Source organism: Croceicoccus marinus (assembly GCF_001661675.2).
Lineage (GTDB): Bacteria > Pseudomonadota > Alphaproteobacteria > Sphingomonadales > Sphingomonadaceae > Croceicoccus > Croceicoccus marinus.
On record NZ_CP019602.1, the window covers coordinates 2061663 to 2174106 of the forward strand.

The window sequence follows — 112444 nt, forward strand, 5'->3', positions numbered from 1 at the left end:
AACCGATGTGATTTCATAGCCTTGTGATGCGGCGCGTGAGGAGCTGGATCGATGCGATGAACAGCCACGCGGTTGCCGAGGCGATGGTCTGCTCGAAGTCCTTTGCGAGACGCCGGTTTCGGTTGAGCCATGCCAAAGTGCGCTCGACAGCCCAGCGGCGTGGGAGAACCACAAAGCCCTTTGCTTTGTCGGACCGTTTGACGATTTCGATGGTCCACTTACCAACCCTGCGCAACGCCTGACGGAGCTTGTCGCCAGCATATCCGCCATCGGCGAAGACATGCCGTAGCCACGGGAAGCGATGGATGATTTCGGCGAGCACCAGCGGTGCGCCATCACGATCCTGGATGTCGGCGGTGTGGATTACCGCATGAACGAGATTTCCATCGGTGTCGGTGAGGATGTGGCGCTTGCGTCCCTTGATCTTCTTGCCTGCGTCATAGCCCCGTGGGCCGCCACTTTCCGTGGTTTTGACGCTCTGGCTGTCGATCACTCCGGCGCTTGGCGACGCCTCGCGGCCTACAGCTTCGCGCCCGATCAGCAACAGGACATGATTGAGCGACAGCCACAGCCTGTTATCACGCCACAGGTAGAACCAGCGCCGCACCGTCGAGACTGGCGGAAAGCAGGGCGGTAGCATCCGCCATGGCAGTCCGCCCCGCAGCAGATACAGGATCGCTTCGACAATCCGCCGCAGCGGCCACTTGCGAGGGCGGCCAACATGAGAAGGTGGCGGGAAGAACGGCTCCAGCACCGCCCATTCGGCATCGGTCAAATCACTTGGCAATGCCAGTTCCGCGCGGGCATACAGTGCGCGAGTGGTGTCGGTCCACATCGTTGATTTCCTTTGGTTCGTTGCAAAACCGCTGAATCAACGACTTGGGTAAGCGTCAAGCTAACCAGCTGATACCACTCAACTTAATTTCGGATCAGGCTCTAACATTCGTCAGGATCACAATCATCTAATGGGTGGGGAGCGCTTTCCTTAGTTGCCAACTTCTTCGCCCTCTTAGCCCTTCGTCGAGCGAGGATCGCGGCCGTAGGTGTTTCTCTCACGTATTTGACCATTTTCTTTGGTCAAATAGGCTTCACCACCTGACGCCCTTGCTCTCGATTTGGCTTCCGACCAAGCATCCGCTTGCGTCCGGTGCACCGACGTCGCGCGTTCATTGCCTGCGCCCTTCACCTGCCAACCATTGGGATGTTTTGTGGCCCAATAATCATCTGCCATTTCGCATACTCCTCCGTTGTTAACTCAACCCTCACTCCGCCGCTTCAGAATCCCCGAACAGCCCCGGACCGTCGCTCTCGACCGCGTCGTTGGCGCTGGTGCCGGCGCTGGCCTTGCGGCGGTTGTCGAAATTGGCCCAGACGGTGTTCCAGTCGCCCTTGGTCGCGCCCTTCGAATATTCGGTCGCGCGGGTCTCGAAGAAATTGGCGTGCTCGACGCCGTTCAGCAGCGGGGAGAGCCACGGCAGCGGGTGCTCTTCCTGCATGTAGATCGCGGGCAGGCCAAGCTGGCCCAGGCGCCAGTCCGCGATGTAGCGGATGTATTTCTTGATCTCCTTGGCGCTCATCCCCGGGACCGGACCCTGTTCGAACGCCAGGTCGATGAAGGCGTCTTCCAGCCGCACCGTCTTTTGACAGGTGTCGATGATGTCTTCCTTCACCGACTTGGTCAGGCAGCCGCGCTCGGCGCAGAAGGCGTGGAACAGGCGCATGATGCCTTCGCAGTGCAGCGTCTCGTCACGCACCGACCAGGCGACGATCTGGCCCATGCCCTTCATCTTGTTGAAGCGCGGGAAGTTCATCAGCATCGCGAAGCTGCCGAACAGCTGCAGCCCTTCGGTAAAGCCGCCGAACATCGCCAGCGTGCGGGCGATATCCTCGTCCGTGTCGACGCCGAACTGCTGCAGATAGTCGTGCTTGTCCTTCATCTCGGCATATTCGAGGAACATGCCATATTCGCTTTCGGGCATGCCGATGGTGTCGAGCAGGTGCGAATAGGCCGCGATATGCACCGTCTCCATGTTGGAGAAAGCGGTGAGCATCATCTTGACCTCGGTCGGCTTGAAGACGCGGCCGTATTTCTCGTGATAGCAGTCCTGCACCTCGACGTCCGCCTGGGTGAAGAAGCGGAATATCTGCGTCAGCAGGTTGCGTTCGTGGTCGGACAGCTTCTGCGCCCAGTCGCGGCAATCCTCGCCCAGCGGCACTTCCTCGGGCAGCCAGTGCAGCTGCTGCTGGCGTTTCCAGAAGTCGTAGGCCCACGGATATTCGAACGGCTTGTAGGTCTTGCGGGCTTCGAGCAGCGACATGGTCAGCGTGTTCCTTATCGAATCGGCCAGTTGGCGGGAGAGGGGCGCAAACGGGCGGCAAACGCCGCAACATGTGCCCATCCCCCTGAACGAACCACAATATCTAGCATCAAATCGCGATGCGTGCGCCCCGTCGGCGCGGGGAAAAAACGCTTATCCCCAATTCAGCGGCGACCCCGGGCGCGGCCCGGCGCGGGATAACGCACGACGCCGCAGCAGCCGCGAGAGGCGGCATGGGCGCGGCGATAATGCGGCGGGCCGGCAACAATCGAACCTGCGACGAACCGTTGATCGCGCGGGGTCAGCGCCCTGTCGCATAACAGGCTGAATATGGCGGAAATCGGGCGGATTTCAAGGAACGGGCGGGGGGCATGGCTCGTTCTAGTTGCAGGCCGCCCGATGTGCATCCCCTTCGTGTCGGGCGGCTCCCAGAGCGGGTCTTCGATGGTCCGCCAGGAAGGTCGCAAAGGGGTCAAGGAGAGGAACGACGATGGGCCAGCACAAGGTCCACTGCGAACGCGGGAAGAGGGCCAGCGGAAATGCACAAATGGCCATGCCCGCGAAGGCACAGGATGGCGCGAAGCCACAATATGGGAAGACGGCTGCCGGGACTGCGCCGGCCGAAACGGCGAAAAGCTGGTTCGGCGGCAATTACCTCGGCGCGGCGCCTCCGGCCAGCGCGCGCCCGGAACTGAGCCGCGGCGGTTGGGGCACCAAGAGCCGCGAGGACGAGATCACGCTCTGCCGGCTTAAGATCTAGGCGATCTTCCCGCGCGACAGGCGCAGCGAAATTCGGCCCGGACGTTCGGTCCGCCGAGGTCGATCAAAGACAGGACCGAGATCATGTAGATAGTGCATGGCCCTTCTGGCGGTTCGGGGCCATGACCTTCCCCTCCCCCACCATAGCGTGCGGGGAGGGGTTTTCTTTTGCGGCCGCGGGAAAGGGCGCGCGATCTGCGAAGCGTGGCTGACGGGCGGCGAGCCGAGGAACGGAATCGCCCCCTCATCCGTTCTATATATGAACACGTAATCAAGGGGTTAGGACCTGGTCCTCACGATCCCGGAAAGGAAATTCATGTTTGAGAAGCTACGCATCAAGGAGCACATGGAAGTCGCTAATTCGGCCGGACAGCATGTCGGCACGGTGGACGAGGTCGAGAATGACCGCATCAAGCTGACGAAGTCCGATGCCAGCGACAACATGCACCATTTCATCGCGGTCGACGACGTCGACAAGATCGATGACAACCGTATCTATCTGAAGGACACCGCGCGGATTCCCACCGGCGTATGATCGGATAGACAGCTAGAACCGCCTAGCGACCCCGGCGCCCGCATGGGCTGCCGGGGTCGTTGCGTTTGCGGCTGTTGCGTCGGCCCGGATCAGGGCTTCTGCAGCATCTTCTCGGCGCTGACCTTCACGAAGTCGGCGATCTGGCCGCGCATCATCTTCAGGAAGACCGGCACGCTGACCTCGGCATCGAGGCGGTCATCCTCGATCCGGATGGCGACGGGGATGCGCTGCCCCATGGCGTTGATTTCCAGCTGCAGCATATCGTCGGACACGAAGTTCGACGTGAGCGAGCCGCCGCCGGGGATGTGCTGTTCCAGCTTGGGCAGCCCGGCTTCCAGTTGGCGCTTCGCCTCGGCGCGGCCGAGGTCGTGGGGGACGGTGATTTCCATTGTCTTATCCTTGATTGCTGCGCGAATTGCTGCGCGGCGCGCGGGCCGCCAGCAGCAGGGTCGATGTGGCACTGGCGTAAAGGCGGTCGCCGGCGTCCAGGATCTCGGCCCTGGTATGGGCGACGCGGCGGCCCATGCTGACCACCGTGCCGACGGCGCGTACCTCGCCCACGCTCTCGTCGAGCGGGGCGTGGTACGAGATCTTGAGTTCCAGCGTCACGCAATCCGACAAGTCGCGCGTCGCGGATTTCGCCGCCAGCCCGCAGGCCGAATCGAGCATGGTGGCCGCGAAGCCGCCATGCGCGATGCCGAGCGGATTGTAGACCCGCCGCGAAGGCTTGGCAGTGAACACCACGCGCCCCTCCTCCGCTTCGGTCAGGTCGATGCCCATCAGGTCCATCATCGGGGGCCTGATCCCCCGCTCGATCATCAGCCTGATCTCGTCGAGACCGGTTGTCGGCTGCACCGGCGCCTCAGAACTCATCTTCGGTGAACGCCATCATGGATTTCTTGCCCGAACGGATCGCCAGGAAACTGGCGGTCGCCTGCGGCAAGATGCGTTCGAAGAAGAAGGTCGCGGTCTTGATCTTGGTCTCGTAGAACGCCTTGTCTCCTTCTTCACCATTTGCGCTGCCGAAGAAGATCTGCAGCCCCGCGATCTTGGTCGCCTTGGCAAAGCAGTAACCCATCGCCACCAGGCCCAGCAGCCGCAGATAGTCGGTTGCCGCCGCGCCCGCTTCCTCGGGATCGGCCATGCCCTTTTGCGCGATGGTCGCGGTAGACAATTGCAGCGCGCCGAACGCCTTTTCCAGCGCCTCGATCATCGGCTGCATCGGGCCTTCGCCCTTCGATTCCTCGATGAAGTTCGACACGGGGTGGAAGAAGCTGCGCAAATTGCGCCCGAAATTCGCGCCCATCTTGCGGCCGACCAGGTCCAGCGCCTGGATGCCGTTGGTGCCTTCGTAGATCTGGCAGATGCGCGCGTCGCGGACATATTGCTCCACGCCGCTTTCGCGGATGTAGCCGTGGCCGCCATAGACCTGCACCGCCAGATTGGCGCTCTCGGTCGCGAGATCGGTGAACAAAGCCTTCACCACCGGCGTCATCAGCGCGGTGAATTCCTCGGCGCGCTGGCGCACTTCGGGATCGGGCGAATGCTTCTGCGCGTCCAATGCGCGCGACACCCATGCGGAAAGCGCACGGCAACCCTCGTTATAGGCGCGCATCGTCAGCAGCATGCGGCGCACGTCGGGGTGCACGATGATCGGATCCGCCGCCTGTTCGGGATATTTCGCCCCCGACAAAGCGCGGCCCTGCACGCGGTCCTTGGCGTACCACACGGCGGATTGATACGCCGCCTCGCCCACGCCCAGCCCTTGGATGCCCACCGACACGCGTTCGGTGTTCATCATGGTGAACATCGCGGCCATGCCCTTGTTGGGTTCGCCCACCAGCCAGCCGGTCGATTCGTCGAAACTCATCTGGCAGGTGGCCGAGCCCTTGAGGCCCATCTTGTGCTCGATCGCGGTGCAGGTCACGCCGTTCGCGGGACCGACCGAGAAGTCGTCCTTGGGCATATATTTCGGCACCAGGAACAGGCTGATCCCCTTCACCCCCTCGGGCGCATCGGGAAGCCGCGCCAGCACGAGGTGGACGATGTTCTCGGCCAGGTCATGGTCGCCCGCCGAGATGAAGATCTTGTTGCCGGTGACCTTGAAGCTTCCGTCGTCCCGCGGCTCCGCCTTGGTGCGCAGCATGCCGAGGTCGGTGCCGCAATGCGGTTCTGTCAGGCACATGGTGCCCGACCATTCGCCGCTGATCATCTTGGGCAGCCATTTCGCCTTCAGCTCGTCGCTGCCGTGGCCCTTGATCGCGGTGGTGCCGCCGTGGGTCAGGCCGGGATAGAGGCTGAACGACAGGTTCGCCGAACAGATCATTTCCTCGACCAGCTTGTTCAGCGCCTCGGGCAGGCCCTGCCCGCCATATTCGGGATCGCTGGCCAGCGCCGCCCAGCCCGCGGCGGTGAACTGGTCGTAGGCGTCCTTGAAGCCCTTGGGCGTGCGGACCACGCCATTCTCATGGGTGCAGCCCTCCTCGTCGCCCGAGCGGTTGAGGGGGAGCAGGATGTCGCGGCAGAACCTGGCCGCTTCCTCCAGCACGGCGTCGGTGAGGTCGGTGTCGAACTCCTCCATGCCGGGCAGGTCGCCAAAGCCGTCGTCGTTGTGAAGCTCGTTCAATACGAAGCGCATGTCGCGCAGCGGAGCGTTATAGACTTGCATTGCGTGGGTTCCTTCAGTTCCGCAGCGGCTTGCCGGTTTCGAGCATGGACTCGACCCGGGCCTGCGTGCGGGGATCGCGCACCAGTTTCATGAAATGCTCGCGCTCAAGCGCCAGCATGTCGGCTTCGGTCACGGTGTCGATAAGGTCGGCATCGCCGCCGGTCAGCACCTCTGCCAGCGCGTCCGCCACCACCGCGTCATACGGGGTCGCCATGCCGCGCTTGCGGAAGCCGTCGACCGCCAGCATAAGCGCCGCCTTGCCGCCCGCGCCGGGCAGCTTGAATTCCGGCGCTTCGGGCGGGGTGTAGCCTTCGACCAACGACAGCGCCTTTGCCTTGGCATCGGCCAGCAGGCGGTCGCGGTTCATGGTGACGCCATCGCTTTCGCGCAGGAAGCCGTAGCCCTTGGCCTCCGCCGCCGATTTCGCGACCGTGGCGGTCGAGACGATCTCGAACACCTTGGTCACGGGCGGCATCGGGCCTTTGGGCTGCCCTGGCATGGTGCGCCACCGGTCCAGCATCTCGCCGCAGCCGCCCCAGCCGGGGACGAGGCCGACACCGCATTCGACAAGGCCGATATAGCTTTCGGCATGGGCCTGCACCGCATCGGAATGGAGCAGGATCTCGCACCCCCCGCCCAGCGCAAGGCCCGCGGGCGCGCTGACGACCGGGAACGGCGCGTATTTCAGAGCCTTGTAGGCATCCTGCCCGCCCGCGATCAGCTTCTCGATCTCGCTCCACGCCGCGATATTCACCGCGAACATGGCAAGGCCCAGATTGGCACCGGCGGAGAAATTACTGCCCTCGTTATAGACGACCAGCGCCTTGAACTTCTCGGCCACCAGCGGAACCGCCTTGCCAATCAGCTTCATGACCTCGCCGTCGAGTGCGTTCATCTTGGCGGTGAATTCCAGCACGGCGACCCCGTCGCCCGCGTCCCACAGCGCGGCGGAGGCGTTTTTAAGCAGCGCCCCGGTCTTGCGCTTGATGTCCTCCAGCAGCAGCACGCCTTCGGGGCGCCCGACATCGTGGTATTCGCCGTCGAGGCCGAGATATTGCCGCTGGCCGTCCTGCACGCGGTAGAACGGGCGCTCGCCCGCGGTCCTCAGGATCGCGGGAACCTCGCGGCCTTCCTTTTCGAGCCGCTCGGCCAGCCTGCCGGGGCCGAGGCGGTCGATCAGCTCGAACGGGCCATATTTCCAGTTGTAGCCCAGCTTCATCGCGTCATCGATGGCGGTGATGTCGTCGGCGGCCTCGCCCACCAGCGAGGCGGAATAGGCCAGCACCTTGCCCAGGATCTCCCACGCATAGGGACCGGTCTTGCCCGGCGCATTGGTCAGCGCGTGCAGATCGCCCTCGGCGCGCGGGGGCAGGCGCTGGGGCTTCACCGGATCGCGATATTCGCCGGTTTCGAAGTCCAGCGCGCGCTTGGTGCGGGTCTTCTTGTCGAAGCTGTAGAATCCCGAACCCGCCTTGCGGCCGGTGCGCCCTTCAGCGATCATGCGCTCGATCAGCGGCTGGTCGCGCACGGTGTCGAAATAGGGGTCGCCCTTGGGCAGATTGGCGGTGAGGCTGGCCGTCAGCAGCGGCATCAGGTCGATGCCGACAAGGTCGATCAGGCCGAAGATGCCGGTCTTGGGAACGCCCATCGGCTTGCCGCCGATCTGGTCGGCTTCCTCGATCGTCAGGCCCTGATCCATCGCCGCATTGACCGCGACCGCCAGCCAGTATGTGCCGATGCGATTGGCGATGAAGCCGGGCGTGTCCCTGGTCGGCACCACGCGCTTGCCCAGCTTGCGGTCGACGAAATCGACGACCCCGTCCGCCACGGCGGCATCGGTGTGCGGCCCGCGCACGATCTCGATCAGCCGCATGTAGCGCGGCGGATTGAAGAAATGGGTGATGAGGAAGCTGCTGCGAAATTCCTCGCCGCGCCCGTCGACCAGCTTTTCCAGCGGAATGGTCGAGGTGTTGGACGAGACAGCCGCACCGGGCTTCTTCAGCTTTTCCAGCCTGGCATAGAGGTTCTGCTTGATGTCCAGCCGCTCGACGATGGCCTCGACGATCCAGTCGCATTCGGCGACGCGGTCCAGATGATCCTCGATATTGCCAGTTTCGACCAGCCTGGCCGCAGCCTTGGACATGAAGGGGGCGGGATCGGTCCCCAGCATCTTGGCAACCGCGCCCTTGGCCACGGCATCCCTGTCGTCACCATCCTTGGGCACGATGTCGAGCAGCAGCACCGGAACGCCCGCATTGGCGACCTGCGCCGCGATCCCTGCGCCCATGGTGCCCGCGCCGATGACGCAGACTTTTTCGATAGTGCTAGCTGACATCACACTGCCTCCAGCACGGTGGCGATGCCCTGCCCGCCGCCGATGCACTGGGTGGCGAGCGCATATTTGCCGCCGTCGCGCTTCAGCAGCGCCGCCGCCTTGCCGACGATGCGCGCGCCGGTCGCGCCCAGCGGGTGGCCGATGGCGATCGCGCCGCCGTCGGGGTTCACCTTGCTCTCGTCCAGGCCAAGGTCGCGGATCACCGCCAGAGACTGGCTGGCGAAGGCTTCGTTGAGTTCGATCACGTCGAGCTGGTCGGCGCTGATGCCCGCGCGTTCCAGCGCCTTGCGGCTCGATTCGATGGGGCCGAGGCCCATGGTCTCGGGGTTGCAGCCCGAGATCGCGACCGACTTGCTGCGCGCAAGGATCGGCAGGCCGTGCTCCTTCGCATAGTCCTCGCTGGTGACCAGCACCGCGCTGGCGCCATCGGTCAGCGGCGAGGACGTGCCCGCCGTGACGGTGCCGTTCTGGTCGAACGCAGGCTTCAGCCCGCCCAGCGCCTCGGCAGTGGTGCCGGGGCGCGGGGTGCCGTCGGTGTCGACGGTGCCGTTCCTGGTGGCGATCGGCACGATCTCGTCGGTGAAATGGCCCGCCTTTATCGCGGCTTCGGCCTTGGCCTGGCTGCGCGCGGCGAACTGGTCCTGCTCCTCGCGGCTCAACCCATAGTTCTGCGCCACGTTCTCGGCGGTCTCGCCCATCGACATGTAGGCGGCGCTCTTCCTGGCAAGCTCGGGATTGGGCATCGGGTTGAAGCCGGTCATCGGCACGCGGCTCATCGATTCGATGCCCGCGCAGATGAACGCCTCGCCCGCGCCGATGGCGATCTGGCCCGCGGCGATGTGGATCGCGCTCATCGAGGAACCGCAGAACCGGTTCACCGTCATCCCCCCGACCGAGATCGGCAGGTCCGCCAGCAGCACGACGAGGCGCGCGATATTGAAGCCCTGCTCGCCCTCGGGAAAGGCGCAGCCCATCACGATATCCTCGATGTCCTGAGCGTTCACGCCGGTCTTTTCGACCAGTCCGCGAATGGTCTGGGCGGCCAGATCGTCGGGCCGCACGCGGGCGAGCGCGCCCTTGCCGGCAAGGTGGAAGGGGGACCGGGCATAGCCCGCGATGACGACATTACGCATGGATCGAAACCTCTCCGGATGTTTCGTGACTCGGCTGATGAGTCGGGAGTTACCTTAAGGTGGCTTGATTTACCTATACGTCAAGTAGCCAATTGCAATCACCAATTGCAATCAGGGGCAACGCCGCGCCATATCGGGATTGGGGCAGCGGATGGTCGCATAAGTGACTGTCATGACGCTTTGACGCCTTGACTTACCTATACGTCACCTAGATGTATGTCGATGAAGCCGATTCGCCCCGCACCATGTCCTGCCGGGCGGTCAGGCCCTGATGCGACGCCGGACCCGATACCGGCGCGCAAGTGGAGAGAAACTGCATGTCCATGATACTCGCCCTGCTGGCAGCAGGGACCGCCGCAGCCGCCGCATCCAGTCCGGGCCCGTCCGACGTCGTCGGCCGCTGGAAGACCGAAAGCCGCGGCGGCATCGTCGAGATTACCGAATGCGGCCAGTCGATCTGCGGCCGGCTGGTCTCGTCCGAAGGGCTGAAGGCCAATCCCGCGCTGAAGGATGCCAACAACAAGGACGAGAGCCTGCGCAGCCGCCCGCTGAAGAACATGCTGATGCTCAAGGGCTTTACCCGCAAGAAGGACGAATGGTCCGGCGGCTCGATCTATAATGCCGAGGACGGCGGCACCTACAAGGCCACCATCACCATGCAGGATCCCAACCGGCTGAAGCTGAAGGGCTGCATCGTCTGGCCGCTGTGCAAGACCCAGACCTGGACCCGCATCCGCTGATCCGCGTTCGAACAGGCGGCGGCCCTTCCCCGATGCGCCCCGCCACCGCAAAGAATTCATTCCAGGAGTATCCCCCAGTGCAAAAGCGCCTGAAACATTTGATTGCCGCCTCGACCGTTCTGGGCGGGCTTGCCGTGCCGCAGATCGCCAGCGCCGGCGGTTTCTATCTGCAGGAACAGTCGGTCCGCGGCGCGGGACGCGCGTTCTCGGGCGAAGTGGCCGATACCGGCGCGGCGTCGCTGTGGTGGAACCCGGCGGCCATCGGCGGCATCGACCAGATCGAGGGGCACTTCGCGCTCAGCGTCATCCTTCCCAGCGCGGATATCGAGAACGACAACACGCTGATCGTGCGCCCGCAGCAGGGCCCCGCCCCCGTCGGCGGCGACCAGCTGTCGAAGGACCCGATCGAGACCGGCATTCTGCCCGCGGGCGCCATCGCGGTGCCGCTGGGCGAGAGGCTGTCGGTCGGCCTCGCGGTCTCCTCGCCCTACAGCTTCACCACCGATTACGACGAGACGAGCTGGGTGCGCTATACCGCGCTGAAGAGCGAGCTGCGCACCTATGACATCCAGCCCTCGGTCGCCTACATGGTCACCCCCGAACTCAGCGTCGGCGCGGCGCTGAACATCGAATATTCCGATGCCACGCTGACCAATGCGCTGCCCAACCTGTCGGCGCAGCTGCCCGACGGAGAGCAGGCGCTGGAAGGCGACGGCTGGGACCTTGGCTGGTCGGCGGGCGTGCAATATCGCACCGGCCCGCTGACGCTGGGCGCGTCCTACAAGTCGAGCGTGAAGCACAACCTCGACGGCGAGCTGACGCAGTCGGGCCTGCTTGGCCCGCTGGCCGGACAGAACCGCGTGGTCGAGACCGGCGCGACCTTCCGCACCCCGTGGCACGCGATGATCGGCGCGCGCTATGCGATGACGCCGCAGTTGACGCTGAACACGCAGGTCAACCGCATCGGCTGGGGCGAATTCGACGCGATCCGCCTGGGAGATCCGATCAATTCCGCGATCCGCGAAAACTATCGCAACACCTGGAGCTATGCGGCCGGCATCGATTACGCCGTGTCGCCGCAGTGGACCGTGCGCGGCGGCATCCAGTACGACGAGACCCCGACGCAAAACGGCGACCGCGATGCGCGCGTGCCCGACGGCGACCGCTGGAACTTCGCGCTGGGCACCAGCTATGACGTCAGCCCCGGCTTCACGGTCGATGCGGCGTTCAACTATCTGGCCATCGAAACCGCCAGCATCGACCGCACGACGGCCGCCTATGCCGGATCGCCGGTGCAGACGCCGATACTGGTGGACGGCACCGCGCGCGACGCCAATGCGCTGATCTTCTCGGTGGGCGGCCGTATCGCGTTCTGATCGACGGAAGGGGAATGGAAATGGCGGCAGCGGCTGACATGAAGACGACGGGCGCGGATCAGGCGGCTTCCGGGGACGATGCGGTCCACGGCGGCCGGCTGGTCACCGACCTGCTCGACCGCACGGTGGAGCGCTATCCCGAACGGACGGCGATCGACTTCATGGGCCGCTGCTGGACTTATGGCGAGATCGGCGACCTGGTCGGCCGCGCCGCCCGGGGCCTGCAGGACGCGGGTCTGAAGCCGGGCGACCGGTTCGGGCTGTGCCTGCCGAATTGCCCTTATTTCGTGGTGCTGTATTTCGCGGCGCTGCGCGCGGGTGCGATCGTCGTCAATTTCAACCCGCTCTATACCGAGAGCGAGCTGACCCACCAGATCGAGGATTCGGGCACGCGCTTCATCGCCGTCCCCGACCTTGCCATGATCCACGACAAGGTGGAGAACGTGGCGAAGCGCGCCGGCATCGACCGCATCGTGCTGTGCCCGATGAGCGCGATGCTGCCCTGGCTGCAGGGTGTCGGCTTCAACCTGTTCAAGCGCAAGGACCACGCCAGGATCCGCGACGAGAAGCTGCACCTGCGGCTGGACGCGCTGCTGGCCAGTGACGCCCCGCCGCACCCGGTCGCGGTAAAGCCCGACGACGTGGCGGTGCTGCAATATACCGGCGGCACCACCGGCGTGCCCAAGGGCGCGATGCTGACCCACGGCAATCTGACCGCGAACAGCGGCCAGATGGTCGAGCATGTCCACGCCGCCTGGCCCGACCAGGGGCGCGGCGATGCGCCGCAGGAACGCACGCTTGGCGTGCTGCCGATGTTCCATGTCTTCGCGCTGACCACCGTGCTCAACTATTCGGTCGAGACCGGGACCGAGATGGTGCTGCTGCCCCGGTTCGAGATGGACCAGGTGCTGGGCACCATCCGCCGCAAGCCGCCCACCCAGTTCTTCGGGGTGCCGACCATCTATGTCGCGATGAACGCGCTTGAGGAAAGCCGCATCCCCGATCTGAGCCAGGTCAGATGCTGCATCTCGGGCGGAGCGCCGCTGCCGCTGGAAGTGCGCGAGGCGTTCGAGAAGCGCACCGGCGCGCGCGTGGTCGAGGGTTACGGCCTGTCGGAAACCGCGCCGATCATCACCTGCAACCCGCTGCAGGGCCTGATCAAGCCGAACAGCTGCGGTCCCGCCTTTCCCGGCACCATTATCGAGATCCGCGACCCGGAAAACCCCGAAAAGCTGATGCCGCAGGGCGAGCGCGGCGAGATCTGCGCGCGCGGGCCGCAGGTGATGAAGGGCTATTGGAACCGCCCCGACGCGACCGAGGAAGTGTTCACCGACGGCGCGCTGCGCACCGGCGACATCGGCTATGTGGACGAGGACGGCTATGTCTTCATCGTCGACCGCATCAAGGACGTGATCTTCTGCGGCGGCTATAACGTCTATCCCCGCGTGATCGAGGATGCCGCCTATCACCACCCCGCCATCCTGGAAGCGGTCGCCATCGGCATTCCCGACGATTATCGCGGCCAGTCGCCCAAGCTGTTCGTCGCGCTGCGCGAGGGCGAGAGCCTGGGCGAGGACGAGCTGCGCGCCTTCCTGGCCGAGCGGCTGAGCAAGATCGAACTGCCGCGCGAGTTCGAGTTCCGCAAGGAGCTGCCCAAGACCATGATCGGCAAGCTGTCCAAGAAGGAGCTGGTCGAGGAAGAGCGGAAAAAGCTCGCCTGATGGGCAGCCTGCTGGCAGTCTGCGCCGGTTTGGGCCAAACGCCGTGACGGGATCGCGCGGCGAACAGCAGGGGGCTGGGGGGAAGATGAACTTGCAGGATCTGCGGGCCGATATCGCATCGCCCGGATCGACCGATACGCAGGCCGGCACGGATGCGGCGGGCGACAACGCCCTGCTGGGCATTCAGGATGTCGCGCGTAAGCTGGGCGTGACGCTGCGGGCCTTGCGCTTCTATGAAAAGGAAGGGCTGATCAAGCCCGAGCGCGTGGGCACCACTCGCGTCTATACCAGGCGCGAGATCGCGGGGAATGTCCCGCTTTCTGTTGAAACTCGCCTGAGCGGCGGTGCTTTCTGCGAGGTTATGCGGCGTTCTTGACTTGGTCAATCTGGTCCTTTTGGCGGTGGTCGATAAGGGCCTGCTTGAGAATTGGCAGCTGCTTGTATGCCTTGAGACGCCGGAAACCCTTCTTGGCTTCGAACATGCCCGCGGCTGTCCAGCGCAAGGCCATCCTGGCATCCCGCCAGCGTTTCACGTTCCGGCAGACCTGTCGGATGACGCTGTTCATGGACTCGATGATATTGGTGCTGGCCAGTGAACGCCTGAGTTCAAGCGGCAGCCCCAGCCTGACCACGGTGAGGATTTCGTCGAGCCCCTCCAGGATCGAGCGCGAGACATCGGGGGCCTCCTGTTCGAAGCGCCGTGCGAGATTGCGGATCAGGCGTTCGGCCTTTTCAGCATCGTCCATCTCCCAGGCCTGCTTCAAGGCGCGGCGTACAGCGGCATGATGCTTGGGCGCAAGGCGGTCGGTGATGTTGCGCGCCTTGTGGACCTGACAGCGCTGGATGGGAATGTCCGCCCCGAAGGTCCGACGCAACGCCTTGCTCAGCGCCTTGGCCCCGTCCACGATGAACAGGTAGCAGCCCTCGGGGTTCACTCCACGCTCGATCAGATTATCGAGCAGGGCTTGCACCGTTGCTGCGTTCTCTGTCGCCCCCTCGACGACACCCAGAGGGTGCTTTTGCCCGGAAGCCTCAATCCCGACAGCGCCGATCATCAGCAGATGATCGTCCAGATGCAGCCCGTCGATCTGGATGGCGACCAGATCCAGCTCCGACAGATCGGAGGCCATCCATTCATCGAGCTTGGCCTGTGTCAGCGCCTTGAACCGCCGGGAGACCGCAGAACTGGATAGGCCGCTGCCCGCGTCCGCAGGTACACCGGCCTCGGGCAGCCGAACGGCACGGCCGAATTTGCGCGTGGCCATGTTCATCACCATCAGGTTCATGGCCCATTGGTCGAGATACCCACCCGCAGCGATCTCCTCCCAACTCGGCAGCGCCATTTCCTTGCCCGTCGCCTTGCTGCGAACGCGCGGGCGATCGACCTCGATCTTGCCGCCATGAAAGCCCACTTGGGATTTCGTGCGACCCCAACGGTAGCCGGGCTTACCAGGGCAATGTTCATAGCGATCCCCCGCCAACCGGGCCACGTCTTCGTTCATCATCTGCGTCAGGCTTTCGATGCCCGCCATCAGGCAGAACTGCTCGAAACTCTTCGTCAGCGCGCCATAGGCGTCCTCGACAAGCGAAGACCCGACAGGCGCGGTGGCCAGGGCACTGGCAGATGTGGTAGTCGTCTTCATGGTGTTGCTTCCTTTCTTGGTTTGATCACCCCGAGCCTACGGCTCAGGGGAAGCAACGCCACCCTCTTTCAAAGTTTCAACACTCGCCGGGACATCCCCAGATCGCGCGCATGCAGCTGATCCTGCGCGGCAAGCGGCTGGGCTTTTCCATCCGCGAGATCGCCGAATTCCTCGACCTCTACGACGCCGATCCCGAGCACAAGGAACAGATGCAGCGGCTGATCGACAAGGTGCGCGAACGCCTGTCCGAGCTGGAGGAGCAGCGCGTCGCGCTCGAGCTGACGATCGAGGAGCTGACCACCATCGAGCAGGAAGCCAGCGCCCGGCTGAAGCGCTAGGCGCTGGCGAGGCCGCGCCCGAACCCGCCGTCCTTAACCCGCCGCCCTTGACCCGCCGACCGGACTCCGCCGCCGCGCAGGCTCGTCCCGTCCCCCATGCCCCTTGTGATGCGCCGCGCGCACGCCTATCGCAGCGCACGGCGGCGGATGAGGGGGACATCGACTGCTTGACGAGATGATCGAGGGTCCATGTCTTCGCGCGATGTTACGCCTTTCCGGCGCCCCTGGTACAAGCGCCTGATCGACAGGTTCGGCCCGCGCGGGCTGAGCATCGCGCTCGCCATCGCGCTGGAAGTGCTGCTGATCCTGATGCTGCTGACGCTGGGCGGTTCGATCGTCGGCACCCCCGAGCCGGACGAGAACCTGACCAGCATCGAACTGACCGCCACGCCCCCGCCCAGCGAACCCGCGCCCGAACCGGAGCCCGAGCCCGAGCCGGAACCGCCCGCGGCGGAGACCCCGCCCGAACCCGAAACGCCGCCCGAAACCCCGCCGGAACCCGAACCCGCGCCCGAGATACCCGAACCGCCGCGGCCCGAACCCGTGCTGCCGCCGCCGGTGGTGAAGACGCCCAATCCCGTGCCGCGGCCCACGGCGCCGCCCGCCGCGCCCGCGCCGCCCGCCCCGCCGCGCCCGGCACCGCTCGCCCCCTCGCAAGAGGTGTATGGCCCGGTTGTGGCCCCGCGTGCGCCCGCCGTTCCCGACAGCCAGCGCGTCGGCACCGCCCCCAATGGCGAGCCGCTCTATGCCGCGCAATGGCACCGCCGCCCGCGCGACGGCGAGCTGGAGGGCTATCTGTCGACCGCCGACGGGCCGGGATGGGGCATGATCGCCTGCAAGACCGCGCCCGACTACCGCGTCGAGGACTGCGTCGCGGTGGACGAATGGCCGCGCGGTTCGAACATCAATCGCGCGCTGCTGGCCGCCGCATGGCAGTTCCAGGTGCGCCCGCCCCGGCTGGGGGGCAAATATCTGATCGGCGGATGGGTGCGGATCCGCATCGACCTCAACATCGGGCAGCGCTCGTTCTGATCCCGTATCGGCCGATCAGAAATACGGATCGCCGCCCTGGTCCATCCGCACCGAGGTATAGGGCACCTGGAAATAGTCGAGCGCCGACCACCCCGCCCTGGCCACCCCGGACCGCGACCCGCCGAACAGCAGTTCCCCGACATTCAGGCCGACGCCCACGAAGACATGCCGCTTCGGCTCGATCCCCGCTGCGCGGTCCTCCGGCTCGAAATCATCCGCACCATAGCCCAGCTGCAGGTCGAGGAAGCGCAGCGGCGTGTCGCGCAATTCCTCGAATCCGGCGCCTTTCAGCGAGAACATGAAGCGCTGCTGCTCGAACCGGCGGGGGCCGCTATAGGTCCAGAAATCCTCGTTCGGCACGATCTCGATCTTGAAGGCGACTTTTTCCTTCACGCCCGGCACCGTGTTGCGCAGCACCGAAAAGCCCGCGCCCAGCCCGTTCATCACGATGTCGTTCCACGACCAGCCGCTGTCCGGCTCGATCGCGTCGGAAAGCTCGTTATAGGCGACGAAACCGAAGGCCAGCGCCCCTGCGGTCAACGCGTCGCCTTCGGACGCATTGGCATTGCGGTGCAGGCGGTTGTGCAGGATTTCGGCGGCGAGATAGGTGTTCCACGCATGGGCGAACTTGTCGACGCCGACATATTCGGTGTCCTTGCCGAACCAGCCCTCGTCCTTGAACTTGAAGCCGTCGGTTTCGCCAAACAGCTTGGACCCGGCGCGGATGGTGAAATAGCCGAACATCGCCAGCGCCTCGGTCCTGATCGCGCCGACCTGCGATCCGAACGTCGGACGACTCGCATATTCGCGCGGCACGTGATCGGCCCAGCCGGGCGGCACCACGCCCGCGGCATGGCGGACCGGGGCTTCGGGACCAGCAGGTCCGGCGTAGGGCACCGCCGGCTCCACCGGCTGCGGCGCATCGTCCCCGCTGTCCTGCGGGCCGTCCTGCCAGGAATCCCGCATCGCGCGCTGGGCGTCGCCGCGCTCCGCCATGCCCGCAAGATCCCAGTCCTCGGCATCCGAAGCGTCGATCCAGCGCGCGGCGTTCTCCAGGCCGCCGACGAAATCCGCCTCTGCCCCGGATGCGGCAATGGGCGCGGCCGCAAGCCACGCGCCGCAGGCCGCGCCCAGCATCCAGCGCCCCGGGCGGCGCGGCCTTTCGCCCCGGGCCGGGCGCGGATTGGTCGAATCGATCATGACAGTGCGGTTACTTAGTTACAGATCGGTGAATTGCCATCGCCGGGGCGGGAACATCCACCGAAGGGAGGAATTACAGGGATGAACGCATCCCTGCCGCGTTCCGTCCCCCGGAGGTACGAATGATCCCCGACCGCCGCCCCCATCGTCCGATGATCGGGTCGTTCCAGGCCTTGCTGCTGGCATTCCCGGTGGCCCTGTTTCCCGCAGCGCTGGTGACCGACATCACCTATCTCAACACTGCCGAGATCCAGTGGACCAATTTCTCCGCCTGGCTGCTGGCCGCGGGCGAGCTGTTCGCGGGGCTGCTGCTGATCGGCGCGCTGGTGTCGCTGGTGCGCTCGCGCAGCGGACGGGCGACGCTGTATTTCCTGCTGGTGCTGGCGCTGTTCGTCGTCGGGCTGATCAATTCCTTCCACCATAGCGGCGACGGCTGGGCATCGGTGGGCACGTTCGGGCTGATCCTGTCGATCCTGGGTGCGCTGCTGGCGCTCGCTGCCGGGGCGATCGGCTATTCCTCGCTGGGCGCGGCAACCCGCCTGCGCGATGCCGATCTGCACGACCGAACCGACAGGCCCCGCCCCGTGGAGATTGCCCGATGACCATCCGCCCCCGGATGACGTTGCCCGCGGCGGCGCTGGCGCTGTGCCTTGCCGCTTGCGGCGGCAGCGGCCCCGATGTCGACCAGACCGGCCCCGACCCCGTGCTGCCCGCCCAGACCGAGGCGCTGCTGCCCGCGATGAACATCGCGACCCCGGCCCCGTGGAACGGCGCGCTGCCCACGGTGCCCGAAGGGTTCGAGATCACCCCGCTCGCCACCGGGCTGCAGATCCCGCGCCAGATGCTGGTGCTGCCCAATGGCGACATATTGGTGGCAGAGGGCATGGGCGGCCACGCCCCGGCACTGCGGCCCAAGGACCTGATCGCGGGCTATATCAAGGGCAAGGGCAAGTCCGACGCGAAGAGCGGCGACCGCGTGTCGCTCCTGCGCGATGCCGACGGCGACGGCCGGGCCGAGATGGTGAGCGAGTTCATCACCGGCCTCGATGCGCCCTATGGCCTCGCCTATGTGGACGGCGCGGTCTATGTCGCCAACCAGGACAATCTGATGCGCTTTCCCTATACGCCGGGACAGACGCGCATCACCGCTCCGGGCGAGATCGTCACGAAGCTGCCCTCTCGCATCAACCACCACTGGACCAAGGCGATGACCGCCAGTGCCGACGGGTCGCGGCTGTATGTCGGGATCGGGTCCAATTCGAATGTCGGCGAACGCGGCATGGAGGTCGAGGAAGACCGCGCCGTCATCTGGGAGATCGACCCTGCGACCGGCATGCACCGGCAAATGGTGTCGGGCATCCGCAATCCCACCGCGCTGGCGATCAATCCCGCCGACGGTGCCTTGTGGGCCGTGGTGAACGAACGGGACGAGCTGGGCGCGCAGCTGGTGCCGGACTATCTGACCCGCATCCGCGACGGGGCGTTCTATGGCTGGCCCTACAGCTATTGGGGACAGCACGTCGATCCGCGCGTCCGTCCGCAGCGGCCCGAACTGGTGCAGTCCGCGGTGGTGCCCGATTATTCGCTGGGCTCGCACCATGCGCCGCTTGGCCTCGCGTTCATGGACGGCGGCGCCTGGGGCCCGCGCTTTGCAGGCGGCGTGTTCGTGGGCGAACATGGCAGCTGGAACCGGCAGGATCTTGCTGGCTACAAGGTCAGCTGGATCCCATTCGCGGGCATGTCGCCCGGCGGCGATCCGGTCGACCTGGTCACCGGCTTCATCGACGAGGATGGCCATGCGCGCGGCAGGCCCGTGGGCGTGACTTGGGATGCGCAGCGCGGCGCGCTGCTGATCGCGGACGATGTGTCGAACACCGTGTGGCGCGTCACCCGCAGCGGCGGACCCGCGCCCGCGGCACAGACGGCGCGCGCATCCGGCCCGGCATCCGGCCCGCCAGCCGGCCCGGCCTCGACCGGGGGCTGAACCCCCGCGTCTAGCCCCCGGGCCTATTTGCCCGAAGGCTCGGCGTCGCGCTTGTCGGAAAACGGGCATTGCCAGTCGCTGCCGGTCAGCCGCCCCGAATATTGCACCGCCTCGCTGCTCTCGCCGTGGCGGGCGAGCATGGGATTGATCGATCCGGCCAGCTCGCGGTCGCGGTCCAGGATCGTGTCGCGGATCTTCTCATAGCGGCCCTGGCTGCGCAGCTGTTCGAACTGGTCGTGCAGGTTGAATACCAGCACCGGCGTGCGGAACCGCCGCGCCGGGCGGCTGGCGTTGGGATGCAATCCGACCACGAAGAACGCCTCGCCCCCGAACGACAGCGAGAAATGGGGATCCTCGGGATTGGAACTGACCTGCTCGTCATAAGGCTGGTCGAGCCAGGCGTCCTTGTCCGACAGCGACTGGATACGCTCCCACATCGCCTTTTCGAAGCCGACCTCGTCCAGGTCGAGCGGGCCGTCGAAGACAAAGGCGATGGAGCGGAAAAGCGTCGGGTCCTGCTGGTAGTCATACGCCCATTGCAGCAGCTGGCGGTGAATCAGAACGTCGCTCCATCCGCTGGTCAGCGACCAGCAGGGCACGATCTTCATCTGACCCTTGCTCAGCGCGGATTTCGCGCCGACGCAGGGGAATTCCTGGTTGCGAATGAAATTCTCGAACTCTTCCAGCAGCGCCGGGTCGGCACGCGGATCTTTTGTCGCCATGGGTGGGCCCTTGATTGATCTGTCATGGGTGAAAAACCCGGGCGCTCCACTTGTTCCGCAGATAGCGCCACCGTGCAAAGATCAAGTCCATAAATCCAGCGACCGACCATAGCGCAACAGATTGCGAATTGTTGGAACGAGGATTGCCCCGGCGGATTGAACTGTTGCAAAGATTGGAAGCCCGACTATCAATTGATAAGGCAATAGTCCGGCGAAACCGGGACAATCGATATGATGATGGACGGGGTGTGAGCGAGGATTTCCCCAACAGCTGGCGTTTTCTGCTCGGCAGGGCGCGGCACGCTCTGTCGCGCGACGAACAGCGCATCGTCGAGGACATGATCGGCCCGGTCGAGCGCGTGTCCCACGACCGCGTGATCCTGCGCGACGGAGAGCTGGCCGACCGCAGCACCTATCTGATCGAGGGTTTCATGGCCCGCACGATCGAGCGTGACGGCCGGCGCCATATCGTATCGATGCACGTTCCCGGCGATTTCATCGATCTGCACGCCTTCGCGCTCAAGCGGCTGGATCACACCGTGGTGGCGATCGGGCCGGCCAAAGTCGGCTATGTCCCCCACAGGAAGCTTGAGCAGATCGTCGCCGACCATCCGCATCTGGGCCGCATGCTGTGGTTTTCCACCCTGCTCGACGCCGCGATCCACCGCGAATGGATCCTGACGATGGAGCATCTGCCGATCGAGGGGCGGCTCGCCCATCTGATGGCCGAGTTGTGGCACCGGCTGTCGCTGGTCCGCCTGGGGGACGAGGACGGCTTCAACCTGCCGCTGACCCAGGTCGAGATCGCCGACGCCTGCGGCACCACCCCGATCCACCTCAACCGCGTTGTGCGCAGCCTGCGCGAGGCGGGGATCATGGAGCTGTCGCGCGGCCGGGTCACGATCCTCGACCGCCCGCGGCTGGAACAGGCGGGCAAGTTCGACCCCTCGTATCTTTACGGCGAGGGTCATCTGAAACTGCGCGACGAACTGTCCCACTGACGGGTCGCCGACTGTCCGACCCAAGACTGGCGGGCCTGACACTGGCGGGCCGGAGACAAAAAAAGGGCCGGGAGGCGGATGCCCCCCGGCCCTTTCCATTTGCCTTTCCGGATCAGTCCTGCTTGACCGCCGCGCGGTCCCAGAAACGCAGATCCTTGATCGCGTCGACGAAGCCCTTGGCATCGCCCAGTTCGACGAAACCGCCGTCCATCTTCTCGGCCACGCCCGCGCCTTTCAGCAGAGGCATGACTTCGGGCGAAAAACCGATGAACTTGGCATGCGCGAAGGCATCGTTGACGAAATCGATGCTGGGCTTGTCGTCCGCATAGTTCTTGCCCGCGCCTTCACCCATCACGATCGCGACCGCGTCATACAGCACCGACGGACCGCCATCGATCTTCTGCTGCGCGGCCTGCAGCGTGCCATCGGACAGCCTGGCGCCGGTGACATGCGGGGCGACGATCTCGACCATGCCGCCCTCGGCCTTGACGCCTTCCATCAGCGCCTTGACCGTCGCGGCATCCGCGCCCTCTGCGATATAGAGACCCAGCTTGCGGCCCTTGAAGGTCTTGGGGCTGTTGGCCAGGATCGACAGCGGCTTGCTGGGCGGCAGGTCGGTGATCGGCTCGCGAGCGGCGGGCATTTTTTCCGGCATGTCCGGCATGCCCAGACCATCCGCAACCTCTTTCGCCAGATTCTCGTCGATATTGCGCAAATGGCCGACCATGCGCTCGCGGATATGGACATGCTCGACCTTGCTGAGCTCGAAGGTCAGCGCATTGGCCATGTGCCCCCGCTCGATCCTGGTCTGCGAGATATAGAACTGCCGCGCCTGGCTGTAGTGATCGGCAAAGGTCTCGCTGCGCACGCGCATCTTGGGACCCTCGACCGGCGCTTCATAGCTGGTGAAGCCGTTCATCGGGCAGGCGCGCGGGCCGCGGGGTTCGCGATTGTCGTCCATCGGGCCGGACCAGCTGTTCGGCTCGTAATTGGCACGCCCCTTGGGGTTGGTCATCGCCATGTGGCCGTCCTGCTGGAAATGGCGGACGGGGCACTTGGGCGCATTGATCGGGATATGGGTGAAGTTCGGCCCGCCCAGACGCTTCAGCTGCGTATCGAGATACGAGAAATTGCGCCCCTGCAGCAGCGGGTCGTTGCTGAAATCCATGCCCGGAACGATGTTCTGCGTGCAGAAGGCGACCTGCTCGGTCTCGGCGAAGAAATTGTCGACATTGGCGTCCAGCGTCAGCGTGCCGATGATCTGGACCGGAACCTGCTCCTCGGGAATGATCTTGGTCGCGTCGAGCACGTCGAATTCGAAGCTTTCGGCGAAATCCTCGTCGAACACCTGGATGCCCAGGTCCCAGGCCGGGAAGTCGCCCGCCTCAATCGAATCCCACATGTCGCGGCGATGGAAGTCGGGGTCCGCGCCATTGACCTTCACCGCCTCGTTCCAGATCACCGATTGCATGCCCAGATGTGGCTTCCAGTGGAACTTGACGAAATGCGACTGGCCTTCCTTGTTGATCAGGCGGAAAGTGTGGACGCCGAAGCCTTCCATGAAGCGGAAACTGCGCGGGATGGTGCGGTCGGACATGATCCACATCACCATGTGCATCGATTCCGGCGTCAGCGAGATGAAGTCCCAGAAATTGTCATGCGCGGTCTGCGCCTGCGGAAAGCCGCGGTCGGGCGCGGGCTTGGCTGCATGGATCAGGTCGGGGAACTTGATCGCGTCCTGGATGAAGAACACCGGGATGTTGTTGCCGACAAGGTCCCAGTTGCCCTGCTTGGTATAGAACTTGGTCGCGAAACCGCGCACGTCGCGCGCAAGGTCGGGGGAACCCTTGTTGCCCGCCACGGTCGAAAAGCGCGTGAAGGTCGGCGTCTTGACCCCCACCTCGTTGAAGATCGCGGCGTGCGAATATTCGGGGATCGCCTTCTTCAGCTCGAAATGGCCGTGGATGCCATAGCCGCGCGCGTGGACGACGCGTTCGGGGATGCGTTCATGGTCGAAGTGGAAAATCTTCTCGCGCGCGATATGGTCTTCCAGCAGCTGCGGACCGCGCGGCCCGGCGGTCAGCCAGTTCTGGTCGTCCGCGACCGGAGCGCCCTGCGCCGTGGTCATGATGTCGTCGCTGCCCTTCGGCTTCTGATGGTTGGCGCCGCCGTCGTCGAAATCAATGTCATTGGCCATGGGGCAATCTCCTGTGTTGTCTTCGCAATGCGCGGCGGACCGATTCGGTTGCATACCGATCGGTCATTCGGCTGGGGAAAGGGGCGGACTGTCCCGCCCCTTCGGTTCGGCCATCCCGCCTTTGATCGGTCGCGGGGGTGCTACTGGTTCTTCCCGGTCAGATCGGCAGCGTCCCGGTCCTTCTTGGGATATTGCTCGGGATCGACCGAATCCTCCTTGCGCATTTCGTTATAGAGCTTGCTGTTCTGGCGGGGACGGTCGGTCGTGGGAATGTCGGACGGGTCCTTGTCCGGCTTGCCTTCGCTTCGGGGCGGATTGGTCTTGTCGGTCATGGCTTGTCCTTATCTGTCAATGCGATAGTCGATGGGCTTGAAGCTGCCGCCATTGCTGTCATAGGCCGAGCAGGCGGTCAGCCCGATCACCAGGTCGCGGTGCGCCAGCAGGGTGATGTGGTCGCCCGGCCGTCCGGTGGGCGGCAGCACGGATACGCTGCCGTCCGCGGCCACCGGCACGTTCATGAACACGTTGAAGGCGACCGGGATCCGGTCCTCGTCGATGCCCCAGGGGGCCAGCGCCTCGGCCAGATTGCCGAAACAGCCGCGGTGGACCGGCTTGCCGGGATAGAAATGACGAAACGTCGCTTCGCTGCACGGGGTCAGCAGGAAATCGTGGCGACCGACGGTGTCCTCCTCGATCGACAGCAGCACGTTCGACCGGTTCGACCACAGCCGGTTGCCGGTGGTCAGCGCGATCGTCTCCTCATAATCGAAAGTCCGCCCGTTCGAGATCACCTCGCCTACATCGCCACGCACGAAGGCGAGCAGGTCGGCGACCTGCTGTCCCTCGGGATCGATCACCGTCAGCCGCTCGCCCTCGTTCAGTTCGAAGGCCACGCCGCTGCGGGGCGCGATCCTGCTGAGGGTCTGCGTATCGGCGGTCATCCGGATCTCCTTCGCTGAACGGGTTTCCGGTTCAACCGGGGGTCAGCGCGATTGTTCCGCCCTTTCCTCCTCCTTTGCGCCGGCCCGTTCCTTCGCTTCATCCGCCGGAGACGAGGACCAGACGACATCGTCCAGCAGCCCCGCATCGTCGAAGCCCGCATCCTGCCGGGGGATTACGGTCATGGTGCCGTCGTTTTCCAGCACCACCCAGTTCGCCTCTTCCGGGCCGACATAGCCGTTCGCGCGCAGATAGGCGAAGATCTCGTGGCGCGAGATGCGCTCGCGGCGCATGTCCTCTTCCAGCAGGCGGCCCTTGTGGACCAGCAGGCGCGGCTTGGCGCGCACCAGCCGCTCGAACCAGACGCTGCGCGAGGCGAGCCACGCCGTGCTCCATTGCAGCACCCCGATGACGGTGATGGCAAGGATCACGTCGGCCAGGCTGACTTCCTTCAGCAGGATGCCGCTGGCCGCCAGGCTGCCCACGGTGACCGAGATGATCCAGTCGAAATTGCTCATCTGCCCGGTTGCCCGCTTGCCCAGCAGGCGAATCAGCACGATTATGACGACGAACAGGATGGCGGCGGACAGGCCCGATCTGAGTACGTGGCCGGCGGAACTGAAGAAGGTTTCGGTCTGGGCGTTCATGGAGCAAGCACGCGGTTAATCTCCTTGGCGTTACCGAACCTAACGCGGCTGCGGGCAAGTCGATCCGGTTCCGGCCGGGGAAGGAGGCGCAGGGCAGGTGCGCGCCGCAGACCCGCAAATGCTGTTCCACGGCCGGAACGAAAAAGGGGCGACGCCGCTGCCGGCATCGCCCCTTTCATCGCGTCAATCCATTCGGATCGCCCGGTGTCCCCCTATTGGCACGCCTTAGTTAGAATGTGAGGGTGTCTCACTGCGCAATTGCGCACCTGCCAGATGCATTTGTGCAACGTGGTGTTCATTGATTCTTCTCCTGTCATTCGGTCGGTTGGGAGGAGAATGACGTTCATCCTGATTCTAGGACAAGGTCGCCAGTTCTCCAAGGTTAAATCATGGCTTGTCTGTCTCACTCCGCTCTTCGGAATTCGTCGGGAAACGGCAGTGAAGTAGGACGGAAGCGGAGGTAGAGCACGCTTCTTCCGTCCGCATCGGTCGTGATGTCGTCGACGGTCACATCATGGATATCGGCCAGATCGGGTTGATCGAGGACTTCCGCGATGGGCCGGTCCAACGCGTCTCGGCCGATGGCACGAGGCGTCCGGATGGTTTGCGCCCGTCCGTCGTCCTCGAACAGTAACGCTCCATCGCGCGGGCAAGGCAGCCAGTGGCGCAATATATGCACTCTCCGGTCAGTGGCCCTGAGGCCGATCGAACGGACGTTCTTTTCGGAGATCGGGGTCGGATCCTCTTTTCCTTCGTCACCCCACCTCCACCGGACATCGTGGATGAGATCAATTCCCCGTAGGTGGGCGATGCGTCTCGTCAGGCTGTCCACCCGTAGATCACGGGGATCGACATGCTCCCAGTCCTCGATCCTGAGCCCTTCGGCGTCGATGCGCTTGCCGGCTTCGATGGCGCGCTCCATGAGTCTGCCCAGCGCCTCGATGTCCTCGGTCCTGACCGAACCGTCCAGACCGACGAGGACCGTGCAGGAATCGGTGTCCTCAGGCTTGATGGTGATCAGGGTGGGGCGGCTCACCCGCAGGAGCCATCCGTTTTTCGTGTTGGCGTCTACGGTCGCGCGGATGGCCGGTCCGAAGTAGCTGCTCGAACGTCGTTCGGGATCGAAACTGGTCACCGCATCGATGTCGTGACCACCCGCCGCGAGCCCTGCAGTGATCGCGTCCAGGATCATGATCAGTTCGTCGCGCGGGAGGCTGGAGAGCGCGACCCTTATTGTATTCTCACGTGCGCCGTCAGGTGATCCGCTCGTCACCGGCCTGATCCGCGCACCGAATGCGAGATCGAATTCACCCGGCAGGCCGATGGCCAGCTCCTCGCGGGTGGGAATGCGGACGCCTTCAGCGGTCTTGACGAGATACCTGATGCGGGCCGCCAGGACGCTTTGGAATATGCCGGCATGTTCGCGGGCGAGCGCATCGGCGAGGCGTTCCGATGCCAGTTCGCCGAGGTCGAACCGGTCCTCCATGAGGAAAACCGGCCGCCTGTCTTGGCGAGGAGGATCGATCGCATGTGCTTCGAGGATCGCCGTCGCCATTTTTCCGGCTGCCTGCAGGCTGTCGTCGTGGTCGTCATAGCCGGCGGCGGTCGCGGCGATCATCACGGCAGCGACCAGCTCCGGGTCCCCCCCGGTATCGCCGAGTGCGCGCAGCACCTCGTTTCCGTCGTGCAGACGCGATTTCTGCCTCTCCAGCGAGAGGAGGTGGAAGGCGGGAATGGGACGGTCGTAAAGGCTCGATCCGCGATCGATCCACATGTGGCGCAGGCCCGAGACGGTCCGCAGTTCGGACAGATCGTCGCATACGACGTCGACCACGGTCGTCAGCCCTTCTGCGAGGTTGACGCCGTGGCGTTCCATCGCTCCGGTCCATCGCTGCAGCAGCGTGGACCAATGCGGCATTCGCGACCAGACATTGCTCATGATGGCCTCCTTCCTCGAGGTGGACACGTCGAAGGACCGCGGAGGCAAAGCCTCCACGGATAGACGCGATGTGTTTTGATGCGATGGTTCGTTCCGATCCTCGCGGAGAGGATCCGGAGCCGACGTTCAAGCGGGTGCTATGCGATCAGACAACTCGGAGCTGAGACCGCCGTCGACCTCGCCCTTATGGTTAGCGAGGAATGCCTTGTCCCATGGCGACCGCTGCCATCTGGTTGCGGTCCCTTGCCTGACGGGCGGAAATGTCTGTGATCATCCGCTTGAGCTGATTCTCTCGATAGCGCTCGTCCAGCCTCGGATCGCCTTCGAAGGCCCTTATGACACCTAGGGGGTTGTTCTTCATCCGCATATGAAGACGGCGACCCACGATGTCGGTCTGGAGGTATGCGTCGAGGGACTTCAGGACCGACGTGGCAACGCGTGTTCGATTAGGATCCGACCCGTCGCCCAAGGCCTCGGAGATGTATTCACGAAGCACGATTGGTGCGGCATTCAACTGGCGTTTTGCGACATCGTAGTTTCTTCCCAAGGTGATCACATTGGCAGCCCTGCTCTGAAGGCAGTGAAGAGGATGCATGACTGCCAGGGGTATGGCGGTCTCATCGCCTCCGGACCGCATTGGAAAATCCATGATCACCATCTGCTTGAGTAGCTTGTCGGCAGGTGGACCTATGACGTTCGACAGGATGTCGATCTCGAGTTCGTGACCTTCGATGGTTGCATGCACGACTGCTGCATTCGGTGTATGGTCGTTCGCCTTGGGATACTGGACGCGGCCACCGAGTCTTTCGGCGATCTTTGCCGCGACGGTCCCGGTTCCGAAGAAATCGATATCCTTCGAAACGAAGGGAGCATAGTCCGACAGTTCGGGGGCATTCTCGCTGTAGCGCTCGGCCCAGAAATTCAATGCCTGACCTCCGACCAGCAGCGCGCCCTCCACGGGAGCGGTCAGGTCCATGACCTTCTCCACGATCCTCTGTGGAAGGACGCCCGGCATGGCGATCAATCGATCTCATTCCATTGACGAACTTTTGCGCGCCGAGCGATATCACGTGGGATGAACCCGTTGCGCTCCTGAAGCGAAGCGGCGTCGATACGTCCGGCGGCGAGATCGCGTTCATCGAGGTCGCGCGCGGCCTGCTTCGCCTTGGCCCTGTCGGATTGGCTGAAATCCTGATTAGCCATGAGAGAGCCTCCTCTTTTCTGCGTTTTGTTCTTCATTTCGAATATAGGACGACGGACCGGAATCTTCCACATCCGGATCTTCAACTTCACCCAGGCGGTGATGGCGTCAGGTCGTAGGAGTGCCTTTTCCTTCCCTATGTGGATACACCGTTTTCCAACGTCTCATCGTTCAGCAGCGACACCGCTCTTCATATCGGATTCCGATGCGGAGCAGCGGAAGAAGAAGCATGTCGCCTCAGTCCCCGATGCCGCGATCCGGAGGCGGGAATCGACGCGGATCACGGGAAATCTGCCGCGAGGCCCGGTCCGCCATGCCCATGGCTTCGCCGACGGTCGCCTTGGCGATGCGGAACGCATCCGGTAGGATCTTCCGTCCCTTAGCGGTCGGGTTGACGTAGGGGGTCAGATCCGTCCCGCCCTTGGCCTCCAGCACGCGCAGAGATTCCTGGAGTCGCGGCAATGCGTCCGCGGTCTCTTCCGCCATGATCCTGGCCAGGGCGGGTCTTTCCTGAGTGACCGCTGCAAGGTCGTAGACGTCGCGGGGAGTGAACTTGGCCGATCGATATCGGATCTTCTTGATGATCACTTCCTCGGGTGTCTCGAGGGCGATGCGCCGATCCCCGTATCTGGCCCATTCGAATCCTGGTTCGGTCTGCAGGGGTGGGGAGAGGAAGTCGATCTCTCCCTCGTCGAGCTCGAACTTCAGGTAGTGACCCGGCCACTGGAAGCGTTCGGAAATGCCGCGTGAGGCAGGATTGTTGGCGGGCACGAAGTTCCTGAGCGCGGTGCCCGGCACGAAGATGTCGATGTCGTAGGATATGCGATGGGCGATCTGGATGGCGATCGCGGTACCGCCCCCGAGCGTCCAGTCGGGGCTATCCGTTTTCTCCGATTGCGCGCCGAACACGTGATCCAGCGCCGGCAGCGCCTTGTCGAGGAGCTTGCGCCATTCAGAGGCCCTTGCGGTCATCGAGCCACCTCCTCGTCTCGTGTCCGGAAGGGAGGTGCAGCGAAGCGGCATCGGCGAGCTGGTCGTAGCTGATGGCCCCCGATGTCACGAGGTCGGACAGCGTCTCGAGTTCGGCCTCGTTGAGGAATTCCCTGACGCAGACCCTGTCGATGGAGAAAGGCTGGATGTCGAGTAGCGAGCCGAGCAGCTCCTGCTCGCTCACACTGTCGGGAAGGGACACGTTCAGATGACCGATCGCCACGCGCAGGGAACGCCTTGCGCCTGGAAGGGCCAGGGCGGCCTCGAGCCGGTCGTCGGCAATGGTCGCTGCATGCGTCATCTGCTTTTCCCCTTCTCTTCCACCTCATCAGGATAGGCGTTTCCTACCCGTTTTCCATCACCAGCGACATTTCCTGAGCTCCGATCTATTCGGGCGGCTTGCTGAGTTCGATCATTCGCGGCAGCGAATCCTCTCCCATCGCCGAAGCCACCAGTAGGGATAGTGCGTGGATGCGTTCCACAAGGACGGCTTCGGCATTGCGGTGCCGCGCGCGTTCCGCCTTCGCCGCCTCGCGTTCTGCCGCCAATTCGCTCCGTAGGCGTTTCAGCTCTTCGCGCGCGCCGCCGTGCGGAGCCGATGCGCCGAGATTCTGGAAGAGTTCGAGTTCGCGCTTGTAACGATAGAGCGTCGGCCGCGGGACGCCGGTCTCCTCGACCAGGTTGACGACCGTCCAGGAGCCGTCCGTCTGCGTGGTCCCGCGGCAGAAGCGGTCGATTCCGGCCCGGATCGTCCTTTCGGTCGTTTCCGTTCCGCGAAGGTCGCCTCCTCCCGCCAGCACGTCGAGTTCGTGAAGGCGGTCCGCATTGTCCTTTCTGAGTTCCTCGAAGGAGGTCTGGTCAATCTTTTCCATTTCCACCTCCCTGTGCCTTGGCGATCACCCCTTCGTATCTCTCGGCGGCGGTCCGGAGTGACTGTTTCTGCGGTCCGCTCCGGGCGGTTCCGGTTAGTCTTCGGACTTCGTCGAGCAGGCCCTGCCACTTGGGAACGTGGCAGGGCGCTATCACCGAATTGGCGCACTTGTCCGGAGAGCACATGCTTATCGCCGGGGATGCGCCCGGTGAGGACTTTTCCTGCTCGGTCAGGCAGAGCGCGTTGCTCACGTTGAACACGCAGTAGCTCAGGCTGCCAACATGGACCGTCTGGACAAGCTTGCGCACGCTGTTGTCGAGCACCGCTCCTTTCGAGGACGTGTCCACCACGGCCGATGCGAGGCCCACTTCCCGCACGTTCTCCCATTCAGCGAGCACGCGGCTGGCGCCCGGACCGGCCCGCCAACCTGCCCGGGCATCGCTCCTCATCTCCTCGAGGATGTCGATGCCCGCGAGGATGCGCTCGTCTTCGACATCGAGCGCGAAGGTGTCGGAGATGGAGCCGGCGTATCCTTCGAAGACGGCCGTCGAGACATGATGATATTGGAGGCGTCCGGCGATGATGCCGAAAGGCTGCCTCGCGATGAACCTCGCGAGCGTGCGCCTGAACTGACTCGGCTTGATGTGATAATCGGGCGCCTGGTTGACGCTCGGGTCTGTCTGGGCGATCGCGTCCCGCTGCCATCTCGCCCGTTCGTAGAACAGGTTGACCAGGCTACCAATGGAGGTGACGGACAGTGGATAGCCAGTCTTCGACGAACGCTGTAGCTTCCTGTCTCGCGACTTGGGCTTGCGCAAGGCATCCTTGCTCAGCATGAGCAGATCCGACCCGTGCATCGCGCGGTATGGCGCCAGAAGCTTCTGCAGCATCTGCACGGCCTGGGCGACGATATCCGGGACCACCCATTCCACGGGTGGAGGCTTGCCTTCCTTGCCCTTGCCGCGTTTCTTGAGCGGTATGCCGCTTATGCGCCAGCGGTCGCGGAGGCCGGTAGCCCTGTCGACGGGACGGTCGAGGCAGTCGGAATCGAGGTTACTGGCCTCCCCTGGCCTCATTCCGGACAGGTAGAGGATCACGATGAGGCAGGCGGCGACAAGATGGCCGAGTTCCTCGCGATAGAGATGGTGCGCCGCCTTCTTGCGGTCCGGCATCCAGGTGATGCCCGTCTCGGGGCAGGGGCCGGGTTTTGTCTTCCAACCGGGAAAATCGGCCCTGCCATCGTCCCAGAATGCGTGCATCTCTTCCCGCATCGCAAGCACGGTGGGTGCATAGTGCTCGATATAGCGTCGCGCACAGTCGATGAGCGTCGCGATGACCTCGTCCGGAAGGGGTTCGGTGGTGTTCTCCTCGCTGGTCTCGCCGGCACCCAGCATCTTTGCGGTCAGGTTGCCGTCGTAGGGAGAGAATGGCAGTGGGGAACTCAGGCGTTCACGGAAGACGTCGAGCGCCTTTATCGGGAGGAGATAGCTCCAGACCGTCTGCGGGCTGCAGGAAGAACCCGTCCGCACATTCGCGCCGGAGGCATTGACTGCATCTTCCGGGCCATGGTTCTCCAGCCATACGCGATATTCGTGGACGTGCCGCTGGCGGAGGTCCAGAGGACCCGCGACATCGGGGTGCTTGACGTCCAGCCAACGCAAGAACCGCTTCATCCTCAGCTGCTCGCGTGAGGCATGGTAGCTGCCGATCGTCTTCTGGGTCGCCAGCGGCGTGTTCAACCGGTGCCAGCACAGTTCCTTGCAGGTGGCGAGCCAGCCCGGGTGGTTCGCGGCGACGTCGTTCCAGTCGATCCGGCAGATCGATTCGACACGGCCGGAATGGTGATCCGTCTCCGTCAGGTCCCAGACCATCGCGCCGAACCGTCCCTTGAGGTCGGGACGACGCAGGAGGATGGGCGATTCGCCGTGGGGCGACCGCTGGCCGCGCTCATCTTGAGCCCGGATATGGCCGGCATGCGCGTTCATTGCAGCATCTCGGGAGGGAGATGCATGTCCAGCCCCCTGGCGATCGCTTCCGCCTCTGCGACGGTGCGTTGGTCGAACTGGGGGAGGATGGCATGGGTGATCTCACGCCACGCAGCGCCGTACAGGGCCTCCCACTCGGGTGACCCCATCTCGTCGCGGCGCCGCTCGACATGCGCCCGGAAGCCGAGGATCGCGGGCAGGGATCGACGCGTTATCAGAGCGTTAGGACAGACCACGCAGCCGAAGAAGGCCTTTGAGCAGGGCGTTCCCGGCTTGTCGAACGGGGAATTTGTGAAGTCGCGGCAGCTGGCGAGCCACAGGTCCTGCTCGCCGGACAGCGCGGTTGCGATGTCGTTCTCGGCGACTTCGGCCTTTTGTGCGGCTGCCGATACCTGATCCTCGGATGCGTCGTTCGGAAGATCGATGACCCGCCTGGAGAGCGCGTGGTCCCAGGCCTGCGCCTGCGCGTCCAGGACCGCATTCTCGAGAAAGGGTCGGATACGGTCGTTGTCGAGATAGTGCTTGGCGCGCACGTCGGCCGAGTTGTCCGACCTGTCGATTGACAATCGGCCTCCATGCCTGATCGTGCGCTGCGTCCGCCAGGTCGGGCGCAGCCTGTTCCTGACGATCGGCAATCGCCCGCCGTGATCATCTCGCAGGCCGCTCTCGTTGAGATGGTCGCTGAACGCCCTGAAGGCATCGGCGGCGCAGTGGAACGTGAACAGCGGTGTCGCATCGTCGGTTCCGCCATCCTGGTCCTGCCTCTTTCTGGCTCGATCCCGCAGGAGAGCGAGGGCTCCCGCGGCTTCCCGGAACGAGGTCCCATCCGCGATGGCCTCCTCCTCAGTGTCGATGCTGCCGTCGCTCGGGTTGGTGGTCCGGCTCTTGCGAAATCCATTCCCGCCACCGCCGCGTCGCTTGATGTAGCGCACCTTGATGCGCCGCCCATCGGTCCTGAGATTCGCCAGCGTGAGCACGGGAAGGCATTCGGGCTCGATCCCGAGCTTCAGGCCGATGATGACGAAGGCGGCGATCTCCATGGCCGCCCTGTCCCCGGGGTCGCCACTATCGTGAGTTCGGTGCAGTATGGCCGCACAGGCGGAGATGATGCGCTGTGATTCGGCGAGCGAATAGGGTGCGTTGGGCTTCGTATCGTCGATCCGCTCGCCGGGAAGGAAGTCCTCGTCACGCCAACCCGGACCCAATACCGCCGCGTCCTCGAGATACAGCTGTCGCAGGATCCTTAGCGGCGCGGCCTTGTAGGCATAGGCGGTGGTGCCGGTGACTTCTCCCAGCGTCGCACGCAGGTCCATGGCTATGCGGAAGTCCTCGACGATCTGAGGATCGAGGATCGTGTCTTCCTTGCCGGGCTCCTGACCTCGCGCGTCCTTTTCCGTTTCTGCCAGCCAGAGGAAAAAGGGCTTGCTCTGTGTCTGGTAGGCCAAGGCCGTCGATCCGGTGGCGATGGCCTTGCCGGGTCCGGACATCCTGTGGACCGCATCGAGCATGGCCCTCCCGAGGGCGGGACGCAGCGAAGCGAAGTCCCAGTTCAGGGGGTTCTTGCGTTCGAAATGGCGATGCCGCCAATCTTTCGGATTCGACCGAGTGGGGAACTGGAGAACACCTCCACGGTCGAGACTCGGGACTTTCCGCCGCGGCCGCCCGCGCCTCGGCGGGAGATTTTCATCGGACGCGTCGTTCCTGTTCTCAGCGGATGAGGTCAAGATAGTCCTCCTCCGATCCCAAGGTATCCTCGAAGATCCGCAGTGCCTCGTCGATGACGAAATCGTCTGCGCTGAGGATGTCGAGGTAGATGAAGGTCGTTTCGTAGTGCTTGTGTCCCAGGAGACGCTGGAGGGCGCGGAGGGGGTCGCCGAAGATCGTAGCGTAGACGTCACCGCGACCGCCTTCCGTGAGGCGTCTGACATCGTCCTTGATCTTCATGCTGTCGTGATGCCGACGCAGGAGCGCGCAGAGCATGTAGACCGCGAAGGTGTGCCTGAGGGTGTGCGGCGTCACCTTGATACCCGATCGCTCGGATGCGTTCTCGAAGACCTTTTCCCAGCCGCCGATCCCCATGAGGCCGCCGGATTGGTTGATCCAGAGCGGAGTTAAAGACGCTGAAAGCCCCTTGCGTTCGAGCGCCGGCAGTCGCTCGAGTTGCTGATATGCTTGGAGGCGACGGAACGCGTGGATGCCGACGGGGACTTTCCGGGCGCGATAGCCCTTTCCATCGATCGCAGGGACCGGATAGGTGAACGCTCGACCACCGGTGCTTTCGGCGCGAGAGGGAACAGCCGATGCCGGCATCCTGCTGCATTCGTAGAGACGCATGCCGGACGTCAGGATGGTTTCGGCGAAGGCGGCATTGCGCAACGGCGATCTGGTCACCATCAGACCGTCGTCCCGGAAAATACGGAAGCGGTCGAGCGTGATGAACTTGGGCTCTTCGGACGCAGCTGCGGCACCCTTGAAGGACCATTGCAATGCCGGATGTTCGGTCGGGTTGTCAGGGCGCAGACGCAGGAGGACGGCCGCATCGAACATGGTCTTCAGCGCTGCGGCCTCGGAGTTCCAGGAGACGGGGTCGAGTGGTTTCCCTTGAGGCGTCGTGCTCGCCAAGCGGCGAGCCCGGTATTGGGAAAGGTATCCCGGATCGACAGTCGCCAGATCTCCACCATCCTCGGCTAGCGTGGCGATGAACCTGAGGACGTGCTGACCATAGGTCCGCATGGTGGTCCGCCCGGCCACCTGCTCGGTCATCTTGCGTAGGACGCTAGAGGACTGATGATGGATTTGAGGAGGATTGGAATACTGGTCGAGGACGAACGGGACTCGTTCGGTGATCCCGATCCTGGCGTAGAGTGACTTCGCCAACGGGCCCGCCCGCTCGTGCCAGAACCGTTCAAGCTCTTCCGGCATGAAGGTCTCGTCGACCGTTTGGTCGAGAAGATCAGGATTGACGAAAGCCAGACGCAAGACGGTGTGCCCTCATGGGTAACGGGGTTTCCCGATCCATGAGGGCACAACTTCTCACTTTTTCAAGTCATTTATTGACTGCGGTCCCATCCTGTTCCATAGAATGAGACACAGCACAACATTACTATTGACAAGCCAGGCATTCCTCGTAATCGGTCTCGCCCGTGTTCAGCTCGTACTTGGCCGCGTCGATGGTGTTGTCCGCCTCGACACCGCCCGCGAAACCGGCGCGCTGGACCGACTTCGACCGCAGGTAATAGAGCGACTTGATCCCCATCTCCCACGCGCGGAAATGCAGCATCAGAAGGTCCCACTTGTCGACATCGGCCGGGATGAAGAGGTTGAGGCTCTGCGCCTGGTCGATGAAGGGCGTGCGGTCCGCCGCGAATTCGAGCAGCCAGCGCTGGTCGATCTCGAAGCTGGTCTTGAACACTGCCTTTTCTTCCGGCGTCAGGAAGTCGAGATGCTGGACCGACCCGCCGCGTTCCAGGATCGAGTTCCAGACATTGGCCGAATCCTTGGATTTCTCGGCCAGCATCTTCTGCAGATAGGGGTTCTTGACCACGAACGAGCCCGACAGCGTCTTGTGCGTGTAGATATTCGCCGGGATCGGTTCGATGCAGGCGCTGGTGCCGCCGCAGATGATGCTGATCGACGCGGTCGGCGCGATCGCCATCTTGCAGCTGAAGCGCTCCATCGCGCCCATTTCCTCGGCGTCGGGGCACGGTCCGCGCTCCTTGGCCAGCATCATCGACGCCTCGTTCGCCTTGGCGTTGATGTGCTTGAACATCTTGAGGTTCATGGCCTTGGCCATCGCGCTTTCGAAGCCGATGCCCTTGGACTGCAGGAACGAGTGGAAACCCATCACGCCCATGCCGACCGAACGCTCGCGCGCGGCGGCGTACTTGGCGTTCTCCATCTCGTCCGGCGCGCGGTCGATGTAATCCTGCAGCACGTTGTCGAGGAAGCGCAGCACGTCCTCGATGAACAGCTTGTCGCCGTTCCACTCGTCCCAGGTTTCCAGGTTGAGCGAGGACAGGCAGCACACCGCGGTGCGGTCCTTGCCGTGATGGTCCTTGCCGGTGGGCAGGGTGATTTCCGAACACAGGTTCGACGTCGACACCTTCAGCCCCAGGTCGCGGTGATGCTTGGGCATCATGCGGTTCACCGTGTCCGAGAACACGAAATAGGGCTCGCCGGTGCGCAGCCGCACCTCGACCAGCTTCTGGAAAAGGGCGCGTGCGTTGACCGTCGAACGCACCGATCCGTCCTTGGGGCTCTTGAGGTCGAAATCGGCCCCGTCGCGCACCGCTTCCATGAACTCGTCGGTCAGCAGCACACCGTGGTGCAGGTTCAGCGCCTTGCGGTTGAAATCGCCCGTGGTGGTCCGGATCTCGAGGAATTCCTCGATCTCGGGATGGTGCACGTCGATGTAGCAGGCCGCCGAGCCGCGCCGCAGCGAACCCTGCGAGATCGCCAGCGTCAGGCTGTCCATCACCCGCACGAAGGGAATGATCCCGCTGGTCTTGCCGTTGAGGCCGACCGGCTCGCCGATCCCGCGCACATTGCCCCAGTACGTGCCGATGCCGCCCCCGCGCGAGGCGAGCCACACATTCTCGTTCCAGGTCGAGACGATGCCCTCAAGACTGTCGTCGACGCTGTTCAGATAGCACGAGATCGGCAGGCCGCGCCCGGTGCCGCCGTTCGACAGCACGGGGGTGGCGGGCATGAACCACAATTTCGAGATATAGTCGTAGAGCCGCTGCGCATGCTCCTGATCGTCGGCATAGGCATCGGCGACCCGCGCGAACAGGTCCTGATAGGATTCGCCGGGCAGAAGATAGCGGTCCTCCAGCGTGTCCTTGCCGAAATCGGTCAGCTTAGCATCGCGGCTGGCATCGGTAACGATGGCAAAGCGGCGCTCGGCCACGTCCTTCGACGAAAGGGGCTTCCTGGCAGCCGTGTCCGACATGGCTTTCGCCAGCACCTCGCCCGCCTTCTCGAGGGCAGGAGCCGTATCGACGTCACTGCTGCTCTCCGGGCTGCTGCTCACCTGAACATCTCCAGTCGGAACTTCCGCATCATGGCCTGCATCACCGTTTCTGAAATCCATTGTCGCCGCCCCGGTCCTGTCATCATCGCAAATTACAATGGGCGCATCCCGGGCCCGGCATTCGTGCATGACCGGATCATCGAAACAAGCCCCTTCCGGCCGCCCTGCACGCAGGGGAGCGCCGCCGTTCCGTGCCTTTCGCCCGTTTCCGGAAGAAAGCGGCAGCCCCGTACAAAGTCCGGGTACGTGCTGCACAAGGTCTAGCGGTTCGCTTCATCAGCCGACCGCTAGGGATTGTGCCGCAAAGCACTGGTCAGGCAAGCGCTAGTTTTCCACCGAAACCCGCCTTCGCCGCGATGCGCGTCATGCGCCCCTTGCAGGTCCGGCGGTGCAAGGCCCGCGCGGCGGTTTAAAAAACTTTTCCACCGCTTCGTTGCGCCCCCGGGCGCGCCATGGATATGGGGTTCGGGCAGGCAAAATTCCATATCGGACCCGCTCCGCCGGAAAGGTCGGGTGCGCGAATCAGGCGAAAGGCAGACAGACCCATGCTCAACATCATCGGCGCGATCGTAAGCGGGCTTGTCGTGGGGGCGCTGGCGCGCTGGTTCTATCCCGGAGAGGTCGACATCGGCTGGATCGCCACGATCCTGCTGGGCGTGGGCGGCGCGCTGCTGGCGGGTCTGGTGACCAGCCGCGGGCGGCGCGATTTCAGCCGGCCCGGGTGCCTCGCCTCGGTACTGGGCGCGATGGCGCTGATCCTGATCGGGCGGCTGTTCTTCTAGGGCTTTTAGGGCGATACCGCCCCCCGCGCGATCAGTCGAAGGTCAGCAGCCGCTGCCGCGTCTCGCCCTGGCGCACCATGGTGATCTCCACCGCGTCCAGCCGGCCCAGCTCCTCGCCCAGCGCGGCGATGCGCGCGGGGTCCAGCTTGCGCCCGTCCATGTCGAGCAGCACGTCGCCGGCCCTCAGCCTGTGCCCCGCCAGCAGGTCCGTGTCGCTGTCCGCCGTGATCGCATAGCCGGTGTCCGCCACCCCGACGCGAACCGGGCGCAGATCCAGCGCATCGGCAAACTCCAGCCCGCGCGTGGCGGCGGCATAGCCGCTCGCCGCCTCATAGGCCTGCGCCTGCCCCTGCCCCTGCCCCGGCCCCGCCTGCCGGCCGGTGGGCAGGACGACATAGCCGCCCTCGCCCGCCATCTCGTCGCCGCCCCCCAGCAGGGCGTTCAGCGCCGCGATCGCCGCGACCAGCGCCAGGATGGCGACCAGCGCCAGCCCGGCCAGACGCAGGGGGCTTCCCCCCTGCGCCGACCGGGCAAGTGCCGCTGCGGACCGATGCGGGGTCAAAGGTTGCCCTTCGCCCAGGGGCCGCGGATCGCAAAGGTGATGCCCGGCGACTGCACGTTCACGAACAAAGTGTCGCCGGCGGGATCGAAACACGCGCCGCAGAATTCGGAACCGCGATAATCGTCCGCCGGGAACTGGCCGGTGCGGCCCATGCGCGCGATGTCGGCATTCTCGATCACGACATTGCTCTTGGCCAGGATATAGGCGGCGCCTTCGGCATTATAGCCCATCAGCCGCTGGCCCGCGCCATAGGCGTCCTCGACCTCGGCGCCGTCGTCGCAGGTCACGATGCCGCCGCGCGGCGAGATCGTGAGATTGTCGGGATTATTGCCCGCGACCCGTGCAGCCGCCGCATAAAGCAGCGTCATCGTGCCGCGTTCCGGGTTCGAGATGCTGGGCGTATAGACCCACACCGCGCCCAGGCCGCGCCCGTCCGAACCGTTGCTGTCGCGTCCGAAGCTGGTGTCGACCACCGCGATGCTGTCGCCGTGGTGCCAGATGCCCTCGCCCCGGCTCATGGTCAGGCAGCCCTTGCTCAGCGCCTCGGCAAACGGGCCGGAGCCGACATTGCCGACGGGCGCCGCATCGGGTTCGTCCAGGTCGATCCATTCGATGTCGAGCGTCTGGCCGACGTGATCGACCGCATTCGCGCCGCCCAGCGCCAGCAGCTTTGCGCCCGCGACGCCGGAGACCTTGGCCGCCTGCAGCTGGCCGCCCTGCGCCAGCGAGCCATAGCGGCCCGAGGTGTTGACCGGCTTATAGCGATAGAAGCCCGAACGATTGCGCGCATCCTCGGTCTCATAGACATAGCCCGTCGCCGGATCGACCGCGACCGCCTCATGCGCGAAGCGGCCCATGCCGACGATCGGCTCGCCGGTCGTCTCGTTCGGGTTCACCGAACATTCGAACGCATAGCCATGCTTCTTGCCGCCCGCCGAGGTGCCGTCATAGGTCGTCTCCTCGCAGGTGATCCAGCTGCCCCAGGGGGTCACGCCGCCCGCGCAGTTCGTGCTGGTACCGCCCAGCGTCTGGTAATGCTCCACCAGCTTGCCGTTGCGCACGCGCAGCACGTCGCAGCCGCCGCCGACATAGCCGCCCGACTGCCGGTTGCCGTCGTAGATCCCCTTCGCGGGCAGAAGCTCTGCCGTGACGCCGCGCAGTTCGTGGTTGCGGATCAGGAACGCGTCCTGGCCGCCCTTGCCGCCCGCCATCACGACGCCCATGCCGTCATGCACGCCGCGCACGCGGCTGCCGTCGGTCATCAGGTCGCCCTGCCAGCTATAGCTGCGATAGGTGAAGCCGCGCGGCAGTTTCAGCAGTTCGAGGCCGGTTTCCTGGTCCTTTGCCGCAAACAGCGGGCCATAGGGGCTGACCGCCGGTTCCAGCTGGCCCATCGATCCCGCGGCCAGCGCCTGCCGTGTCATCAGCCCGCCCAATACGCCGCCAAGGGCCGTGATGGCTCCCACCTGGGCGCCGCCCCGAAGGATTGCACGCCTGTTCACCACGCCATTCTGCATGTCACTCACTCCATCAATGTAGTCAGGGATTTCCGACTGCGATTCGATGGCCGCGAAGCTAGGCAGCGTCGGTGACACTATCCGGACCGGATGATGATGCTCGCGTGACGCTTGTCGTTAATTTTGTGACAACGGAGCGGGGTGGGGTGGGCGTCGGTTGCGGTCAAGCCGCGGCAAATTCGCGGCTTTGTCGTCGAACTACTCGCGGCGGGCCTTGCGGTCCCTGGGGCCGCTTGCTGACCCAGGGAATCGCGGGCGGCTTACGGAACAAGCACCGTATCCCTCGCCTCGGGCAGCGTCTCGGGGAAGTCCAGCGTGTAGTGCAGGCCCCGGCTCTCGTGCCGCTTCAGCGCGGCGTCGACGATCAGCCCCGCGCACTGGTGCAGGTTGCGCAGCTCGATCAGGTCGGTGGTGACGCGGAAGCTGCCATAGTAATCCTCGATCTCGCGGCCCAGCAGCGCGATGCGGTGCGATGCGCGTTCCAGCCGCTTGGTCGTGCGCACGATGCCGACATAGTTCCACATGAAGCGGCGTATCTCGGTCCAGTTCTGCTTGATGACGACTTCCTCGTCGGCTTCGGACACGCGGCTCTCGTCCCACTCGCGGATCGCGGGCGGGCTGTCGAGGTCGTCCCAGCAGGCCAGTATGTCGCGCGCCGCCGCATCGCCGAACACGAAACATTCCAGCAGCGAATTGGACGCCAGCCGGTTCGCGCCGTGCAGCCCGCTTTCGGTGCATTCGCCCGCCGCCCACAGGCCGGGCAGGTCGGTGCGCGCGTCCAGACCGATCAGCACGCCGCCGCAGGTGTAATGCTGCGCGGGCACGACCGGGATCGGCTGCGTCGTCATGTCGATGCCCAGACCCAGCAGCTTTTCATGGATCGTGGGGAAATGTTCGCGCACGAATTCGGCCGGCATGTGGCTGATGTCGAGATGGACATAGTCGAGGCCGAAGCGCTTTATCTCGCTGTCGATGGCGCGGGCGACGATGTCGCGTGGGGCCAGTTCCATGCGTTCGGGGTCATAGGCTTCCATGAAGCGCTTGCCGCTGCGCGGGTTGATCAGCCGCCCGCCCTCGCCGCGCACCGCCTCGGTGATCAGGAAGTTCTTGACGTCGAGGTTGTAGAGGCAGGTCGGGTGGAACTGCATCATCTCCATGTTCGACACCCGCGCCCCCGCGCGCCAGGCCATCGCGATGCCGTCGCCGGTCGCGCCGCGCGGCGCGGTGCTGAACTGATAGACGCGCCCCGCCCCGCCCGCCGCCATGATCGTGGCGCGCGCCACATGGGTTTCGACCTCGCCCGTGTCCTGGTCCATCGCATAGACGCCCCAGACGCGGCCCGATCCCGAATATTTCTCCTCGTGCCGACCGGTGATCAGGTCGATGCAGGCCCGCCCCGGCAGCAGGGTGATGTTGGGGTTCTCCTCCGCCGCCTTCAGCAGCGCGGCCTGCACCGCCCAGCCGGTCGCGTCGTTCACATGGACGATGCGGCGATGCGAATGGCCGCCCTCGCGCGTCAGGTGTATCTCGCCCTCCTCGCGGTTGAAGGGGACGCCCATCGCGATCAGCCGCTCGATCGATTCGGGCGCGCGTTCGATCACGAATTCCACCGTCTCGCGCCGGTTGAGCCCCGCGCCCGCGATCATCGTGTCGCGGATGTGATCGTCGAACGTGTCGCCCGCGTCCAGCACCGCCGCGATGCCGCCCTGCGCCCAGGCGGTCGATCCCGATTGCAGCGTGCCCTTGGCCAGCACCAGCACCTTCAGCCGTTCGGCCAGCACCAGCGCCGCCGACAATCCCGCCGCCCCCGAACCGATGATGATGACGTCGTGCCGCCCGGGGTCTTTGGCATGTGATCGGGTCTGCTTGGTCGCCATGGCTGCTGGGAAATCCTCGTCGGTCGGGGCGGTCCTGCGTGCCGCCCTTGTGGGCCGCCGCCTTGCCACCGGCGTGCCCCCACAGGCAAGTGTTTCGCAGGCGCGCTGCGGCCCCGCGGCGTCGCCGCAGCGGCGAAAGCCCCCGCTTGCCCTAACCCAAATGATAGACGCTCCGCCGCTGGACTGGCAAAGCACGTGTGCTAATCCCACATGCACCCGGCCGCCCCGCCGCCCTGCGCGGCGGGGTGCCGCCGCCATTTCCCGGCCGGTGCCCCGGCCAACGCCTAAGAGGATGCATCATGACCGACGTCTATCTCGTCTCCGCCGCGCGCACCGCGATCGGCACTTTCGGCGGAGCGCTGAGCAATGAAAAGCCGGGCGAGCTCTGTTCGCAGACCATCAAGGCCGCGCTGGAACGCGCCGGCGTCAGCCCCGAGCTGATCGAGCATACCATCGTCGGTTCGGTCGTGCCGTGCGAACCGCGCGACGCCTATGTCGCGCGCATCGCGGCGGTGGACGCGGGCATCCCGCACGCGGCCCCGGCGCTGACGCTGAACCGCCTGTGCGGATCGGGCATGCAGTCGATCGTGTCGGCGGCGCAGCACATCATGCTGGGCGACCACGATCTGTGCGTCGGCGGCGGCGCCGAGGTGATGAGCCGCGCCCCCTATTTCGTGCCCGGCGCGCGCTTCGGCCTGAAGATGGGCGACGGCAAGCTTGAGGACGGCATGCTGGGCGCGCTGCAGGATCCGTTCCACCGCTATCACATGGGCATCACGGCCGAGAACGTGGCCGAGAAATACGGCATCACCCGCGAACAGCAGGACGCGTTCGCCGCCGAAAGCCAGCGCCGCGCGCTCGCCGCGATCGAAGCCGGCTATTTCAAGGACGAGATCGTGCCGATCGAAGTCATGGTGAAGCGCAAGCCCGTGATGTTCGACACCGACGAGCATCCCAAGGCCGGCACCACCGCCGAAACGCTGGCGGGCCTGCGCCCCGCGTTCAAGAAGGATGGCGGCACGGTCACCGCGGGCAATGCCAGCGGCATCAACGACGGCGCCGCCGCGGTGGTGCTGGCCAGCGAAAAGGCGGTGAAGGAGCATGGGCTCACCCCGCTCGCGCGGCTTGTTTCCTATGGCCATGCGGGCGTCGACCCGGCCTACATGGGCATCGGCCCGGTCCCCGCGACGCAGAACGCGCTCGACAAGGCGGGGCTGACCAAGGACGACCTCGACGTCATCGAATCGAACGAGGCGTTCGCCGCGCAGGCCTGCGCGGTCACCAACCAGCTCGGCTTCGATCCGGCGAAGGTGAACCCCAACGGTTCGGGCATCTCGCTGGGCCACCCGATCGGCGCGACCGGCACGATCCTGGTCACCAAGCTCGCCTATGAAATGAAGCGCACCGGCGCAAAGCGCGGGCTTGCCACCATGTGCATCGGCGGCGGCCAGGGCATCGCGACCATCTGGGAAGCAGTGTGATCCCTTCGCTGTCCTGAAGCCGAAGAAGGGCGGTCCCGCGGGGCCGCCCTTTTTCCTGTTCCAGGATGGCACATTCAGGTCCCCCTCCCAAATCGCCCCCTCCCAAATCGCCCCCTCCCAAATCGCCATTGTCGCGATTGTAACGCAGCGGCAAAATTACGGTCAGCCGATGGGAGGCCGGGCGGGGGAATGCCGGAATTGCTTGCGAAATACGGGCCGCTGCTGCGCCGTAACTGGACGATGCCGACGCGGCGCGACTTCGCGCCGATGGCCGCCGCGCTGGGCTTCAGCGCCGCGATGCTGATCCTGCTGGCCGCCGCCATGGCGATCACCGGGCTTGAGGGGCGCATTTTCACCGGAGAGCCGCAGGACGTGCTGAAGGGCGCGTTCTATGTCGGCGCCTTTTCCAACCTGGGCGGCGTGGTCTGGTTTTCCTGCGCCGCCATCCTCAGCTTCACGCTGGCCTTCCGGCCGCGCCACGGCGCGGTGCTGGGCGCCGCCGCGCTATTGTCATGGGCGATGGGGATCGACGATGTCTTCCTGCTGCACGACCATGTCTATCCGCATCTGATGATACCGCAAAAGCTGGTGATGCTGGGCTATTTCGCGCTGGCCAGCGGCATCCTGCTGACAAGCGTCATCGAACTTCCGCTGCGCACCAGCATCGGCATCGCCGCCACCATCGGGTTCTGGGCCGTGTCGGGCATACTCGACCTGTTCTTCAACCATCTCGACCAGTCGATCGAGGACGGGGCCAAGTTCATCGGCATCGCCATCTGGGCCGCGACCTGGATCGCGCAGGCCCATGACATCCTGCGCGACCGCCCGGCAGCCCCGCCCGCAAGCTGAACCGCCCGAAAGGTCCCGAACAGGCCCCCAGTCCGTCCGCCCCGGTCCGTCCGCCCCAATCCGTCCGCCCCCGCCGCGTCAGGGCGCGTCCTGCGCCTCGCTGGCCGCCACCATCGCGTCCCATGTCGCCCAGTCGATCGCGCGCCCCGGATAGGCGACCTTCGCGAACGGCCATTCCGCGGCCACCCAGCCCCGGACCCAATCATAGAGCCGCGCATCGAAGCCCGCGTCATGCTCGGCCTGGGTCACCCACAGGCGGACCACCGCGTCATAGCCCTCGACCGGGCTGGGCGAGACATAGACGCTGCCCCGCTCGCGGCTGCCATCCTGTGTCAGCACGCCATAGGCAAAGGATTCGCGGCGCTGGAACCGGCCCTGCTCGTTCTCCATGTCGCGCATCGCATCCTCGGCTGTGATGCCTTCGGTCGGCCATCCGGTGCTGCGGCTGAACGTGCGCTGCAGATGCGGGATCGAGGACATGTAGGCGGCATAATCGACATCGACCAGATCGGGGCCCAGCGGCACCAGCCTGAACCCGTCGCCCTCCGCCCGTTCGGGCACCGCGAAATCGGCCGGGACGAATTCGGCCGACCCGTCGGAATCCGCGTTCACCGTCTGCGCCATGGCAGGAGCCGCGCCGCCCGCCGGCAGCGCCAGTGCCATTACCAGTGCCGGCGCGATGCAAGTGATGATGCGTTTCAAGCCCATTCCTCCATTGAATATAGGCGCCGGTCAGTCGGGTATCTCGTAACGGACCGACTGCACGAATTCCGATTTCACCGGCTGCTGGTCCTTGTCCAGCGCCGGATAGAAGCGCGCATTGCTGACCAGAGCGGCACAGCTGCGCTGGTCGAACGCCGCCACGCCGCTCGATTCCATGACTTCGCAGCTCGACACTTCGCCAAACGCGTCGACCGCCAGTCGCGTGGTCAGCCGCCCCTGCAATTGTGCCTGCAGCGCCCCGCTGGGATATTCGGTCACCCATCCCGCCGGTTCGGTCCGCGGCAGCGGCCCGCGCGGATATTGCTTCAGCGCCGCGTCGTCGACCGACGATGCACGCTGCGCGCCCGCGCCCGACAGGCCCTGGCCGCCGGCAAGCAGCACGCCGCCGGTCACGCCGATCAGCGCAAGCGCGATCAGGAACTTTTCCTGCGACCCCATGGCGTCATCATGCCGCCAAATCCGCAAAGCGCAAGCGGCTGCGTATGCGGATGCGGCGCTACAGCAATGCCTCGATCGCGCCGCGAAGGTCCGCGGGCGCGGTGGTGGGGGCGAAGCGGTCCACGACCTGCCCTTCGCGGTCCACCAGGAACTTGGTGAAGTTCCACTTGATCGCCTCGGTCCCGATCACGCCGGGCGCCTGCTGCTTCAGCCAGCGGTACAGCGGCGCGGCATCGTCGCCATTGACGTCGATCTTGGCGAAGATCGGAAAGGTGACGTCATATGTCAGCCGGCAGAAGCTGGCGATTTCCTCGGCGCTGCCCGGTTCCTGTCCGGCGAACTGGTTGCAGGGAAAGCCCAGCACCACCAGCCCGCGGTCCTGCAGATCGCGGTACAGCGCCTCCAGCCCTTCGTATTGCGGGGTCAGCCCGCACTTGCTGGCGGTATTGACGATCAGCAGCACCTTGCCGCGATATTCGGCCAACGGTACCGCACTGCCATCGGGTTTCGCCGCTTCGAAATCATATATGCCGGTCATCTCGCCCTCGCTCTTCGGCGGGAAGCCTGCCGCAGCCGATACGGCGCTGTCCACCGCTTTCGGGAACAATTGGCCCCCGACCCCGCGTTACCACATCATAGTGCCATCCAGCAGGACCACCGCCATGCATGCCCCGAACCCGTCTTCCGCCTCGCCCCGCCCCGCCGGCAGCAGGACCGCGCGGCTGTACCGCATGGTCATGCCGGGTCATCTGTGCCCCTATGGCCTGAAATCCAGGGACCTGCTCAGGCGCAAGGGATACGAGGTCGAGGACCACCACCTCACCACGCGCGAGGAAACCGACGCGTTCAAGGCGAAGCACGACGTGAAGACCACGCCGCAGACCTTCATCGCGGGCGAGAGGATCGGCGGCTATGACGATCTGCGCCGCTTCTTCGGCAAGACCGTGCCGTCGGACAAGGACACCAGCTATACGCCGGTGCTGATGATCTTCGGCATGGGGCTGGCGATGGCCTGCGCGGCGGCGTTGGTCGCCTTCGGCACGATCTTCACGCTGCGCACGATCAGCTGGTTCGTCGCCTTCACCATGTGCCTGCTGGCGCTGCAGAAGCTCAAGGACATCGAAAGCTTCTCCACCATGTTCCTGAACTACGACCTGCTGGCGCGCCGCTATGTCCCCTATGCCAAGTTCTATCCCTGGGCGGAGGGGCTGGCGGGCGTGCTGATGATCGCGGGGGTGGCCATATGGCTGGCGGCCCCGCTGGCGCTGTTCATCGGCACGGTCGGCGCGGTCAGCGTGTTCAAGGCGGTGTATGTCGACAAGCGCGAGCTGAAATGCGCCTGCGTCGGCGGCAATTCCAACGTGCCGCTGGGCTTCGTCTCGCTGACCGAGAACCTGGCGATGATCGCGATGGGCCTGTGGATGGGGGGCCGCGCGCTACTCGGCTAGAAGCGCGCGCGGACCGGGTCGGGCCCCGCGCGCCCCTTCAGCCGACGAAGCTTTCGGCCTTGTCTTCCATCAGCTCATAGGCCTTTTCGTACCACTCGCTGCCAGGATAGTTCTGGCCCAGCACGGCGGCGGACTTCTTCGCTTCCTCGGGCAGGCCGATGGCAAGATAGCTTTCGGTCAGGCGATAGAGCGCCTCGGCCGCGTGGCTGGTGGTCTGGTAATCCTCGGTCACCTCGCGGAACCGCAGCGTCGATGCCAGCCACTTGCCGTTGCTTTGATAGAAGCGGCCGATCGCCATCTCCTTGCCCGCCAGATGATCGTTCACCAGGTCGAGCTTGAGCTGCGCGTCGGCGGCATAGCCGCTGCCCGGATAGCGGCGGATCACCTCGGTCAGCGCCTGCTTGGCCTGCAGCGTGATCGCCTGGTCGCGCTGCACGTCGCTGATCTGCTCGTAATAGGACAGCGCGATCAGATATTGCGCATAGGGCGCGTCCTTGTTGCCGGGATGGATCGACAGGAAACGCTGCGCCGCGCGAATGGCCGAGGTATAGTCGCGCGCCACGTAATAGGAAAACGCGCTCATCAGCTGGGCGCGGCGGGCCCATTCGGAATAGGGGTGCTGGCGCTCGACCTCGTCGAACAGCGCGGCGGCCTGCTGCACCTGCCCGCGGTCCAGGCGGTCCTTTGCCGCGAAATAGAGCGTCTCCACATCGCGCGCGACATAGGCGGTGTCGGGCGCATCGGCCCCGCCGCCGCTGCCGCCGCATGCCGCAAGCACCAGCGCGGGCGCGGCGACGAGCGCGGCGCGCAGCAGGCCAGGCTTGCTGGCGGCGGAACGGGCATGGGGGCGCAGGGGGGGGCGCTGGGGCGCAGCGGCGCGGTCGTGGGCAGTCATGCCGAGGCCTATAACCCCGCCCGCGATGAACGCCAAGTGAAGTTGGCGCGTCCGTCCACCGCATATGGCACCGGCATATGGCACCGGCATGTGGCACCGGCATGTGGCAGCGGGACAGGCCGGCGATCTACGAAGTCGCCCGCCCGCGACGCTTTCGGGCCGCGCGCCGGGTGCCTAAGGGTCAGCGCGCATAACCCGCCCGGTCTATTTGCACTCGCCGCGCCGCGTGCAAAGATAATGCCATGGTCCTGATGAAGAACCTTTTCCCGGCCTCGCTGACAGGATCGCGATCGTCCCAGCAGCCCAAGTTCGAACGCGTGTACGCGATCGGCGACATCCACGGGCGGCTGGACCTGTTCCGCAGGCTGATCGCCGATGTCGCGATCGACAACCGGCTGCGCGACCCCAAGGTCACCGGCATCGTGCTGCTGGGCGATGTCATCGACCGCGGCCCGCAATCGGCCGAACTGCTGCGCGCATGCCGCGAACTGGCGCGCAGCACCGACCGCTTCGTCATGCTAAAGGGCAATCACGAGGCGATGATGGTCACCGCCCTGCGCCGCGACTTCAGCTTCCTGAAGCCGTGGCTGCGCTATGGCGGGCGCGAGACGCTGCACAGTTTCGGCATGACCGATGCCGATATCGACGAGCCCGAGCCCTTCGACATGGCCGCCGACGCCCGCCGCCGCATCGGCGAGGACATGCTGGACTGGGTCGATTCGCTGCCCATATCGCTGCGCGCCATGAACTATTTGTTCGTCCACGCCGGGATCCGCCCCGGCATCCCGCTGAAAGAGCAGGAAGAGGACGACATGCTTTGGATCCGCGACGAGTTCCTCAATTCCACTGGGGACTTCGGCGGCATTATCGTGGTACATGGGCATACCGTGTTCGAAGGCAGGCCGGGCATCACCGATCACCGCATCGGCATCGATACCGGCGCCTATTACACGGGTCAGCTGACCGCCGTGGGGCTGGAAGCGGGCGAAGGGTGGATCTTCTCCACCACCGACCCGTCCCGGTCGCGGGGGCAGGCCGACGATTACGATCCGGTGCGGGAGCTGGCGAAAACCGGCGACTGACCGGGATTTCGCAGCGGTCCGGACCATGCCCCGGCCCGCGGCACAGTTCTTCCCGAGCCCCGGAGGCCCGCGTTGGAAGTGAAACGATGGAGCTAGGCCCCAAGCGGCCGCGCCGTCTGGACGCGTTCCACGACGACGCGCTCGACGACGATCTCGCCTCGATCCTGATGGACCGGGACGGGAAGCAATCGCCCGTGGCCTGGCTGCACGACTGGTGGCGCAAGCCCGAGGTTGAGCGCCTGTGGCAGCCCGCCGAAAACTGGCGGGACGACATCAAGTATTACCTGCTCGCCATCGTGGTGCTGCAGGTCGTGCTGGCCTTGTCGCTGATCCTGCGGGGCAGTACGCTGGCCGAGGATTTCGGCAATCTTGCCAACGTGCTGGGGATCTAGGCCCCGCCCTCCTCGCTGGCCCCGCCCCCACCGCTGGCCGCGCCCTCACCGCTGGGCCCGCCCTCACCGCTAGCCGCGCCCTCACCGCTCGCCCGCGCGATCAGCGTGTCCAGCGCCGCCCGCCCCGCGCGCAGTTCGGGCAGGATCTGGCGCAGTTCATGGGTGGTGACGCGCCGCCCGGCCTCGCTGCTGGCGGCCTGCATCTCCACCACGCCGTGCAGCGCCTCGACGATCGCCAGCGCGGGCGCGCCACTCCCTTCCCCGCCCTGCCCCAGCGGCAGGCAGCGCACCTGCGCCAGCGCCAGCAGCGGATCGATCGCGCCGGGACCGAACGCCTGCTCGATCCGGATCAGGATCGCCGGATCCAGCGAAGTCGCCTCCATCCGCGCATTGCGGATCGTCCCCGCCGAACAGTCCAGCCGCTGCGCCAGCTGCCGGTCCGACAGCCCCTCGCGCCCGCGGATCGCCGCGACGATCCGCGCCACCGCTGCCCGGTAACGCTCGGTCGTGACGGGCTTTTCGTGCCTGGTATTCATCTATAGCCGGGTCCTTCGCGCCTCCAGGCCGCAAATCCGGGCAGCCCCACAAGACAATGATCGTTTTCGCCAGAATTTCCCCAAGACCTTGCCCGCACCCATAGGCTATTTATCGCACCCATGAACTTCAGTCGCCGCAATTTCGTCGCTTCCGCCTCTACGCTGCTCGCCACCTCCGCCACGATGGCGCGGGCGAAATCCGGTGCCGTGGGACCCGGCCCGGCAGGATCCAGCATGGTGTCGAAGCCGGTGGTCCAGCCGCTTGCGCCCGACCTCGTCCGCAGCAGCGGCGTGCGCCCCGACCTGTTCGTATCCGCAATGGATGCGCTCGACCGGCACGGCGCGCGGCTCAAGCGCGACCGCATCGGCATCGTCGATTTCGGCGCCCATTCCTCGCAGCCGCGTTTCCACCTTGTCGACCTGTCCAGCGGGCAGACGCGCTCGCTGCTCGTCTCGCACGGCAGCGGGTCCGACCCGGCCTATAGCGGCTGGCTGGAACGCTTCTCCAACCGCCCCGGCTCCAACGCCACCAGCGAGGGTGCCTATGCGACCGCGCAATACTACACCGGCAAGCACGGACGTTCGCAGCGGCTGGTCGGGCTGGACCCGACCAACGACAATGCGATGGACCGTGCCATCGTGGTCCACAGCGCCTGGTATGCCGAACCCGATATGGTCGAACAGCACGGCAAGCTGGGCCGCAGCCAGGGCTGCTTCGCCTTTCCCTTCGCCGACCTCGACACGGTGTTCGCGCATCTGGGCGAAGGACGGCTGATCTATGCCCGCAAGATGGACGCGGGCGCTGGGGCATCGTTCCTGACCTGATCTTCGGGGTCCTGACCTGATCTTTACGGTCCTGGCCTGATCTTAGCGGCCGTGCCGGGGCCGCGGCAAAGCCGCAGCCCTGGCGCCGAACGGCTCGCTTCGGGCTTCGGCCTGCGCCTTGCGCGCGGGGCGGTCAATTTATTTTCCTACTCTCTCGTTCTCGCCCATCCGGTTGCGCCCTGCTTTACGGAGCGTCCGCGATGACCATCGACAAATCCCGCCCCCCGCTGCCCGCGGTTCGCGGCACCCTGCCCGAATTCACCCCCGTCCCGCGCCATTACAAGCGCCACGACGGCTGGACGCCCGAACGCCAGCGCCGCTTTATCGAGGCGCTGGCCGACAGCGGTAGCGTCAAGCGCGCCGCCCATGCGGTGAACATGACGCCCGAGGGCGCCTATCTGCTGCGCCGCCACAAGCATGGCGAGGAGTTCCGCAAGGCCTGGGAAGCCGCGCTGGCGCTTGGCGTCCAGCGATTGGAGGATGCCGCGATGGAACGCGCGATCCACGGCGTGGAGGTGCCCGTCTATCACTTCGGCCAGATCGTCGGCACGCGGCGCGTCTATAACGACCGGCTGCTGATGTTCCTGCTACGCAACCGCGCGCCCGAACGCTTCGCCGCCGACGGGGCCAAGGCGCTCAGCGCGGTGGACGCCGCGATGCTCGCCCGGCTGAAACGCGAATGGCGCGCCGAATGGGAAGCCGAACAGGCGGAAAAGGACGAACGCCGCGAGGCGGAGCTGATCGACAGCATTAACCGCAAGCTCGACGCTGTGCGCGAGAGGATGACCCATGACGCCAGCGCATTGCCGCAAGCATCGCGCAGCGATCATCCCTGACGGCCCGAACGGGGGCGCGGGGCCGAATGAGGGCGGGAGGCCGAACGGGGGCGGGAGGCCGAACGGGGGCGCGGGGCCGGGGGCGGGCGAACCGCGACAGGCCCTGCGCGCAGGCGGCAAGATCCTGCCGCAGCGCACCGAAATGCGCCGCCCCGCTTCCCGCCCCGCTTCCCGCCCCGTTTCCCGCCCCGTTTCCCGCCACCCGAAGACCACAAGCCGGGATCGCTCCGTATCGGATCAGATTGAACTGCTGCCCGCCGACGAATGTCACTAACTGATCGCGCCTCGCCACCGATCTGGTGACCTGGTGAATTGGGGATCGTGAATTTGGAAACGGAGGGCACCTTGAATAGTCTTGATGATGACCTGGCCTTGGGAGAGGGACAGCAAAATCCTCTCGCAAGACTGGAGCGGATATATCTGGCCGGGCTGCGGATCGCGACACTTGGGATCGCGACCATCCTGCTCGGCTATGCCCTGTGGCTCGGCGTTTCGGGCCTGTGGGGCATTTCGAAGGACGCCGACAGCGTCGAGGTCGCGGAAGTTTCGGTCAGTCCGGATGAAATCGCGGCATTGCCGGTCGAGACTGCGGAGGGGGAGACGGAGCCGGACGCTGCTGCCGACGACCTCGAAGCGGTCCGGCGCTATTACGGCAGCTTCCTCGACAAATATTACGCGCTCTACCAGACGCGGTTCGAACGCTTCAGGCAGGCCGACGACAAGGTGCTGGCCAAGGCCGACTTCGACGACATGTTCGTCCAGACCGACCTGCGGATCGAGCAGATCGATGGCGGAGACCTTTCGCTGGGCACCGATCGCACGCGGCTGGAAGGCCTTTTTGCCGCGATGCAGGCCGCCGCCCAGCTCGAGGTGACGCAGAAGCGGCTTGCGGCATACAAGGCCGCGACGAAGAAGCGGGTCGAGACCGAGGTCACCAAGTACCGTACCGAGCGTTACTGCGACTACTACGGCTATTACATGGACGAATGCATCAGCTATGACACGCGGACCGTCCCCTATACCGCCACCGAGGTGTCGATGGAGCTTCCCGACGGCGTGTTCGGTTACCAGGACCTGTTCGGCACCTATCAGGACAATTACATCCGGACCCTGGTCGAGCGAACCGAACAGGCGGAACAAAAAGCGGGCAACGAACGCAGCGACATACTGATGGACAACGAGGAAGGCTCGCAGGCGCTGGGGCTGGCGATCAAGATCGCCGGCGGCTTCCTGGCCATCATGTTCTTCTTCCTGCTGATCGCGATAGAGCGTCATCAACGGGCTGCCGCCGAACGGCGCGCGTGACGATGCGGGGCGCTGCCGGACCGGCGGCGCCCCTTGTCGCACTGGCGCCCCCTTGTCGAACTGGCGCCCCTTGTCGAACTGCCTTGGCCGGTTGGACTGTCGGCCTTTGACGGCTTGGGGCTTGTTGTGTTTTGAATTGGCCGCGGCAAAGCCGCGGCCATGACGTCGAACGGCTCGCCGCGGGCCTGATGCCCGCGCGGCCGCCGGCCGGAGTTACCGGCTCTCGCTTCCAGCGCTTCGCGCTAGGCGCGGGCCGTCACTCTTCCCCCATCCGCAGCGCGGCGATGAAGGCCTCCTGCGGGATCGACACATTGCCGTATTCCCGCATCCGCGCCTTGCCCTTCTTCTGCTTCTCCAGCAGCTTCTTCTTGCGCGTGATGTCGCCGCCATAGCACTTGGCGGTCACGTCCTTGCGCAGCGCGGCGATCGTCTCGCGGGCGATCACCTTGCCGCCGATCGCCGCCTGGATCGGGATCTTGAACAGATGGCGCGGGATCAGGTCCTTCAGCCGCTCGCACATGCCGCGTCCGCGCGCCTCGGCGACGTTGCGATGGACGATCAGCGACAGCGCATCGACCGGCTCGTTGTTGACGAGGATGTTCATCTTGACGAGATCGCCCTCGCGCAGGCCGATCTGTTCATAGTCGAAGCTGGCATAGCCGCGGCTGATGCTCTTGAGCCGGTCGTAGAAATCGAACACCACCTCGTTGAGCGGCAGTTCATAGGTCACCTGCGCGCGCCCGCCGACATAGGTCAGGTCGCGCTGGACGCCGCGCCGGTCCTGGCACAGTTTCAGGATCGGCCCCAGATATTCGTCGGGCGTGTAGATCACCGCCTTGATCCACGGCTCCTCGATGCTCTCGATCCGGTTGACGTCGGGATAATCCGCCGGATTGTGCAGATAAAGCTCGCGCGCATCATCGGTGCGCGAGGCGGACAGCTGCAACCGGTAAACCACCGACGGCGCCGTGGTGATAAGGTCGAGATCGTATTCGCGGCTCAGCCGTTCCTGAATGATCTCCAGATGCAGCAGGCCCAAGAACCCGCAGCGGAAACCGAAGCCCAGCGCCGCGCTCGATTCCATCTCGAACGAGAAGCTCGCGTCGTTCAGCCGCAGCTTGCCGATGCTTTCGCGCAATTTCTCGAAATCGGCGGCGTCGACGGGGAACAGCCCGCAGAACACCACCGGCTGCACTTCCTTGTACCCGGGCAGCGCCTGCGTCGCGCCGCCCTTCACCGTGGTGATCGTGTCGCCGACCTTGGCCTGCTCGACCTCCTTGATCTGCGCGGTGATGAAGCCGATCTCGCCGGGGCCAAGTTCGGGCAGCTGCTCGATCTTGGGCCGCATGCAGCCGACCCGGTCCACCAGGTGCTGGGTCCCGCCCTGCATGAAGCGGATCTGGTCGCCCTTCTTCATCACGCCGTCCATCACCCGCACCAGGATGACGACGCCCAGGTATGGATCGTACCAGCTATCGACCAGCAGCGCCTGCAGCGGCTTCGCCCGGTCGCCGGTGGGCGCGGGAATGCGCCTGACCACGGCTTCCAGCACTTCCTCGATCCCGATGCCCGACTTGGCGCTGGTCAGCACCGCGTCCTGCGCGTCGATACCGATGATGTCCTCGATCTCGGTCTTGACCTTCTCGGGCTCGGCGGCGGGAAGGTCTATCTTGTTGATGACGGGCACGATTTCATGGTCGTGCTCGATCGACTGATAGACATTGGCCAGCGTCTGCGCTTCCACCCCCTGCGCCGCGTCCACGACCAGCAGCGCGCCTTCGCACGCGGCAAGGCTGCGGCTGACCTCATAGGCAAAGTCGACATGGCCCGGCGTGTCCATCAGGTTCAGCTGATAGGTGATGCCATCCTGCGCGGTATAGTTCAGGCGAACGGTCTGCGCCTTGATGGTGATGCCGCGCTCACGCTCAATGTCCATGTTATCAAGGACTTGCTCGCTCATCTCACGGTCGGTCAGCCCGCCGGTGACCTGGATCAGCCGGTCGGCCAGGGTCGATTTGCCATGGTCGATGTGGGCGATAATGCTGAAATTGCGAATGGTGGAGAGATCGGTGCTCATGCCAGCGCCGTTAGCAGCGCGGCGCCCCCCTGTCAGCAGGGATTGAACGGCCCCGGCGCGCGACCCGCAATAGAGCCGCACCTGATCCAAAGGAGGCTGTCATGCGCCAGCCGCCCATGCTAGCGGACGGCCCATGCAATTCGACTATCGCAATATCAGCGTCGGCGGTCTGACCATGCGCGCCGCTTTGCTGGACAATGGCGGGAAAGGGCCGAAGACGCCGCCCTTGCTGATGCTGAACGGCATCGGCTTCAACGCCGAATTGCTGGAACCGATGGCGCTGGAACTGGCGAGACCCGGCCGTGACGCTCCGGAAGGCCGCGCCGTGGTGATCCCCGACATGCCGGGCTGCGGAGGATCGCCGGACAGCAATTCCCACCTCCTGATGTGCGGATTGTCGACTGCCGTTACCGATCTGATGGAGGCGTTGCATCCCGGCACGCCCTTCGACTGCATCGGCTTTTCCTGGGGCGGCGCACTGGCGCAGCAGATCGCGGTCCAGGCCTCGCGCAAGCTGACGCGGCTGGGTCTGATCTCGACGACTTCGGGCCTGCCCGTGGCGCCTACCAATCCCGAGGTGATCCGCCGCCTGTTCGATCCGGAGGAATATGTCCATCCGCGCCGGCTGGCCGACAATTTCCGCGCGCTGATCGCCGAGGGCGGAGCGGGTGCGGGGCTGATGCGCCGGTTCCGCTCGCCATCGCCGCAGGGGCTCAGCAACCAGCTGCTGGCGCTGACCGGTTGGAGCGTTGCTCCCATGCTGCCGTTCGTGCGGGTGCCGGTCGCGCTGGTCGGCGTGGCGGACGATGCGATCGTACCGTATGCGCATCACACCATGCTCGGCTGCCTGGTGCCGCATGCCCGGAAGATCGAGATTCGTTCGGGCGGCCATCTGTCGTCGCTGGCGCGTCCCGAACGCGTGGCGCCTGCGCTGCGCAGATTTCTGGCCGCCTGATACCGCATCGCCCCTTTTCTTTTCGGGTCCATGCGATAGCCTCTGGCAAAAGGCGCATGCAGCGCCGATCGGGAGAGTGCATCGATGCGGCATATCGCGATTATCGGATCGGGGCCCGCGGGCTATTACACGGCCGAAGCCGCCATCAAGGAATGGGGCGAGGACATTCGGGTCGACGTGTTCGACCGGCTTCCGGTGCCCTATGGGCTGATCCGCACGGGCGTCGCGCCCGATCACCAGACGATCAAGGCGGTCTCTCGCAGATACGAAAAGACGGCTCTGACCCGGAATGTCCGCTTTGTCGGTAATATCGCCATCGGCAAGGACATCTCGCTGGCGGAGCTACAGGCGCTTTACGATGCGGTGATCATTGCCACGGGCGCTCCGCATGATCGCGATCTGGGCATTCCGGGCGATAACCTTCCCGGCGTGATCGGCAGCGCGTCCTTCGTCGGCTGGTACAACGGTCACCCCAGTTTCACAGACCTGCATCCCGACCTGTCGGGCAGGCGCGCGGTCGTGATCGGGAACGGCAATGTCGCGCTGGATATCGCCCGCATCCTTTCCAAGACCCGCCGCGAATTCGCTGGGTCGGATATCGTGGCCCATGCGCTCGACGCGATCGAAGGGTCGCAACTGGACGAGATCGTCATCCTTGGCCGCAGGGGTCCGCATCAGATCGCCATGACGCCCAAGGAACTTGGCGAGCTGCGCGAGCTGGAGCGGGCCGCGCCCCATGTCGATCCCGGCGACCTGCCCCCCGCAATCGCGGATGAGGCGCTGGAGCCAGGACAGCGCAAATCGGTTCAATGGCTGCGCCAGTTCGCCGAAGATGATCTCGCCAAGCCGCTGCGCATCAGCTTCGACTTTTTCGCTCGCCCCGTGCGGATCCTCGGCACCGACCGGGTCGAGGGGGTCGAGGTGGAGCGTACGATCGTCACAGATGGCAGGCTGAACGGAACAGGGGAATTCTACATGATCCCCTGCCACCTCGTCATCTCGGCCATCGGCTATCGCAGCGCGCCCATTCCCGGTGCGCCTTTCGACGAGGGAGCCGGGCGCTTTGCCAGTGACGACGGGCGCATTTCCGTCTCGCCCGATGATGGCGGGCTGTATTGCGTCGGCTGGGCGCGGCGGGGCCCGACCGGGACGATCGGCACCAACAAGCCGGACGGTTTCGCGATCATCGCCAAGCTGGCGGAGGATATCGCCAGCGGCGCCATCGGGCCCGAAGGCAAGGCAGGCCGATCCGGCTTCGACGCGCTTGCCGCCGAGCGCAAACTGGACATCGTGACCTTCCGCGACTGGCAGAAGATCGAGGAGGCGGAGATTGCCGCCGCCCGGTCCGGCGCCCCGCGCGAGAAATTCACGCTGGTAGAGGAGATGATCCGCGCCGGCCGCTGACCGGCGGGATCACCTGAAATCAGCGGCCCTGCGCCTGGCTGGCGGGCGCCTGCATGCCCTTCAGCGTCTGCTGCAGCCGCTGGCCGAAATCGTTGGCGCGCGCACCGCATGCCGCGTTCGCCTCGTCGATGTCGCCCAGCACGTCTTCCATCGTCTGGGGCGTGATCTGCGTCTGGACCTTGCCGCCGGACGACTGTTCATAGCGGCCGATGAAATAGGCCATCATGAAGCCCAGCGCGTTCTTCTTGCCCTCGTCCTGTTCCTGCGCGCCGGCGAGCATGGCCCAGGCGGCGCAGCGCAGGTCGGGGTTGGTCGTTCCCTGGGCTTGGGCCGCGGGGACTGACAGGGCGGCGCTGGCGATCAGGCCAAGCGCCAGGGCGGTTTTCTTCATTCGGTTTCTCCGTCGATCGAAGCTGCCTCATGCGCAGCGCACCGCGGGCGTTCAAGCCTTCGCCGATGCGCTGTGGACGAGGCGGGCTTTCGCCGCGATGAAGCAGCGTTGCCCGACACCCCGAACCGTCAGACGCGCATCGGCATCAGCACGTATAGCGCGGGGCTCTGCGCGTTCTGGCGGATCAGCGTGGGCGCGCCCGCGTCGGCGAGGTGGAGTTCGACATTGTCGCCCTCGATCTGGGCGAGGATGTCCTTCAGGTAATTGGCGTTGAAACCGATCTCCAGCCCCTCTGCCCCGTAGTCGGCGGCCAGCTCCTCGGCCGCGGTGCCGTTGTCGGGGCTGGTGACGGACAGCGTCACGCGGTCGTGGTCGAGCGCCATCTTGACCGCGCGGGTCTTTTCGGTGGCGATGGTCGCCACGCGGTCGACGCCGGCGAAGAAGCTCTTGGGATCGACCTTGAGCAGCTTGTCGTTGCCGGTCGGGATCACGCGGCTGTAATCGGGGAAGGTGCCGTCGATCAGCTTGCTGGTCAGCACGATGCCGCCCTCGCCCCCAAGGGTGAAGCGGATCTTGGAAGCCGACAGGTCGACCGCGACATTGGTGTCGAGCGATTCTTCCAGCAGCTTGCGCAGTTCGGCGACGCATTTGCGCGGCACGATCACGTCGGGCATCCCCTCGGCCCCGTCGGGGCGGACGATGGTGAAGCGGGCAAGGCGGTGTCCGTCGGTGGCCGCCGCCTTCAGCTGGGCCGAACCGTTCGGGCCATCGTCAGCGACATGCAGGAAGATGCCGTTGAGGTAGTAGCGCGTTTCCTCGGTGCTGATGGCGAAGCGCGTGCGGTCGATCATCTGCGCCAGGGTCGCGGCGGGAAGCTCGAAGCTGGTCGGCAGGTCGCCCTCGACGATCACCGGGAAGTCGTCGCGCGGCAAGGTGGGCAGCTGGAACCGGCTGCGGCCCGCCTTGACGATCATGCGGTTCTCGCTCGTCTCGAGGCTGACCTGCGCGCCGTCGGGCAGCTTGCGCGCGATGTCGAACAGCAGATGCGCCGACACGGTGATCGCGCCCGCACCCTCGACCGAGGCGGCGGGCATCACCTCCACCACCTGCAGGTCGAGGTCGGTCGCCATCAGCCGGACATTGCCGTCGGCGGCAGCCTCGATCAACACGTTCGAGAGGATGGGGATCGTGTTGCGGCGTTCCACCACGGACTGCACATGGGACAGGCTGTGCAGCAGGGTTGCCCGTTCGATCGTCGCCTTCATTTCAATCAGATCCCCCTGAGCCCGGCGGCGAATGGAAACCCGACCGGACGAGAATTTCGGTCGAACTTTCCTAGCGGATGGGCCATTGCGAACAAGGCGAACGGAACGGGAACAGGTCGATTCTGGGGATAAAAGCCGTTGATAGCGCGGGTCGCACAGCCGCTGGCACCCGCCCTGCCCCGCGTGCGGTTGACACAGGCGACATGTCCTACACCCGCTGTCACCCTTCCCTGCGCCGCGGAAATCCGGGGGTTTGCGGGGCCGGGTTGACACCATGGGGTGCCGGGAAAAACATTCGTGTCGATGGCGGGGCTGTCATGCATGTGACGGGTCTAGGCGTGCGGCCTCGCGTAGGACAATAAAAGCGGCGCTCGCCCTTCACGCCCGCAACCCCTTCGTGCCCGCAACCCCTTCGTGCCCGCAACCCCTTCGTGTCCGCAACCAAAGCAAACGCCCCGCAGGCGGCAGCCATGCGGGGCGTTCGGTCATCGTCATGGATGCGTGGTCAAGCGGCCTGCCTGATCTCCACCAGCTTGAGGCCGAAGGTCAGATCCTCGCCGGCGAGCGGGTGGTTGCCGTCGGCGGTCACGCTCTCGTCGCCCACCTGCACGATGGTCAGGTTCATCTCGCTGCCGTCCTGCTGCTGGGCAGCCAGCGTCATGCCGGGCTGCGGCGCGGGTTCGGGCGGCAGGGTGGAGCGCGGAATCTCGATGATCAACTCGTCGCGGCGGGGTCCGAAGGCCTGCTCCGCCTCGATCGTGACGTCCTGCTCCGCACCTTCTTCCATATGCTCGAGCGCAGCCTCGATCTGGGGCATGATCTCGCCCTTGCCGATGGTGACGACCTGCGGGCCGTTCTGGTCGGTGCCGCCGACGACATTGCCGTCCGCGGTCTTTACGGAAAAATCGATGACGACGGTGTCGCCGGTCTTGGGAGTGGCCATGGGCTGTTCCTTGGATCTGTGGGTTCCGGCGCTTCGCAGAGCGCCGCTCGACAGGTGCCGCCCGGCCATTGAGGCCGCCGTGGGCACCGCTTTCCCGCATGGTCGCAAGCCAGGGCCGCCATGTCAAACGAAGTCGGCTACCCTGCCCCGTGCGGAGGACGGATGCCCCCGGAGCGGTCCGGACCCCCTTCTCGCCCCTTTTAGATCATCGCCATCCCGCCGTTCACATGCAGCGTCTGTCCGGTGACATAGCCTGCTTCCCTCGACGCCAGATAGGCAACCGCCGCGCCGATGTCGCCGCCTTCGCCCATGCGGCCCATCGGGATGCGGCCGTTCAATGCGGCCTTCTGGTCGTCGGGCAGCACGTCGGTCATCGCGGTGCGGATGAAGCCGGGGGCAACGCAGTTCACCGTGATGTTGCGGCTGGCCAGTTCCTGCGCAAGGCTCTTGGTCATGCCCGTCAGCCCCGCCTTGGCCGCGGCATAGTTCATCTGGCCGGGATTGCCGGTGGTGCCGACGACGCTGGTGATCGAGATCATGCGCCCGAACTTCGCCTTCATCATCGGGCGGGTCGCGGCGCGCATCAGGCGGAACGCGGAATTGAGGTTCACCTGCATGACCTGTTCCCAATCCTCGTCCTTCATCCGCATCATCAGCCCGTCGCGGGTGATGCCGGCATTGTTGACCAGGATGTCGAGCTTGCCCAGCGTGTCGATGGCGGCGGGGACCAGTTCCTCGACCTGAACGGGGTTCGACAGGTCGCAGGTGATCTCGACGTGGTCGGTGCCGTCCTTCGGGGCGTGTTCGTCGTTCAGCTGTTCGCGAAAGGCGCGCAGCTTGGCCGCATTGGTGCCCGACAGCGCCAGCCGAGCGCCCTGGCTGGCAAGGCTGCGCGCGATGGCGGAGCCGATGCCGCCGCTGGCGCCGGTGACAAGGGCGGTCATGCCGGTAAGGTCGAACATCTTGGGTATCCTCTCGTTTCGGGAAAGCGCGGCGGCCCTTACAGGGTCCTTGCCAGCGCCTCGCAATCTTCCATGGTGACGACGCTGACGACATCGGTATCGGTGGTCGAGCGCTTGATCATCGGAGCCAGCACCTTGCCGCCCAGCTCGACGAAATGCGTCACGCCGACATCGGCCATCGCACCCATGCTCTCGCGCCAGCGGACGCGGCCCATGACCTGCGCGACCAGCAGCTTGCGGATCTCCTCAGGGTCGGCGACCGGTTTGGCGGTGACATTGGCGAACACCGGCAGGCGCGGGGGATGGGGCATGGTCGCTTCCAGCGCCTGGTCCATCCTGGCGGCGGCGGGTTCCATCAGCGGGCAGTGGAACGGGGCGGATACCGGCAGCAGCACCGCGCGGCGAAAGCCCAGTTCCTTGGACAGCACGATCGCGCGGTCGATCGCGCCGGCATGGCCCGACAGCACGACCTGCGTCGGATCATTGTCGTTCGCCAGCGTGCAGACTTCCTTCGCGCCGGTGGCGGGATCGGTCGCGGCCTCTTCGGCCAGTCTCTCGGCAGCCTCAACGCTGCCGCCCAGCAGCGCGCACATCGCGCCAACGCCGACCGGCACCGCCGCCTGCATCGCCTGTCCGCGCAGCTTCAGCAGCCGCGCCGCGTCGGGCAGCGAGAACGCGCCCACCGAGCACAGGGCGGTATATTCGCCCAGGCTGTGGCCCGCGACGTAATCGGCCTTGTCCGCCAGCACGATGCCGAAATCCCTTTCCAGCACGCGCAGCGTGGCGATGGCGTTTGCCATGATCGCGGGCTGCGCGTTTTCGGTGAGGGTCAGCGTGTCCTCCGGCCCGTCCGCCATGATGGCCGACAGCTTGAGGTCCAGTGCGTCGTCAACCTCCTCGAACACCTCGCGTGCGGCGGCGCTGGACGCGGCAAGGTCGGTGCCCATGCCGATCTTCTGGCTGCCCTGTCCGGGGAATACGAATGCGCGCATGGTCTCTCTCCTGTTGGGGCCGCGTTGTCGAATGCGGCGCGTTATTGCCAGGAACGCGGCTTGCCAAGGGTGAAACCGGCCAGCCCCAGCGAGGCATTGCGATCGGTCACGCCGAACGGGACGATGCGATTGGCCGCGTCGTGGCCGATATCCGCAGTGCCCAGGAAGGGGATGCCGCTGCGATCGCACCAGTGGCGGGCGATTTCTTCGGCGGTCATTCCGAAATCGCGGTCGTTTTCGGGAATGTCGCTGACGCGGCCCAGCCGGATTCCCAGCACCGACGGGGGCAGGTTGGCGGTGACATGGAAGAACAGCCGGTCGACGGCGTAAAGATATTCGCTCACCTCCTCGACCATCACCACGTGGCCCGACAGGTCGGGCATCAGCGTCGTGCCCGACAGCATCGCCAGGGTCATCAGGTTGAACGCGGCGGTCGGCCTGCCGTCGAGATGGGGTTCGAGCTGGCCGGTATCGCCCGACAGCCACGACAGCACCGTGCCGATCGCGTCCGCGCCGTGGTCGCGCCTGATGTCGAGCGGCATGGGCGCGTGGACCGACCGGCCGATCCCCGCCTTGTAGAGCGCGCCCAGCAGATAGCCACCGTCCGAGCTGCCCAGCCAGATCTTGCCCTGCGCGACGGGTCCCATGCGGGCGATGGCGTCCTGCGCGATGCGATTCGATCCATATCCGCCGCGCGCGAACCACACCGCGTCATAGTTCGCATCGTTCGCGCATTCGACCAGCGCGTCCAACCGCTGCTGGTCCGAACCGGCGAAATGGCCCTGTTCGATGAAGCACTGGTCGTGGAAGGTCAGTTCGACATCGCCGAAGCTTGCGGCGACGTGCTGAACCTCTGCCGCCAGTTCGCGGGGCAGGGAAGCGGATGGAGCACAGATGGCGACGCGGATCATGAAAAGCGGTGCTAGGGCGGCGGCGGCGGATTGCCAAGCGCCGTGTGCTTCAATAGCGACGGTGGTCATGAGCCAGACCGATCTTTCCGCGCTGCTGAAGCGCCCGTTCTTTTTCTGCGGCATCGGCGGGTCGGGGATGCTGCCGCTGGCGTGCATATTGCGCGGGCGCGGCGCGGGCATCGCGGGGTCGGACCGCAGTTTCGACCAGGGCCGCAGCCCTGAGAAATTCGCCTGGATCGAACGGCAGGGCATCGCCCTGTTCCCGCAGGACGGCAGCGGCGTGACCAGCGGCGAACAGATCCTGGTCGCCAGCGCCGCGATCGAGGATACGGTGCCCGAAGTGCGCCGCGCGAAGGAGCTGGGCTGCGAGCGGATGAGCCGGGCCGAACTGCTGTCCGCGCTGTTCAACGGCGCGGATCGCAGCATCGCCATCGGCGGGACCAGCGGCAAGTCTACAGTGACCGGCATGACCGGATGGGTGCTGACCCAGGCGGGGCGCGATCCGACGATCATGAACGGCGCGGTGATGAAGAATTTCCGCTCGGACGACGCGGTGTTCGCCAGTGCGCGGGTTGGCGACGGGCGCTCCTTTGTTTCGGAGGTGGACGAGAGCGACGGATCGATCGCGCTCTACCGGCCCAGCGTTGCGGTGCTGCTGAACGTCACCCTGGACCACAAGGGCATGGACGAATTGCGCGTGCTGTTCGGCGATTACCTGGCGGCCTCGCAAATGGCCGTCGTCAATGCCGACGATGCCGAGGCGCTGGCGCTGGCCGGGCGGGCGGGCGCGGCGATCACCTATGGCATTGACGCGGCGGATGCGCGGATCGGCGTGGCGGCGGGATCGATCCGCGAGGAAGCGAGCGGGATCTCCGCCACCGTGCTGGACCGCGCCGAGGGGCGCGTGGCACAGCTGGTGCTGCAGGTGCCGGGGCGGCACAATCTGTCCAATGCGCTGGCGGCGCTGGGCGCGGCGATGGCGGTGGGGGTCGAGTTCGAGGTCGCGGTGAAGGCGCTGGGCGGGTTCACCGGCCTCGCGCGGCGCTTCGACATCGTCGGGACCAGCGCGTCGGGCATCACCGTCATCGACGATTTCGGGCACAATCCCGACAAGGTGCGTGCCACGCTTCGAACATTGCGGGCGCATCCGGGCCGCGTGATCGCGTTCTTCCAGCCGCATGGCTTTGGCCCGATCCGCCAGATGGGCCGCGAACTGGCGCAGGTGCTGGCCGAGGAATTGCAGGACGAGGACCGCGTGGTCCTGTGCGATCCGGCCTATTTCGGCGGTACGGTGGACCGCAGCATCGGCGGGGCCGATCTGGCGCGGTGGATCACCGAAGCGGGCAAGCCCGCCGAACATTTCGCCGCGCGCGAGGATGGGGGCAAGCGCATCGCCCAGATCGCGCGGCCAGGCGACCGGATCGTGGTGATGGGCGCGCGCGACGATACGCTGAGCGCTTTCGCGCGCGCCATTCTGGACCGGCTGGACTAGCGGGTCACTTCGCCGCCGGCGATGCCGCCAGCGCGGGTGCGCGGGGCGCGTCCGGCGCGAAATTGTCGCCGAAATAATTGCCTTCGTACCACATCGGCCGCTCGTCCGCGTTCGCGGTCAGCTTGACGATCTGGTAGTTCAGCAGCGCGAACTTGCGCGCCGATTCCCAGTTGAGGTCCTGCGTCAGATCGTCGGTCGGCTTGTGGTAATTGGTGCCGAGGAAATTGGTGAACGCCTCTTTCCCGCCGTTCTGCACACCGGTCATCAGGAACAGCGCGGGCACGCCTTCCTTGACGAAGCTGTAGTGGTCGGACCGGGTGAACAGGTTTTCTTCAGGCAGGAAATCGGGCGACACGCCGATGCCGGTGCTGGCGCCCGCGCGGATCAGCGTCTGGCCCATGGTCGAATTCTCCGCGCCAAAGCCCACCACGTCGGCAAGGTCGTAGAGCAGTATGGGCATGTCGAAATTGACGACACCCACCGGCTCTCCGTCGTCGCGCACGAAATTCTTCGCCAGATATTCCGATCCCAGCAGGCCCTTTTCCTCGGCAGTGACGGCGGCGAACAGGATCGGGCGGCGCGGGCGATTAGGGCCCATCGCGATCACGCGGGCGACCTCCAGCATGGTGGCGACGCCGGTCGCATTGTCCATCGCGCCATTATAGATCGTGTCGGTCTCCTCGCCTTCCGCGGCGTCGCCTTCTGCCGCATCGGACAGGTGGTTGCCGACATGGTCGAGATGCGCGCTCATCACCACATATTCGCCCGCCAGCGCGGGATCGGATCCCGGCAGCATGGCGACGACATTGGCGCTGGTCTTGTCCTCCCACTCACTGGCAACGCTGACGCTGGCCGTGCCCGCAAGGTCGAAGGCGGCGGGGCGCGTCTTCGCCTTGGCATCGTCATAGGTTTCCAGCATGTCCTGCAAATCGTGGCCCGATGCCGCGATCAGCCGCGCCGCCGCATCGGGCGACAGATAGGCCGAAAACCGCAGATTGGGGTCCGCGACATTGGCCTTGCCGTCTGGGCCGACCCAGGTCTCGCGCGGCTCCTGAAGATAGGTGGCCAGCTTGTCGAACGACATGCGTTCCAGCGATTCCAGGTTGCGGATGGAGATCATGCCGACCGCGCCCTGCTGGCTGGCATATTCGGTCTTGGTATTGGCAAGCGTCGATGCGATCTCGCCCGGCAGGCCCTTGGGCGCGCCCGAGACGACCACCACGATCTTGCCCGCGACATCGACGCCTGCGTAATCGTCGATCCCGTTTTCAGGGCTGTGGATGCCCTGCCCCACGAAGACCATCGGCGCGGTCAGGTCGACCTGCCTGTCGGCATAGCTGCCCGTGACGACGAAATCCTTGCCCGCTTCCAGCTGCACCGTTTCATCGCCGGCGGCGTAGGACAGCGCGGCATCCCCCGCGGTGGTGCTGCGAAAGACGATGTCCTGCATGAAGCTGTCGCCATTGGCGGGCTGAAGCCCCATCGCCATGTAGCGCGAGGCGACATAGGCGGCGGCGATGTCGTAATATTCGCTGCCCGTGTCGCGCCCTTGCAGCAGATCGTCGGCAAGAAAGGTCACGGTCGCGGCGATCTGGTCGGCGTCGATCGCGGCGGCGGCGGGATCGGACCGCTCGGCAGGCGAGAGCGCGGCCTGCTGCGGGGCGGCCTGCTGCGGGGAGTTCTGGCGGGGAGCCTGCTGGGCCTGGGCGGCGATGGGCGAAAGGGCGCAACCGGCAAGCGCGGCGGCGAGGATGAGCTTGCGCATCTTGGAACGACGATCCTTACATCTGAGACTATCCGCCCGGTTTAGCAGGCGAACCGTGGCTGGCAAATGAACTTGCCGCCGGATCGACCCGGCGGATCGGGAACAGCCGCATATAGGTAAGGCAGCGCCACGCCCATTCCAGCGGGCCGAAGCGGAAGCGATCCAGCCATGGCCGCGACCACAGCAGCATCACCGCCATTCCGCCGGCGGACCAGGCCCACAGCGACAGCCGGTGCCAGTCGCCGTAGAGACCGAAACCCCAGCCCAGGAACACGATGCCCATCATGACCGACGAGGCGATGTAATTGCTGAACGCCATGCGCCCCGCCGCCGCCAGCCTCTGGCCGAAACCGCTGCGGGCCAGCGCGGGGGTGAAGGCGACCAGCAGCGCCGCATATCCCAGGATCATCGGCAGGCGCAGCAGCGAGGTCGGGCCGAACTGCACCCAGTAGCTGACCGCGGGATAATGATCATAGGCCATCGCCATGAACGCCAGCGGCAATGTCAGCACCGCCGAGGCGGCGATCCCGCCCAGCCCCCAGCCGATCATGCCCCGCCTGCTCCATTCGCCCGAGAAGAAGCCCATGCGGTAGAGCGCCGCGCCCAGCAGCATCAGCCCCAGGTAACCCGGCCCCGTCACCGGCAGGAAGGCGATCCGGCCCCATACGGTCCGCGTTTCGTGGCGCCAGCGGACCAGATCGGCAAAACTGCCGGACTGGCGCACCGGGTCGCTGGCGCGGCTCTGTTCCACGATGGCGCCGACCTGCGCGTCGTAATCCTGCCGCGCCGCGCTGGCGGGCGGCGCTTCGAGCGCGGCGATCTCTCCCGCCGGGAACAGCGCGATGGCCGCCATGATGCCCATGTAGAAACTAGCGAACAGGCCGAAGAACAGCAGGGCGCGCGTGCCCAGCGGCAGGAACAGCATCGCGACCAGCCCGATGATCGCATAGTCGAGCAATATGTCGCCATTGAACAGCAAATAGTAATGCGCCGCGCCGAACAGCGCGAGCCACAGCAGCCGCCGCCCCTGCAGCAGCAGCGCGCCCGCCATCCCGCGCTTTGCCGCCGCGCGTTCGACGAAGATCGCCATGCCCGCGCCGAACAGGAAGGCGAACAGCCCGCGCAGCTTGCCGTCGAGCAGCAGGTACTGGACCAGCCAGCCAGCCTCTTCCCAGAACCCATGCGGATAGAGCATGCCCCAGTAGTAATAGGGCCCGGTACGCGCGAAGCCGACGACATTGGCGGCCAGGATCCCCAGCACCGCGAAGCCGCGCACGATGTCGAGGCTGGCGATGCGGTCGGTGGTGACGGGCCTGATGCGCGGTTCGGGCGCCGGCTGGTCGATCCGGGGCCGGTCCATTTGCGGCTGGTCGGGCGTTGCCGCAATGTCTGCCATGTCCGCCAAATGCCGCCCCCTGTGATTCGCGCGCCGCAAGATAGACCGCGATCGGGCGCAGTCGAACGCTTTCCCCGATAACGGCCGGCGGCAGGCGCGCCTTGCATTTGCGGCCAGAGGCTGTATGGCGCGCTCTTCCCGGCAAGCCCCGCCCGCGCATCCGCGGCGGAACCGGCAGGGCGGGAATTTGCAAGAAAGCCGGAGGGGCCTTTCGCCATGGGGGCGAGGGTCAGCGATCGGCACAGATAAAGGAACAAGCGCATGCCGCTTTACGAGCATGTGTTCCTTGCGCGTCAGGACCTCTCTCAGAGCCAGGTCGATGCGCTTGCGAACACCGCCACCGAGATTGTCGAGGCGAACGAGGGCAAGGTCGTGAAGACCGAGACCTGGGGCCTCAAGAACCTCGCCTACAAGATCCAGCGCAATCGCAAGGCTCACTACGTGATGCTGAACATCGATGCGCCCGCCAACGTTGTCGAGGAGCTGGAGCGCCAGACCCGCATCAACGAGGACGTGATCCGTTACATGACCATCAAGGTCGAGGAACACGAAGGTGGTCCGTCGGTCATGATGCGCAAGAACGACCGCGAACGCCGCGGCCGCAAGGGAGATCGCTGAGATGGCCCGTCCGTTTTTCCGCCGCCGCAAGAGCTGCCCTTTCGCAGCCAAGAATGCGCCCGCGATCGACTACAAGGACGTGCGCCTGCTGCAGGGCTTCATGTCCGAGCGTGGCAAGATCGTGCCGAGCCGCATCACCGCCGTCTCCGCCAAGAAGCAGCGCGAGCTGTCCAAGGCGATCAAGCGCGCACGCCACATCGGCCTGCTGCCCTACATCGTCAAGTAAGGAGGGACTGACCCATGGACATCATCCTCCTGGAACGTATCGAGAAGCTCGGCACCATCGGTGACGTGGTTTCCGTCAAGGACGGCTACGCCCGCAACTTCCTGCTTCCGAACAAGAAGGCCCTGCGCGCCAATGCGGCGAACAAGAAGGTCTTCGAGGCCAATCGCGAGCGTCTGGAAGCCGAGAACGCCGAGCGCCGTACCGACGCCGAAAAGCAGGGCGACAAGGTTGCCGGCACCGAGATCGTGCTGATCCGCGCGTCGTCGAACGCCGGCCAGCTGTACGGTTCGGTCAGCGTCCGCGACATCACCGTCGCCCTGAACGAAAAGGGCCACGACATCGACAAGCGCCAGGTCATCCTGGCGCAGCCGATCAAGACCATCGGCATGTTCGACGTGACCATCGCGCTGCACCCCGAGGTGCATGTGACGATCAAGGCCAATGTCGCGCGTTCGGACGACGAAGCATCGCTTCAGTCGGAAGGCGTGGACGTGCTGGCCGCGATGTTCGAGGAAGAATCGGCCGAACAGACCGGTTTCACCGAAGATCGCGATCCCAATGCGGAGCCCGGCGAGATCGCCGACGCCGAAGCCGAAGCCGCAGAGGGCGAGGACGAAGAGCAGGCCTGATCGGCCTTCCCCTCGTTCCGACGAGTATAGCAGGGGCGCGGACGGCATGGCCGTTCGCGCCCTTTTGCTGCCCCGCGCGGATTTCCCGCACCAAAAACGCGCCCCTGCCTTTGAAATGTCCGAAACCGCGCGCTAGTCGTTGTCGATGCAGACACCCGACGACATCATTGGCGAGCTGACCCTTTTGTATGACGCGGCCCGCGCCGCGCTGCGCGGGGACATGGTCGCCTATGCCGCCGACGGCACGATTCCCGAGCGTGCGCGCCGCAATGACGGCACCTATGCCTATCCCGAACTGCGACTGCGGTTTTCGGGCAGCAGCAAGCCGCCCGAGGTGGGCCGTTCGTTCGCGCGGCTGACCCGCCCCGGACGCTATGTCACCACGATCACCCGGCCGCGCCTGTTCGCACCCTATCTGCGCGAGCAATTGTCGCTGATCATGGAGGATCACGAGGTCGACATCGACGTCGGCCCCTCGCGGCAGGAGATTCCATTTCCCTATGTGCTCGACGGCGATGCCGCCGCCGACCTTGCCAGCGTATCCCCGCGCGAACTGGCGCAATATTTCCCCGCGACCGAACTGGCACTGATCGGGGACGAGATTGCCGATGGCCGGTCGGTGGTGCGCGGCGACGAGCCGATGCCGCTGTCGCTGTTCGACGGGCTACGTACCGATTTCAGCCTGGCCCGACTGCAGCATTACACCGGCACCAATCCCGAGCATGTGCAGCGCTATGTGCTGTTCACCAATTATCACCGCTATGTCGACGAATTCGTCGACTGGGCGGCGGAGCAGCTCGACGGCGAGAAGTTCACCGCGCTGTCGGGTGCGGGCGGGCTGTACCTGGACCAAAGGCGCAGCAATGCGCGCAGCCTGCTGTCGGACACGGCGTGGCGGCGGCACCAGATGCCGGCCTATCACCTGGTCGCGCCGGACGGCGGCGGGATCACTTTGGTCAATATCGGCGTCGGCCCGTCGAACGCCAAGACCATCACCGACCATCTGGCCGTCATGCGGCCCGAGGCGTGGCTGATGATCGGCCATTGCGGCGGGCTGCGCGACACTCAGAAGATCGGCGATTATGTGCTGGCCCACGCCTATCTGCGCGACGACCATGTGCTGGACAGCGTGCTGCCGCCCGAGATTCCCCTGCCCGCCATTGCCGAGGTGCAGCAGGCGCTGGCGCAGGCGGCCGAGGAGATCAGCGGGACCGAAGGTGTCGATTTGAAGCGCCGCATGCGCACCGGCACCGTCGTCACCACCGACGACCGCAACTGGGAACTGCAGGTATCCAAAAGCGGCGACCGGCTGTCGCTGGCGCGGGGTGTCGGCATCGACATGGAAAGCGCCACCATCGCGGCGCAGGGCTATCGCTTTCGCGTCCCCTACGGCACGCTTCTATGCGTGTCGGACAAGCCGCTGCACGGCGAGCTGAAGCTGCCCGGACAGGCGAATCGCTTTTACGAGCAGGCGATCGCGGGCCATCTGCAGATCGGCATCAAGAGCTGCGAATTGCTGAAGGCAGAGGGCGAACGCCTGCACAGCCGCAAGCTGCGCGCGTTCAACGAACCGCCTTTCCGATAAGGGCCGGCAGTGCGGCGCGCGATTAGTCGCCGAAGAATTTCACCAGTTCGCGCCCAAGCGCCTTTTCCGTGACGCTCGACATGTGGGTGCCGGGGATCCACGCCGTCTGCGCGTTGGGCAGCGCCTGGGCCAGCGCTTCGGGCGAGCCGTTGTCCTTGTCCTCGGTGCCGCACAGCACCAGGATCGGCATTTGCGGGACCGACAGCTGCGCGCGGTCGATCGCAAGGCCGGTGGAGGACAGCAGCAGCCGGGCGGCAACGCGGTCGATCTTCTGCGTCTTCATGAAGGAGACGGCGAAGAAATGCGTGTCGCCGCGCTTCGCCGTGTCGAAATTGTCGATGGCGTCGATGAAGAACCCGGCGCGGCGGCGGAATTCCATCAGCCCTTCAAGCCCCATGCCCACCAACGCCAGCCTGCGCGGGGTCATCCCCGCGATCGCCCCGCCCAGCACCGTGCGCGAGCCGAGCGAGAAACCGGCGAGATCGTATGGCGCCCCGCCCTCGCCCAGCCCGTAATGCGCGATCACATCCTCGAGGTCGTTGACCAGCACCGACGGCGGATAGCAGGCGGGATCGTGCGGCGCCTCGCTATGCGCATGGGCGCGCAGGTCGGGCATGAAGAGCGAGAAGCCCGCCTCGGCCAGCTGGCGCGCGTGGCCGAACTTGATCCAGTTGACCTCTGCGCTGGAAAACAGCCCGTGCAGCAGCACCAGCGGCTTACCCTCTCCGCCGGCGGGATCCATGCGGTGCACCGCAAGCCTGGTGCCGTCGCGGGCGGTGACATTCTCTAGGGAAACGGGCAGGTCGCTGGGTTCGGTCATGCCGGGTGACTAGCGGGCTTTCGCGCGCCCGCCAATCCCGGCCTTCGTTCCGACCTGTCCGGACATGCACTCGTGTCCGGGGCGGCGCCTATTCGGGAACGGGCAGCCCCGCGCTGCCCCATGCCCTGATCGCGCTATCGAGCTGGGTGACCTTCACGCCGGGCAGATGGCTGGTATCTTCCCACGCGGCATGCCTGCTTTCGATACCGCAGTTCGAAACTGGCACGAAATAGCCCGGATCGTCGAAGCTGCCGACGGTAAGGTCGAGATATTTGCTGCCCAGAAAGGCGAAGCCCAGCGGCGTTCCGCACCGCGCGCAGAACGGGCGATGCGCGATGGGAGAGCTGGCGTACCATTCAGGCTGGCCCGACCATTGCAGCGTTTCCGCGGCCACGTTCCTGAACGCGATGGAGACGCCGCCGGTCGCCTTCTGGCACATGCGGCAATGGCAAAGATACGCCTCGTCATCCGCTACCGCCACGCGGTAGCGGACCGCGCCGCACTGGCAGCCGCCCTCCATCACGCGCTGTCCGGTGGTGGAGGGCGCTGCCATCGCGGGTCAGCCTTTCTTGAGGTGGCGGCGTCCCAGCAGTTCCGCGATCTGCACCGCGTTCAGCGCCGCGCCCTTGCGCAGATTGTCCGACACGCACCACAGGGCAAGACCGTTGTCGACGGTCGAATCCTCGCGCACGCGACTGATATAGGTGGCGTAATCGCCCACGCATTCGACCGGGGTGACGTATCCGCCGTCCTCGCGTTTGTCGACCAGCATGATGCCGGGCGCCTCGCGCAGGATGTCCTGTGCCTGCTCGGCGGAGATCTCGTTCTCGAACTCGATGTTGATCGATTCCGAATGGCCGACGAACACGGGCACGCGCACGCAGGTGGCCTGCACCTTGACCTTGGGATCCAGGATCTTCTTGGTCTCAGCGACCATCTTCCACTCTTCCTTGGTCGACCCGTCGTCGAGGAAGACGTCGATGTGCGGGATCACGTTGAAGGCGATCTGCTTGGTGAACTTGGCCGGTTCGGGCTTGTCGCCGACGAAGATCGCGCGGCTCTGTTCGAACAGCTCGTCCATGCCCTGCTTGCCCGCGCCCGACACCGACTGATAGGTCGAGACGACGACGCGCTTGATCCTGGCTACGTCGTGCAGCGGCTTGAGCGCCACGACCATCTGCGCGGTCGAGCAATTGGGGTTCGCGATGATGTTCTTCTTCTTGTAGCCGTCGATCGCGTCGGGGTTAACCTCGGGCACGATCAGCGGCACGTCGGGGTCCATGCGGTAGAGCGAGGAATTGTCGATCACCACGCAGCCCGCCGCCGCCGCCTTGGGCGCATATTCGGCCGTGGGGCCGCTGCCTGCCGCGAACAGCGCGATATCATAGCCCGAGAAGTCGAAATGCTCGATATTCTTGCATTTGATCATCTGGCCGGTGTCGCCAATCTCGATCTCGGTCCCGACCGAGCGCGAGGAGGCAACCGCCGCGATCTCGTCATAAGGGAAGGCCCGCTCGGCGAGGATGGCCAGCATCTCGCGTCCGACATTGCCCGTGGCTCCAACGACTGCCACCCGATAACCCATGATACTTGCTTTCTTGTTCGTGAATGATAATTGCGTGAAGTTCCACCGGCCCTGCCTGCGGAATGCGCGCGGTAGTCAAAGCCTGCAATCAGCGCAAGCAATTGCAGGCTTCAGGGGGCGAAGCGGGGCTTGGGCAGGCGGGCGCAGGACCCCGGGAGCCGCTTGCCGGACCGAAGGGGGCGCGGGCGAACTCGCATCGCCGATCGCCGCCGCGCGGTTCTGACTTAGGGCGCAGATCGCAGCGGGCTGGCTTCGGCCAGGATCAGCATGAAGCGGCTGTCGTGATCGTTCCAGCGTTCGAGCGGAGTCCAGCCGCCGGCCAGCAGCAGCGCGGCGGCAGAGCGGCGGCCGTATTTGTGACTGTTCTCGGTATGGATCGTTTCGCCTGCCGACATGGTAAACTCGCGCTCGCAGACGGTGAAGGCGATGTCGCGCTGGGCTTCCAGGTGCATTTCGACGCGGGCGATGTCGTCGTTCCAGACCGCCTTGTGGCGGAATGCATCGACCGGCATGGTGCCGTCCAGCTCGCGGTTGATGCGGGTGATCAGGTTCAGGTTGAACGCTGCCGTCACTCCTTGCGAATCGTCATAGGCGGGGATGAGCAGCTTGCGGCTCTTGATCCGGTCCATGCCGATCAGCAGCAGCGGGGGCGCGCCCTCGGGGCTGCCCGCCTCCAGCGTGGCGCGCATTTCGCGCAGCATGTCGACCGCGGTGCGCGGCACCATGTTGCCGATGGTGGAGCCGGGGAAGAAGCCCAGCCGCGCCGTACCGTCGATCTCGGCCGGCATGGTGACGCGGCGGGTGAAATCGGCCTCGACCGGGTGGATCGGCAGGTCGGGTAGCTTCTCGGCCAGCCGGTCGGCGGACGCGCGCAGGAATTCGCCCGAGATGTCGATCGGCACGTAGGCCAACGGTTCGATCGCGCGCAGCAGAAGCGGCGTCTTGGCCGAGCTGCCCGATCCGAATTCGACCACCGCGCGGCCCGGCCCGATGGCGGCGCGGAAATCGCCGCTGTGGGCGCGCAGGATCTCCTTCTCGGCGCGGGTCGGGTAATATTCGGGCAGCCGGGTGATATCCTCGAACAGCTGCGATCCGCGTTCGTCATAGAACCAACGCGCCGGCACCGCCTTTTGCGGTTCGGACAGGCCCTTCAGCACGTCGCGCTTGAATGCCTTGTCGATGCCGGCTTCATCCTCGTCAACGATGCGCAGCGCTTGCTGAACCGTCATCGGGCACTCTCCCTAGATGTCTTGTGCCAGCCTGAGGCCCGTGAACTGCCAACGCTGGTGGGGGTAGAAGAAATTGCGATAGCTGGGGCGCGAATGGCCGCGCGCGGTGGCGCAGCTGGCGCCCTTGAGCACGAACTGGCCGCTCATGAACTTGCCGTTGTACTCGCCGACCGCGCCCTCGGCGGGCGAGAAGCCGGGATAGGGAAGATAGGCCGAGCGGGTCCATTGCCAGCAGCTGCCGAAAAGGTCGGGCGTCGCGGCGGGCTGGACCGTTTCGGCGCGGTCCATCTGCTGGCCGCCGGCCGGGTCGGCATCCGCGGCGGCGACTTCCCATTCGGCTTCGGTCGGCAGGCGCTTTCCCGCCCACGAGGCAAAGGCGTCGGCTTCGTAATAGGAGATATGCGTGGCGGGCGCGTCGGGGTCGCGGGGCTGCCATCCGGCCAGGGTGAAGTGATCGTCGCCGTGCCAGTAGAGCGGAGCCTCGACCCCTTCGCGGTTTACCCATGCCCAGCCGTCGGACAGCCAGAGCGCCGGATCGCGATAGCCGCCGTCGGCGATGAATTCGGCCCATTCCCGGTTGCTGACAAGGCTTCGCGACAGGCGGAACGGTTCGAGCAGCACGCGGTGGCGCGGGCCTTCGCAATCGAAGCAGAAGCGCGTGTCGGCACAGTCCTGCCCGATGCGCGCGATGCCGCCCTGGTGCTCGATCCAGCCTTCGCCCTTGTGCTGCGGCGTGTCCGGCAGGCGATCGAACATCGCGGGGCCGAGCGGGTTCTGGAACAGGGCGTGCTTGATGTCGGTCAGCAGCAATTCCTGATGTTGCTGCTCATGCGCGATGCCCAGCGCGATCAGCGGGGCGCAATCCTCGCGGCCCAGCAGCGATTCCATCGCGTGGTCGATGGCGCGGCGAAAGGCGATGCATTCGTCCAGCGCCGGGCGCGACAGCATCCCGCGCGAAAAGCGGGCGATGCGCTGGCCCTCGGCCTCGTAATACGAGTTGAACAGGAAGGGAAAGCGTTCGTCGAAAAGGCGGTAGCCGGGCAGATGATCGCGCAGCAGGAAGGTTTCGAAGAACCAGCTGGTATGCGCCAGATGCCATTTCGCGGGGCTGGCATCCTCCATCGACTGGATGGTGGCGTCCGCGTCGGACAGATGTTCGGCAAGGGCAAGGCTGAGCGCGCGGGTAGATCGGAAACTGTCGGAGAGCGAGGGTGCGGGCCTGGAAGATCGTCCTGCCTCCCCCCCGGCATGCACATTACCGGGCACGAGCGTTTTCTGGGCGGCTGTGTCCATGGCGGGTAAAATGCGCGAGACGGGCAGTTGTGCCCGCCTCGCGGCAAATTAACCGTGCTTTGCCCCAAAGGACATGAGGAGGCCCGAACGCCTGCCCCGGAACGCCTGCCTACGCCGCGTCGCGGCGGGCCAGTACCTCGGCGTTCAGTTCCTCGGCCAGCAGGAAGGCCAGTTCGATCGACTGCGCGGCGTTGAGGCGCGGGTCGCAATGCGTGCGATAGCGCGCCGACAGCAGGTCGTCGGTGATGGCGACCGCGCCGCCGGTGCATTCGGTCACGTCCTGCCCCGTCATCTCGATATGGATGCCGCCTGCATGCGTGCCCTCGGCCCGGTGGACCGCGAAGAAGCCCTTCACCTCGGACAGGATGCGGTCGAAGGGCCGCGTCTTGAAGCCGCTTTCCGACTTGATGACATTGCCGTGCATGGGATCGCACGACCACACCACCGGATGGCCTTCGCGCTTCACCGCGCGGACCAGCGGGGCAAGGCCTGCCTCCACCTTCTCGTGCCCGAAGCGGCTGATCAGCGTGATCCGCCCCGCCTGGCGCCCGGGGTTCAGCGTGTCGAGCATCGACAGCAGCGCGTCGGGCGACAGCGACGGGCCGCACTTCATGCCGATGGGATTGCCGACGCCGCGCAGGAATTCGACATGGGCCGACCCTTCGAACCGGGTGCGGTCGCCGATCCACAGCATGTGCGCGCTGGTGTCGTACCACTCGCCCGTCAGCGAATCGCGGCGGGTCATCGCCTGCTCGTAGGGCAGCAGCAGCGCTTCGTGGCTGGTGTAGAAATTGGTGCCCTGGAGCTGCGGCACGGTCGCCGGATCGACGCCGCAGGCTTCCATGAAGTCGAGCGCCTCGCTGATGCGGTCCGCCATCTGGGCAAAGCGCGTGCCCCACGGACTGCGGTCCATGAAATCCAGCGTCCACTGGTGCACCTGGCGCAAGTTCGCATAGCCGCCCCCCGCGAAGGCGCGCAGCAGGTTCAGCGTGGCCGCGGCCTGGCTATAGGCGCGGATCATGCGTTCGGGATCGGGCTTGCGGCCCTCCGCCTCGAACGCGATGTCGTTGATGTTGTCGCCGAAATAGCTGGGCAGCTCGACGCCGTCCTTGACCTCGACATCGCTGGAGCGCGGCTTGGCGAACTGGCCCGCCATGCGGCCGACCTTCACCACCTTCTGCTTGCTGGCGAAGGTCAGCACGACCGCCATCTGCAGGATCACGCGGAACGTGTCGCGGATATTGTCGGGATGGAATTCGGCGAAGCTCTCGGCGCAGTCGCCGCCCTGCAGCAGGAAGCCCTTGCCCTGCGACACCTCGCCCAGATCGGCCTTCAGCGCGCGCGCCTCGCCCGCGAAGACGAGCGGGGGAAACCGGGTCAGCCTGTGCTCCGCATCGGCCAGCGCCGCTGCGTCGGCATAGGCGGGAAGATGCCTTGCTTCCTGCGATTTCCAGCTTTCGGGGCTCCAGTCCGCCGTCTTGTTCACTTCGTCACTCCATCGCCTGCCGGACCGCCCTGCTGGGGTGCCGCGGCAGTTTCCTGCTCCATCCGGTCTGTCGGAATGGAGCCGCCCTTACCCCCTGGGGCAGGTCAATGCAAAGGTTTCAGCCGCAACGATCAGCGCGATGCCGCCGCTTCCGCCGTGCCGTTGCCCGCGCTTGCCGTCGCGCCCGCATTGCCCCCGGGCACGATCTGGACCCGCATCGTATCGGCGGTCAGGTAACGCTGCGCCAGCGCCTGCATCTCTTCCGGCGTCACCTGCGAATAGTCGCGGATGATGGTGCGGATCTGGTCGATCCGGCGCGGATCGCGCGATGCGCCGCCCAGTTCGCTCAGCCAGAAGCCGTTCCCGCTCGACACCCGCTCGATATAGGTGCGCAGCGGTTCGGTGACGCGGGCAATCTCTTCCGCGCTGGGCGGATTGGTCGCAAGATCCTCGGCAATGCTGGTCGCGGTGTCGAAGAACACCTGCACCTCGTCCGGCTCGACCTGCGCCATCGCGATGATCGACCCGCCGGTGTCGCGGTCCAGCGGCCAGCGCGAGGCGACATTGGGCGAATAGCTGGCGCCCAGCTTTTCACGCATCGCGTCGAACAGCCGGTTGGAAAAGATCTGCGTAAGCACCTGCGTCTTGCGCGACAGGGTCACGTCGTCGCGCCCGCCGCCGGTCGGCCAGGCGACCACCGCCGCAGCCTCGTCTCCGTCGCCGCGGTGGGTCAGGACGAAGGGCTCGCCGCCCGCCTTCGGCGGGGCCGACAATTGCGGCATCGCCGCCGCCGGTTCGCGCGGCGCAAGCGCGCCAAAGGTCTTTTCAAGCGCGGCAATGCCTTCCGCGCGGTCGAAGTCGCCGAAGATCTCGACCTGGATCGGGCCGCTGGCCAGCACCGGGGCCCAGGTCTCCTGGAAATCCTGTGCGGTCACGGCCTGCAGTTCGGCAGGCGTCGGCGCCTTGAAGCGCGGATCCTCGCCCCGTAGCAGATATTCGAAATCGCGGCTGAGGATGCCCGAGGGGCTGGCGGCATAGGAATCGTAGCTGATCGACAGCCCGGCCTTGGCGCGTTCCAGCGGCGCGGTGTCCCAGCGCGGATCGGCCAGCTTGGCGGCGAACAGATAGAGCTGATCCGCAAGGTCGGCGGCACGCGTTTCGCCCGCGAAGACGAAATCGCTGTCGTCGATCGAGAATTGCAGCCCCATCTTGCGGCCCGTCGAGATGCGGTCGAGCGCGTCCTGGTCGAGCGTGCCGATGCCCGATCCCATCAGCGCGACCTCGCCCAGCGCGATTTCCGCGTTGTCCCCGGCGTCGAACGCGCCATAGCCCGATCCGAAGCGAACGCGCACGCTGACGCGGCCCGGTTCGGCGGTGCTGGGCCAGATCATCGCGGTGACGCCGTTCGACAGGCGCAGCAGCTCGATCTCGAACAATCCGGTCGGGGCCTGCGCCACCACGGTGCCCGGCGTGCCGAGCGAGGGGAGTTCCTCGAACGAGATCGCCTCGCCCGTGACGCGGGCGGTATCGTCGGCTTCGACCGGCTGCAGCAGCGCGGCGCGAAAGGCGGCCTCGTCCGCTTCGCTGGCGGCGGGCACGCTCATCAGACCGCGCACCACGTCGCCGCTGAACAGCTGGCGCGTGCGCTTCAGCAGCAGTTCGGGAGTCAGCTTGGGCTGCATCCCCTCGAACACGTCCTGCACCACTTCGGGCGCGGCGACGGTTTCGCGGATATTGATCGCCTCGACCACATTGTCGACCAGGTCGGATGCCTGCTGCACGTCGCGGGTCTCGACCCCGACGCGGAAGGCGTTCTCGAACTCCGCCGCCTCGCGGTCGATCTCCTCCTGCGTGGGCGGGTTCTCGATCGCGTCCTTGATGACCGCGCGCACGTCCAGCAGCGCGGCCTTCCAGTCCGGGCCCAGCGGGGTGATCGACACGAAGGTCGCATCGGTCGATCGGTTGAGATCGTCCTGCGCCACCGACGCGGCAAGGAAGCTGCCCCCGCCGCGCGCCGCCGTTTCAAGGCGGCGATTGATGATCGACATGGCGAGCTGGTCGGTCAGCAGCCCTTCGTTATATTCGATGGTGTCGACGACCGGGCGCCACGGACGCATCACGGCATAGCCGATGTTGCGCGGCAGGTCGGGTTCGACGATCACGCTGACCTTGTCGACCGGGGCAAGCGCCCCGGGCGCGGTCTGCGCATTGGGGCCAGGCACGGGATCGCCGAAGGGCGGCGCAGGCGTGGCGACGCCCTCGGCCTTCCAGTCGCTGAACGCGGTCTGCACCGCCTGTTCCAGCACCGAGGTCGGGAAATCGCCCGCGACCACGATGATCGTGTTGTCGGGCCGGTACCAGCGGTCGTAGAACGCACTGACGCTGTCGCCGGTGGCCGCCTGCAGCGTTTCCACCGTGCCGATCGGCAGGCGTTCGGCGATGCGCTGGCCCGCGAAATAGGTCTGCTGCGTGGCTTCGGAAATGCGCCGCCCCGCCGCGCCGCGCTCACGCCGTTCGGCCAGCACGATGGGCAGTTCGGTCTGGACATTGGCGTCGGACAGCACCGGGCCGGTCACCATGCCCGACAGCAGCCTGAACACTTCGGCCAGCTTGGCCTGGTCGACATCGGGCACGTCGACGTTGAACACGGTCTGGGTGGGCGATGTGAACGCGCCGGTGTCCGCGCCGATTGTGGTGCCCAGCTCGCGCCAGCGTTCGATCGCCTGGCCGTTCGCCAGATACCGGGATTCGCGGAACACCAGATGTTCGAGCAAATGGGCAAAGCCGCGCTCGCTATCCGCCTCGTGGATCGAGCCGGCATCGACCGCCACGCGGACCGAGACCTGGTTTGCGGGAATGTCGTTCTGCCTGACCGCATAGCGCAGGCCGTTGTCCAGCTCGCCGAAGACCCATTCCTCGTCCACCGGGATGTCGCTGCCGCGATAGAGCCACGGGCGGTCCTGCTCGACCTGCGGCCAGTCGCGCTTCGCCTCGGCCGAAGGGGCTGGCTGGGCGGCCGCGGGCGCGGCGACGATAAGCGAGGTGCTGGCAAGCAGGGCGGCAAGCGCGGCGGTGACCGCTTGGCGGGAATGGAATTGCATGGTGCCTGTATAGGAATGGGCGCCATGAAGCGCCAGTGAATGCGGGTAAGCGAATGCGGGAAAGCGAAACCTCGAAAAAATCCGTGCCTGGTATGGCCGGTCCCGCTGGCGGATAGGCGTGCTTGGGTCCCGGCAAGCAATCGCCGCTTGAACGGCGGGGCGCTTCGCCTAAATCAGGGTGATGTATATAGAGACCGAAACCACCCCCAATCCCGCCACGCTGAAATTCCTGCCCGGGCGGCAGGTGATGGCATCGGGCACGCGCGACTTCGCCGACCCCGAAAGCGCGGAAGTTTCGCCGCTCGCATCGGCGCTGTTCTCGCTGGGCGACGTGACGGGCGTGTTCTTCGGTTCCGACTTCGTGTCCGTCACCGCGGCGCAGGGCACCGACTGGGCTGCGCTGAAACCGCAGGTGGTGGCGGTGCTGCTCGACCATTTCGTGTCCGAAGCGCCCCTGTTCGCGGGCGGCGATGCGGTCGGCTTCGCGGTTCCGGCCGAGGACGAGGCCATCGAGGACAGCCCCGAGGACGCCGACGTCGTCGCACAGATCCGCGAACTGATCGAAACGCGCGTGCGCCCCGCCGTGGCGGGCGATGGCGGCGATATCGTCTATCGCGGCTTCCGCGAAGGCGTGGTCTTCCTGCAGATGCAGGGCGCCTGCTCGGGTTGTCCCTCCTCGACAGCGACGCTGAAGCAGGGCATCGAGGGTCTGCTGAAACATTACGTTCCCGAAGTGACCGAGGTGCGCGCGGCCTGACCGGCCTTTCGCGGCCCCGCTCCCAAGGGGACCGCTTGAGAAGGACCTGTTTGGTGCGCACTCTCGTCATCGATTGCGCGACGGAAAATTGTTCGGCCGCCCTTTTTGAGGGAGCGGGCGATGCATTGCGCCTGATCGATGCCCGCTGCGAAACCCTGGGCCGCGGCCATGCCGAGCGGCTGGTGCCGATGATCGGCGAACTGGCGGATGGCGGACGCGCGGAGCGGATCGCGGTATCGACCGGCCCCGGCAGCTTTACCGGCATTCGCGTGGGACTGGCCGCCGCCAAGGCGCTGGCGCTGGCGTGGCGCGCCGAGCTGGTCGGCTTCCCGACACTGGCGCTGATCGCGGCGCAGGCGCGGATCGAGCACGGCGAGCAGGCCGTCGGCATCGCCAATAATGCGGGCCACGGCGAATGGTTCGTGCAGCGCTTCGCCGCCTCTGGCCTTCCCTGCGATGACGCCCGCTCGCTACCCCCTGCCGAAGCGCAGCAGGCACTGGAGGCACAAATGGTCGCGGGCAGCAGGGCCGAGGCGCTGGTCGAGGCGCGCGGCTTCGGCGAGGCGCTGGCGGTCCTGCCCGACGCGCGCGCCTTTGCCGCCCTGCCCGCCGCATTGCTGTCGGCCGATCCCCGCCCTTCCTATGGCCGCAAGCCCGATGCCGCGCTTCCCGGTTCCGCTGGGCCCGGTTCCGCGCGTTCCGCTGCTGTACTGGCCGGCGACGAAGGCGCAAGGCAGCGCGGGGCCGGTGCACCGCAGGCCGGCTGATGGCCGAACAGCGCATCGCGGATGCGATCATGCGGGTCATGGACATGGCCTTCGACCCGGTATTCGGGGAAGCCTGGACCCGCTCGCAATTGCTGGGCGCGCTGGTCCTGCCCGATACGCGCTGCGTACTGATCGACGACGCGGGCAATTTGGCACCGCCCTATCTCGACCGGCCTGATGTCGACCGGCCTGATGTCGACCGGCCCGATCTCGACCGAATCTGCGGCTTCGCATTGCTGCGGCGCGTGCTGGATGAGGAGGAATTGCTGCTGATCGCCATCTCGCCCGAATCGCGGGGGCGCGGCCTGGGTGCGCGGTTGCTGGACCGGGCGGTCGAAACCTCGCGCGACCTGGGTTGTTCGAAGATATTCCTCGAAATGCGCGACGATAATCCGGCGCGTCATCTGTATCATGCGCGCGGCTTCAGGCCGGTCGGGCTAAGGCGCGACTATTATTCGGGACGCGATGGTAAAAGGCGAAATGCGATTACTTTCATGCGCATGATTAACGCGCCGTAAACCGATTATTCGCCAGAAGCCGATCCCTGGCGCGCCGCAAGCGAAGCAGTACCCGCTGCAATGCTTCCTCAATTCGGAATTTAAGATTTGAATGAGCGGTTTTTTCAATGAAAACCGCGGCCGGAATAGTTGTATTTTAATAAATGATGCCTACTACGACGCTTAACGCCGGTCTGGCTTTCGGGGTGGCCCGCACGGCGCCAAGAACCGTACTGAAAGGATAATTGTCATGGATAATCCCGTACTCGACGTGAACGAGACTCTGATTACGCTCACGTCGGATATCGTGGCCGCTCACGTCAGCAACAATAATGTCGAAGTTGGTGATGTTCCCTCGCTCATCAGCAACGTTTATGCTGCTCTCGCCGGATTGGGCGAAGCCAAGCAGGAGGAAGAGGCGCCGCCCGAACCGGCCGTGTCGATCCGCTCCTCGATCAAGCCCGACTACATCGTGTGTCTGGAAGACGGCAAGAAGCTGAAGATGCTGAAGCGCCATCTGATGACGCATTACAACATGACCCCCGACGAATATCGCCAGCGCTGGAACCTGCCTGCCGACTATCCGATGGTCGCCCCCAACTATGCGGAAAAGCGCCGGGAACTGGCGAAGAAGATCGGCCTTGGGCGCAAGCCCGGCGGTCGCCGCAAGAAGGCCTGACCTTCTGCGGTTCGCGGGCCCCCGATCGGGCCCGCTACCGCCTGGCCGGCCCTATCCCCCACCCCCTCCCCGGCCGGGACGGATACAATGTTTCAGGGCGGTTGCGTTGGCGGCGGCGCGGTCTATGATCGCGGCGAAGCGGTGCAACCGCCCTTTGCTTTCTCCTGACGTATTCAAGGTCGTAACCCCGTGCCCAATCCGATCGATATCGAGGCGATCTGCGCCGAACGCGGTCTCCGCATCACCGAACAGCGCCGCGTGATCGCCAAGGTGCTGTCCGAAAGCACCGATCACCCCGATGTCGAGAAACTGCACGAACGCGCCTCGGCCATCGATCCCGGCATTTCCATCGCCACCGTCTATCGCACCGTCCGCCTGTTCGAAGAGGCGGGGATCCTCGACCGCCACGATTTCGGCGATGGCCGCGCCCGGTACGAGGCTTCACCCGAGGCGCATCACGACCATCTGATCGATGTCGAGACCGGCAAGGTCGTCGAATTCGTCGACCCCGAACTGGAATCGCTGCAGCGCCAGATCGCCGAGAAGCTGGGCTTCCGCCTAGTCGATCACCGGATGGAGCTTTACGGCGTCCGCCTCGACCGGGACTGATCGACGGGTGAACTGGCGCGCGCCGGTCCGGCTGGTCGTACTGGCCCTGTGGCTGGTCGCCTGCGTCACGGCCTATTATCTGCTGGCGCTGCTGCCGGGCCGCAATCCGGTGCCGCCGGTATTCCTGGCCGGGGTCGCCTTCATCGCCGGGGTCCACATCATGGTCGAGGGGCAGCGCCCGCGCCGCGCGATGCTGCTTGCAAACCATGTCAGCTGGCTCGACATTCCGGCGCTGGCCGCGACCGCCCGGTCGGCTTTCGTCGCTCATGACGGGCTGCAGGGCCATCCGGTGTTCAAGACGCTATGCGAGATGAACGACACGGTCTTCATCGCCCGATCGCAGCGCCATACCGTGTCGCGGCAGGTCGACCAGATCCGCGCCGCGATCGACGAATGCGACGTGCTGACGCTTTTCCCCGAAGGCACCACCGGCCCCGGCGATGCGCTGCTGCCGATCAAGAGCAGCCTGCTGTCCGCCATCGATCCCCCGCCCCAGGACGTGCCGGTCGTGCCCGTGCTGCTGCAATACCGCGACCCGCAAGGCATCGCCTGGCTGGGCGATCAGCCGGGGGTCGAGAATTTCATGGCCATCATGGGCCGAGCACGGCCTGTCGAGCTGACCGTGCATTTCCTTCCTCCGCTGGTGGGTCGGGAACTGGCGGGGCGCAAGGCGATGGCGGCTGCGGTGGAGCAGCGGCTGGCGGGGGCGTTGGGACTCGCAAACAAGGCGACAAAGGCGTAAGGGCGCGCCCCATGACATCCGTTACCGAACCCAAGACCTATCGCATCAAGAGCTTCGGCTGCCAGATGAACGTCTATGACGGCGAACGCATGGCCGAGTTGCTGGGCGCGCAAGGCATGTCCGCCGCCCCCGAAGGCAGCGATGCCGACCTTGTCGTGCTCAATACCTGCCATATCCGCGAGAAGGCGGCCGAGAAGGTCTATTCCGACATCGGCCGCTTGCGGCGCGAGGATGGGTCCGCCCCGCTGATCGCGGTCGCCGGCTGCGTCGCGCAGGCCGAGGGCGAGGAGATCATGGCGCGCAGCCCCGACGTGAAGATGGTCGTCGGCCCGCAGGCCTATCACCGCCTGCCCGCCATGATCGAAAAGGCCCGCCGCGGCGAGCGCGTGACCGACACCGACATGCCCGCCAATGCCAAGTTCGGCGTTCTTCCCCAACGCACGAGGCGCGCCCCATCGGCGTTCCTGACCGTGCAGGAAGGCTGCGACAAGTTCTGCACCTATTGCGTGGTGCCCTATACGCGCGGCGCGGAAATCAGCCGTCCCTTCGCCGACCTGGTCGAGGAAGCGAAGCGGCTGGTGGATGCCGGCGCGCGCGAGATCACGCTGCTGGGCCAGAACGTCAACGCCTGGGACGGCGAGGACGACAAGGGCCGTGCCGTCGGGCTCGACGGGCTGATCCTCGAACTGGCCGCGCTGCCCGACCTGCGCCGCATCCGCTATACCACCAGCCATCCCAACGACATGAGCGATGCGCTGATCGCCGCGCATGGCGAGATCGACAAGCTGATGCCCTATCTCCATTTGCCGGTGCAGTCGGGCAGCAATCGCGTGCTTGCCGCCATGAACCGCAGCCACAGCGCCGAAAGCTATGTCGCGCTGATCGAACGCTTTCGCACAGCGCGGCCGGATATCGCCATCAGCGGGGATTTCATCGTCGGCTTTCCCGGCGAGACCGATGCGGAGTTCGAGGATACGCTGAAGATGGTGGACACCATCCGCTATGCCGCCGCCTTCAGCTTCAAATATTCGCCGCGCCCCGGCACGCCTGCCGCGACCATGGACGGCCAGATCGCCAAGGACGTGATGGACGAGCGGTTGCAGCGGCTGCAGGCCGCCTTGCAGCGCGACAGCCTGGCCTTCAACCAGGCATCGGTGGGACGAACCTGCGAGGTGCTGGTCGAGCGCAAGGGCCGCAAGCCGGGCCAGTGGCTGGGCAAGACGCCGTGGCTGCAATCGGCCTGGTTCGCATCCGGTCCGGACAGGGCCGACGCCGCGATCGGCGATCTGGTGCAGGTCGAACTGCTGGCCGCCGGTCCCAATTCGCTGGAAGCGCGCGTCATCTGACGGGCCGGGGGCCAGAAGGGCAGGGAATCTCGCGCGGGGGGCTCGTTAGGCCGGGCGGCGTGCCTCTTGCGGGCGCGGCGGCGACATGGCAACGATTTGCGCAGATGAAGCGCCCGCCGACACTTGCCGCCGATCCTGACCCCAAGCCGACGAGGCGCGGCGCGTTCCGGCTTGGCCTCTGCGCTGCGGTTCTGCTGGCGGGGTGCGATGACGCGCCCGCCGATTCCATGCCAGACCCGCTGCCGCTGACTGCTGGTCCGGCGGCGGACGACATTCCCGATGCGCCGCCCAATCCCGACGGACTGCAGCTTGCCCCCGGCTTCGCGCCGCTGGCGTTCGACCTGGCGAATACCGGCTGGCTGGTGACCGCGGTGGACGGGGTACCCACCGCCGATCTGCAGGACGATCTGGCGACGGTGCATTTCGGCCGCTCCTATCTGCGCTGGGCGGGCTGCGACCAGATGGAGGCGCTCTACATCCCCCTTACCGGCAGCTTCGCGCTGGGCCGGCAGGAGCGCAAGACGAGCGACTGCGCCCAAAGCGAGGTGGACGCTGCGCTGGCATCGGTGCTGGCGGACACGCCGCTGATCGGCCGCAACCGAGAGGGCAAGGTGATGCTGGCGGGCCGGACCCATGCGGTCACGCTCAGCCGGATCGACAGCGGGCCCAGGGATCCCGCCGCGCCGCCGCTCGACGCCGCGCCTTTCGAGATCATGACCGGCGATGCCAATGGCGCGCGCCCGATCCTGTCGCTGCACGACGGGCGCTTCGCCGTCTGGATGGACTGCCCCGCCGCGATCACCGGCAGCCTTCGCCTGATGGACGGGCGGCTGCGCACCGGCAATGTTCAGGTGAAGGATTGCGAGACCTATCGCGCCGCCGCGCGCGACGAGCTGGCTGCGTTCTTCCGCGCCTCTCCCGCCATTGCGTGCGGGCATGACGGCGAACTGATGATGAGCGATGGCGAAACCGTGATCGGCGCGCGCCAGTGCAGCGCCAACCCGGCGCAATGCCGCCGCACCGCCGCCGCCATCGATGTGCCGAAAGACGGGGCCGAATATGGGGCCGAAGAGGAAGCGGAAGACGCGCCCGCCGACCGCGCAGATGCGTCGCAGGCGTTTATCCCCAGCCGCTGAACGGCAGGCGACTTGCCTAAGCCCCGCGGGCACCTATCTTGCTGGATACAAACAGGCCGGTTTTCATCGCGGTCCGAGTCGGTTCCGCATCACCCTTGCCGGTCATGACAAGGAGCACGAGTGAGCCGCAAGAACGCGCGCGTTGCCGCACCCACGGCCCCCACGGGCAACTGGCCCGCCGACCGTCACGGATCGGGCGACCGAACCGCGAATGCCGCCACACGGGCACGGACGGAGATGGAATTTCCCGATGCCGAGATGCTCGGCGCCTTGTTCGGGCAGTTCGACCGCAATCTGGTACAGATAGAAGACCGCCTCGGCGTTTATATCTCGGCGCGCGGCAATCGCGTGCAGATCGAGGGGAGCGAGGAATCCGTCGCCCGTACCCGCGACGTGCTGGCCGGCATGCAGCAGCAGCTAATGTCGGGGTTCGAGCTTGATGCGGGCGCGGTCGATTCGCTGATCGCGATGAGCAGCGAGCCGACGCTGGACGGCATCGTCACCGGCAAGGACGAGACCGGACTGGGCGGCGGCCTGAACCGCAATGGCCGCCCGCAGATCATGATCCGTACCCGCAAGAAGACCATCGCCCCGCGTTCGAAGGCGCAGGAAGCCTATATGCAGGCGCTGGTCAGCAACGACATCATCTTCGCGCTGGGTCCCGCGGGCACGGGCAAGACCTATCTGGCGGTGGCGCAGGCGGTCGCGCAGCTGATCACCGGCAGCGTGCAGCGCCTGATCCTGTCGCGCCCCGCGGTCGAGGCGGGCGAGAAGCTGGGCTTCCTGCCCGGCGACATGAAGGACAAGGTCGATCCCTATCTGCGCCCGCTCTACGACGCATTGTTCGACTGCATGCCCCCCGAACAGGTCGAACGCCGGCTGGCAAGCGGAGAGATCGAGATCGCGCCCATCGCCTTCATGCGCGGACGCACCCTGGCCGATGCCTTCGTCATCCTGGACGAGGCGCAGAACACCACGCGCGAACAGATGAAGATGTTCCTCACCCGGTTCGGCCAGAACAGCCGGATGGTGGTGTGCGGCGATCCCAAGCAGGTCGATATCCCGGGCGGCGACCGCCATTCGGGCCTTGCCGATGCGGTGGACCGGCTGGAAGGCGTCGACAGTATCGCGGTCAGCCGCTTCACCTCTGCCGACGTGGTGCGCCACCCGATCGTGGGGCGCATCGTCGATGCCTATGAAGGATCGGGCGTTGCGGGCTGATACGGGCTGCGTCAGAGGATACGCATGACTTCACCGACGCTGGAAATCGACGTCGCGCCCGAATGGGGCGACGATGTGGACTGGGAATCCCTGGCGAATCGCGCCGCGGAGGCGATTTCGGCCGAAGCGGCGGAGCTGGCCAATCCCGACATGCTGGTCAGCGTGGTCTTTGCCGACGACGAGGAAGTGCATGTCCTGAACCGCCAGTGGCGCGCCAAGGACAAGCCCACCAACGTGCTGAGTTTCCCCATGCTTTCGCGCGAGGAAGTGCTGCGCGCGAATGAGGCGGGGAACCGCGGCGCGCCCGTGATGCTGGGCGATATCGTGCTCGCGCGCGAGACCTGCGCGCGCGAGGCGGCGGAAAAATCGGTTGCACTTGCAGTTCATGCAACGCATCTGGTGATTCACGGACTGCTCCATCTTGCCGGTCACGATCACGAGCTGGGGACGGCCGAGGCCGAGGAGATGGAGGGGCTTGAAGTGCGGGCGCTCGCCCGGCTTGGGATCGGCGATCCCTATCATTCTTGAAACTGGCCGCGCCCGGTCCCCCACCGGCCGGACATAGACGAAGGGTTCGAAAGGCCGCTCATGGCCGAGAACAGTCACAGTACCGACACCGGCTCCCAGGAGCCGGACAGGCGCCTTTTATGGCACCGCATCCGCTCGTTCTTCGATAGCGGCGACGGCGAGCAATCGCTGCGCGCGCAGATCGAGGAGGCCATCGACGAGCACGAGGAAGAGGAAGGCCGCGAAGGCCCCACGCACGAGAGCGGCGACCTGTCGCAGATCGAGCGGCAGATGCTGCGCAACCTCCTCCATTTCTCGGAAAAGGACGCCGACGACGTGTCCATTCCGCGCGGCGAGATCATCGCGATCGACCGCGCCGCAAGCTGGGACGTGCTGGTCGCCACCTTTGCCGAGCATGGCCATTCGCGCCTGCCGGTCTTTTCCGAAACGCTGGACCACGTGATCGGCATGATGCTGATCAAGGATGTCTTCCCGTTCCTGGCGCAGAACCGTCCGCCGCCCAAGGACTGGACGACGCTGATGCGCCAGCCGCTCTATGTGCCGCAGGCGCGCGGGGCGCTGGACGTGCTGGCCGACATGCGTTCGCGCCGGGTCCATCTGGCCATCGTGGTCGACGAATATTCGGGCACCGACGGCGTCATCACCATTGAGGATCTGGTCGAGGAGATCGTCGGCGATATCGAGGACGAGCATGACGACGCGCCCGTCGAATTGCTGGTCCCCATCGACGAGGGCATGTGGGACGCCGACGCCCGCGCGCAGCTGATCGACGTTGCGCGACGGGTCGATCCGCGCCTGGCCGAGGTCGAAGGACAGGTTGACACGCTGGGCGGTCTCGCCTTCGTTCTGGCCGAGCGCGTGCCCACGGTGGGCATGGTGCTGGAACATGACAGCGGCTGGAAGCTGGAAGTGATCGCGGGCGACGAACGCCATGTCGAACGCATCCGCCTGCACCCGCCGGCGAGCGAACCCGCCGCAGACGACGAAAGTGCCGATTGATGGCGACACGCCGCCTTCCACCACTCCGCTCTCTGGAAGCTTTCGTGCGTATCGTCCGGCTGGGTTCGGCCAAGGCCGCCGCGGCGGAACTGGCGCTCAGCCCGTCGGCCCTGTCGCGCCGCGTCACCGCGCTTGAAGATTACACGGGCCGCAAGCTGTTCAACCGCGGCCACCAGACCATGAAGCTGACCGAGGACGGGCAGGCGCTGTTCGACGCGGTCGCCCCGGCGCTTGACGAGCTGGCCGAGCAGGTCGGGCGGCAGATGGCCGACAACAAGATCATGCGCCTGCGCCTGAACGTGCTGCCCTTGTTCGGCGAGCAGCGGCTGATGCCCCGCCTGCCCGAGCTGAGGCAGCTGTATCCGGCGCTGCACATCGACATCGACAGCTCGCCCAATCCGATGGCGCGGCTGGGCGAATCGATCGACGCGGCCATCGTCATCGCCGACCAGATCGATCCGCGCCTGCACGCGGTGCGGCTGGACCAGAACAAGGTCCACGCCATCGCCTCGCGCAAGACGGTGGACGAGCTTGGCGACGTGCCCGATCCGGCGCGGCTGGAGGCCATGAACTACCTGGTCCATTCGGACATGGACCTTAGTTTCAATGCCTGGCGCCAGGCGGTCGGCATCGACAGCCGGCGCGAACCGCTGGTCGATCATTTCGATTCGGGCGCGCTGATCCTGGAAGGCGCGGCGCAGGGGCTTGGCATCGCGATCATGCACGGCGACCACCTTACCCGCGCGCGCGACGAGCGGCTGGCCCGCCTGTTCCCCGAGCTCGAGATCGAGAGCCCCTACAGCTTCTGGTTCGTCTGCCGCCCCAAGGCGCTGGAAACCCGGCCCGTGCGGATCTTCCACGACTGGCTGCAGAGTGCCAAACTGTAGCCCGCGATTTTAGGCGAGGATTGCGAAGCGAGCGCAGACTAAAATCGCCAGAGGCGAAAGTGCGGACGCCAGAAACCTTTACGGCCGCGCGGGCCTAAGCCCGCAGCGAGTCGTTCGACGTCACAGCCGCGGCTTTGCCGTGGCTGGGGTCTGCGCACCAATAACGAACAGAATCATTGAAGGTCGGCTATCGATATCGCCGCGAATTGGCTCGAACGGCGGGAATGGGGTGGGAAGCTGCTATTGTCAAAACGCTGCTGAATGGGACAAAGACGCGCAATGCAAAGCCGTGACCTACACTCCGAAATCATTGGCTTGGTTGCACACGAGCTTGGCCTGCCCCGCGAAAAAATTCACCTTTCAGACCGATTGCTCCATGACCTTGGCATGGATGGGGACGATGCCGTGGACTTTTTCAACAGCGTGCATCAGAGATTCGGAACGGACTTAACTCATCTACACGAGAATTGGAGCGAACACTTCGGACCAGAAGGGTTTTCGTGCTGGTATGGATTGGCCATCATCCCTGCTGCCGTCGTCGGAGGCGCAGTGGCGCGCATGAGTGGCCTTTCCGCAGTCTGGGGCTTCGTCATCACCGTAGCTATACTCGCGGCGGTGCTCTGGGTTTCGCGACGATGGGGACCAGCTGATAGGACAGTCCCTATTACGGTCGAGCAAGTGTCTGCCGCTGTCGAGGCTGGTGTGTGGCCCAAACGTCCTGATTAGTAATGTCCGAAACCGGTCGGAAGCGGAAGGTTCGCTTTTGGACCGAAAAAGCCAACAGCCGCCCCGCTCCACCCGCAAAACACCACAAAAAAAGGGGCGCCAATCAGCGCCCCTCCTTCATGCATCGCTAACGGCCCCAATTACGAAACCGTGGCCTTCACGATCTTGCCTGGGTTTGCCGGCGGCTCGCCCTTGGGCAGTGCGTCGACGTGGTCCATGCCTTCCTCGACCTCACCCCAGACGGTGTACTGGCGGTCCAGGAAACGGGCGTCGTCGAAGCAGATGAAGAACTGCGAATTGGCGCTGTTGGGCGCGGATGTGCGCGCCATCGAGCAGACGCCGCGCGTGTGCGGGTGGTCGTTGAACTCGGCCTTCAGGTCGGGCTTGTCCGAACCGCCCATGCCGGTGCCGTTCGGACAGCCGCCCTGCGCCATGAAGCCGGGGATGACGCGGTGGAACTTCACGCCGTCGTAGAAGCCTTCGCCGGCCAGTTCCTTGATGCGCTCCACATGGCCGGGGGCCAGGTCGGGACGCAGCTTGATCACGACGTCGCCGCCTTCGCCATTGCCGGTATCGAGCGTGAGGGTGAGTTTATCCTCGGACATGAAATCTCCTTTGTCGCCCCTGTCGGCGGGGCGTTCCTGCGGGTCGCAGACGCATATAGGCAATCGCCGCGATATGTCACGCCCGCGCCGCGCAACAACGCCGTCCACAGGCGCTGCCCGCCAGTCCACAGGCTTTTGCCGCGCTTCTCCACGCGGCGTTCCCCGGATCTGTCCACAGCCTGTCCACATCGGCGGCGGGGGGGGGGGGGGGGGGGGGGGGGGGGGGAGAGAGCCGCGTTTCCCGGTTGATTTCGCGGTGCAGCATTCTAGACACCGGCAGTGATGGACCGCGACGATCTCAATCCTGCCCGCGAGCATGACGCCGACCGGGCGACGCTGGAGGATATCATCGCGGCGGAGGACGCCGATCGCGTGAGCGAGGCCGAGGAAGCGCGCGCCGAGCGGCTGGACGAGGATGACCGGCTGAAGCCCGAATTCGTCGAGGCGGTGCGCGAGGCGCTGCAGGAGGACGCCGAGACCGACGTCCGCGACCTGGTCGAACCGCTCCATCCCGCCGACATCGCCGATCTTTTCGAAATCCTGCCGCGAGAGGACCGCCCGGCACTCGCCCGCGGCATCGCCGATCTGATGAGCGGCGAAGTCATTTCGGAAATGAACGATTACGTTCGCGACGACCTGCTGGAATCGCTGCCGCCCGATGCGGTCGCCGGCATTGCCGAACAGCTGGAAACCGACGACGCCGTCGCGCTGATCGAGGATCTGGACGCCAGCGACCAGGCCGCCGTCCTGGCAGAGATGGGTCCCGAAGACCGCGCCGCGATCGAAAGCGCGCTGTCCTTCCCCGAGGAATCGGCGGGCCGCCTGATGCAGCGCGACCTGGTTGCGGTGCCCGAGCATATCAGCATCGGCGATCTGATCGATTACATGCGCGAGAATGCGGACCTCACCACCGAGTTCTGGGAGGTCTTCGTCGTCGATCCCACCCATCGCCCGGTCGGTTCGGTGCAGCTGTCGTGGATCCTGCGCACGCCGCGCGGGGTCGCCATCGCCGACGTGATGAAGCGCGACCAGACGCTGATCCCCGCCGACCTGGACCAGGAAGAGGTCGCGCTGCGCTTCCAGAAATACGCGCTGATTTCCGCGGCGGTGGTGGACAAGGCGGGGCGGCTCATTGGCCAAATCACCGCCGACGACGTCGCGCATATCATCCAGGAAGAAGCGGGCGAGGATACGCTGCTGCTGTCGGGCGCGGGCGAAGGCGACATCAACGAGCCGATCCGCACGTCCTATTCGCAGCGCGTGCGCTGGCTGATCGCGAACCTGGGCACGGCGCTGGTCGCTTCGCTGATCATCGCGGCGTTCGGCGCGGCGATCGAGCAGCTGGTGGCGCTGGCGATCCTGATGCCCGTCGTCGCCAGCATCGGCGGCAATGCGGGCACGCAGACCATGGCGGTGTCGGTCCGCGCGCTGGCGATGAACCAGCTGACGCGGTCAAACACCAGCCGCGTGATCTGGCGCGAGATGCGGGTCGCGCTGCTGAACGGCATCACCGTGGCGGCGCTGATCGGCGCGGCGACGGCGGCGATCTTCACCCCGATGCTGGGCGTGGTAATCGCGGCGGCGGTCGTGCTGAACATCATCACGGCGGGCATGGCGGGGGTGCTGGTGCCGGTGATCTTCGACCGGCTGGACCAGGACCCGGCGGTCGCGTCCTCGGTCTTCGTGACGATAATCACCGATTCGATGGGCTTCTTCGCCTTCCTCGGCCTTGCCGTGGCATCGGGGCTGGTCGGCTGAATTCTTGAGTCGCCGCACCGGGCACCTATCTTAGAGCGGATGCCCCTTCATCTGACCAAGATCGCTTTCGGCGCACAGAGCTATGACGATATCGAAGGCTGGTTCGCCAATCGCCCGCGCCTGTCGCTGAACACGCGCTATTGCCCCAAGCGGGTCGAGGAGCTGGAGGGCGGCTCGCTCTACTGGATCCACGAACATGCGCTGGTGGCGCGCAGCCCGATCACCGGGTTCGAGCAGCAGGACAACGGCCGCTGGTGGATCCACCTGGAGCCCCGACTGATCCGCGTTCAGACCCGCCCGCGCCGCGCGCACCAAGGCTGGCGCTATCTGAAGGACGAGGACGCCCCCGCCGATCTGGCTGAGGGAGAAGAGGCAGGCGACGTGCTGCCCGGCAGGCTGCTGGGACAGTTGACCAAGCTGGGGCTGGTCTAGGCGCGGCGATCGGGTGCGATCGGAATTGGCCGGACTACAGAAGGGGGTGGAAAGCGGACCTCAGGCGACGGCTATCGTCTCCAATAATCTGCTCCATTCAGCTCGGCATCTTTTGCAGATAAGAACCGCCAAATCCCGAGGAGAACCGATAGGGCGAGTGCGTAAGGAGCGAAAATAGTCAGGAAATAAGTCAGCAGATCAGGTTCCAGATCGCAGCAAAGATACAGTCGTAATTTGATCGACCACCACGCCAGCGCGAGCCAAGGAATGAACATGATCGCGCTTAGCACGAAAACCGCGCCAGCAGCCCTAGCGGCGAAATAGACCAGCACTTTGATAGCTAAACGCCCCCGAAGATCGCGGCGGGCATAACAACTTACTTTATGTCCGCAATCAGTCGTAACCGGAACGACAGCTTTCGGGACATGCGCGCAAAAGCTGACGGCAGGCCCCTGCCGAACCGCCACTACCCTGCAGGGCGATCCAGCCAGTCGCGCAGCAGGCTGTTGGCGATGGCATGGCGCGGCGGGGGCAGGAATGTCTTGCCGGGCAGATCCTCGAGCGCCGCGAACAATTCGGCGCGGGTGGCCCAGAACGCATCGTCCAGCTCGGTCCGGTCCACCGCCAGCGTGGAGTGATCGGTCATCGCATGGCATCCGATCATCAGCTGCGAGGGGAACGGCCACGCCTGGCTCGACCGATAGCGGACCGAATGGACCTTCAGCCCGGCTTCCTCCAGCGTTTCGCGCTGCACCGCCTGTTCGATCGTCTCCCCCGGCTCGACGAAGCCGGCCAGCGCGGAATAGCGCCCTTCCGGCCAGCCGAGCCCGCGGCCCAGCAGCACCAGCCGCTCGCCATCGGGGGTGACGTGTTCGATCGTCATAATGACCACCGGGTCGGTGCGCGGGAAATGCGAGGTGGCGCAGGCATCGTCGGTGCAGTCGCGCTGCCAGCCGCCCTTGCCCTGCACCGTCATCGATCCGCAGCGCGCGCAGAAACGGTGGCTGGCGTGCCAGCTGGCCAGGCTGCGCGCGGCGGAGAAGGTGGCGAAATCCTGCTGGCTTAGCTGCCCCGCCTGCAGCCATGCCTTTCCGCGCGCGTCGCCCCCTTCCAGCATGCGCGGCACGGCGGCGAAACAGCCGCGGTCGCCGTCGAGGCCCAGGAACACCAGCTCCGCCCCGGCAGGCGCATCGTCCAGCGTGCCCCAGTCGAGCCGCCCGTCCTCGCTCACCCAAGGATCGCAGCAATCCATCCGCAGCAGCAGCGCCCGGTCGCCCATCAGCGCGGACAGCGCCTCGGGATCGGCGCGGACGTGATCGGCGCGGTCGACCCGGCGCGAACGGCGGCGATCGCTTTCGGCGCCGTCGTTGCGGGCTTCCGTCACACCATCCGTTACCGGGCCCGTCGAACCATCGGCCATGCAATATCCCTGTCTATGTTCCCAGCCCGTCCGGCCTAGCGCCGCAGCGTGGCGGATTGCAAACGGGATGGCAGAAACTCCCTATCATTCCGTTGCCGCCATCACCTTGACCGCATTGGCGAAAAGCGTGGGCAGACCGGCATCGGCGATGCGGTCCAGTGGCCACCATTCGCCTCCCAGCTCCTCGGCCAGCCGCGCGGGGGCGTCGCGGGTGGCGGCGATCCGCATCTGCAGCGAGAAATGGGTGAAGACATGGCGCACCTGCGCAGCGGCTTCGTGCCATTCGGCCCCGACCGGCGGTACCCCATCGCCATCGCGCCGCGCTGCCCAGCCGTCGTCAGGCAGAGCGCGCATCCCGGCCAGCATGCCCCTGCCCGCCCGCTTCACCAGCAGCACATGGCCGTCCCGCTCGATCCAGAAGGCGGTGCCGGTCCGTTCGGGCCTGGGCTTTTTCGCGGCCTTGACCGGCAGGCTGGCGGCAATCCCCTGCGCCTGCGCGCGGCAATCGCGCCGCAGCGGGCAGACCAGGCACTTCGGCTCGCGCGAGGTGCAGATGGAGGAGCCGAGATCCATCATGGCCTGCGCGAAATCGCCGGCGCGCGCGTCGGACGTGATGCTGCCCGCCGCCGCGCGTATCGCGGGGCGCGAGGCGGGCAGCGGCGTGGCGATCGCGAACAGGCGGGACACCACGCGCTCCACATTGGCGTCGACCGCGACCGCGCGCTGGCCAAAGGCGATGGCCGCGATGGCGGCGGCGGTATAGGCGCCCACGCCCGGCAAGGCGCGCAGGCCGTCCTCGGTCTCGGGAAATCTGCCGCCCGCCTCTGCCACCGTGCGCGCGCAGGCGATCAGATTGCGGGCGCGCGCATAATATCCCAGCCCTGCCCATGCGGCGAGCACGTCCTGATCCGGCGCGGCGGCCAGCGCCGCTACATTGGGCCAGCGGGCAGTGAAATCCTTGAAGTATGGCTTCACCGCAGCGACCGTCGTCTGCTGCAGCATGATTTCGGACAGCCAGACGCGATAGGGGTCGGCAGGCACATTGCTGCCCGGCGCTGTGCGCCAGGGCAGCGTGCGCGCGTTGGCATCGTACCAGCGCAGCAGGTCGGGCGCGATCCGGGCCGCACGATCGGCATTATTTTGCGGGGAACTGGTCACGGCATGGGCCCTATGGCATGGGCTGGCAGGTCATGGAAAGCGACTCCGACAAGCCTGCGAAACGCCCTGCCGGAAAGGCCGCGAAAGCACCCGCGAAGGCGCCAAAGGCATATGAGCGTCCGCGCGGCGGAGCGGCCAAGCCGATCGGCGACCTGATGCCGCAGATCGGGCGCACTGCCTTTCGCCGTTTCGGCTTCGTGCAGTCGAGCGTGGTGTCGCGCTGGTCCGAGATCGTCGGCCCGCAGCACGCCCGCGTCTCCGCGCCCGAGGCGATCCGTTTTCCTCCGGGCGAAAAAGCGGGCGGCACGCTGCATCTGGTGGTGATGCCCGCGCATGCGCCGCTGATCCAGCATGTCATTCCCGAAGTGATCGAGCGGGTGAACCGCTTTTTCGGCTATAGCGCGGTCGCGCATGTCAGGATCCGGCAAGGACAGGTTCAGCCCGCCCCCGGCACTGAGCACGGCGGAAAGCCCAAGGCCCCGCCCTCGCTCAAGCCAATTCCGATGGAACTGGGCGATTCGCTGCGCGATATCGGCGATCCCGAATTGCGCACGGTGCTGGAATCGCTGGCGCGGTCGCTCGGCGGGAACGGGCCGGCCTGAAGAACCGGGGTTTGGGAATGAAGGATGGATCGCGCATGAAAAGCGGTTTTCGCGTTCTGGTCACCACGCTGGCGGCGGCGCTCGCGCTGGGCGCGGGCACGGCGGGGGCCGCGGGCCCGCAGGGCGTCACCCGGATCGAGCCGGGCGTCCACCGCATCGGCAAGGCCGAGGCGCCGCTGACCCTGACCGAATATGTCAGCTATACCTGCCCGCATTGCGCGCATTTCGAACATGACGCGGGCAAGGAACTGCTGGTCGGCTATGCCGCCACCGGCAAGGCATCGGTGGTGGTGCGCAACCTGGTGCGCGACCCGGCGGACCTGGCCGCCGCGCTGCTGTCCAATTGCGGCGGCGACGATCGCTTCATCGCCAATCACGGCGCGATCATGGGCGCGCAGGACGAATGGCTGGGCCGGCTGCGCGATGCCACCGCGGCGCAGCGGGCCCGCTACCAGACCGGCAGCTTCGCCGCGCGCATGCAGGCAATGGCGCGCGATGCCGGTCTTTACGAGATCATGGTCCGGCGCGGCTATGGCAAGACACAGCTCGACCGCTGCCTTGCCGACGAGGCGATGGCCAGGACCCTGTCCGAAAACACCGCATCCTATCTGAAGCAGGGCGTGTCGGGCACGCCCAGCTTCGACATCGACGGCGTGCTGCTGGCGGGGACGCATGACTGGGCCGCGCTCAAACCCCAGCTCGACGCGCGCATGAAGCGCTGATTCGCTGCCCGGGCACGCGCGAATGCGCTGTCCGCCCGGTTGCGATACCGCCAGGAACCGCCGAAACGCTTGGATCGGGCGCGGTGCTTGTGCAAAACCGGCCCCCGAACCTGTTACCCCGCTTCCGCTCGGCGCATCGCTTGCGCTAGATTTTGTTCAGATTGGAAAGAAGACGATGATCAAAGCCCGTTTCTCCCGGCCGCTCCTGGCCCTGGCACTGGCGCCGCTGGCGACGCTGGCCGCGTGCAATTCGGCGGAAGAACCGGCCGAAGGCGCGGTCGAGAGCGAGCCGGTCGAAGCCGTCGCCGCGCCCGAGGGGCAGAGCTGGTCGCAGATGGTGACGCAGACCGAGCAGGGCGGTTACCTGATGGGCAACCCCGACGCGCCGATCAAGCTGGTCGAATATGGCGCGCTGTCCTGCTCGCATTGCGCCGATTTCGCCGAGACCGCGGGGCCCGAACTGCGCAGCGACTACATCGACAGCGGACGAGTCAGCTTCGAGACCCGCTTCGTCGTGCTGAACGCGATGGACGTGCCCGCCGGGCTGCTGGTGCAATGCTCCGCGCCCGAGGCGACCGTCGCGCTGGCCGACCAGTTCTGGGCCAGCCAGGCATCTTTCTTCGAAAATGCGCAGCAGGCGGGCGAAGGCGCGTTCCAGCAGGCATCCAGCCTGCCGCCCGAACAGCGGCTGGTGGCGATGGCCGAACTGTTCGGCATGATCGACTTCTTCGCCTCGCGCGGGATTTCGCGCGACCAGGCGTTGGCGTGCCTGACCGATCTGGATGCGGCGCAGGAATTCGTCGACACCTCGAACAGCTACGAGGTCACTTCGACCCCGACGCTGGAAATCAACGGCACGCGTCTGACCAGCGCCCCCTCCTGGGAAGAGCTGGAGCCCGCCTTGCAGCGCGCGGGCGCTCGGTAATGGCGCCCGGCGGCGTCACTGTCTGCTGATGCAGTTTCGCCGCCTCCGCCTTTCCGGGTTCAAGAGCTTCGTCGAGCCGGCGGAGCTGAGGATCGAACCGGGGCTGACGGGTGTCGTCGGCCCCAACGGGTGCGGCAAGTCCAACCTGCTGGAAGCGATCCGCTGGGTGATGGGCGAAAGCTCGGCCAAGTCGATGCGCGGGTCGGGGATGGAGGATGTCATCTTCGCGGGCACCGCCAGCCGCCCGCCGCGCAGCTTTGCCGAAGTCTCGCTGCTGATCGAAAGCGCCGAAGGCGACGAGACGGATGTCACCCGCCGGATCGAACGGGGCGCGGGCAGCGCCTATCGCCTGAACGGCAGCGACGTGCGCGCCAAGGACGTCGCGCTGATGTTCGCCGATGCCGCGACCGGCGCGCATAGCCCCGCGCTGGTCAGCCAGGGCAAGATTGCCGCCGTCATCGCCGCCAAGCCCGCCGAACGCCGCCAGATGCTTGAGGAAGCGGCGGGCATTTCGGGCCTGCACGTCCGGCGCAAGGACGCCGAACAGAAATTGCGCGCGACCGAGGCAAACCTGGCGCGGCTGGAGGATCTGCTGGCACAGCTGGACAGCCGCATGGGCGCACTGCGGCGGCAGGCGAAGGCGGCGGATAAATACCGGGAGCTATCGGACCGGATTCGCGTGGCCGAGGCGCAAGTGCTGTTCGCCCGCTGGCGCGAGGCTGCCGCCGCCGCCGATGCCGCCCGCGCGCTGGCGAAGGAAAGCGAGGCGGCGGTGACCGCGGCGCAGGCCGCCACCACCGCCGCGCAGGACGCGCAGCGCGCCAATGCGGTAAAACTGGCGCAAGCGCGCGAGGACATGGCCGACCGGCGCGACGACGTCTCGGCACAGGCGAACCTGCTGACCATGCTGACCGGCAGGCTGGAAGCGGCGGAAGAGAAGCTCGCCGATCTCGACCGGCAATTCGCCCGTCTGGGCAAGGACGAAGGCGACGCGGAGGAAAGCACGCGCAACGCCGCCGAGGCGATGGCTAGGCTGACGAAAGACATCGCTTCGGCGCAGAAGGCGCTGGCGGGTGACGAGCAGCGCCGCCCTTCGCTCGCCGCCGCACAGGACGATGCCGAACGCGCGGGCCGCGCCGCCGAGCTGGCGCTGGCGCAGGCGACCGCCGACCAGGCGCGGGTGGAAGCCGACTGGCGCGTGGCCGCGGCCGCGGTGGCGCAGGCACAGAACACCTTGTCGCGCGCCGAACGCGAGCTGGAACGCAGCGAAGCCGAACGCGACGCGCTGGGCAGCGAGGACGCGCTGCGCGAGACCTTGCGCGATGCCGAAGCCCGATGCGAACAGGCAGGCGCGGCACGCACCCGGGCGCGCGAAGCCATCGACGAGGCGCGGATCGCGCGCGATGCCGCCAGCGCCCGCCGCGATGCCAGCGCCAGCGCCTTGTCCTCTGCCCGCGCCGAACTGGCGGGCGTGGAGCGCGAGCATGACGCGCTGCTGCGCGACCGCATGGCGCGCGAAAAGGCCGACAAGGGCGCGAAAGGCCGCAGGCGCGCCATCGATGCGGTCAAGGCCGCACCCGGATACGAACGCGCGCTCGCCGCCGCGCTGGGACGCGACGGCGCGGCGCTGCTTGCCGCGCCTGCCGATGGCGAGGAAGGGCGGTTCTGGACCGGGTCCGACGTGCCCCCGAAGCATGCCGACAGCCTTGCCGCCCATGTGACCGATGCGCCGGCGGAGTTGCGGGCGCGGCTGGCGCTGGTGCGCGTGGCCGACGCGGACAGCGGACAGACCCTTGCCCCCGGCGAATGGCTGGTGACGCGGGCGGGCGCGCTGCGGCGCTGGGACGGTTTCGTGGTGCGCGGCGAAGGCGCGGCGGAAGCGGCCATGCTGGAAGCGGCGAACCGGCTGGATGCGCTGGCGGCAAGGCTGCCCGATCTGCGCGATGCGCTGACACGCGCCGAGGCGGAGCAGGCCGAGGCCAGCGCCGCCTTCGAGCAGGCGCGCGACGCCAATGCGCAGGCCGAACGCGCGATGACGGCGGCAGCGGACGAGGAACGATCGGCCCTGATGGCGCGCGGCCAGGCCGAGGCTGCGCTGGACCGGCTGCTGCGTGCCCGCGCCGAAATGGCCGAACGGGTGCGGGAACTGGCGGGAAGGGTCGCCGTCGCCACGGAAGAATTGGCCGATGCCGCCGCGCAGCGCGATGCCCTGCCCGATCCGACCGCGCAGCGGCAGGCGAGCGAAGCCGCGCGCAACCGCAACGATGCCGCGCGCACGAGGCTGCAGCAGGCAATGGCCGAGCATGCCGCGCTGGAGCAGGCGATTGCCGTTGGGCGCGAGCGGATCAACGCGATGCGCACCGACATGCGCGGCTGGGACGCGCGGTCGGGCGATGCGGCGCGGCGGCTGGCCGATGTCGCGCGCCGGCGCGAGGAGATCGAGGAAGAGCGCGCGATCACCGCCGCGAAGCCCGAGGCGCTGCAGTCGGAGATCGAGCAAGCCAGCGCCGCGCGCGACCGGCTGACCGCCGAGCTGGACAAGGCGCAGGCCGCGCATGGCGAAGCCGAAGCCGCCGCACGCGAGGCCGACGCCGTCTTCGCCGCCGCCAATGAAACGCTGGCCGCCGCGCGCGAGGCCCGCGCCGGTGCCGCCGCCCGCGCCGAGAACGAGGAAACGCGCCGCGGCGAATTCGCGCGCGCCAGCGGAGAGCGCTTTCACTGTCCTCCCCCGTTGCTGCCCGAACGGATCGGCTTCGACGGCGCCGAGGCGGCGGCGATTTCCGCCGAACGGCACGCGCAGCAGCTGGACAGCCTGAGCGCGGCGCGCGAACGGCTTGGCCCCGTCAACCTGGTGGCCGCCGACGAGTTGGCCGAAGCCGAGGCGGAGCACGGATCGAGCGCTGCCGAACAGGCCGAGCTGGCCGAAGCGGTGCACCGGCTTCGCGGCTCCATCGGCAGCCTCAACCGCGAGGGGCGCGAGCGGCTGCGTGCGGCGTTCGACGCGGTGGACGAGCATTTCCGCTCGCTGTTTTCCACCCTGTTCGGCGGCGGGCAGGCGCATCTGGCACTGGTCGACAGCGACGACCCGCTTGAGGCAGGGCTTGAGATCTATGCCCAGCCGCCGGGCAAGAAGCTGCAATCGCTGACCCTGCTTTCGGGCGGCGAACAGGCGCTGACCGCGGTGGCGCTGATCTTCGCGCTGTTCCTGACCAATCCGGCGCCGATCTGCGTGCTGGACGAGGTCGACGCCCCGCTCGACGATGCCAATATCGAACGCTTCTGCGACCTGCTTGAAGTGATGGTCCAGCAGACGCAAACGCGTTACCTGATCGTGACGCATAATGCCGTTACCATGAGCCGGATGCACCGGCTGTTCGGTGTCACCATGGTCGAACAGGGCGTATCGCGGCTGGTCAGCGTGGATCTTGGGGGAGCAGAGGAATTGCTGGCAGCGGAATGATGACGGACGAGCTTACCCCCCTGCACCCCGCGCATCGCACCGCGCTGATGATCGAGGGGGCATTCGTCGCGGTCCCCCTTCTGGTCGCGGGCATCGTGTTCGAGATCATCGGCGTCCTGCCGACCGGCGTGCTAATCGTCCCGGCCGTGCTGGTCGCGTTATGGGCCTTGGGCTGGGCGCCCCGGCGCCGCTATCGGCACAAGGGTTTCACGCTGGGCAAGGACAGGCTGCGCGTGGTCAAGGGCTGGCTGTTCCACCGCGACACGGTGGTGCCGTTCGGGCGGGTGCAGCATATCGACGTGATCCGGGGTCCGGTCGAGCGTATGCTGGGCCTGTCGACGCTGGTGCTGCATACCGCGGGATCGCACAACAGCTCGGTTTCGCTGCCCGGCCTGATGGACAGCGACGCGCAGGCTATGCGCGAGATGATCCGCGGCCACATCACGCGCGAGACGGACCTTGGTTGACCTTGGCGGGGGGGCTGATCCGCGCAGGCCGGCGCCGTCCGGCGGCGAGCCGCGCCGCACCGAACTGCTGGGTATCGTACCGGGTGTCGCCAAGGCGCTGGCACAGGCGTTATTCGCGGTCATCGCCGTTGCCATCGGCGCAAGCGAGCTGGGCCAGCATTCGTTCGCGCTGGTGGGCGTCGCGGTGCTGGTGATCGGCAGCGCGCTGGTCGGGTCTGTCCTGCGCTGGTGGCGTACCGAATACCGCGTGGGCGCGGACGACATCAGGCTCGAGACCGGCATCCTCTCGCGCGAGGCGCGGTCGGTTCCCTATGAGCGCATCCAGGACGTCAGCCTGGCCGAGCCGCTGCTCGCGCGCATGCTGGGTCTGGTGTCGGTCACTTTCGAGACCGGCGCGGGCGGCAAGGACGAGATCGAGCTGGCCTATGTCTCGCGTGCAGAGGGCGAGCGCCTGCGCGATGTCGTGCGGCGGCAGCACGAGGGCCCTGCGGCTGCATCCGCCGAAAACGGCGTTCAGGCCGAGGAGCCTGCGAAAACCCTGTTCGCGATGGACCTGCGGCGCGTCATCCATTTCGGCCTGTTCGAATTCTCGCTGGTGGTGCTGACGGTGATCGGCGCGGCGTTGCAGCAGCTCGATTTCCTGCTTCCCGTCGACATCTGGAGCATGCGGTTCTGGACCAGCCTGTTCGAGGTGCAGGCCGACACGATCCGCCAATGGGGCTTTGCCGCGCAGGTGCTGGCTGCGGTGCTGGCTGCGGGGTCGCTGCTGGCGCTGGGGGTGGTGACGGGCGTGATCCGCACGGTGCTGCGCGACTACGACTTCCGGCTGGAGCGGACCGACCGGGGCTTCCGCCGACGCCGCGGCCTGCTCAACCGCACCGACGTGGTGATGCCGGCACACCGTGTCCAGGCCGGCATATTGGCGACCGGGCTGGTGCGACGCTGGTTCGGCTGGCACTCGCTGAAATTCGTGAGCCTTGCCAGCGATGCCAAGTCGGCGAGCCACGATGTCGCCCCCTTCGCCCAGCCGCACGAGATCGCCCCCGTCGCGCGGGCGGCCCGGATCGCCCTGCCGGGGCCGGACATGGTCTGGCATCGCCCCAGCCCCAGGCCGTGGGTGGACAGCCTTGCCATCGTCGGCGCCCTGCTGCTTGCGGCGGGACTGGGCATGGCGATCGCCGATGCGCCGTGGTGGCCCGTGCCTTTGGCGGCGCTGCCGGTGGTGGGCGCGTTTCACCTGCTCAGCTGGCGGCGGCACGGCTGGGCAATGGAGGACGGACAGTTCTTCGTGCGGACCGGCCTTCTCGCTCCGACCGTGACATCGGCCCCCGCGGTCAAGTTGCAGAGCGTCGAGATCGCGCGCGGCCCGCTGGGCAGGCTGCGCGGCTATGTTGCGCTGAAATGCGGGCTGGCGGGCGGCAAGCTTGAAGTGGTCGGCCTGATGCACCCCGCGGCAGAGGCGCTGCGTCAGGCGATCCTTGCCGAAATCGCCCGCGTCGATTTCTCGCGGCTCAACACCCCTGCGGTAGACCGCTGATCCGTCAGAAATATTCGCGAATGGCGCGCATCAGCCGCGCGGGCATGGTCATGCGCGCGAAACGGCTGGCGGTCTGCCACCCGCCCGCGCTGGTGCGGATGTCCAGCGGATCCGCCGCGGCATAGAGGATCAGGCCCGACAGGCTGGCAAAGCCTGGGGTGGCATGCGCCTCGGGCAGGCCGCTCATCTTCGGGGCCGCGCCGGTGCGGACGGGCTTGGCCAGGGATTGCTGCATGTAATCTGCCAGCCCCGCCAACTCTCCGCCGCCGCCGGTCAGGACGATCTGGCGTCCATTGCCGCCGCGCCCGGTGACGAAGCCCAGCGACTTCAGCGTCGCCGCCACGTCCTGCGTCCAGCGCGCAAGCTGGCTGTTGATCACCGCGACCAGATCGGCGCGCAGGATCGTTTCCGCGCTCTCCGCGCCATTGCCCAGGGGAATACGCTCGCGGTGGTCGGTCGGGCTGGCTATGGCCGAGCCATAGACGCATTTCAGCCGCTCGGCCTGGGTGCGGCGCACCCCAAAAGCCGACGCGATGGCATCGGTAATGTCGCCCGAGCCATAGGGCAGCACCGCCATGCCGACCAGTATGCCGCCGACATGGACCGAAACATGCGTCACCTCGGCCCCGAAATCGACCATGGCAACGCCCAGCTCGCGCTCTTCCTCGGACAGGCAGGCGTGGCCGGTGGCGATACCGGCGCCCACCACGCCCTCGACATTGAGATGCGCGTTCTGCACCGCTTCCATGAGGTTTCGCAGCGGTCCGGTCTCGGCCTCCATCACATGGACCGCGACCGCCAGCCGTTCGGCGTGCAGCCCGCGCGGATTGCCCACGCCATGCGCGCCGTCCAGGATGTAATGCGCGGGCTGCGCATGCAGCACCACGCGCGGAGCGCCAGCGGGCGGAATGATCTGTTCGCGCGCGTCGGACATCAGATATTCGATGTCGTCCTGGTCGATGCGGCGGCCGCCGACCTCAAGGTCGATCTCGCGGATTTCGGACATCAGGCCCGCGTTGCCGCAGCCGATCCAGACCGAATCGACCTGGGTGTCGGCAGCGCGCTCGGCGCGTTCGATCGCGTCGCGGATCGCGTGGGTGGCCGCGTCCATGTCGGTGACATAGCCGCGCCGGATCCCCTCGGCCGCGCGGTGGCCGCTGCCCAGCACCACCAGCTCGCCATCGGCGGTCAGCCCCGCGATCATCGCGGCAATGCGGAACGATCCGATATCGACCGCCCCGATGGTCTTTTCTATGCGCATCGCCGCCATCTGCCCTAACCCCCGATTTCCTCGCCGGACTCCTGCGCCACGGCCGCCTGGGCCGCCTCGCTCTCAAGCCGCTTGCGCTGTGCTTCCATCTCGGCCTCTTCCGCCGCGCGGCCGGGCACGCGCATGTAGATGCGGTCGTCGGCGCGCATGTCGAACACCGTGACCTTGCCGCCCAGCAGGCGGTTCATCCCGTCGAGCCGCGCGAAGCTGAGCAGCGCATCGGTCGATTCCTCGTCCCCTTCGGGCAAGGCCACGACCTGCCCGGTCCTGAACGTCAGGTTCCAGCGGCGATTGCCGACCCATTCGGCGGCGCGCACCTGCGGCTTCAGCGCGGGCGCGGCATCGAGAAGCCCCGACAGTTCGGCCGCCCGGTCCGCCGCGCCTTCGCCCAACAGCACCAGCATCTTCTCCGCCTCGCCGCGCCTCACGGGTTCCAGGCGGTGGCCCGAAGGATCGATCAGCACATATTCCTCCCCCTCGCGCAGGACGGCGTGGGGGCGGCGTTCGACGATGTCGATCACCAGCGTATCGGGCAGCTGGCGCGACACGCGCGCATCGGCGACCCAGGGAAGCTGCAGCAGATCCTCGCGCAATACGTCAACGTCCATCAGCGGCATCGGCACCTGCTGCGCGGCGACCGCACGTTCGTAGATCGCCTGCCGGTCCATCCGGTCGACCCCGCGCACCTCGACCTTGCGGACGGTGAAGCCCGCCTCGTCCGCCAGGCCGCCGACGCGGTCGCGGATCGCTTCGGGCACGCCCGCATAGATCGCCAGCGCCACCAGCGACGCCGCCGCCAGTGCCACGAATACCGCGATGAAGAACTTCTGCAGCCCGGTTTCCGAGATCGGCACCTTGCTCCATGCCGCGCCGACTGCGCCGCCGGTCTTCTGCCTTGCCCCGCGCACGGCGCGCGCCTTGCCCTTGGCGGCGGTGGCGCGGCGTACGCCCTTGCCGCCGCGCTTGATGGTGGTCGCGCTCATCGCGCGGCCTCGTCTCTGGCGGCTTCGTCGGCGGTCAGGCCCACGCGGCGGATTTCCCATTCCAGTTCGATGCCGCTGTTTTCAAGCACGCGGCGGCGCACTTCCTCGCCCAGCGCCTCGATCTCGGCGCTGGTGGCGTTGCCGTTGTTGATCAGGAAATTGGTGTGCTTCTCGCTTACCTGCGCGTCGCCGATGGCAAGGCCGCGGCAACCCGCACGGTCGACCAGTTCCCACGCGCGTTCGCCTGGCGGGTTCTTGAACGTGCTTCCGCCCGTCTTGGTACGCAGCGGCTGAGAGGCTTCGCGCGCCTCGCTGATGCGGTCCATTTCGGACTGGATCGCGGCGGGATCGCCCCTTTCCCCCCGCATGGTGGCGCTGGTGACGATGGCACCTTCGGGCAGGTCGGAATGGCGATAGCTGTAGTTGAGGTCGTCCGGCGTGAACACGCGCCGCTCGCCGCTGCGCAGCACGACTTCAGCCTCCACCAGTATGTCCTTCACCTCGCGCCCATAGGCGCCGCCGTTCATGCGCACGAAACCGCCGACCGAGCCGGGGATCGACTTCAGGAATTCCAGCCCGGCGATGCCGTGGTCGCGCGCGCTGGAACTGGCCAGTACGCCCGATGTGCCGCCGCCCAGCTTCAGCGTCAGCCCGTCGATCTTCTCGACGCCCGAAAACCCCTTGCCCAGCCGCACGACGACGCCGTTCACGCCCCCGTCGCGGATGATCAGGTTCGACCCCAGCCCCAGCCCCATCACCGGCACCCATTCGGGCAGCGCGGACAGGAAAGCGGCCAGATCGCCCGCGTCGGCAGGCTCGAACAAAAGCTCGGCAGGGCCGCCGGTCTTGAACCAGGTCAGCTTCGCCAGCGGCGCATTCGCGGTCAGCCGCCCGCGCGTTTCGGGCAGCGTGATCGTGCCGCCGCGCAGCGCGTATTGCAGGCTTGTGTCGGGATTGCTGGCCATCAGCCCGCGCACTCTCGCCTCTTGGCGATCTCGCCCGCCAGATCGGCGGCCCAGCGCGTGATGTCGCCCGCACCCAGGCACACGACGATATCGCCCGGTTCCAGGATCGGGGCGAGCGTGTCGGCCAGCGCGTCCGCATCCTCGACGATGCCGGTGTGGCGATGGCCGCGTTCCTTCAGCCCCGCGACCAGCGCCTCGGCGCTCGCGCCCTCGATCGGCTGTTCGCCCGCGGCATAGACGGGGGTGACATAGACGATATCGGCATCGTTGAACGCGCTCTGGAAGTCTTCCATGTGGTCGTTGAGGCGCGAGTAGCGATGCGGCTGCGCCACCGCGATCACGCGGTTTTGCGCACCTTCGCGGGCGGCGGACAGCACCGCGCGGATCTCGACCGGGTGGTGGCCGTAATCGTCGATGACGACGGCCGGGTCCGCCCCGTCGAAGGCGATCTCGCCCACCTTGGTGAAGCGCCGCCGCACGCCGCCGAAACGGGCAAAGCCGTCGCGGATCGTGTCGGCCACGCAGTTCAGCTCGACCGCGACGGCCACGGCGGCCAGCGCGTTCAGCACGTTGTGGCGGCCCGGCATGGGCAGTTCGATGCCGTCGATGCGCTGCAGGCTGCCGTCGCGCTGGCGCAGCACGGCGTCGAAACAGTTGCCGCCCAGCACCGGGGTGACATTCTCGGCCCGGACGTCCGCCTGCGCCGAAAAGCCATAGGTGACGGTGCGTCGGTCGCGGATCTTGGGCAGGATCGCCTGCACTTCGGGATGGTCGAGGCACAGCACCGCCGCGCCATAGAAGGGCACGTTCTCGACGAATTCGACGAAGGCGTCCTTCACCGCGTCGAAGCTGCCGTAATGGTCGAGATGCTCGGGATCGATATTGGTGACGACCGCGATCGTGCCATCAAGACGCAGGAAGCTGCCGTCGCTCTCGTCGGCCTCGACGACCATCCAGTCGCTTTCGCCCACCCGCGCATTGGAGCCGTAGCTTTCGATGATGCCGCCATTGATCACGGTCGGGTCCACGCCGCCCGCATCCAGCAGCGCGGCGACCATCGACGTGGTGGTGGTCTTGCCGTGGGTTCCGGCGACCGCCACCGTGCGCTTCAGCCGCATCAGCTCGGCCAGCATCTCGGCGCGGCGCACGACGGGAATGCGCGCCTCGAGCGCGGCGACAACCTCGGGATTGGTGCGCTTGACGGCGGTCGAGATGACGAGGACCGCGACGCCGTCCACATTCTCGGCCTTTTGCCCGATGACGACGGGGATGCCCTTGGCGCGCAGGCTTTCGACCACGGCGCTTTCCCGCATGTCGCTGCCCTGCACCTTGTAGCCCAGGTTATGCATCACCTCGGCGATGCCGGACATGCCGATACCGCCGATCCCGGCGAAATGGATCGTGCCGATTTCCAGCAGCGGATCGGGGGTGGCCGCGTTCACTTCGCGTCCTCCGCGACCTTGCTGGCGGCGGGGGCGGCCGCGGCGGAGGATTTCGCCGGCGCGGACCTGCCGACCTTGATCACGTCCATCAGCGGCGTGCCGCCGAACCCTTCGACCAGATCGGCGAGGTCGCGCGCCGCATCGGGGCGGCCGCAGATCCACGAGCGGTGCGCCGCATTGGCCAGCGTCTCGGGCTCTTCCGCCATGGCCAGCATCTGCTCGGCCAGTGCCTCGGCCGTGAAGGCGGGTTCGGGGATCGCGCGGGCGCCCCCTGCCTCGGCCATCTCGCGGGCATTGGCGGTCTGGTGGTCGTCCATCGCGATGGCCAGCGGGATCAGGATCGCGGGGCGGCCCACGGCGGTCAGTTCCGCGATGGTCGACGCGCCCGCGCGGCCGACGAACAGATGCGCGTCGGCAAGGCGCTGGGCCATGTCCTCGAAATAGGTGCCAAGCTCGGCGGGTATGCCGCTGGCCGCATAGGATTCGCGCACCGCCTCGATATCCTCGGGCCGGCATTGCTGCGTCACCTGCAGGCGGTGGCGCATGTCCCGGGGCAGCGCGGCGAAGCCCGCGGGCACCACGCGGCTAAGGATGCGCGCGCCCTGGCTTCCGCCCGTGACCAGCACGCGCAGCAGACCGTCCTTCAGGAACGGCGGAAAGGCCTGGTCGCGCAGCGCCAGCACTTCCTCGCGCACCGGATTGCCGATCAGGTGGATCTTGCTGGCCGCCTTGGCGGGCATGCGGTCGATCCGTTCATAAGCGGTCGCGACCGCCGCCGCGCTGCCCGCCAGATAGCGGTTCACCCGGCCCAGCACGGCGTTCTGTTCGTGAATGACGAAGGGCACGCCCGCCGCCCGCGCCGCCAGCAGTGTTGGCATCGCGGGATAGCCGCCGAAACCGACGACGCAGGCAGGCTCCATCTCGCGCATCAGGCGCAGCGCCATGCGGCGGCCCTTGCGGATCGCGTTGAGCCCGCGCAGCTTGCCAAGGACGCCGCCGTCCATGCGCCCTGCGGGCAGGACATATGCCTCCATGCCCGCCGGCTTGCCGGGAATTGCCTCGCCCCGCGTGTCGGTGACCAGCGCAACCTTGTGCCCGCGCGCGATCAGCTCGCTCGCCAGCGCGAAGGCGGGTATCATGTGGCCGCCGGTGCCCCCGGCTGCCAGGATATAATGGCGGGTCGCGCGCGGCGCGGCCTGCTTGCTCATCGTCTCATACCTCCATGGCCGACGGGCAAGCCGTCGCGCGTCAGGAACGGATTGCGCCGCGTGACCGCCAGCATCAGGCCGACGGTCAGGCACAATGCGATCATGGACGAGCCGCCATAGCTGATCAACGGAAGGGTCATTCCCTTGGAGGGAAACAGCTGCAGGTTCACCGCGATATTGATGAACGCCTGCCCGCCCAGCAGCGAGGCGAGGCCCGTTCCCGCGAGAATCGTGAACAGGTCCTCCTCGTCCTTCAGCCGCCACAGCACGCGGACCACCAATGCGCAATAGAGCAGCGCAATGGTGCTGACCGCCAGCAGGCCGAATTCCTCGCCGATCACGGACAATATATAGTCGGTATGCGCCTCGGGCAGCGAGTTCTTGCGCGTGCCCATCCACAGGCCCTGCCCGAACCACCCGCCCGACAGCATCGTCTTGCGGGCAAGATCGACCTGGCTATAGGCCTCGCTTCCGCCCAGGAATGCGTCGATGCGGTGGCGCGCATTGTCATAGAAGAAATAGGCGGCGATCACGATGGTCATGATCAGCCCCACCGCCATGCCGATGCGCTGCACCGGCAGGCCCGCGGTGATAACCAGCACCAGGCAGACGCCCGCCAGCAGCATAGCCGTGCCGAAATCGGGCTGCAGCATCAGCAACGCGACCGAGGCGAGCAGCACACCAAAGGCCAGCCCGATCACCGGTATCTGCGGATCGCGCACCCGCCAGGACAGCATCCACGCCAGCAGCAACGTATAGGCCGGCTTGTAGAATTCAGACGGCTGGAAAGACGCGCCCAGATTGATCCAGCGCCGCGCGCCATTGATCTCGTGCCCCACGAAGGGCGTGACGATCAGCAGAGCGAACATGGCGCACGCCAGCAGGATCGCCCCGCGCCGCGCATTCTCGCGCGAGAGCATGGACGAGCCGAACATCACCGCCAGCCCCATCACCAGCCAGGCGAGGTGCTGCTTGAAAAACATCATCTCGTCCAGCGTCTTGGCCGCTGTCGACAGACGGTGCGCGCTGGCCGCCGATCCCGCCGCGACGCCGATGATGCCCACGCCCATCAGGGTCAGCACCAGGAACAGGATGACGCGGTCGATCTCGCGCCACCAGACGGTCAGGTCGTGGACGCGGCCCTTGCGGCGGCGCGGAGTGCGGGCGACGATATGGACGCCGTCGGCGCCGCGTTCGAAATGGGGTGCAACGCTCATGACTGCCCCTCTGCCGTGTCGCCGTCCGCCAGCATCGCCACCAGGCTGGCAAAGGCCTCGCCCCGCTTTTCGTAATCACGGAACTGGTCGAAGCTGGCGCAGGCGGGCGACAGCAATACCACGTCACCGGGCCGCGCGGCCTCGGCGGCGGCGCGTACCGCCTCGCCCATCATTTCCGAACGCTGGACCGGCACGCGGCCTTCCAGCAGGCGGCTGAACATGGGCCCCGCCTCGCCGATGGTATAGGCGGCGGCGACATGGTCCAGCATGGCCTCGCATTCACCCAGCGTGTCGCCCTTGGGCAGGCCGCCGACGATCCAGTGGATGCGGGCGCGCCCGTCATGGGGCGGGAACGCGGCCAGCGCGGGAGCGGTGGAGGCGGGATTGGTCGCCTTGGAATCGTTGACGAAGGCGACGCCGGCGATCTCGCCCACCCGCTCCATCCGGTGGGGCAGGCCGCGAAAGCTCTTCAGCCCGGCCTCGATATCGTCTTCCTCGACCCCGAAGCGGCGCGCGATGGCCACCGCCGCCGCCGCATTGCCGCGATTGTGCGGCCCTTGCAGCGAGGGCCAGTCGGCGGGGCTGCCGGGCAGCGACACATCCTCGATCACGATGGGCGACCGGTGCGCCATCGCCCGCGCGACCGAGGGCAGCTTCATGCTGCCGCGATCGACCAGCGCCATGGCCCGCGCGTCCTGCAGCCCGAACAGGCGGACCTTGCTTTCGGTATAGGCTTCGAAACTGCCGTCATAACGGTCGAGATGATCGGGTGAGACGTTCAGGATCGCCGCCGCCTCGCACGACAGGCTGTTGGTGATGTCGATCTGGTAGCTGGACAATTCGAACACATAGATGGCCGGACCCATGGCATTGGGCTCTAGCGCTTCGGTCGACAGCACGGGAATGCCGATATTGCCGCCCAGCCGCGTGGAATAGCCCGCGCCTTTCAGCAGATGATGCAGCAGTGCGCAGGTGGTGGACTTGCCATTCGTGCCGGTGATGCCCGCGACCTTGTGCGGCGGCAGCTTGGCGCGGGCCTGCGCGAACAGTTCGATGTCGCCGATGATGGGAACGCCGGTGGCGCGCGCAATCTCGGTAATCGGATGGCGGTTCAGGGGCACGCCGGGCGATACGACGATGCCGTCATAGCCCGCGACCGAGAAACGGTCGATCTCGGCCACCTGCAGCATGCCGCGGCAATCGCCCACCAGCTGTTCGGCAAGGCGGCGTGCTTCCGGGTCGCGGTCCCACGCCAGCACCCGCGCACCCGCGTCGCACAGCGCGCGGATCGATGCCATGCCGGTACGGGCGAGGCCGAGCACGGCATAGTTGCGCCCCGCGAACACGCTGGGCGGCAATATGCCCGAGGCGGAGGGGGCAGCGCCTTGCGTCATCGCACC

The 112444-nt window shown here is 66.1% G+C and carries 108 protein-coding genes and 1 pseudogene (1 of these 109 running past the window's edge); 48 read left to right on the forward strand and 61 right to left on the reverse strand.

The features are described 5' to 3' along the window. Positions 1-13: 13 nt before the first annotated feature. The 3 genes from A9D14_RS09860 to A9D14_RS09870 form a co-directional block, all read right to left on the reverse strand. Positions 14-835 carry an IS5 family transposase gene (locus A9D14_RS09860; RefSeq protein ID WP_066561326.1) on the reverse strand — a complete coding sequence of 274 codons (822 nt, stop codon included), beginning with the start codon at positions 833-835 and terminating at the stop codon, positions 14-16. A 174-nt stretch (positions 836-1009) separates the two neighbouring features. Beyond that, complete coding sequence (locus tag A9D14_RS09865) at positions 1010-1231, reverse strand: DUF2188 domain-containing protein (protein WP_083987833.1); 222 nt, start codon at positions 1229-1231, stop codon at positions 1010-1012. A gap of 31 nt (positions 1232-1262) precedes the next feature. After that, positions 1263-2318: a ribonucleotide-diphosphate reductase subunit beta gene (locus A9D14_RS09870; protein WP_066845810.1), complete on the reverse strand. Its 1056-nt coding sequence runs from the start codon at positions 2316-2318 to the stop codon at positions 1263-1265. Between the two features lie 547 nt (positions 2319-2865). Here A9D14_RS09870 and A9D14_RS09875 point away from each other — a divergent pair. After that, on the forward strand, positions 2866-3078 hold the full coding sequence (locus tag A9D14_RS09875) for a hypothetical protein (RefSeq protein WP_066845812.1): 213 nt from the start codon (positions 2866-2868) through the stop codon (positions 3076-3078). Positions 3079-3393: 315 nt separating this feature from the next. Further along, on the forward strand, positions 3394-3612 hold the full coding sequence (locus tag A9D14_RS09880; RefSeq protein ID WP_066845814.1) for a DUF2171 domain-containing protein: 219 nt from the start codon (positions 3394-3396) through the stop codon (positions 3610-3612). Between the two features lie 89 nt (positions 3613-3701). Here the strand turns inward: A9D14_RS09880 and A9D14_RS09885 are convergent, their stop codons facing one another. From A9D14_RS09885 to A9D14_RS09905, 5 genes are read right to left on the reverse strand one after another with little or no spacing between them, the layout of a single operon-like run. Next, on the reverse strand, positions 3702-4001 hold the full coding sequence (locus A9D14_RS09885) for a polyhydroxyalkanoic acid system family protein (protein WP_066845823.1): 300 nt from the start codon (positions 3999-4001) through the stop codon (positions 3702-3704). A gap of 4 nt (positions 4002-4005) precedes the next feature. Then, entirely contained in the window at positions 4006-4485 is a 480-nt protein-coding gene (locus A9D14_RS09890; protein ID WP_066845826.1) for a PaaI family thioesterase, read from the reverse strand. Beyond that, on the reverse strand, positions 4475-6280 hold the full coding sequence (locus A9D14_RS09895; RefSeq protein ID WP_066845828.1) for an acyl-CoA dehydrogenase C-terminal domain-containing protein: 1806 nt from the start codon (positions 6278-6280) through the stop codon (positions 4475-4477). Before A9D14_RS09895 ends, A9D14_RS09890 begins: the two co-directional genes overlap by 11 nt. Before the next feature lie 13 nt (positions 6281-6293). After that, positions 6294-8615, reverse strand: a complete 2322-nt coding sequence (locus A9D14_RS09900) for a 3-hydroxyacyl-CoA dehydrogenase/enoyl-CoA hydratase family protein (protein WP_066845831.1) — start codon at positions 8613-8615, stop codon at positions 6294-6296. Beyond that, positions 8615-9748: a thiolase family protein gene (locus tag A9D14_RS09905; protein WP_066845835.1), complete on the reverse strand. Its 1134-nt coding sequence runs from the start codon at positions 9746-9748 to the stop codon at positions 8615-8617. Before A9D14_RS09905 ends, A9D14_RS09900 begins: the two co-directional genes overlap by 1 nt. 317 nt (positions 9749-10065) lie before the next feature. Between A9D14_RS09905 and A9D14_RS09910 the strand changes: the two genes are divergently transcribed. From A9D14_RS09910 to A9D14_RS20460, 4 genes are all read left to right on the forward strand, one after another. Further along, positions 10066-10488: a DUF2147 domain-containing protein gene (locus A9D14_RS09910; protein WP_083987834.1), complete on the forward strand. Its 423-nt coding sequence runs from the start codon at positions 10066-10068 to the stop codon at positions 10486-10488. A gap of 77 nt (positions 10489-10565) precedes the next feature. Next, a complete protein-coding gene (locus tag A9D14_RS09915; protein WP_232468498.1) occupies positions 10566-11864 on the forward strand; it encodes an OmpP1/FadL family transporter in 1299 nt (432 codons plus the stop codon). A gap of 38 nt (positions 11865-11902) precedes the next feature. Continuing rightward, positions 11903-13585 (forward strand): long-chain-fatty-acid--CoA ligase, encoded by a 1683-nt coding sequence (locus A9D14_RS09920; protein WP_066848849.1) that lies wholly within the window; start codon positions 11903-11905, stop codon positions 13583-13585. Positions 13586-13670: 85 nt separating this feature from the next. Next, positions 13671-13961, forward strand: coding sequence for a MerR family transcriptional regulator (locus A9D14_RS20460; RefSeq protein ID WP_066845843.1), 291 nt, complete (start codon positions 13671-13673; stop codon positions 13959-13961). On the opposite strand, the gene A9D14_RS09930 is transcribed toward A9D14_RS20460, so the two are convergent. Beyond that, complete coding sequence (locus tag A9D14_RS09930) at positions 13945-15228, reverse strand: IS256 family transposase (RefSeq protein WP_066842647.1); 1284 nt, start codon at positions 15226-15228, stop codon at positions 13945-13947. The genes A9D14_RS20460 and A9D14_RS09930 overlap by 17 nt on opposite strands. A gap of 98 nt (positions 15229-15326) precedes the next feature. Between A9D14_RS09930 and A9D14_RS09935 the strand changes: the two are divergent. Next, a pseudogene (locus A9D14_RS09935) lies at positions 15327-15566 on the forward strand (MerR family DNA-binding protein); the annotation flags it as partial. A gap of 189 nt (positions 15567-15755) precedes the next feature. Continuing rightward, positions 15756-16598 carry a hypothetical protein gene (locus A9D14_RS19440; protein WP_066845846.1) on the forward strand — a complete coding sequence of 281 codons (843 nt, stop codon included), beginning with the start codon at positions 15756-15758 and terminating at the stop codon, positions 16596-16598. Positions 16599-16613: 15 nt separating this feature from the next. Here the strand turns inward: A9D14_RS19440 and A9D14_RS09950 are convergent, their stop codons facing one another. Next, positions 16614-17798 carry a DUF2279 domain-containing protein gene (locus tag A9D14_RS09950; protein ID WP_083987836.1) on the reverse strand — a complete coding sequence of 395 codons (1185 nt, stop codon included), beginning with the start codon at positions 17796-17798 and terminating at the stop codon, positions 16614-16616. Positions 17799-17920: 122 nt separating this feature from the next. Between A9D14_RS09950 and A9D14_RS09955 the strand changes: the two genes are divergently transcribed. Continuing rightward, positions 17921-18400, forward strand: coding sequence for a DUF2231 domain-containing protein (locus A9D14_RS09955; RefSeq protein WP_066845849.1), 480 nt, complete (start codon positions 17921-17923; stop codon positions 18398-18400). Further along, on the forward strand, positions 18397-19782 hold the full coding sequence (locus tag A9D14_RS09960; RefSeq protein ID WP_083987837.1) for a PQQ-dependent sugar dehydrogenase: 1386 nt from the start codon (positions 18397-18399) through the stop codon (positions 19780-19782). Before A9D14_RS09955 ends, A9D14_RS09960 begins: the two co-directional genes overlap by 4 nt. A 23-nt stretch (positions 19783-19805) precedes the next feature. Here A9D14_RS09960 and gntA read toward each other — a convergent pair whose 3' ends face one another. Then, positions 19806-20504, reverse strand: a complete 699-nt coding sequence (gene gntA / locus A9D14_RS09965; protein ID WP_066845852.1) for a guanitoxin biosynthesis heme-dependent pre-guanitoxin N-hydroxylase GntA — start codon at positions 20502-20504, stop codon at positions 19806-19808. Between the two features lie 248 nt (positions 20505-20752). Here gntA and A9D14_RS09970 point away from each other — a divergent pair, with 248 nt between their 5' ends. Further along, a complete protein-coding gene (locus A9D14_RS09970) occupies positions 20753-21505 on the forward strand; it encodes a Crp/Fnr family transcriptional regulator (protein ID WP_066845854.1) in 753 nt (250 codons plus the stop codon). Between the two features lie 112 nt (positions 21506-21617). Here A9D14_RS09970 and A9D14_RS09975 read toward each other — a convergent pair whose 3' ends face one another. From A9D14_RS09975 to A9D14_RS10040, 14 genes are all read right to left on the reverse strand, one after another. Next, positions 21618-23702 carry a catalase gene (locus tag A9D14_RS09975; protein WP_066845857.1) on the reverse strand — a complete coding sequence of 695 codons (2085 nt, stop codon included), beginning with the start codon at positions 23700-23702 and terminating at the stop codon, positions 21618-21620. Positions 23703-23842: 140 nt separating this feature from the next. Beyond that, positions 23843-24034 (reverse strand): hypothetical protein, encoded by a 192-nt coding sequence (locus A9D14_RS09980; protein WP_066845860.1) that lies wholly within the window; start codon positions 24032-24034, stop codon positions 23843-23845. Between the two features lie 9 nt (positions 24035-24043). Beyond that, positions 24044-24643 (reverse strand): DUF1989 domain-containing protein, encoded by a 600-nt coding sequence (locus A9D14_RS09985; protein WP_066845862.1) that lies wholly within the window; start codon positions 24641-24643, stop codon positions 24044-24046. A gap of 42 nt (positions 24644-24685) precedes the next feature. Next, positions 24686-25288, reverse strand: a complete 603-nt coding sequence (locus tag A9D14_RS09990) for a DUF421 domain-containing protein (protein WP_066845864.1) — start codon at positions 25286-25288, stop codon at positions 24686-24688. A 403-nt stretch (positions 25289-25691) separates the two neighbouring features. Continuing rightward, complete coding sequence (locus tag A9D14_RS09995; protein ID WP_063510698.1) at positions 25692-27227, reverse strand: hypothetical protein; 1536 nt, start codon at positions 27225-27227, stop codon at positions 25692-25694. 190 nt (positions 27228-27417) lie between these two features. Then, complete coding sequence (locus A9D14_RS10000; protein ID WP_156493969.1) at positions 27418-28203, reverse strand: hypothetical protein; 786 nt, start codon at positions 28201-28203, stop codon at positions 27418-27420. A 44-nt stretch (positions 28204-28247) separates the two neighbouring features. Continuing rightward, positions 28248-28502, reverse strand: coding sequence for a hypothetical protein (locus A9D14_RS10005; protein WP_198302001.1), 255 nt, complete (start codon positions 28500-28502; stop codon positions 28248-28250). A 163-nt stretch (positions 28503-28665) separates the two neighbouring features. Further along, positions 28666-29400, reverse strand: coding sequence for a nucleotidyl transferase AbiEii/AbiGii toxin family protein (locus A9D14_RS10010; protein WP_063510695.1), 735 nt, complete (start codon positions 29398-29400; stop codon positions 28666-28668). Continuing rightward, positions 29381-29719 carry a hypothetical protein gene (locus tag A9D14_RS10015; protein ID WP_063512795.1) on the reverse strand — a complete coding sequence of 113 codons (339 nt, stop codon included), beginning with the start codon at positions 29717-29719 and terminating at the stop codon, positions 29381-29383. The genes A9D14_RS10010 and A9D14_RS10015 overlap by 20 nt, the downstream gene beginning before the upstream one ends. 85 nt (positions 29720-29804) lie before the next feature. Beyond that, positions 29805-30290, reverse strand: a complete 486-nt coding sequence (locus A9D14_RS10020) for a hypothetical protein (protein WP_063505983.1) — start codon at positions 30288-30290, stop codon at positions 29805-29807. Continuing rightward, entirely contained in the window at positions 30277-32274 is a 1998-nt protein-coding gene (locus A9D14_RS10025; protein WP_066845871.1) for a hypothetical protein, read from the reverse strand. Before A9D14_RS10025 ends, A9D14_RS10020 begins: the two co-directional genes overlap by 14 nt. Further along, positions 32271-33782 carry a hypothetical protein gene (locus tag A9D14_RS10030; RefSeq protein WP_063511310.1) on the reverse strand — a complete coding sequence of 504 codons (1512 nt, stop codon included), beginning with the start codon at positions 33780-33782 and terminating at the stop codon, positions 32271-32273. Before A9D14_RS10030 ends, A9D14_RS10025 begins: the two co-directional genes overlap by 4 nt. Before the next feature lie 199 nt (positions 33783-33981). Then, positions 33982-35253, reverse strand: a complete 1272-nt coding sequence (locus A9D14_RS10035) for a tyrosine-type recombinase/integrase (RefSeq protein ID WP_063511309.1) — start codon at positions 35251-35253, stop codon at positions 33982-33984. Between the two features lie 124 nt (positions 35254-35377). Beyond that, positions 35378-37225 (reverse strand): ribonucleoside-diphosphate reductase subunit alpha, encoded by a 1848-nt coding sequence (locus A9D14_RS10040; protein WP_415877355.1) that lies wholly within the window; start codon positions 37223-37225, stop codon positions 35378-35380. A gap of 626 nt (positions 37226-37851) precedes the next feature. Between A9D14_RS10040 and A9D14_RS10045 the strand changes: the two genes are divergently transcribed. Then, positions 37852-38088, forward strand: coding sequence for a GlsB/YeaQ/YmgE family stress response membrane protein (locus A9D14_RS10045; RefSeq protein ID WP_066845878.1), 237 nt, complete (start codon positions 37852-37854; stop codon positions 38086-38088). 31 nt (positions 38089-38119) lie between these two features. On the opposite strand, the gene A9D14_RS10050 is transcribed toward A9D14_RS10045, so the two are convergent. The 3 genes from A9D14_RS10050 to nadB all read right to left on the reverse strand — a co-directional run bounded on the left by A9D14_RS10050 (position 38120) and on the right by nadB (position 42044). After that, positions 38120-38650 carry a hypothetical protein gene (locus tag A9D14_RS10050; RefSeq protein WP_066845881.1) on the reverse strand — a complete coding sequence of 177 codons (531 nt, stop codon included), beginning with the start codon at positions 38648-38650 and terminating at the stop codon, positions 38120-38122. Beyond that, positions 38647-40167: a PhoX family protein gene (locus A9D14_RS10055; RefSeq protein WP_066845884.1), complete on the reverse strand. Its 1521-nt coding sequence runs from the start codon at positions 40165-40167 to the stop codon at positions 38647-38649. The genes A9D14_RS10050 and A9D14_RS10055 overlap by 4 nt, the downstream gene beginning before the upstream one ends. Before the next feature lie 260 nt (positions 40168-40427). Next, complete coding sequence (gene nadB / locus A9D14_RS10060; RefSeq protein WP_066845887.1) at positions 40428-42044, reverse strand: L-aspartate oxidase; 1617 nt, start codon at positions 42042-42044, stop codon at positions 40428-40430. Positions 42045-42343: 299 nt separating this feature from the next. On the opposite strand from nadB, the gene A9D14_RS10065 reads away from it, so the two are divergent. Then, positions 42344-43525 (forward strand): acetyl-CoA C-acyltransferase family protein, encoded by a 1182-nt coding sequence (locus A9D14_RS10065; protein ID WP_066845896.1) that lies wholly within the window; start codon positions 42344-42346, stop codon positions 43523-43525. Positions 43526-43714: 189 nt separating this feature from the next. Continuing rightward, a complete protein-coding gene (locus A9D14_RS10070) occupies positions 43715-44374 on the forward strand; it encodes a hypothetical protein (protein WP_066845897.1) in 660 nt (219 codons plus the stop codon). 78 nt (positions 44375-44452) lie between these two features. On the opposite strand, the gene A9D14_RS10075 is transcribed toward A9D14_RS10070, so the two are convergent. The 3 genes from A9D14_RS10075 to A9D14_RS10085 are packed head-to-tail and all read right to left on the reverse strand — an operon-like array spanning position 44453 to position 46073. Continuing rightward, the gene (locus A9D14_RS10075) at positions 44453-45076 is read right to left on the reverse strand and encodes a twin-arginine translocation pathway signal protein (RefSeq protein WP_332459768.1); all 624 of its coding nucleotides are present in this window, start codon (positions 45074-45076) and stop codon (positions 44453-44455) included. 30 nt (positions 45077-45106) lie between these two features. Continuing rightward, positions 45107-45535, reverse strand: coding sequence for an energy transducer TonB (locus A9D14_RS10080; protein WP_066845902.1), 429 nt, complete (start codon positions 45533-45535; stop codon positions 45107-45109). 58 nt (positions 45536-45593) lie between these two features. Further along, positions 45594-46073, reverse strand: a complete 480-nt coding sequence (locus tag A9D14_RS10085) for a glutathione peroxidase (RefSeq protein ID WP_066848855.1) — start codon at positions 46071-46073, stop codon at positions 45594-45596. Positions 46074-46197: 124 nt separating this feature from the next. Here A9D14_RS10085 and A9D14_RS10090 point away from each other — a divergent pair, with 124 nt between their 5' ends. Continuing rightward, entirely contained in the window at positions 46198-46983 is a 786-nt protein-coding gene (locus A9D14_RS10090; protein WP_083987838.1) for a glutaredoxin family protein, read from the forward strand. A gap of 37 nt (positions 46984-47020) precedes the next feature. Here A9D14_RS10090 and A9D14_RS10095 read toward each other — a convergent pair whose 3' ends face one another. After that, positions 47021-47878 carry an outer membrane protein assembly factor BamD gene (locus A9D14_RS10095; RefSeq protein ID WP_083987839.1) on the reverse strand — a complete coding sequence of 286 codons (858 nt, stop codon included), beginning with the start codon at positions 47876-47878 and terminating at the stop codon, positions 47021-47023. 242 nt (positions 47879-48120) lie between these two features. Between A9D14_RS10095 and A9D14_RS10100 the strand changes: the two genes are divergently transcribed. Both A9D14_RS10100 and A9D14_RS10105 read left to right on the forward strand, forming a co-directional pair. Continuing rightward, the gene (locus A9D14_RS10100; RefSeq protein ID WP_083987840.1) at positions 48121-48960 is read left to right on the forward strand and encodes a metallophosphoesterase family protein; all 840 of its coding nucleotides are present in this window, start codon (positions 48121-48123) and stop codon (positions 48958-48960) included. An 86-nt stretch (positions 48961-49046) separates the two neighbouring features. After that, the gene (locus A9D14_RS10105) at positions 49047-49352 is read left to right on the forward strand and encodes a hypothetical protein (RefSeq protein ID WP_066845908.1); all 306 of its coding nucleotides are present in this window, start codon (positions 49047-49049) and stop codon (positions 49350-49352) included. Here the strand turns inward: A9D14_RS10105 and A9D14_RS10110 are convergent. After that, complete coding sequence (locus tag A9D14_RS10110) at positions 49349-49888, reverse strand: hypothetical protein (protein ID WP_066845911.1); 540 nt, start codon at positions 49886-49888, stop codon at positions 49349-49351. The two genes, A9D14_RS10105 and A9D14_RS10110, sit on opposite strands and share 4 nt — an antisense overlap. A 120-nt stretch (positions 49889-50008) precedes the next feature. On the opposite strand from A9D14_RS10110, the gene A9D14_RS10115 reads away from it, so the two are divergent. The 3 genes from A9D14_RS10115 (at position 50009) to A9D14_RS10125 (ending at position 52854) form a co-directional block, all read left to right on the forward strand. Continuing rightward, positions 50009-50713, forward strand: a complete 705-nt coding sequence (locus tag A9D14_RS10115; protein WP_066845914.1) for a murein L,D-transpeptidase catalytic domain family protein — start codon at positions 50009-50011, stop codon at positions 50711-50713. A 200-nt stretch (positions 50714-50913) separates the two neighbouring features. Then, positions 50914-51549 carry a hypothetical protein gene (locus A9D14_RS10120; protein WP_066845917.1) on the forward strand — a complete coding sequence of 212 codons (636 nt, stop codon included), beginning with the start codon at positions 50914-50916 and terminating at the stop codon, positions 51547-51549. 345 nt (positions 51550-51894) lie between these two features. Next, on the forward strand, positions 51895-52854 hold the full coding sequence (locus tag A9D14_RS10125; RefSeq protein WP_157668188.1) for a hypothetical protein: 960 nt from the start codon (positions 51895-51897) through the stop codon (positions 52852-52854). A 256-nt stretch (positions 52855-53110) separates the two neighbouring features. On the opposite strand, the gene lepA is transcribed toward A9D14_RS10125, so the two are convergent. Further along, positions 53111-54931 carry a translation elongation factor 4 gene (lepA, locus tag A9D14_RS10130; RefSeq protein ID WP_066845924.1) on the reverse strand — a complete coding sequence of 607 codons (1821 nt, stop codon included), beginning with the start codon at positions 54929-54931 and terminating at the stop codon, positions 53111-53113. Between the two features lie 133 nt (positions 54932-55064). On the opposite strand from lepA, the gene A9D14_RS10135 reads away from it, so the two are divergent. Next, positions 55065-55886 (forward strand): alpha/beta fold hydrolase, encoded by an 822-nt coding sequence (locus A9D14_RS10135; protein ID WP_066845927.1) that lies wholly within the window; start codon positions 55065-55067, stop codon positions 55884-55886. A gap of 84 nt (positions 55887-55970) precedes the next feature. Beyond that, complete coding sequence (locus A9D14_RS10140) at positions 55971-57290, forward strand: FAD-dependent oxidoreductase (protein ID WP_066845928.1); 1320 nt, start codon at positions 55971-55973, stop codon at positions 57288-57290. Between the two features lie 19 nt (positions 57291-57309). On the opposite strand, the gene A9D14_RS10145 is transcribed toward A9D14_RS10140, so the two are convergent. From A9D14_RS10145 to A9D14_RS10170, 6 genes are all read right to left on the reverse strand, one after another. Beyond that, entirely contained in the window at positions 57310-57681 is a 372-nt protein-coding gene (locus A9D14_RS10145) for a hypothetical protein (RefSeq protein WP_066845931.1), read from the reverse strand. Positions 57682-57809: 128 nt separating this feature from the next. Beyond that, positions 57810-58946, reverse strand: a complete 1137-nt coding sequence (gene dnaN / locus A9D14_RS10150; RefSeq protein ID WP_066845934.1) for a DNA polymerase III subunit beta — start codon at positions 58944-58946, stop codon at positions 57810-57812. Positions 58947-59451: 505 nt separating this feature from the next. After that, positions 59452-59889 carry an FKBP-type peptidyl-prolyl cis-trans isomerase gene (locus A9D14_RS10155; protein ID WP_066845937.1) on the reverse strand — a complete coding sequence of 146 codons (438 nt, stop codon included), beginning with the start codon at positions 59887-59889 and terminating at the stop codon, positions 59452-59454. 200 nt (positions 59890-60089) lie between these two features. Further along, on the reverse strand, positions 60090-60851 hold the full coding sequence (fabG, locus tag A9D14_RS10160; RefSeq protein ID WP_066845940.1) for a 3-oxoacyl-[acyl-carrier-protein] reductase: 762 nt from the start codon (positions 60849-60851) through the stop codon (positions 60090-60092). A 38-nt stretch (positions 60852-60889) separates the two neighbouring features. After that, positions 60890-61843: an ACP S-malonyltransferase gene (fabD, locus tag A9D14_RS10165; RefSeq protein ID WP_066845951.1), complete on the reverse strand. Its 954-nt coding sequence runs from the start codon at positions 61841-61843 to the stop codon at positions 60890-60892. Positions 61844-61884: 41 nt separating this feature from the next. Next, a complete protein-coding gene (locus A9D14_RS10170; protein ID WP_066845962.1) occupies positions 61885-62754 on the reverse strand; it encodes an LD-carboxypeptidase in 870 nt (289 codons plus the stop codon). A gap of 67 nt (positions 62755-62821) precedes the next feature. On the opposite strand from A9D14_RS10170, the gene A9D14_RS10175 reads away from it, so the two are divergent. Then, positions 62822-64246: a glutamate ligase domain-containing protein gene (locus A9D14_RS10175; protein WP_066845965.1), complete on the forward strand. Its 1425-nt coding sequence runs from the start codon at positions 62822-62824 to the stop codon at positions 64244-64246. 4 nt (positions 64247-64250) lie between these two features. Here A9D14_RS10175 and A9D14_RS10180 read toward each other — a convergent pair whose 3' ends face one another. Further along, positions 64251-66011, reverse strand: a complete 1761-nt coding sequence (locus tag A9D14_RS10180) for a M28 family metallopeptidase (RefSeq protein WP_083987841.1) — start codon at positions 66009-66011, stop codon at positions 64251-64253. Positions 66012-66039: 28 nt separating this feature from the next. Beyond that, positions 66040-67407 carry a DUF418 domain-containing protein gene (locus A9D14_RS10185; protein ID WP_157668189.1) on the reverse strand — a complete coding sequence of 456 codons (1368 nt, stop codon included), beginning with the start codon at positions 67405-67407 and terminating at the stop codon, positions 66040-66042. A 261-nt stretch (positions 67408-67668) separates the two neighbouring features. Here A9D14_RS10185 and rpsF point away from each other — a divergent pair, with 261 nt between their 5' ends. The 4 genes from rpsF (at position 67669) to A9D14_RS10205 (ending at position 70465) form a co-directional block, all read left to right on the forward strand. Continuing rightward, positions 67669-68025: a 30S ribosomal protein S6 gene (rpsF, locus tag A9D14_RS10190; protein ID WP_066845969.1), complete on the forward strand. Its 357-nt coding sequence runs from the start codon at positions 67669-67671 to the stop codon at positions 68023-68025. 1 nt (position 68026) lies between these two features. Beyond that, the gene (gene rpsR, locus A9D14_RS10195) at positions 68027-68251 is read left to right on the forward strand and encodes a 30S ribosomal protein S18 (RefSeq protein ID WP_066845972.1); all 225 of its coding nucleotides are present in this window, start codon (positions 68027-68029) and stop codon (positions 68249-68251) included. Positions 68252-68265: 14 nt separating this feature from the next. Beyond that, the gene (gene rplI / locus A9D14_RS10200) at positions 68266-68880 is read left to right on the forward strand and encodes a 50S ribosomal protein L9 (protein WP_066845975.1); all 615 of its coding nucleotides are present in this window, start codon (positions 68266-68268) and stop codon (positions 68878-68880) included. Positions 68881-69025: 145 nt separating this feature from the next. Next, positions 69026-70465: an AMP nucleosidase gene (locus tag A9D14_RS10205; protein WP_066845978.1), complete on the forward strand. Its 1440-nt coding sequence runs from the start codon at positions 69026-69028 to the stop codon at positions 70463-70465. Positions 70466-70487: 22 nt separating this feature from the next. On the opposite strand, the gene A9D14_RS10210 is transcribed toward A9D14_RS10205, so the two are convergent. The 7 genes from A9D14_RS10210 to A9D14_RS10240 all read right to left on the reverse strand — a co-directional run bounded on the left by A9D14_RS10210 (position 70488) and on the right by A9D14_RS10240 (position 79979). Then, positions 70488-71285, reverse strand: a complete 798-nt coding sequence (locus A9D14_RS10210) for an alpha/beta fold hydrolase (RefSeq protein ID WP_066845981.1) — start codon at positions 71283-71285, stop codon at positions 70488-70490. An 88-nt stretch (positions 71286-71373) separates the two neighbouring features. Further along, positions 71374-71838 carry a GFA family protein gene (locus tag A9D14_RS10215; RefSeq protein WP_066845984.1) on the reverse strand — a complete coding sequence of 155 codons (465 nt, stop codon included), beginning with the start codon at positions 71836-71838 and terminating at the stop codon, positions 71374-71376. Between the two features lie 6 nt (positions 71839-71844). Further along, positions 71845-72870 carry an aspartate-semialdehyde dehydrogenase gene (locus A9D14_RS10220; RefSeq protein WP_066845987.1) on the reverse strand — a complete coding sequence of 342 codons (1026 nt, stop codon included), beginning with the start codon at positions 72868-72870 and terminating at the stop codon, positions 71845-71847. A gap of 224 nt (positions 72871-73094) precedes the next feature. Then, positions 73095-74099 carry an L-histidine N(alpha)-methyltransferase gene (gene egtD, locus A9D14_RS10225; RefSeq protein ID WP_066845990.1) on the reverse strand — a complete coding sequence of 335 codons (1005 nt, stop codon included), beginning with the start codon at positions 74097-74099 and terminating at the stop codon, positions 73095-73097. A gap of 12 nt (positions 74100-74111) precedes the next feature. Then, positions 74112-75392: an ergothioneine biosynthesis protein EgtB gene (gene egtB / locus A9D14_RS10230; protein WP_066845993.1), complete on the reverse strand. Its 1281-nt coding sequence runs from the start codon at positions 75390-75392 to the stop codon at positions 74112-74114. Positions 75393-75501: 109 nt separating this feature from the next. Beyond that, positions 75502-76878: a class II 3-deoxy-7-phosphoheptulonate synthase gene (locus A9D14_RS10235; protein WP_066845997.1), complete on the reverse strand. Its 1377-nt coding sequence runs from the start codon at positions 76876-76878 to the stop codon at positions 75502-75504. Between the two features lie 131 nt (positions 76879-77009). Then, positions 77010-79979, reverse strand: coding sequence for a M16 family metallopeptidase (locus A9D14_RS10240; protein ID WP_066845999.1), 2970 nt, complete (start codon positions 79977-79979; stop codon positions 77010-77012). Between the two features lie 181 nt (positions 79980-80160). Here A9D14_RS10240 and A9D14_RS10245 point away from each other — a divergent pair, with 181 nt between their 5' ends. The 13 genes from A9D14_RS10245 (at position 80161) to A9D14_RS20465 (ending at position 90873) form a co-directional block, all read left to right on the forward strand. After that, entirely contained in the window at positions 80161-80736 is a 576-nt protein-coding gene (locus tag A9D14_RS10245) for a NifU family protein (protein WP_066846002.1), read from the forward strand. A 53-nt stretch (positions 80737-80789) separates the two neighbouring features. Further along, a complete protein-coding gene (gene tsaB / locus A9D14_RS10250; RefSeq protein ID WP_083988039.1) occupies positions 80790-81503 on the forward strand; it encodes a tRNA (adenosine(37)-N6)-threonylcarbamoyltransferase complex dimerization subunit type 1 TsaB in 714 nt (237 codons plus the stop codon). Continuing rightward, entirely contained in the window at positions 81503-82021 is a 519-nt protein-coding gene (locus tag A9D14_RS10255; protein WP_066846008.1) for a GNAT family N-acetyltransferase, read from the forward strand. The genes tsaB and A9D14_RS10255 overlap by 1 nt, the downstream gene beginning before the upstream one ends. A gap of 229 nt (positions 82022-82250) precedes the next feature. Beyond that, complete coding sequence (locus A9D14_RS10260; RefSeq protein ID WP_066846011.1) at positions 82251-82679, forward strand: Ros/MucR family transcriptional regulator; 429 nt, start codon at positions 82251-82253, stop codon at positions 82677-82679. 189 nt (positions 82680-82868) lie between these two features. Continuing rightward, complete coding sequence (locus A9D14_RS10265) at positions 82869-83288, forward strand: Fur family transcriptional regulator (RefSeq protein ID WP_066846013.1); 420 nt, start codon at positions 82869-82871, stop codon at positions 83286-83288. Positions 83289-83295: 7 nt separating this feature from the next. Next, the gene (locus tag A9D14_RS10270) at positions 83296-84030 is read left to right on the forward strand and encodes a lysophospholipid acyltransferase family protein (protein WP_066846016.1); all 735 of its coding nucleotides are present in this window, start codon (positions 83296-83298) and stop codon (positions 84028-84030) included. Positions 84031-84041: 11 nt separating this feature from the next. Beyond that, positions 84042-85376 (forward strand): tRNA (N6-isopentenyl adenosine(37)-C2)-methylthiotransferase MiaB, encoded by a 1335-nt coding sequence (gene miaB, locus A9D14_RS10275; protein WP_066846019.1) that lies wholly within the window; start codon positions 84042-84044, stop codon positions 85374-85376. Positions 85377-85480: 104 nt separating this feature from the next. After that, a complete protein-coding gene (locus A9D14_RS10280; protein ID WP_066846022.1) occupies positions 85481-86512 on the forward strand; it encodes a hypothetical protein in 1032 nt (343 codons plus the stop codon). A 237-nt stretch (positions 86513-86749) separates the two neighbouring features. Then, positions 86750-87733, forward strand: a complete 984-nt coding sequence (locus tag A9D14_RS10285; protein WP_066846025.1) for a PhoH family protein — start codon at positions 86750-86752, stop codon at positions 87731-87733. 24 nt (positions 87734-87757) lie between these two features. After that, positions 87758-88261, forward strand: coding sequence for an rRNA maturation RNase YbeY (gene ybeY / locus A9D14_RS10290; protein WP_066846028.1), 504 nt, complete (start codon positions 87758-87760; stop codon positions 88259-88261). A gap of 60 nt (positions 88262-88321) precedes the next feature. Beyond that, positions 88322-89260, forward strand: coding sequence for a hemolysin family protein (locus A9D14_RS10295; RefSeq protein ID WP_066846031.1), 939 nt, complete (start codon positions 88322-88324; stop codon positions 89258-89260). Continuing rightward, positions 89260-90147, forward strand: a complete 888-nt coding sequence (locus A9D14_RS10300; protein ID WP_083987845.1) for a LysR substrate-binding domain-containing protein — start codon at positions 89260-89262, stop codon at positions 90145-90147. Before A9D14_RS10295 ends, A9D14_RS10300 begins: the two co-directional genes overlap by 1 nt. Positions 90148-90426: 279 nt before the next feature. Next, entirely contained in the window at positions 90427-90873 is a 447-nt protein-coding gene (locus A9D14_RS20465) for an acyl carrier protein (RefSeq protein WP_415877333.1), read from the forward strand. A gap of 140 nt (positions 90874-91013) precedes the next feature. Here the strand turns inward: A9D14_RS20465 and A9D14_RS10305 are convergent, their stop codons facing one another. Continuing rightward, positions 91014-91478: a peptidylprolyl isomerase gene (locus A9D14_RS10305; protein WP_066842490.1), complete on the reverse strand. Its 465-nt coding sequence runs from the start codon at positions 91476-91478 to the stop codon at positions 91014-91016. Positions 91479-91760: 282 nt separating this feature from the next. Here A9D14_RS10305 and mgtE point away from each other — a divergent pair, with 282 nt between their 5' ends. Then, on the forward strand, positions 91761-93236 hold the full coding sequence (mgtE, locus tag A9D14_RS10310) for a magnesium transporter (RefSeq protein ID WP_087910495.1): 1476 nt from the start codon (positions 91761-91763) through the stop codon (positions 93234-93236). Positions 93237-93275: 39 nt separating this feature from the next. Further along, a complete protein-coding gene (locus A9D14_RS10315; protein WP_066846038.1) occupies positions 93276-93668 on the forward strand; it encodes a DUF1489 family protein in 393 nt (130 codons plus the stop codon). Positions 93669-93739: 71 nt separating this feature from the next. Here A9D14_RS10315 and A9D14_RS19450 read toward each other — a convergent pair whose 3' ends face one another. The 3 genes from A9D14_RS19450 to A9D14_RS10325 all read right to left on the reverse strand — a co-directional run bounded on the left by A9D14_RS19450 (position 93740) and on the right by A9D14_RS10325 (position 96246). Continuing rightward, positions 93740-94135: a hypothetical protein gene (locus tag A9D14_RS19450; RefSeq protein WP_157668190.1), complete on the reverse strand. Its 396-nt coding sequence runs from the start codon at positions 94133-94135 to the stop codon at positions 93740-93742. Then, complete coding sequence (gene nudC / locus A9D14_RS10320; RefSeq protein ID WP_083987847.1) at positions 94135-95088, reverse strand: NAD(+) diphosphatase; 954 nt, start codon at positions 95086-95088, stop codon at positions 94135-94137. Before nudC ends, A9D14_RS19450 begins: the two co-directional genes overlap by 1 nt. Positions 95089-95172: 84 nt before the next feature. Continuing rightward, entirely contained in the window at positions 95173-96246 is a 1074-nt protein-coding gene (locus tag A9D14_RS10325) for an A/G-specific adenine glycosylase (protein WP_066846040.1), read from the reverse strand. A gap of 32 nt (positions 96247-96278) precedes the next feature. Here A9D14_RS10325 and A9D14_RS10330 point away from each other — a divergent pair, with 32 nt between their 5' ends. From A9D14_RS10330 to A9D14_RS20295, 6 genes are all read left to right on the forward strand, one after another. Beyond that, on the forward strand, positions 96279-96848 hold the full coding sequence (locus A9D14_RS10330; protein WP_066848867.1) for a DUF721 domain-containing protein: 570 nt from the start codon (positions 96279-96281) through the stop codon (positions 96846-96848). Positions 96849-96883: 35 nt separating this feature from the next. After that, positions 96884-97570, forward strand: a complete 687-nt coding sequence (locus tag A9D14_RS10335; protein ID WP_066848876.1) for a DsbA family protein — start codon at positions 96884-96886, stop codon at positions 97568-97570. Positions 97571-97745: 175 nt separating this feature from the next. Further along, the gene (locus A9D14_RS10340; RefSeq protein ID WP_066846042.1) at positions 97746-98495 is read left to right on the forward strand and encodes a thioredoxin domain-containing protein; all 750 of its coding nucleotides are present in this window, start codon (positions 97746-97748) and stop codon (positions 98493-98495) included. A 28-nt stretch (positions 98496-98523) separates the two neighbouring features. Further along, positions 98524-101955, forward strand: a complete 3432-nt coding sequence (locus A9D14_RS10345; protein WP_066846050.1) for a chromosome segregation SMC family protein — start codon at positions 98524-98526, stop codon at positions 101953-101955. Continuing rightward, positions 101955-102422: a PH domain-containing protein gene (locus tag A9D14_RS10350; RefSeq protein WP_066848879.1), complete on the forward strand. Its 468-nt coding sequence runs from the start codon at positions 101955-101957 to the stop codon at positions 102420-102422. The genes A9D14_RS10345 and A9D14_RS10350 overlap by 1 nt, the downstream gene beginning before the upstream one ends. Further along, a complete protein-coding gene (locus A9D14_RS20295; RefSeq protein ID WP_066846053.1) occupies positions 102415-103959 on the forward strand; it encodes a PH domain-containing protein in 1545 nt (514 codons plus the stop codon). The genes A9D14_RS10350 and A9D14_RS20295 overlap by 8 nt, the downstream gene beginning before the upstream one ends. Positions 103960-103963: 4 nt before the next feature. On the opposite strand, the gene ftsA is transcribed toward A9D14_RS20295, so the two are convergent. The 8 genes from ftsA to mraY form a co-directional block, all read right to left on the reverse strand. Next, positions 103964-105229: a cell division protein FtsA gene (gene ftsA, locus A9D14_RS10360; RefSeq protein WP_066846058.1), complete on the reverse strand. Its 1266-nt coding sequence runs from the start codon at positions 105227-105229 to the stop codon at positions 103964-103966. A 5-nt stretch (positions 105230-105234) separates the two neighbouring features. Next, positions 105235-106212 carry a cell division protein FtsQ/DivIB gene (locus tag A9D14_RS10365; protein WP_066846062.1) on the reverse strand — a complete coding sequence of 326 codons (978 nt, stop codon included), beginning with the start codon at positions 106210-106212 and terminating at the stop codon, positions 105235-105237. Further along, entirely contained in the window at positions 106209-107177 is a 969-nt protein-coding gene (gene murB, locus A9D14_RS10370) for a UDP-N-acetylmuramate dehydrogenase (RefSeq protein ID WP_083988040.1), read from the reverse strand. Before murB ends, A9D14_RS10365 begins: the two co-directional genes overlap by 4 nt. Continuing rightward, entirely contained in the window at positions 107177-108547 is a 1371-nt protein-coding gene (gene murC, locus A9D14_RS10375) for a UDP-N-acetylmuramate--L-alanine ligase (RefSeq protein WP_066848885.1), read from the reverse strand. Before murC ends, murB begins: the two co-directional genes overlap by 1 nt. Before the next feature lie 68 nt (positions 108548-108615). Beyond that, on the reverse strand, positions 108616-109827 hold the full coding sequence (gene murG, locus A9D14_RS10380) for an undecaprenyldiphospho-muramoylpentapeptide beta-N-acetylglucosaminyltransferase (RefSeq protein ID WP_066846069.1): 1212 nt from the start codon (positions 109825-109827) through the stop codon (positions 108616-108618). Then, positions 109824-111044, reverse strand: a complete 1221-nt coding sequence (locus tag A9D14_RS10385; protein ID WP_066846072.1) for an FtsW/RodA/SpoVE family cell cycle protein — start codon at positions 111042-111044, stop codon at positions 109824-109826. The genes murG and A9D14_RS10385 overlap by 4 nt, the downstream gene beginning before the upstream one ends. Continuing rightward, positions 111041-112438 (reverse strand): UDP-N-acetylmuramoyl-L-alanine--D-glutamate ligase, encoded by a 1398-nt coding sequence (gene murD, locus A9D14_RS10390; RefSeq protein ID WP_066846075.1) that lies wholly within the window; start codon positions 112436-112438, stop codon positions 111041-111043. The genes A9D14_RS10385 and murD overlap by 4 nt, the downstream gene beginning before the upstream one ends. Further along, positions 112435-112444 carry the 3' portion of a phospho-N-acetylmuramoyl-pentapeptide-transferase gene (mraY, locus tag A9D14_RS10395; RefSeq protein ID WP_066846078.1) on the reverse strand. It continues 1052 nt past the right edge of the window, so only the last 10 of its 1062 coding nucleotides appear in the window; the start codon falls outside the window, past its right edge — the gene reads right to left on this strand; its stop codon occupies positions 112435-112437. The genes murD and mraY overlap by 4 nt, the downstream gene beginning before the upstream one ends.

Bases quoted from the DNA above. Each gene is read 5' to 3' on its own strand.
- A9D14_RS09860 (WP_066561326.1), bottom strand. From the start codon at position 835: ATGTGGACCGACACCACTCGCGCACTGTATGCCCGCGCGGAACTGGCA.
- A9D14_RS09865 (WP_083987833.1), bottom strand. From the start codon at position 1,231: ATGGCAGATGATTATTGGGCCACAAAACATCCCAATGGTTGGCAGGTG.
- A9D14_RS09870 (WP_066845810.1), bottom strand. From the start codon at position 2,318: ATGTCGCTGCTCGAAGCCCGCAAGACCTACAAGCCGTTCGAATATCCG.
- A9D14_RS09875 (WP_066845812.1), top strand. From the start codon at position 2,866: ATGGCCATGCCCGCGAAGGCACAGGATGGCGCGAAGCCACAATATGGG.
- A9D14_RS09880 (WP_066845814.1), top strand. From the start codon at position 3,394: ATGTTTGAGAAGCTACGCATCAAGGAGCACATGGAAGTCGCTAATTCG.
- A9D14_RS09885 (WP_066845823.1), bottom strand. From the start codon at position 4,001: ATGGAAATCACCGTCCCCCACGACCTCGGCCGCGCCGAGGCGAAGCGC.
- A9D14_RS09890 (WP_066845826.1), bottom strand. From the start codon at position 4,485: ATGAGTTCTGAGGCGCCGGTGCAGCCGACAACCGGTCTCGACGAGATC.
- A9D14_RS09895 (WP_066845828.1), bottom strand. From the start codon at position 6,280: ATGCAAGTCTATAACGCTCCGCTGCGCGACATGCGCTTCGTATTGAAC.
- A9D14_RS09900 (WP_066845831.1), bottom strand. From the start codon at position 8,615: ATGTCAGCTAGCACTATCGAAAAAGTCTGCGTCATCGGCGCGGGCACC.
- A9D14_RS09905 (WP_066845835.1), bottom strand. From the start codon at position 9,748: ATGCGTAATGTCGTCATCGCGGGCTATGCCCGGTCCCCCTTCCACCTT.
- A9D14_RS09910 (WP_083987834.1), top strand. From the start codon at position 10,066: ATGTCCATGATACTCGCCCTGCTGGCAGCAGGGACCGCCGCAGCCGCC.
- A9D14_RS09920 (WP_066848849.1), top strand. From the start codon at position 11,903: ATGAAGACGACGGGCGCGGATCAGGCGGCTTCCGGGGACGATGCGGTC.
- A9D14_RS20460 (WP_066845843.1), top strand. From the start codon at position 13,671: ATGAACTTGCAGGATCTGCGGGCCGATATCGCATCGCCCGGATCGACC.
- A9D14_RS09930 (WP_066842647.1), bottom strand. From the start codon at position 15,228: ATGAAGACGACTACCACATCTGCCAGTGCCCTGGCCACCGCGCCTGTC.
- A9D14_RS19440 (WP_066845846.1), top strand. From the start codon at position 15,756: ATGTCTTCGCGCGATGTTACGCCTTTCCGGCGCCCCTGGTACAAGCGC.
- A9D14_RS09950 (WP_083987836.1), bottom strand. From the start codon at position 17,798: ATGATCGATTCGACCAATCCGCGCCCGGCCCGGGGCGAAAGGCCGCGC.
- A9D14_RS09955 (WP_066845849.1), top strand. From the start codon at position 17,921: ATGATCCCCGACCGCCGCCCCCATCGTCCGATGATCGGGTCGTTCCAG.
- A9D14_RS09960 (WP_083987837.1), top strand. From the start codon at position 18,397: ATGACCATCCGCCCCCGGATGACGTTGCCCGCGGCGGCGCTGGCGCTG.
- gntA (WP_066845852.1), bottom strand. From the start codon at position 20,504: ATGGCGACAAAAGATCCGCGTGCCGACCCGGCGCTGCTGGAAGAGTTC.
- A9D14_RS09975 (WP_066845857.1), bottom strand. From the start codon at position 23,702: ATGGCCAATGACATTGATTTCGACGACGGCGGCGCCAACCATCAGAAG.
- A9D14_RS09980 (WP_066845860.1), bottom strand. From the start codon at position 24,034: ATGACCGACAAGACCAATCCGCCCCGAAGCGAAGGCAAGCCGGACAAG.
- A9D14_RS09985 (WP_066845862.1), bottom strand. From the start codon at position 24,643: ATGACCGCCGATACGCAGACCCTCAGCAGGATCGCGCCCCGCAGCGGC.
- A9D14_RS09990 (WP_066845864.1), bottom strand. From the start codon at position 25,288: ATGAACGCCCAGACCGAAACCTTCTTCAGTTCCGCCGGCCACGTACTC.
- A9D14_RS09995 (WP_063510698.1), bottom strand. From the start codon at position 27,227: ATGAGCAATGTCTGGTCGCGAATGCCGCATTGGTCCACGCTGCTGCAG.
- A9D14_RS10000 (WP_156493969.1), bottom strand. From the start codon at position 28,203: ATGGACCTGACCGCTCCCGTGGAGGGCGCGCTGCTGGTCGGAGGTCAG.
- A9D14_RS10005 (WP_198302001.1), bottom strand. From the start codon at position 28,502: ATGTGGAAGATTCCGGTCCGTCGTCCTATATTCGAAATGAAGAACAAA.
- A9D14_RS10010 (WP_063510695.1), bottom strand. From the start codon at position 29,400: ATGACCGCAAGGGCCTCTGAATGGCGCAAGCTCCTCGACAAGGCGCTG.
- A9D14_RS10015 (WP_063512795.1), bottom strand. From the start codon at position 29,719: ATGACGCATGCAGCGACCATTGCCGACGACCGGCTCGAGGCCGCCCTG.
- A9D14_RS10020 (WP_063505983.1), bottom strand. From the start codon at position 30,290: ATGGAAAAGATTGACCAGACCTCCTTCGAGGAACTCAGAAAGGACAAT.
- A9D14_RS10025 (WP_066845871.1), bottom strand. From the start codon at position 32,274: ATGAACGCGCATGCCGGCCATATCCGGGCTCAAGATGAGCGCGGCCAG.
- A9D14_RS10030 (WP_063511310.1), bottom strand. From the start codon at position 33,782: ATGCTCGATGCGGTCCACAGGATGTCCGGACCCGGCAAGGCCATCGCC.
- A9D14_RS10040 (WP_415877355.1), bottom strand. From the start codon at position 37,225: ATGTCGGACACGGCTGCCAGGAAGCCCCTTTCGTCGAAGGACGTGGCC.
- A9D14_RS10045 (WP_066845878.1), top strand. From the start codon at position 37,852: ATGCTCAACATCATCGGCGCGATCGTAAGCGGGCTTGTCGTGGGGGCG.
- A9D14_RS10055 (WP_066845884.1), bottom strand. From the start codon at position 40,167: ATGCAGAATGGCGTGGTGAACAGGCGTGCAATCCTTCGGGGCGGCGCC.
- nadB (WP_066845887.1), bottom strand. From the start codon at position 42,044: ATGGCGACCAAGCAGACCCGATCACATGCCAAAGACCCCGGGCGGCAC.
- A9D14_RS10065 (WP_066845896.1), top strand. From the start codon at position 42,344: ATGACCGACGTCTATCTCGTCTCCGCCGCGCGCACCGCGATCGGCACT.
- A9D14_RS10070 (WP_066845897.1), top strand. From the start codon at position 43,715: ATGCCGGAATTGCTTGCGAAATACGGGCCGCTGCTGCGCCGTAACTGG.
- A9D14_RS10080 (WP_066845902.1), bottom strand. From the start codon at position 45,535: ATGGGGTCGCAGGAAAAGTTCCTGATCGCGCTTGCGCTGATCGGCGTG.
- A9D14_RS10085 (WP_066848855.1), bottom strand. From the start codon at position 46,073: ATGACCGGCATATATGATTTCGAAGCGGCGAAACCCGATGGCAGTGCG.
- A9D14_RS10090 (WP_083987838.1), top strand. From the start codon at position 46,198: ATGCATGCCCCGAACCCGTCTTCCGCCTCGCCCCGCCCCGCCGGCAGC.
- A9D14_RS10095 (WP_083987839.1), bottom strand. From the start codon at position 47,878: ATGACTGCCCACGACCGCGCCGCTGCGCCCCAGCGCCCCCCCCTGCGC.
- A9D14_RS10100 (WP_083987840.1), top strand. From the start codon at position 48,121: ATGGTCCTGATGAAGAACCTTTTCCCGGCCTCGCTGACAGGATCGCGA.
- A9D14_RS10105 (WP_066845908.1), top strand. From the start codon at position 49,047: ATGGAGCTAGGCCCCAAGCGGCCGCGCCGTCTGGACGCGTTCCACGAC.
- A9D14_RS10110 (WP_066845911.1), bottom strand. From the start codon at position 49,888: ATGAATACCAGGCACGAAAAGCCCGTCACGACCGAGCGTTACCGGGCA.
- A9D14_RS10115 (WP_066845914.1), top strand. From the start codon at position 50,009: ATGAACTTCAGTCGCCGCAATTTCGTCGCTTCCGCCTCTACGCTGCTC.
- A9D14_RS10120 (WP_066845917.1), top strand. From the start codon at position 50,914: ATGACCATCGACAAATCCCGCCCCCCGCTGCCCGCGGTTCGCGGCACC.
- lepA (WP_066845924.1), bottom strand. From the start codon at position 54,931: ATGAGCACCGATCTCTCCACCATTCGCAATTTCAGCATTATCGCCCAC.
- A9D14_RS10135 (WP_066845927.1), top strand. From the start codon at position 55,065: ATGCAATTCGACTATCGCAATATCAGCGTCGGCGGTCTGACCATGCGC.
- A9D14_RS10140 (WP_066845928.1), top strand. From the start codon at position 55,971: ATGCGGCATATCGCGATTATCGGATCGGGGCCCGCGGGCTATTACACG.
- A9D14_RS10145 (WP_066845931.1), bottom strand. From the start codon at position 57,681: ATGAAGAAAACCGCCCTGGCGCTTGGCCTGATCGCCAGCGCCGCCCTG.
- dnaN (WP_066845934.1), bottom strand. From the start codon at position 58,946: ATGAAGGCGACGATCGAACGGGCAACCCTGCTGCACAGCCTGTCCCAT.
- A9D14_RS10155 (WP_066845937.1), bottom strand. From the start codon at position 59,889: ATGGCCACTCCCAAGACCGGCGACACCGTCGTCATCGATTTTTCCGTA.
- fabG (WP_066845940.1), bottom strand. From the start codon at position 60,851: ATGTTCGACCTTACCGGCATGACCGCCCTTGTCACCGGCGCCAGCGGC.
- fabD (WP_066845951.1), bottom strand. From the start codon at position 61,843: ATGCGCGCATTCGTATTCCCCGGACAGGGCAGCCAGAAGATCGGCATG.
- A9D14_RS10170 (WP_066845962.1), bottom strand. From the start codon at position 62,754: ATGATCCGCGTCGCCATCTGTGCTCCATCCGCTTCCCTGCCCCGCGAA.
- A9D14_RS10175 (WP_066845965.1), top strand. From the start codon at position 62,822: ATGAGCCAGACCGATCTTTCCGCGCTGCTGAAGCGCCCGTTCTTTTTC.
- A9D14_RS10180 (WP_083987841.1), bottom strand. From the start codon at position 66,011: ATGCGCAAGCTCATCCTCGCCGCCGCGCTTGCCGGTTGCGCCCTTTCG.
- A9D14_RS10185 (WP_157668189.1), bottom strand. From the start codon at position 67,407: ATGGCAGACATTGCGGCAACGCCCGACCAGCCGCAAATGGACCGGCCC.
- rpsF (WP_066845969.1), top strand. From the start codon at position 67,669: ATGCCGCTTTACGAGCATGTGTTCCTTGCGCGTCAGGACCTCTCTCAG.
- rpsR (WP_066845972.1), top strand. From the start codon at position 68,027: ATGGCCCGTCCGTTTTTCCGCCGCCGCAAGAGCTGCCCTTTCGCAGCC.
- rplI (WP_066845975.1), top strand. From the start codon at position 68,266: ATGGACATCATCCTCCTGGAACGTATCGAGAAGCTCGGCACCATCGGT.
- A9D14_RS10205 (WP_066845978.1), top strand. From the start codon at position 69,026: ATGCAGACACCCGACGACATCATTGGCGAGCTGACCCTTTTGTATGAC.
- A9D14_RS10210 (WP_066845981.1), bottom strand. From the start codon at position 71,285: ATGACCGAACCCAGCGACCTGCCCGTTTCCCTAGAGAATGTCACCGCC.
- A9D14_RS10215 (WP_066845984.1), bottom strand. From the start codon at position 71,838: ATGGCAGCGCCCTCCACCACCGGACAGCGCGTGATGGAGGGCGGCTGC.
- A9D14_RS10220 (WP_066845987.1), bottom strand. From the start codon at position 72,870: ATGGGTTATCGGGTGGCAGTCGTTGGAGCCACGGGCAATGTCGGACGC.
- egtD (WP_066845990.1), bottom strand. From the start codon at position 74,099: ATGACGGTTCAGCAAGCGCTGCGCATCGTTGACGAGGATGAAGCCGGC.
- egtB (WP_066845993.1), bottom strand. From the start codon at position 75,392: ATGGACACAGCCGCCCAGAAAACGCTCGTGCCCGGTAATGTGCATGCC.
- A9D14_RS10240 (WP_066845999.1), bottom strand. From the start codon at position 79,979: ATGCAATTCCATTCCCGCCAAGCGGTCACCGCCGCGCTTGCCGCCCTG.
- A9D14_RS10245 (WP_066846002.1), top strand. From the start codon at position 80,161: ATGTATATAGAGACCGAAACCACCCCCAATCCCGCCACGCTGAAATTC.
- A9D14_RS10255 (WP_066846008.1), top strand. From the start codon at position 81,503: ATGGCCGAACAGCGCATCGCGGATGCGATCATGCGGGTCATGGACATG.
- A9D14_RS10260 (WP_066846011.1), top strand. From the start codon at position 82,251: ATGGATAATCCCGTACTCGACGTGAACGAGACTCTGATTACGCTCACG.
- miaB (WP_066846019.1), top strand. From the start codon at position 84,042: ATGACATCCGTTACCGAACCCAAGACCTATCGCATCAAGAGCTTCGGC.
- A9D14_RS10280 (WP_066846022.1), top strand. From the start codon at position 85,481: ATGAAGCGCCCGCCGACACTTGCCGCCGATCCTGACCCCAAGCCGACG.
- A9D14_RS10285 (WP_066846025.1), top strand. From the start codon at position 86,750: ATGGAATTTCCCGATGCCGAGATGCTCGGCGCCTTGTTCGGGCAGTTC.
- ybeY (WP_066846028.1), top strand. From the start codon at position 87,758: ATGACTTCACCGACGCTGGAAATCGACGTCGCGCCCGAATGGGGCGAC.
- A9D14_RS10295 (WP_066846031.1), top strand. From the start codon at position 88,322: ATGGCCGAGAACAGTCACAGTACCGACACCGGCTCCCAGGAGCCGGAC.
- A9D14_RS10300 (WP_083987845.1), top strand. From the start codon at position 89,260: ATGGCGACACGCCGCCTTCCACCACTCCGCTCTCTGGAAGCTTTCGTG.
- A9D14_RS20465 (WP_415877333.1), top strand. From the start codon at position 90,427: ATGCAAAGCCGTGACCTACACTCCGAAATCATTGGCTTGGTTGCACAC.
- A9D14_RS10305 (WP_066842490.1), bottom strand. From the start codon at position 91,478: ATGTCCGAGGATAAACTCACCCTCACGCTCGATACCGGCAATGGCGAA.
- mgtE (WP_087910495.1), top strand. From the start codon at position 91,761: ATGGACCGCGACGATCTCAATCCTGCCCGCGAGCATGACGCCGACCGG.
- A9D14_RS10315 (WP_066846038.1), top strand. From the start codon at position 93,276: ATGCCCCTTCATCTGACCAAGATCGCTTTCGGCGCACAGAGCTATGAC.
- nudC (WP_083987847.1), bottom strand. From the start codon at position 95,088: ATGGCCGATGGTTCGACGGGCCCGGTAACGGATGGTGTGACGGAAGCC.
- A9D14_RS10330 (WP_066848867.1), top strand. From the start codon at position 96,279: ATGGAAAGCGACTCCGACAAGCCTGCGAAACGCCCTGCCGGAAAGGCC.
- A9D14_RS10335 (WP_066848876.1), top strand. From the start codon at position 96,884: ATGAAAAGCGGTTTTCGCGTTCTGGTCACCACGCTGGCGGCGGCGCTC.
- A9D14_RS10340 (WP_066846042.1), top strand. From the start codon at position 97,746: ATGATCAAAGCCCGTTTCTCCCGGCCGCTCCTGGCCCTGGCACTGGCG.
- A9D14_RS10345 (WP_066846050.1), top strand. From the start codon at position 98,524: ATGCAGTTTCGCCGCCTCCGCCTTTCCGGGTTCAAGAGCTTCGTCGAG.
- A9D14_RS10350 (WP_066848879.1), top strand. From the start codon at position 101,955: ATGACGGACGAGCTTACCCCCCTGCACCCCGCGCATCGCACCGCGCTG.
- ftsA (WP_066846058.1), bottom strand. From the start codon at position 105,229: ATGGCGGCGATGCGCATAGAAAAGACCATCGGGGCGGTCGATATCGGA.
- A9D14_RS10365 (WP_066846062.1), bottom strand. From the start codon at position 106,212: ATGAGCGCGACCACCATCAAGCGCGGCGGCAAGGGCGTACGCCGCGCC.
- murB (WP_083988040.1), bottom strand. From the start codon at position 107,177: ATGGCCAGCAATCCCGACACAAGCCTGCAATACGCGCTGCGCGGCGGC.
- murC (WP_066848885.1), bottom strand. From the start codon at position 108,547: ATGTCCGGCATCGCCGAGGTGATGCATAACCTGGGCTACAAGGTGCAG.
- murG (WP_066846069.1), bottom strand. From the start codon at position 109,827: ATGAGCAAGCAGGCCGCGCCGCGCGCGACCCGCCATTATATCCTGGCA.
- A9D14_RS10385 (WP_066846072.1), bottom strand. From the start codon at position 111,044: ATGAGCGTTGCACCCCATTTCGAACGCGGCGCCGACGGCGTCCATATC.
- murD (WP_066846075.1), bottom strand. From the start codon at position 112,438: ATGACGCAAGGCGCTGCCCCCTCCGCCTCGGGCATATTGCCGCCCAGC.